Genomic DNA, 115,343 nt, shown 5'->3' on the forward strand with positions numbered 1-115,343 from the left:
GGCAGCGCCAGCGTCGGCTCCAAATACCAGGGGCAACGCGGCCCGACCCCATCGCGGTCATATCAGAACTTTCTTCAATCCGAAGCGGGCGCGTAACCTCGAAGCTCCAGGGTCAGGCACCGCCCACCAGCTAATCCGTTTGGCTGTAACAGCGCCGCTAGCTGCGGCGATGAACTCTACGGTTGAGCGGCTCTATCCAGGTGGAGCGCAGTAACGGGTCGGGGAGATCCAGCAAATAACCTTGGAGGGGTAGTGGACATCGCACTCGGTGTGTCCATGACACCGACGACGGTGCGCATGGTGCTGGTCGAAGGCGAGAAAGCAGACGGCGTGACCGTCGATCACGATGCCTTCGACATCCAGACCGGCGACGGCGCAGCAACCGCGGCCGATCAGGTGGTCGCGGCGATTCTCGGTACCCGGGAAAGCGCGGCCGAAGGCGGACACCGTCTGGTGTCGACTGGCGTCACCTGGACCGATTATGCGGCGGCGGCCGGACTGCGCGATGCCCTCGCGGCCCGCAAGATCGACGACGTCGCCCTGGTGTCCGAACTGCATGCCGCCGGTTCGCTGGCGCAAGCCGTCGGCCAGACCGTCGGCTACGACCGCACCGCCTTGATGTTCCTGGAGCGCGACACCGCGACCGTCTCGGTGGTGGACACCGCGACCGGCGACATCGTCAAGGTGCAGACCGAGCACCTGCACTCTCAGGACGCGGTCGCCGAACTGCAGCGGATGATCGCCGGCCTGGAGGCCATCGCCGAACCGCCGCAGGGTGTCTTCGTGCTCGGCTCCGGCGTCGACGTCGCGGCGGTCAAATCACAGCTAGCGCTGGGCACAGTGCTGCCGGTGCACGCTCCCGACGAAGCCGAACTCGCGCTGGCCCGCGGCGCCGCACTGGCGTCCGCGACGGCACCGCGTTATGACGCGTCCACCGTCGGCCTGGCCTACGCTCAGGACCCCGACGGCACGACAGCAGGCAAGGTCTATCCGGCCGCCGGTGTGTACCCCGCAGCCGCGAGCACCGAAATGTCCGAAGCGGGGACCCAGATGGCCGCCGCCGGCTACATGGCGCCGCTCGGCTACAGCGAAGTGCTCGACGAGATGGAGGGCGACCTCGGCTACGACTCGGTGCCGTACGAATCGGTTCCTGAGGAGCTCGACTTCGCTCCCGACGACTCCGGCCGCAAGCCGTTCCTGCTGGTCGGTAGCGCGCTGACGTCGATCTTCGTTGTCGGTGTGGTGGCGTTGGTGATCTCGCTGGCAGTCAGCATCCGACCGACCGTCGATCAGCGGCCCAGCCCGGCCGAGAGCGTGATCGTGCCCAGCAGTCAGCCGGCCGGACCCGCCGTCGAGCAGGCCGCGCCGCCGGCCCCGCCATCAGCTCCCTCGGTGCCCGACACCATCCAGGAGCCGATCCCGGTGGTGCAGCAGGCCCCCCGGACCGTCTTCGTGACCCCGGCCCCGCAAGCCCCGGCACCGGCCCCAGCACCAGCTGCCCCGCCGCCTGCTCCCGAGGCTCCCGCCCCGGTTCCGGAGGCGCCGGCTCCCGCGCCGGCTCCGATCGCCCCGGTGATCCCGGCTCCGATCCTGCCGCCGCCGATCATCGTGTTGCCGCAACCACTGCTGCCGCCGTTCCTGCGGCCGCCGCGGCAGCGGGACTACCCGTCGTACCCCTCGTCGCCGAACTACCCGTCGTACCCGTCGTCGCCGCAGACGCCGACCTACCCGTCGTCGCCTCCCGCGCAGCAGCCGCCTTCGCAGCAGCCGCAGGCACCGGTCACGGAAGCGCCGAGTGATCCCCCTCCCGCTGCTGGTGGCTCAGGCGGGTATGGCGCGGGCGGCTATGGTGGCGGCTCGGGCTCGGGTGGTTACGGTGGCGGCTCGGGTTCGGGTTCCGACGGTGGTTCCCGGTCGGGTGATTCCGGTGGCTCGCGCAGCGGTCGGGGATCGCAGAACCCGTTGTGGCCCTGGCCCAGTTTCGGCCACTGATTCGCGAGTTCACCCGGCGTTAGCTTCGCGCTCAGTGTCGCGATGCGGTCCCATCATCGGGGCTGCGTACAGAGGCAGTATGCGTTGCACTGTCTTCGGCACCGGGTATCTGGGCGCGACTCACGCCGCCGGAATGGCCGAGCTCGGTCACGAGGTCGTCGGGATCGACATCGACCCCGGCAAGATCGCGAAACTGTCCGCCGGGGACATCCCGTTCTATGAGCCTGGACTGGCAAAGATGTTGCAGGACAACCTCTCTGCCGGTCGCCTGCAGTTCACCACCGATTACGACGTGGCAGCCGATTTCGCCGACGTGCACTTCCTCGGCGTCGGAACTCCGCAGAAGAAGGGCGAGTACGGCGCCGATCTGCGCCACGTCAACGCCGTCATCGACGAACTGGTGCCGCGGCTGACCCGGCCGTCGGTAATCGTCGGAAAGTCAACGGTTCCAGTCGGGACGGCGGCTGCGCTGAGCCGGCGCGCCAAGGCGCTGGCGTCCGATGGCGTTGACGTCGAAGTCGCCTGGAATCCCGAGTTCCTGCGCGAGGGTTTCGGGGTGCAGGACACCCTGCACCCCGATCGCATCGTCGTTGGCGTACAACCCGATTCGCAACGCGCCGAGGCAGTGTTGCGGGAGATGTACGCATCCCTGCTCGCCGAAGGTGTGCCGTTCCTGCTGACCGACCTGCAGACCGCTGAGCTGGTCAAGGTCTCCGCCAATGCTTTTCTGGCCACCAAGATCTCGTTCATCAACGCGATCTCCGAGGTGTGTGAGGCGGCCGGCGCCGACGTTCGCGTCCTGGCCGACGCACTGGGTCACGACCCGCGGATCGGACGGCGATTCCTCAACGCGGGACTGGGTTTTGGCGGGGGCTGCCTGCCCAAGGACATCCGTGCCTTCATGGCACGTGCCGGCGAGCTCGGCGCCAACCACGCGTTGACCTTCCTGCGTGAGGTGGACAGCATCAACATGCGCAGGCGCACCCGCATGGTCGAGCTGGCCACCACCGCATGCGGAGGATCGCTGCTGGGCGCCAACGTTGCCGTGCTCGGAGCCGCGTTCAAGCCCGAATCCGACGATGTCCGGGATTCGCCGGCGCTCAACGTCGCCGGCTTGCTGCAACTCAACGGCGCCACCGTGAACGTGTACGACCCGAAGGCGATGGAGAACTCCCAGCGCCTCTTTCCGACGCTGAACTATTCGACCTCCGCCCTGGAGGCCTGCGACCGCGCCGACGCTGTCCTGCTGCTCACCGAATGGCAGGAGTTCGTGGACATCGATCCCGACGAGCTGGCCCAGACAGTGCGGGCCAGAGTTGTTGTCGACGGCCGCAATTGCCTGGACACGGCCCGGTGGGCCACCGCGGGATGGAAGGTTTACGCCTTGGGCCGCCCGGTGTTGACGTAGGTTTCCTTCGTGGAGTTCACAACAGCCCTGATTGCCGAAAACGCCGCGCTCGCGGACCTTCTCCGTGACGCCGACCTCTCGACTCCGGTGCCGACCTGCCCGGAGTGGACGCTCGAGCAGTTGATGCGCCACGTCGGGCGCGGCGACCGCTGGTGCGCCCATATCGTGGCTGAGCAGTCGATGGAGTTCATCGATCCGCGCACGGTCGACGGTGGCAAGCCCCCGGCCAGCCGCGACAACGAGATCGCCTGGCTGCAGGCGGGTCCGCAGCAACTCATCGACGCCGTTGCCGCCACCGGCGCCGACACCCCGGTGTGGACATTCCTGGGCCCGCGTCCCGCCGCCTGGTGGATCCGGCGGCGCTTGCACGAGGCCGTTGTCCATCGCGCCGACGCCGCCATCGCGTTGGGCGTCGAGTTCGAGGTCGAGCCCGCCGTGGCGGCGGACGCGATCAGCGAATGGCTGGAGAGGTGCGAGGAGCGTGCGAACGCGGAGGGTCCCGCCGGCGGCGACCGGCCGGTGGCCGACGAACACTCGTTGCATCTGCACGCGACCGACCCCGGCCTCGGGGAAGCCGGAGAGTGGACCATCCTCGGGCGTCCCGACGGCATCGGGCTCGACCACGAACACGGCAAGGCCACGGTGGCGCTGCGCGGCCCGGCACGCGACCTGCTGCTGGCCGTCGTGCGCCGGCGCAGCGCCGCCGAGCAAGGCCTGGAGGTCTTCGGTGACGCGGGTGTCTGGGACACCTGGCTGGCACGCACGCCTTTCTAGACCGGTAGTTTTAGCCGAATGAGCACTTCAGAGATCGCCACCGTGCTGGCCTGGCACGACGCGTTGAGCACCTCGGACCTGGACACGCTGATCTCGCTGTCCAGCGAGGACATCGAGATCGGTGACGCCGACGGCGCCGCGCAGGGCCATGCCGCCCTGAGGGACTGGGCGCAGCGCGTGGCGGCGAGCATCGAGGTGGGCCAGATCTACTACCGCGACGGCGTCGTCGTCGTGCAAGAGCGGTTGACCTCCAACACCGACCCGTCCGACGTCCGCACCACGGCCGCGGCGTTCCGGGTGGTGCACGACCATGTCACCTCGGTGTTCCGCCACGACGACCTGGCAGCGGCCCTGGCGGCCACCGACATGTCCGACGAAGACCTGCAGGTCTGACCGACTTGCGCGGGATCATCCTGGCCGGTGGGTCGGGGACGCGGTTGTATCCGATCACCCAAGGTGTGAGTAAGCAGCTGCTGCCCGTCTACGACAAGCCGATGATCTACTACCCGCTGTCCACTCTGTTGATGGCGGGCATCCGCGACATCCTGGTGATCACCACCGGCCACGACGCCCCGGCGTTCCACCGCCTGCTCGGCGACGGCTCCCAACTCGGTGTCACCATCAGCTACGCCGTGCAGGACCGGCCCGACGGGCTCGCCCAGGCGTTCCTGATCGGCGCCGAGCACATCGGCACCGGAACCGTCGCACTTGTGCTGGGCGACAACATCTTCTACGGCCCTGGCGTCGGCACCAGCCTCAACCGCTTCCGCGATCTGCAGGGGGCGGCGATCTTCGCCTATCGGGTGGCCGACCCGACCGCGTACGGCGTCGTCGAATTCGCCCCCGACGGCACCGCGCTGTCCCTGGAGGAGAAGCCCTCCACACCGAAGTCGAGCTACGCCGTGCCAGGGCTGTACTTCTACGACAACGACGTCATCGAGATCGCGCGCGGGCTTCGGCCGTCGCCGCGCGGCGAGCTGGAGATCACCGAGGTCAACCAGACGTACCTGGACCAGGGCCGGTTGACCGTCGAGGTACTACCCCGCGGTAGCGCATGGCTGGACACCGGAACCTTCGATTCACTTTTGGACGCAAGCGATTTCGTGCGCACCATCGAATACCGCCAAGGGCTCAAGGTGTCCTGCCCCGAGGAGGTGGCCTGGCGGATGGGTTTCATCGACGACGAGCAGCTGGCCAAACGCGCGGCGGCGCTGGTCAAGTCAGGCTATGGCGGTTATTTGATGAAACTGCTGGACCAGGGGTAGCCAACACCGCGGCGATGGCAGTCGTCAGCGGCACCGACAACGCCAGCGCGATGCCGCCGACCGCTGAGCGCGCGATCTCGATCGCCACACTCTCGCTGGTCAGCACATCCGACAGCGAGCGGTTGGCCACACTGAACAACAGCAGCAGCGGCAGTGAGCTGCCGGCGTAGGCCAGCACCAAGGTGTACACCGTGCTGGCGATGTGGTCGCTGCCGATCCGCATGGCGCTCACGAAGATCTGCTTGCGGGAACCGTGGCCCGAGTGTGCGAGCTCGAACACCGCCGACGCCTGGGTGATCGTCACGTCGTTGAGCACACCCAGGGAGCCGATGATGAACCCGGCCAGCAGCAAGCCCTGAATGGACACGTGCCCCATGTAGGCGGCGACTTCGTTGTTCTGTTCCTCCGAGAGCCCGGTCAGGTGCGCGAGTTCGATTGCCGTCCAAGACAAGCCGCCGGCCAACAGCATCGCGGTCAACGTGCCGAGCAGGGCGGCACTGGTACGCAAGCTGATGCCGTGCGCCAAGTAGATGACGGCGTAGAGGATCGCTGCTGAGGCCACCAGAGCCAGCGGCACCGCGGGGGCGCCGTCCCTCAAGGCCGGAAGCAGGAACACCACCAGAACCACGAAGGCCACGACGATCCCGACCAGGGCGCGCAGCCCCCGCCATCGGGCGACCGCCACGATCACGATTGCGAACACCGCCGCGATGGCGATCAGCGGCCAGGTGCGCTCGTAGTCGTAGAACGCGTAGCTGGTCGCCCCCTGTTGGTCGACCTGCCGGAAGATCCGAATCGGATCGCCTGCCAACAGGTTTGGCTGACCCGGGCCGGGCGAGAACTCCAACATCGTCGACGCACCCCGGTTGGGTCCGCTGTCGATCGTCACCACGGTCTGCACACAGGTGCCGCTGCCCGCGACGCCCGGTGCCGGGGCTGCGGTGAGCACCTGGCCCGCCGACGGGCTGCCGCAGGCGGCCAGGCTGCTGGACGTCACGTGACCACCCTCGGTGGTGACCGCACCACCCGCGCTGTTCTGGAACGGCAGCGGGATGTCGGCCTTCGACCCGCTCGGCCACAGCAGCGCCGCGCCGATCACCACCGCGAGACCGATCACGGCCAGGAGAACCACGACGATGCGGGCCGCCAGAGGGCTCAGCGGCGCCGGGCCGGTGTGCGAATGCGAATGCGCCACCCGGACAGGGTAGAGGCGTTCGACTGTGTGGTTACTGCCGGTAGCTCGCCAGAAAGTTGCCGAGCCGTTCGATGGCGCTGCTGAGGTCGCGTGCCCACGGCAGGGTCACGATTCGCAGATGATCGGGTGCCGGCCAGTTGAAACCGGTGCCCTGAGTGACCAGGATCTTCTCCTGCAGAAGAAGATCCAGCACGAGCTGCTCGTCGTCGTGGATGTCGTGGACCTCGGGGTCCAGCCGCGGGAACGCATAGAGTGCGCCGGTCGGCTTGACGCACGACACCCCGGGGATCTCGTTGAGCTTGTTCCAGGCGACATCGCGCTGCTCGAGCAGGCGTCCACCCGGCAGGACCAGGTCGTCGATGCTTTGGTGACCGCCCAGTGCGACCTGAATGGCATGCTGCGCAGGAACATTCGGGCACAGGCGCATGTTGGCCAGCAGGCTGATGCCCTCGATGAAGCTGCTGGCGTGCTCCTTGGGGCCGGTGATGACCAGCCAGCCCGACCGGTAGCCGGCCACCCGGTAGGCCTTGGACAACCCGTTGAAGGTCAGCGTCAGCAGATCGGGCGCCAGCGTGGCCAGGCTGATGTGCTTGGCCTCGTCGTACAGGATCTTGTCGTAGATCTCGTCGGCGAGCAGCAGCAGTTGATGCTTGCGCGCCAATTCGACCATCTGCTCGAGGACTTCGCGGCTGTATACCGCGCCGGTGGGATTGTTCGGGTTGATCACGACGAGCGCCTTGGTGCGATCGGTGATCTTGGACTCCAGGTCGGCGACGTCGGGCATCCAGCCGTTGGTCTCGTCGCACAGATAGTGCACGGGGGTTCCGCCGGCCAGTGCGGTCGACGCCGTCCACAGCGGGTAGTCGGGCGCGGGAATGAGCACCTGGTCGCCGTTGTCGAGGAGCGCCTGCAGCGTCATCGTGATGAGCTCGGAAACGCCGTTGCCGAGGTAGACGTCGTCGATGTCGAAGCGGGGGAAGCCGTCGACGAGTTCGTAGCGGGTGAACACGGCGCGGCGCGCGCTGGGAATGCCTTTGGAGTCGGAGTAGCCCTGGGCGTCGGGCAAAGCGGCGATCATGTCGCGCATGATCACGTCGGGGGCCTCGAAGCCGAACGGCGCGGGGTTGCCGATATTGAGCTTGAGGATCCGATGACCCTCGTTCTCCAGGCGGTTGGCGTGCTCGTGGATCGGTCCGCGGATCTCGTAGAGAACGTCCTGCAGCTTGGTGGACTGCGTGAACGTACGTTGCCGGGGGTGCTGGCTGGTGCCGTGCCACGGTAACTGGTGCGTACTCACCGGTTAAGTGTCCCATTGGTATGCAACTTGGTTTCCGCCGTGCCGATTTGTGCCTTTGCTGTGACGTGAGAAGTCACGGTTCGAATTCAATTGTGGGACGCCTCGGACACAACTGTGATTTCGCTGAACAGCAGCGGTGATTGCCGGGTGAATCGGCTGTTAACTTGGGGCTTCACTACTGACGGCACAAAGGGATGAACGTGAAGATCGCACGCACTTTGACGACCGCTGCTGCTGCGGCGGCGGTTACCGCGCTGGGATTTGCTGTCTCCGCGTCTGCCGATCCGGCACTGATAAACGGAACGTACGCCGTCCGCGGCGGGGACGACGGCGCTATGGTGACGGCCTCGTCGAGTTGTCCTGCAGCCGTCAACGGCTGTACCGCCAACCTCAGGAGCACCCTGGGCTGGACCAGCGTCGCGACCTTCACGGATGGCCGGTGGAACTTCACGGTGACCAAGCCCAACGGAGTGGTATGCGACGACGGCAGCTATGCGGCCGTCCGCATCGCCTACTCGGTCGATGCCGCGACGATGACCGGCACGGTGACCGCCGACTCCAACGGTGACTGCCCGGGCGGGCAGATCACCCAGGCACCCTTCCAGCTGATCAAGGTCGGCTGAGCCTCGCGTGAGTGACTAGCGCTTGCCCGGTGGCCGGGCGCCCCTGGCAATGCCGAGGCCCTTCACCGGAGGCTGCTCCGCCTTCGGGGCTTCGTCTTTCGGCTCCTCGGCCTTCGGTTCAGTCGCTGCGGCCGGCTCAGGTGCCTCGGCAGGAGCAGCAGCCGGTGCCGCGGCCGCAGGTGTGGTGGGCGCCGACTTCTTGGCGCCGGGTCGCTTGGCGCCCGCGGCGATGCCGAGGCCTTTGACCGGAGGCTCGGCCTTGGCCGGCGCCTCAGCCGCGGGGGCTTCCGCAGGTGCCTCGGCAGCCGGCGTAGGTGCCGCGGCCGCAGGTGCAGCAGGCGCCGACTTCTTGGCGCCGGGTCGCTTGGCGCCGGAAGCGATGCCGAGCCCCCTGACCGGAGCTTCGGCCGCAGGCGCTTCCGCCGGTGCCTCAGCGGCGGAAGCGGCAGTCGACGCCTCGGCGGCCGGCGCTGCAGCCTTCTTGGCGCCCGGTCGCTTTGCCCCGCCTGCGATGCCGAGTCCCTTGACGGGCTGAGCGGCTGGAGCTTCGGCAGCGGGCGCTTCAGCGGCAGGAGCTGCGGCGGCGGCCTTCTTGGCGCCGGGGCGCTTGGCGCCGCCAGCGATGCCCAGCCCCGTGACCGGCGCGGCTTCCTTGGCCGGTGCCGACGGCGCGGCCGCGGCAGGCTCGGCCGCCTCGGGCTTCGGCGCGGGAGGTGCCTCCGCTGGTGCCGAAGCGGCGGCAGCCTCGGCCTCTCGTGCGGCCGTGCCCTTCTCCGGCAGCGTGACACTGCTCAGATCCAGCGAGCCAAGCAGCAGCTGTGCGACGTCGAGCACCTCGACCTCGTCGGCCTTCTCACGGTCACCGACACCGTCGGTGATCATGACGCGGCAGAACGGGCAGCCGGTGGCGATCTTGGCCGGATCCAACGTCAGCGCCTCGTCGACGCGCTCGTGGTTCACGCGCTTACCGATGTGCTCTTCCATCCACATCCGCGCGCCACCGGCACCGCAGCACAGGCCGCGATCGGCGTGCCGTGGCATTTCCTTCAGCGTCACGCCCGAGGCATCGATCAGCTCACGCGGTGCGTCGTAGACCTTGTTGTGCCGGCCCAGGTAGCAGGGATCGTGATAGGTGACGTTGGCCCCTCCATCCACGGCCTTGACCGGAACCAGCTTCTTGTCGCGTACCAGGCGGTTGAGCAGCTGGGTGTGGTGGACCACGGTGTAGTTGCCGCCGACCTGTGGGTATTCGCGACCCAGGGTGTTGAAGCAGTGCGGGCACGTCACGACGATCTTGCGGTCGACCCGCTCGACGCCCTCGAACAGGTCGTTCAGCGTCTCGACGTTCTGCGAGGCCAGCTGCTGGAACAGGAACTCGTTGCCGGAGCGGCGAGCCGAGTCACCGTTGCAGGTCTCGCCGTCGCCGAGAACCAGGAACTTCACGCCGGCCGCGGCCAGCAGTTCGGCCACGGCCTTCGTGGTCTTCTTGGCGCGATCCTCGTAGGCACCGGCGCAACCAACCCAGAACAGGTACTCGAAGCCCGCGAACGACTCGACGTCCTTGCCGTAGACGGGGATGTCGAACTCGACCTCGTCGATCCAGGTGAGGCGCTCCTTGGCGTTCTGACCCCACGGATTGCCCTTGGCTTCAAGGTTCTTGTAGAGCACGCCGAGTTCGCCGGGGAACTCCGACTCCATCATCACCTGGTACCGGCGCATGTCGACGATGTGGTCGATGTGCTCGATGTCCACCGGGCACTGCTCGACGCACGCACCGCAGGTGGTGCACGACCACAGCACGTCGGGATCGATCACGCCGAGCTGTTCGGCGGTACCCACCAGCGGGCGGGTCGCCTGCGCCGGGCCGGAGCCCAGCACCCGCTCGAAGCCTGACTCCGGAACATGGTCGTGCGCGTCGTGCTTGGTCTCGACGAAACCGCCCTCGGCGGAGGCGAACTGTTCGGCCTCGTTCTCACCACTGGGGATCGGCTTCCCGCCGATGATGTACGGCGCCTTCGCGAACAGATGATCGCGCAGGTTCATGATCACGAGCTTGGGCGACAACGGCTTTCCGGTGTTCCATGCCGGGCACTGCGACTGGCAGCGACCACACTCGGTGCACGTGGTGAGGTCGAGGTAGCCCTTCCAGGTGAAGTCCTCGATCTTGCCGCGACCGAGCACCGCATCCTCGGCGGGATCCTCGAAGTTGATCGGTTCGCCCTTGTACTCCACGGGCAGCAGCGGGCCCAGGCCGTTCGGCAGCCGCTTGAAGGTGACGTTGATCGGGGCCAGGCCGATGTGCAGGTGCTTGGAGTGCAGCACTATCAGCAGGAAGGCCAGCATGACGCCGATGTGGCCCATCAGCGCGATGGTTTCGATCCACACGTTGGCGGTGTGTCCCAGCGGAGCCAGTGCTGCGGCCATACCGTGCGAGAAGAAGGCACCCCAGCCGTAGGGGAACGCCTCACCGAGGGCGTTGACCGAAGCGCCGCGGAAGAACGCGTAGGTCAGGATGACCAGGAAGATCATCAGCAGGATCAGCCAGGCGCCGCCGGTGTGCGAGCCGTAGAACCGGGAATCGCGACCGTACTCCTTGGGCTCGGAACGCAACCGGATGATCGAGAAGACGATGATGCCGAGAAGCACCGCGACAGCGAAGAAGTCCTGCAGGAAGCCCAGCGCATTCCACCTGCCGACCAACGGGATGTGGAATTCGGGGTTGAAGAGGACGCCGTAGGCCTCGAGGTACACCGTCGCGAGGATGAAGAAGCCCCACATGGTGAAGAAGTGGGCGATACCGGGGATGGACCACTTCAGCAGCTTCTTCTGGCCGAAGACTTCGGTGAACTGCGCTTTGATGCGGTCCGGGATGTTGTCCTTGCGGCCGCTCTCGTCGCTGATCGGTTGACCGGACCGGATCAGGTGGGTGAGGAACAATACGCGCCGTGCGGCAAACACCAACACGATGGCGGTGGCCAGCAGGCCGATGATCAGTCGACCCCAGTCGAGAGCGGTCACGGACAGCCTCCCTGTCGTAAGTTACCCAATAGTAACTTAAGTTAAGTTACCGACCGGTAACTTAACTTCAATCCAGCTCATAGTTGCATCTCGGCATTTGGCGCCGCTACAAAGGCTGTCCTAACTAGTCCCGCGCGGGGCTGTGGTCTCAGCTCTGCGGCGACAGGATCGCGCGAAGCATCGACAGCATTTCCGAGCGGGACTCCGCGCCGAGACGACGCCGGATCCTGGCGACGTGGTGCTCGACGGTCTTCGCGGAGATGAAGAGCTGCGCACCGATATCGCGGTAGGGCATGCCCAGCAACAGCAGTTCGGCTACCTCGCGCTCGCGATCCGACAGCGGGGAGGACGCCTGTCGTGCACCCGCGGCCGCGGGCCCCGACGCCTCGGACACCAGCGGCTGCTGGCCGTCCTCGCCCCCGCTGTCGCCGGCTGACAGCTTCAGGTCACGGGCGACCTGCAGCATGAGTCCCGACACCTTGGGGTCGGAGGTCTGCAGCGCTGCCTGACCGGCGAGCCGGGTGGCATCAGCAGTCAGGCCGAACTGGGCCAGTCCGCGCGCGGCGGCGCCGACCTCGTCGCCGTCGATCTGTCCGGCAAGCACACGCAACCAGGTCCGGCCGGCGACGGCCAGCGCCTTGGCGAACGGGCTGTGCGCCGCCGAGGCGGTCAGCGCCTGCCCATGCGGGGCCACCGCGGCCGGGTCACTGGCCAGGATCCCGGCGTGCACGCCGGACCAGCGCAGCGGCACCGACCAGGTGGGCGGGTTGCCCAGCGACTCCAGCAGCCCGAACGCCAGGTCGAGAGCGGGCGCCAGCCGGTCCTGCTGGCCGAGTCGTGCCGACGCCACCCACAGCTCACCCAGCGGCAGCAACGAGAACAGGTCGACCGAATACTCGACCAACACTTCCATCGCGGCGTACCAGTGCTTTTGCAGGGCGCCGGCATCGCCACCGCGGCGGGCGAGCGCAGTGCGCAGTGCCGCGGTCCACAACGCATCCCGACGATGCGTTCCGTCGAGTCCGGCGATGTCGGCGGCAGCCGCCGTGAATTGACCGTCCTGCATCTTGGTCCAGGCGAGCAGGAGGCGGTGCCGATGGCCGTACAGCGGTTCGTCGACGTCCCGATCGGCGCGCACCGCGCGGGCGATCACACTGCGCGCGCGGACGGGGTCACCGCCGTGCAGCGCGGCCAGCGTGACCAGAGCCGCCGGGCTGTCCGGCAGGACCTGGGCCGCCGAATACTCCGCGGCCATCGCCGCGCCGAGTTTGGTTGCCGCGGTCGAATAGGGGCCCTGCAACGTCGCCAGCAGTCCCTCGGCCAGGGTGCGCGCTGCGCGGGAGGCCGCGGTCGGGGGGCCCGCGCTGGGCACGGCCAGCGCACGTTCGGCGCCGGCGGCATCGCCCGTCCCGGTGAGAACGATCGTCGCTGCCGCGCTGACCGATGTGTCCGGGTAGGGGCCGAGCCAGCTGAAGAGTTCGGACGCCTGTGCCGAGTTGCCGTTGAGCATCGCGACACTGGCGGCCACCCGGACCGCCGCTGCTCGCTCAGCAGGATCTTCCGACGCCAAAAGGCTGTCCGCTTCACTTGCGGCTGCCGAGGATTCGCCGGCCAGAGCCAGCGCATCGGCCAGCTGAGCCCGCAGTTCGACCGCGCCGGCGTCGACTGCGGCGCGCAGCAGGGCCGGGTCGGCCCGTCCTGCGCCGGCCTGGCGACGCAGGACCTCGGCCAGCTGCTCGTCACGCACACCGTGTTCGGCCAACCGCAGCGCCAAGTCCGGCGACAGGGTGGACATCGCGATCTGCGAGCGCAGCAGCGCGGTCTCGACGTCGTGGTGGCGCGCGTTACCGAGAATCTGCGCGACGGCCCGGTGCACCGCGCGCAGGAAGTGCGGACTGTGCGCGGGTTCGATCAGTCCTGTGGCGCGGGCCCGATCGATCAGCAGCCTGGCCTCATCGGGCGGAACCTGAAGTGTCGCCGCCAGATCAGCGGCACCGAGATCGCGGCTGAGCGAGGCGATCAGCAATGCGTCGAGGTCGGGTTCGTTGAGCCGGCGCAGCCGATCGTTGAGCGCGAAGAGCGCAGCTTGTCCGATCGACGCTGCCGAGTACGGGCGAGTGGAGGCCAGCGCGGCGTCGACCAGGAACGGGATGCCAGCCGTCGCGACGACAATGCTGATCACCAACTCGGTGCGCGGCGGATGGCCGGACGGGTCGGTCATCCGCCGGGATATCTCGGCAGATGTCATCGGGCCCAGGGTAATTCGAGGCCGCTCACGTTCGATCGCCGTCATCAGCGCCTGCAGGTCCTCGTCGTGGTCGCGCGGCTGCGCCGCTACCACGACTGTCGACGACGGATCGGTGGCAACCTCGGCGAGCCGCTGCAACTCGACCGCGGGCAGCAGGTGTGCGTCGTCGACCACCACGGCGGCATCGGCAGGGTCGCCGTCCGCCGGTGCACGGGTCACGACCGCGGAACCTGCACCGCGCAGAGCGTCGCGAACCGCGCCGAGCAGCGTGCTCTTGCCTGTGCCGACCCCTCCGGTCACCAGCATCTTGACCGGCTCCGACCCCAGGACGCTGAACGCCTCGTGGGCGGTCGGCGAAAGGCCGTGCGCTGGAATCGAATCGGGCACCGGCGTTAGGCCCCCGGCGGCGACGTCACACCAGTGATGATGTCGCGGGTGGTCGGCGGTGCGACGGTTGTGGTGATGGGCTTGACGGTGGTGGTCGGCGGCGGCTGCGTCGTCGTCGGCGGTTGGGTCGTGGTGGTCGTCGGCGGTTGGGTCGTGGTGGTCGGCGGCTGGGTGGTGGTGGTCGTGGTGGTCGGCGGCGTGGTGGTGGTCGTCGTTGTCGTGGTGGTGGTTGTCGTTGTCGTTGTGGTGGTCGACGGTGTGGTGGTCGTGGTGGGCGGGGTCGTCGTGGTCGTCTGGATGACCGTGGTGGTCGCCGGGATCGTCGACTCGGTGGGCTGCCCGTCGTTGCCGGTGATCGTAACCGTCTGTGGCGGAACGACACTCGTGACCGGTGCCGCTGTGGGATCGCCGGGCTTGGTGACTCGGGTGGTCGTGGTCGTCGGTGTGCTGTCGGCACTCGTGAGGGTGATCGCCAGTCCGCCGACCGCCACCGCCGCGAGCGCCGCGGCGATACCGAACAGCAGCGGAGGGCGCCGGTACCACGGCACCGGCGCGGCGACCAGTTCGGTTTCCTCGTCCGGCGGCTCGAACTCGACCATCGGGCGCATCCCGGTGGCCTGCGCCTGCTGGGCGTAGTCGAAGGTGTAATCCTCACCGGAATACGGCACCGGCTCCGCTCCGGGCGCATCGTCCTGCGACCAGGCCAGCGCGCGGAACGTCGCCGACGGCGAGCCGTCGGTGGCCGATTCGGTCGCGGCCGATCCCGCAGTCCCGGCCGCCCACGCCGCCGGAGCCAGTCCGGTCGGTGCATCGGCCGCGGCCACCGCCATCCCCGTCGGCGCATCCGGTGCGCCGCCGCGCGCGGCGAGCACGGCCGATCCGATGGCCGCGTTGAGACCCGGCAACGGTGTGGTGATCACCGGAACACGCAGCTCTTCGGAAAGCCGTTGCGTGAGAAGCGGTATCGCGGCACCGCCGCCGACAGTGGCGACCGCGGCCAGGTTGGCGGCAGGGATCCTGTTGCGCTCCAGCACATCTCCGAGGGCATCCAGAAAACCGGCGAGCGGCTCGGCGATCAACGCCTCCAATTCCGGTCGGGTGACCCGGATATCGGAGCGGAAGCCGGGCAGTTCGGCAGGTACCACCGTCGCGGTCTCCGAGGACAGCCGCTCCTTGGCCTGGCGACACTCGTCACGCAGCCGGGTCAGCGCACCGACCGCGTTGGTGCTGGCCGGGTCGATGTTGGCTTGATCGCGGATGCCGCCGAGCACCTGCGTCAGCAGCGCCTGGTCGAGATGGTCACCGGAGAGGTCGGTGAAGCGCACCGTCTCGCCGATCGGCGCCAGATTCGCGCCGGCGTCGGCGAGCGTGATGTTGGCACCGCTGCCGCCGAAGTCGCACAGTGCCACCACCCCTTGCGACGGCAGACCCGGATCAGCCTGCAAGGCCGCCAGCGCGGCCGTCGCGTCGGAAATCAATGTCGGTGGAATACCGTTGGGGGACAGGGCGGGTCGGGTGCGCAGCGCGCCACGCAGGGCGCCGACGGCGCCGGCACCCCAGTACGCGGGGACCGCGACGACCACAGTGGAGGCCGGTGTGCCGTCGTCGGCGGCGCGGGCCATCGCCTCGAGCGCGTCGGCAATCAAGTCCTCGCCGCGATGCGGCGAACCATCGGCGGCCACCAACGGCACCGGATCGCCCGCCCGCTCGACGAAGCCGCGGAACACCTGGCCGGCCTCGGTGAGATTCGGGCTAGTCAGCTCCGGGTTCTGGGAGGGAACGCCGACTTCGGGAGGCCGGTTGTCCCACAACGTCAACACCGACCGGCGGGTCATCGGCCGGCGGCCCGGACGTGCCGCCGCCAGGTTGGTCGCTCCGATCGACAACCCCAGCGAGTCGCTCAATTCGCACATCCCTCCGTTGCCTGGTCGGCAGCCGTCATCACCATATCCCCTAATGTCTTCCGAACCCCTAAGGCTGCACCCCCTAATGGTGCCGCGGTTCGAGTGGCTTCGACACCGATCACGGCACGCGTGTCCGCCGATAACATTCTTGGCAGCAGCTGGGATTCCACTGTGACTATCGGTGGTAGGAGAGAAGGCGTTTCCATGGCAAATTCGTTGCTCGACTTCGTGATGTCGCTCGTGCGAGATCCCGACGCCGCCGCACGCTACGCCGCGGACCCGGGCGGCGCCATCGCCGACGCCCACCTGACCGATGTGACCAGCGCCGACGTCAACCACCTGATTCCGATGGTCGCCGACTCGCTGTCGGGCCCGCTCTCGGGAGCCGGGTTCGGCCCCGCGGCCGGCGCGGGCGACGGCAATGTGTGGGCGAGCGGAGCGGCGACGGCGGCATTCGACGCCTTCGATCACCTGCCCGCGGCCACCACCGCACCCGACGTCCACTCGGTGATCACCGATGTCGCCCAGCACGCGGATCAGGCTCCGGCGTTGATCACCGATCTCGGCGCCGACCCCGGTGCGCTGAACCTGCCGGACACCGCATCGCAGCTCAGTCATACCGTGCTCGACCACGGCGTCACCCCCGACGCGGGCCAGGACTGGGCGGATCCGTCCGCGTGGGATCACGGCCACGTCGACGACAACCATGGCGCCAGCCTTGCGGCGCCGGAAGACCACGCCGGCTTCGAGTTGTTCTGATCCGCCGGCAAATCCCCACGTCCCAGTGACGTGGGGATTTTCTGTTTCCAGAGCTCTCCCTAGGGACCCCCTAATCCCCTACATAACTACCCCTGGCGGGCCCTAGTGGGGGCTTGGCGAAGACGGGTTTCGACCCCGTTTTCGCTCGACCGTGGCGTCCATAACGTGGTCTCCAGATCGCCGGAGTCACCGGCGAACACACCGAAAGGTCCGACCATGCTCTCTCTCCTCGACTGGATCCTCGGCCTGTTCCGCAACGAGGACGCCGCACGTGCGTTCGTCGCCGCGCCGGAGCAGACCATGCGCGACGCCGGGTTCGCCGGTGTGTCCGCCGCGCAGGTTTCGACGCTGGCCGCCACCGCGGTTCCCGGCCTGGTGCTCGGCGACGGCGACCCGGTCGCCGGCCTGCAGCGCGCGGTATCAGACCAGTACGGCTTCGCGCCCGCCTACCAGCCGGTCTACGCGCCGTCACCGACCTTCGCGCCGCAGACCGACCTGGCCAGCCACAACGACACCTCGCTGCTGAGCCCGGACCAGAACGCCGGCGGCAACGCCCAGCAGGGTGGCTTCAACCTCGGCTTCGGCGACATCACCTTCGGCAACAAGACCACGAACACCGCCACCAATGGCGGGGTAGTGGTCGACGGCCACAACAAGGGCGACATCGTCAGCGGAGACGGCGCGGTCCTGGGCAACGGCAACGACGTGAACAACGGGCAGGTGGTCGCCGGAACCGGCTCGAACGTCGCGATCGGCCACAGCAACATCCACGATGACGGCACCACCGCCACCGGCGGAAGCACCGTGATCAAGGACAACAGCGGCACGGTCCTGCACGACGTCGACGCCGGCGGTGGCAACGGCGGCGGAGCGTCGGCCGGCGGCAGCCTGATCGGCCTCGGCGGCGGGCACGCCTCCGGTGGCAACGCAGGCGGCGGCGGGATCACGATCGTCGACAACCACCCGTCGACCAACAGTGGCAATACGGCCGGCTCGCCGGTCAACACCGCGACCCACACCGCCACCACGGTGACCGACCACTCCGACAACTCGGTGCACCAGACGTACGACAGCTCGACACACGACTCGTCGAGCCACTCGCTGTTCGATGCGGGTCACGACACCACGCTGGTGAACAGTGGGCTCGACAACAGCCACGACATGGCGTTGGCGTCTGGCAACCACCTGCTGGGTTTGTAGAGCAATCCGGCGACGGCGGGGACCTTCAGCAAGTCTGGAGGTTCCCGCCGCTTGCCTGCGCATACGGTGGACCACAGGGAGGACACGTGACGCAACCACAGCAAGACCCGCGCCGGGTGAAGGTGATCGTCGAGCTGATCGATCACACCAGCGCGATCGCCGAACTCAATGACCGCGGCGATCTGGTTGCCCGGCTGGCGGTCGCCAAGGAGCGCATCACCGACCCGCAGATCCGGGTGGTCATCGCGGGTCAGCTCAAGCAGGGCAAGAGCCAGCTGCTGAACTCGCTGCTCAACATGCCGGTGGCCCGGGTCGGCGACGACGAGACCACCGCGCTGGTCACCGTGATCAGCTACGCCGAGCAGCCGTCGGCCCGGTTGATCGTCTCGGTCGGCGAGGGTATGCCACCGCAGAGCATCGACATCCCGATCGACGACATCCGCCACGACCTGCGCCGCGCCCCGCAGGCGCAGGGCCGGGAGGTGTTGCGGGTCGAGGTCGGCGCACCAAGCCCTCTCCTGCAGGGCGGTCTGGCGTTCATCGACACCCCCGGTGTCGGCGGCCACGGCCAGCCGCACCTGTCGTCCACTCTGGGGCTGCTCCCGGATGCGGACGCGATGCTGATGATCAGCGACACCAGCCAGGAATTCACCGAACCCGAGATGCGGTTCATCCGCCAAGCCCATGAGATCTGCCCGGTCGGCGCTGTCATCGCCACCAAGACCGACCTCTACCCGTACTGGCGCGAGATCGTCGCCGCCAATACCGCGCATCTGCAGCGCGCGGGACTGCAGTTGCCGCTGATCCCGGCGTCCTCACTGCTGCGCAGCCACGCCATCCAGCTCAACGACAAGGAACTCAACGACGAATCGAACTTCCCGGCGATCGTCTCATGGCTATCGGAAAAGGTGCTGTCCCGGGAGAGCGACGCGGTGCGTGACCACGTGGTCGGCGAAATTCGCTCGGCAGCAGAACATCTCAACCTTTCGGTGAACTCCGAGCTGTCGGCGCTCAGTGACCCGGACCAGGCGCGCCGGCTCACCGAGGACCTCGAGCGCCGGAAGCAGGAAGCGCAGGACGCCCTGCAGCAGACCGCATTGTGGCAGCAGGTCCTCAACGACGGCATCGCCGACCTGACAGCCGACGTCGAGCACGATCTGCGCGCCCGGTTCCGGGCCATCACCCAGCACATCGAGAGTGTCATCGACGAGGGCGACCCCACCCAGCACTGGGCGGAAATCGGTGCGGAGGTGGAGGATTCGGTTGCCAACGCCGTCGGTGACAACTTCGTGTGGGCCTATCAGCGTGCCGAGGCGCTGGCCGCCGACGTCGCGCGGACGTTCGTCGAGGCCGGACTGGACGCCATCAAGATGCCGGAGGTGAGTGCTGCCGAGATGAATGCCGGTGTCGGTCGGCTCAAATCGCTGGCCCGCCTCGAGTCGAAGCCGATCGGTAAGGGCCACAAGGTGATCACCAGTATGCGTGGCTCCTACGGCGGTGTGCTGATGTTCGGCATGATCACCTCGGTGGCCGGTCTGGGCATGTTCAACCCGCTGTCGTTGGGTGCGGGTCTGCTGCTCGGCCGCAAGGCCTACAAGGAGGACATGGAGAACCGCATGATGCGGGTCCGCAACGAGGCCAAGACCAATCTGCGCCGCTTCGTCGACGACGTGCTGTTCGTGGTGTCCAAGGAGTCCCGCGACCGGCTCAAGAACGTCCAGCGCCAGTTGCGCGACCACTACCGCGACATCGCCAACCAGACCACCCGCTCGCTCAACGAGTCGTTGCAGTCCACCATCGCCGCCGCGCGGATGGAGGAGACCGAGCGCAACAACCGCATCCGCGAGCTCGAACGCCAGGCGAATATTCTCGGCCAGGTGATCGACAATGCCGAAAAGCTATTTCCCGCAGTGCTTTCTACGGCGACGACGACCGAGTCTCGTTGAGCCGCGGCCCGGATCTGGTGCCCGGCGGGTGGGTGACGCGGGTGGGGAAGGCGCCCGGGAACGTCGGGGCCACCCGCTCCGACGGCGGAACCTCCGAGGTCGGCGCGCTCGACGTCGGCGACGACGTACCGCTGGTGGTGCTCTCACCCGGTAACCCGATATCGGTCGTCGACAGCTGAACGTTGGGATAGGACGTACTCGTCGAGCCCGCGGTGGTCTTCGCGATGTGTGGCGCGTCGGGGATGTACGTGCCGGGCGGAAGAACGGTCTCGGTGCCTGTGGTGCTCCACTTGCTCGACATCGTCACCACCGCATAGACCAGGATCGCGACCACCACGAGCCCGAGCAGCCCGGCGGCCGACGTAGCAGCCGGCGAGCGGTACCACGGCGCCTTGTGCTGGGGCATGGCGGCTGATCCTAGCCGTGATAAGAGCGGACCGCCGGACCGTAGACTCGTCGTTCGATGAGCACCAGCGATCAGGTTCGCGCCATCCTGGGCGGCACCCGTCGTGCCTACCAGGGTGAACCGGCATACCGCGAGCGGCCCGACGTCTTCAACGAACTGGACCGCATCGCCGGGCGGCTCAACCAGCCGATCCGCATCGCGCTGGCAGGCACGCTCAAAGCCGGCAAGTCGACTCTGGTCAACGCGCTGGTGGGGGAGAACATCGCGCCCACCGATGCGACCGAGGCCACCCGCATCGTCACATGGTTTCGGCACGGCCCGATCCCGAAGGTCACCGCCAACCACGTCGGCGGACGGCGCTCCAATGTGCCGATCGCCCGCGATGGCGGGCTGACCTTCGACTTCGGCCGCCTGGATGCCAACGACATCGTCGATCTCGACGTCGAGTGGCCGGCCGCCGAACTGATCGACGCGACGATCATCGACACGCCAGGCACATCATCGCTGTCGCGCGATGTCTCCGAACGCACGCTGCGGCTATTGGTGCCCGAGGACGGTGTACCGCGAGTCGACGCAGTGGTGTTCCTGCTGCGCACGCTGAACGCCGCGGACATCGCTCTGCTCAAGCAGATCGGGGAGCTGGTCGGCGGATCCTCGGGTGCACTCGGGGTGATCGGGGTGGCCTCCCGGGCCGACGAGATCGGCGCAGGCCGCCTCGACGCGATGATGTCGGCCAAGGATGTCGCGCAGCGATTCACCGGTGAACTGGACCGGACCGGCATCTGTCAGGCGGTCGTTCCGGTCTCGGGACTGCTGGCGCTGACCGCCCGGACCCTGCGGCAGAGCGAGTTCGCCGCACTGGAGAAGCTCGCGGCGGTCGATGCCAACGAGCTCAACAAGGCGATGCTCTCCGTGGACCGCTTCGTTCGCGAGGACAGTGCCCTGCCGGTGGACGCTCAGACCCGTGCCCAGCTTCTGGACCGGTTCGGCATGTTCGGCCTGCGGATCTCGATCGCGGTGTTGCGGGCAGGCGTGGCAACGGATTCCGTCACCCTGGCCGACGAGCTACTCGAACGCAGCGGCCTGGTAGCGCTGCGCGACGTGATCGATCAACAGTTCGCGCAGCGCTCCGAACTACTCAAGGCGCACACCGCCCTGGTCTCGTTGCGCCGCTTCGTCGAGATACACCCGATCACCGCGACGCCGTACATCATCGCCGACATCGACCCGCTGCTGGCCGACACCCACGCCTTCGAAGAACTCCGGCTGCTCAGCCAACTACGTTCTCGGCCAACGACTTTGACCGAAGACGAGATGGCCTCCCTGCGTCGGGTGATCGGTGGCTCCGGTACCGACGCGGCAAGCCGGCTGGGATTGACCGCCGAAACGCCCGGCGACGGGCCGCGCGCCGCCTTCGCGGCGGCACAGCGCTGGCGTCGCCGCGCCGACCATCCGCTGAACGATCCATTCACCACCAGGGCCTGTCGCGCCGCGGTGCGCAGCGCCGAGGCGCTGGTCGCGATGTACGCCGCAGGCGGTTAGCCGCCGCCCGGCCGCGGGAAGCCCGGGATCGTCGGCAGCAGCCGCTGCGTCGTGGTCACCGTTTCGGTCACCGTGCTCACCGAGGTCGACACCGACGTGCTCGTGCTGGTGCTGGTGCTCGTACTGGTGCTGGTCGACGGCGGTTCGGTGGTCGTCGTGGTGGTCGGCGTGTCCGTCGTCGTCGCGGGGGCCTGCGTGGCGGTCGGGGATTCGGTCACCGTCTGGGTGAAGCCCGGCTCCGGAGCGACGGACGCCGATGTGGCTGCCGTGGTCGAGGTGGTCGGCGACGTCGTGGTCGTGGTCGCCGGGCTGGATCCGTCGCTACCGGTGAACTTGACGATCGCATAGACCAGCAGAGCCAGGATGGCCGCGGTCAGCACGCCGAGGCCGACGAGCGCCGCGGGCTTGCGGTACCAGGGGGTCGGCTCGGGCGGGGGTGGGGAGGCGCCGTAACCGGTCGGCGCTCCGTAACCAGATTGCTGGTAGTCGCTGTATGCCTCGCCGCCGGTACCGCCGTAGTTTGCGTACTGCGTCGGGTCACTGTCGGAGTAGTTGTTCGGGTCGTCGGGGGATCCGTCGCGCGCCACGGGTTCAGATTCTAACCGTCAGCCGCCGCCCGGTTGATTGGGGAAGGCCGGTCGGTGGGTGGGACGGACGCTGATCTGCGGCGGCCTGGTCTGCGGGGTGGTCACGTTGGGGCGGCCGCTGTCGTTCTGCTGTGGGTATCGCGGATACCAGGTGCCCTGAGGTGGCGCCGGTGGCGGGCTCTCCGGTGGTGGTGGCGGCGGTGGTGGTGGGGGCGGCTCGGACGGCTCTGAACTGGTCAGCCCCGTGGTGGTCGGCGAGCTGGTGGTGGTCGACGTCGTGGTCGTGGACTTCCCGGAGTCATCGGAGTCCAGCGCCACCAGGAGGACCGCGGCGACCAGGATCGCGACCCCTGCCACACCGATCGCGGTGAGGGCGAGCGTCGCCTGCCTCTTGCGGTACCACGGCCGTTCCGGGAACCAGAACGCCTCGGGAGCGAACGGGTCGAAGCCGTCGTCGGCGGTGAGCACCGGCAGCGCGGGATCAGTCGGCGGGTCGATGTCGTCATCCGCGGGTGTGTCGGCGACCGCTGCCGACCCCGGGTAGGGCTGCTCGGGGTAGGGCCCGAACGGGTCACCGATTGGGACGGGCGATGCCTCGTCGACATCCCCAGCGGGGTCGTGCTTCGCCACGGCTACTGATGCTAAACGGCCCGCCAGGGCCGATGCAGCGTTCGGCAATCAGGCGAGTTGCCGGACCACCTCGGTGGCGAAGAGTTCGACGTGGTCGATATCGGACATATCCAGCAGTTGGAGGTACACCCGCTGCACTCCCGCATCAATGAACGCCCCCAACCGGTCGACGATTTCGGTGGGCGTACCGACCAGCGGCGTGTTGGTTCGCAGTTCGTCGACTTCCCGGGAAATCGCCTGCGCCCGCCGGCTGATCTCGGCGTCGTCGCGACCGGCGCACACCACGAACGCCGCGGAATACACGATGTCCTCGGGTGCGCGACCGGCGTCGCTCAGCGCGGCGCGCACTCGGGCGTACTGGGGTTCAACGAAGTCCAGGGCGGGGAACGCGAGGTTGTACTCGGCGCCGTAGCGGGCGACCAGGGCCGGCGTCCGTTTGGGACCGTTGCCGCCGATGATGATCGGCGGATGGGGATCTTGTACGGGCTTGGGCAGCGCGGGCGAGTCTTTGACGGTGTAGTGGGTGCCGTCGTAGTCGAAGGTCTGGCCCGCCGGCGTGGTCCACAGGCCAGTGATGATGTCGAGTTGTTCGCCCAACCGCTCGAACCGTTCACCCAGCGGTGGGAACGGGATCGCGTAAGCGAGATGCTCGGCGTCGAACCAGCCTGCGCCGATACCGAGATCGACCCTGCCTGAGCTCATAGCGTCGACCTGAGCCACCGAGATGGCCAGCGGCCCCGGATGGCGGAAGGTGGCGGAGGTGACCAGCGTGCCGAGCCTGATGGTGCTGGTCTCCCGGGCAATGCCGGCCAGCGTCACCCAGGAGTCGGTGGGTCCGGGCAGGCCGTCGCCGCTCATCGCCAGGTAGTGGTCGGAGCGGAAAAAGGCTGAGTAGCCCAGAGATTCGGCGGCCTGGGCCACCGCAAGCTGATCGGTGTAGGTGGCACCTTGCTGGGGTTCGACGAAGACGCGGAAGTCCATATCGCCCAGCTTAGAAAACTTGAGCCCCCTGTGTGCCGACGACCATTCCGTGCCCCGTGCCGTCGTTGGTGAAGCGGGTCCCGTCGCTGCGGGCGTCGATGGTCCAGCCGACCGCGTGATAGGTCGCGTAGTCGAGCGTCGTGGTGGGGATATCTCCGAGGTTGCCGAGGATCCAGCGCAAGTTTCCCCCGGCGGTCACTTCGACACCGTTGGCGGGGGTGCCGTTGATGGTGGGTGCGTTCGTGAAATTCGATTCGCAGCCGACCGACTCTGAGTTGAGCTGGCAGCGGGTCTGACCGGACTTGGTTTCGATGTAGACGTAGCCGGTGTCGCTGGGCGGCAGGGTCTGGCCGCCCGGATTGGGCACCGACGGCGACGGGGTCGGCGACGGCGTCGTCGTCGGCAGCGGTGTGGACACGGTCGGCCTGCTGGTGGGGAAACTCGGCTCCCCGCCCGGTCCGCAGCCCGGGCATCGGGCCGCGCCGTCGGTGGTGGAGCTACACCCGGCAGCAGCACCGGCAGCCATCAGCCACACCACCGCCGCACCGGCCTTCATGCCGTTGGATATCCGCACGTCGAACTCCTGCCGTCGGATGTCAGGGTACGCATGCAGTGACGTAAGTGACTCCAGTGACTCGCGGGGCTGAGTCCGATGACCCTGGCGATCTCGGAACCCGTGACCTGTGATCGGGCTAGATTCGATGCAGCGATGAAAGGGTGCGTCCATGACCGACACCGGCGGCCTGTTGTTCAACCCGAACACGTACGACCCGCAACAGTTCGATCCCGAGACGCGACGTCAGCTCACAGCGTTGATCGGGTGGTTCGAGGAGCGCGGCAAGGCGCGCCTGCTCCAGGACGACCACGACGCGGTATGGGTGTCGGACTTCCTGGACTTCGTCGGGCAGGAGCGGATCTTCGCGACGTTCCTGACCCCGTCGGAATTCGGACTCGGGGATGACAACAAGCGTTGGGATACCTTCCGCAATGCCGCGCTCAGCGAGATCCTCGGTTTTTACGGCCTGGCGTACTGGTACGCCGAGCAGGTCACCATCCTCGGATTGGGCCCAATCTGGCAGAGCGACAACATCAAAGCGAAGGAACGGGCCGCTGCGCAGCTCGACGCCGGCGGGGTGATGGCGTTCGCGTTGTCCGAACGCGAGCACGGCGCCGACATCTACGACACCGACATGATCCTCACGCCGGCCGACGACGACGGCCTGGCCTTCCGTGCGAGCGGCGAGAAGTATTACATCGGCAACGGCAACGTGGCCGGGATGGTATCGGTGTTCTCTCGCCGGGCGGACGTGGAAGGTCCGGACGGCTACGTGTGGTTCGTCGCGGACAGCGCGCACCCGGCCTACGAGCTGATCGGCAACGTCGTGCGCGGGCAGATGTACGTCAGCACCTTCGCGCTGCACGACTACCCGGTGCGGGAGGAAGACATCCTGTGCGTTGGGCCCGAAGCGTTTTCGGTGGCGCTCAACACCGTCAACGTCGGAAAGTTCAATCTGTGCACCGCGTCGATCGGAATGTGTGAGCACGCGTTCTACGAAGCGATCACCCACGCCAACAACCGGATTCTGTATGGCAACCCGGTGACCGACTTCCCGCACGTGCAGGCCGGGCTGGTCGAGGCATATGCCCGGCTGGCCGCGATGAAACTGTTCAGCGACCGCGCAATCGACTACTTCCGCAGTGCCAGTCTCGAGGACCGTCGCTACCTGCTGTTCAACCCGGCGACAAAGGCGAAGGTGACCTCCGAGGGCGAGAAGGTGGTGGTCCAGCTGTGGGACATCATGGCCGCCAAGGGTTTCGAGCGTGACACCTACTTCACCCAGGTGACTCGCCTCATCGGTGCGCTCCCGCGACTGGAGGGCACTGTGCACGTCAACGTCGCCCAGATCCTCAAGTTCATGCCCAACTATCTGCTCAACCCGGCGGACTATCCCGAGATCGGCACCCGCGACGATCCGGCCGACGACACCTTCTTCTGGGCGCAGGGTCCGGCGCGCGGCGCCTCCAAGGTGCAGTTCGCCGACTGGGTGCCGGTGTTCGAAAGCGCCTCCGCGATACCGAACGTCGCCCGCTTCCTCGAGCAGGCGCGGGCGCTGCAGCAGCTGCTGCTCACCGCAGCCCCCAGCGCCGAGCAACAGAAGGACCTCGACTTCATGCTCGTCATCGGTCACCTGTTCACCCTGGTGGTGTACGGGCAGCTGATCCTGGAGCAGGCACGGTTGCGCGCAATCGATCCGGATTTGGTGGACCAGATCTTCGACGTGCAGGTGCGGGACTTCTCGGCCTACGCGGTTGCGCTGCACGGTAAAGCGAATTCTACTCCGGCGCAACAGGAATGGGCGCTGCGTGCGGTGCGCAAACCCGTCACCGACACCGATCGCTTCGACCGGGTATGGAGACAGGTCAAAGCGTACGACGGCGCTTATGCGATGCGGCCATAGCGATCTGGACGCCCTTACGAGAAGCTCGTGAACCGTTTGAATTTTCGCAGGTACGCCGCCAGTCGTCGTGCCGGAACCGGGCCCGGCCAGTCGTCGGACCGGAAATAGGCGTCGGATCCGCCGTCGACGAAAAGAACGCTGCCGCAGAGGAAATCCGCGGAATCTGACAGCATGAACACCACCCAGTCGGCCAGGTGCCCGGCATCGCCGAAACCACCGATCGGTACCGGGAACGAATGGATGGCCTTGGCCTCGGCCGGGGTGGACAGCTGCTTCTCCAGCAGCGGTGTCAGGATGGCTCCGGGAGCGAGGGCATTGAGCCGGATTCCGGCGCCGGCCCAGTCGCGCGTCACCGCGTGACGGCGAACCCAGCGGCTCACCGCCACTTTCGAGGCGCCGTAGGCCATCGACGACGCGGCGCGGCCGAAGATGCGTAGTGCGCGAGCGGCCTTGTCGACGTCACCCGCCAGCAGGGCGCGGATCGCACGGCCGGGGATTGCCGGCATGGTGGTGGTCGAATTGCTGGAGAATGCCACGACTTTGGCGCGTTCACCGGCGGCCAGTGCCGGCCGCCACGCCTGCAGGAGTTCCACGACGCCGAAGTAGTTGACCTCGAGGATGCGGCGCGGCTGGTCCCGGCCGGGGGTCGGTCCGACCCCGGCCGCCAGCACCGCACCATCCAGGCGTCCACCGCACGCGCTGAGTACGGCGTTGGCGGCCGCGCGGCGACCGGCCGGAGTGGACAGATCGGCCACCACCTCGGCGGGCTGGACGTCCACCCCGATCACGGTGTGCCCATTGGCCCGCAGCCGCTCGGCGACCGCCCGACCCATGCCCGAGGCAGAGCCGGTGACGACATAGGTACCCATCCGAGTGAGTATGGCCTAGCTGTACTCGGCTTAGACATTGGTGACGGATCGCTATTGCTGTAGGGAGGACCTCCGGGCTTAGTGGAGATGTCTGACGTCTTCACCAGTCCACGGAGGTCCTCGTGTCCCACGCTAATGCCCGTTTGACCGTTCATGGTCGTCTGCTGCTCGTTGAGCGGATCGTTAAGGGACACCGACCGGTGTCTCATGTCGCTGCCGAATTAGGAGTGTCGCGCCAGTGCGCTCACCGATGGGTGCGCCGGTTTCGCGATGAAGGCGTTGCCGGGTTGTCGGATCGCTCCTCACGACCACACCGCTGCCCGCGCCGCACATCAGCTGTCATTGAAGATGCGGTCCTCGAACTGCGCCGCGCCAGTAGGCGGGGCCAGGACTGGATCGGCGCCGAACTCGGTCTGCCGGCCCGCACGATCTCGGCGATCTTGCGCCGCCACCAGCTGCCGTATCTGAGGGACTGCGACCCGCTGACCGGTGACGTGATCCGGTCATCGAAAGCGACCGCGGTCCGCTACGAACGGGCACGCCCCGGAGAACTAATTCATATGGATGTCAAGAAGATTGGCCGCATCCCTGACGGAGGCGGATGGAAGGCTCACGGCCGAGCCAAGAGCAGATCTGCTGCACAGAGGAACGCGCGCATCGGGTTCGACTACGTGCACTCCGTCGTTGACGACCATTCGCGGCTGGCCTACTCAGAGATCCTGCCCGATGAAAAGGGAGCGACGTGCGGTGAGTTTTTAGCCAGGGCCGCCGAGTACTTCCGCGCCCACGGCATCCCGACCATCGAGAGACTCATCACCGACAACCACTGGAGTTATCGACGCTCCGCCGATGTCGCGGCTGTCATCGCAGGCCTGGGCGCCAAGCACGTCTTCATCAAGCCGCATTGCCCCTGGCAGAACGGGAAAGTGGAGCGCTACAACCGCACCCTGCAGACCGAGTGGGCCTACCAGCAGATATTCACCACCAACGACGCTCGCAGCGCTGCCCTTGCACCCTGGCTCGAGGACTACAACAATCGACGACGCCACTCAGCCCTCGGAGGCCAACCCCCGATCAGCAGACTGACGCCAACGTCCTAGCCGAGTACACCTAGCGGCCCCGCGTGGTCAGGCTACCAACACCGACGGCTCGCTCTGTGTCGCGATCGTCGGCGGATCCTGAGGATGGCCCTTCGCGAAGATGTCCGGCCAGCCGTTGCGCGCGATCGCATCTCTGTGCCTCTGCTGGAGGACGGTGTTGGTGACGTCGAGGATCGAGTACGCCAGGTTCATCTGGGCGGGATCGAAGCCGGCGCCGTTGGCGATCACCCATGGCGAGATTCTCATCGGTGCGATGGATGGCAACCGCGCATGGCGTTTCCGCGACGCCGTTACGATCTGTCCGGTGGACGTCGACGTCATGACCACTGCGCTGCCGCTGGGACAAATCGGCAGCCTCGCCCAACGCACCCAGGCCGCCGGTTTCTCCGGCATGCTCTTCACCGAGACCGGCCGGACCCCGTACCTCAACGCCGCGGTGGCGTCGCAAGCTGCGCCGGGACTCCAGCTCTCGACCGGTGTCGCGGTCGCGTTTCCGCGCAGCCCGTTCATCACGGCAGCGACCGCGTGGGAACTGCAGGAAGGCAGCGGCGGACGCTTCCGGCTGGGCCTGGGCACCCAGGTGCGCACCCACGTCGTGCGGCGGTACGGCACAGAGTTCGAACGTCCCGGCCCGCGACTGCGCGACTATGTGCTGGCCGTCAAGGCCTGCTTCGCCGCCTTCCGCACCGGCACCCTCGACCACCACGGCGAGTTCTACAACCTGGACTTCATCACCGCGCAGTGGAGTGCCGGACCCATCGACGAACCCGACCCGAAGGTCGACATCGCGGCGGTGAACCCCTGGATGCTTCGGATGGCCGGCGAGGTGGCCGACGGTGTGCACGTCCACCCGATCGGGGAGCCTGGCTACATCGCTCGCCATGTGGTGCCCAAAGTCGCTGAGGGAGCGGCGAAATCGGGGCGCTCGCCGTCCGACATCGCGCTGATCGTGCCCGTGATGACCATCGTCGGCGACACCGACGAGGAACGCGCGGCCGAGCGTGAGCGGGTGCGTTTCTCCATGAGCTTCTACGGCAGCACCCCCAACTATGCGTTCATCTGGGATGAGGCCGGCTTCGACGGCACCACCGCCCGCATCCGCGAGAAGCAGAAGGCCGGTGACATCAACGGGATGGCGGCGCAGATCACCGACGACCACATCGCCACGTTCGCCACCGAGTCGAGCTGGGACGGGCTGGCCGATGCGCTGGCCGAGCGATACGGCGACACCGCGACCCGCATCGTGCTCTACAACGCGCTGGGCGACGACGAGCGCTTCGAGCGCTACGGCGAGGTGGCGCGACAACTCTCGCACAGCACCGCGCGCCCAGGCCCTCCGGCGGGGTAACCTGCCGCCATGCCAGCGCGGATGAGCCCGTGAGCACACACATCGCCGTGATCGCGACGCTCGCGGTCGCGTTGCTGTTCAGTCCCGAGACGTTGGTCCTCGGACTGGTGGTTGCCAGCGACAAGGTGGTGCCACGGCAGGCCACCCTCGCATTCTCCGCAGGCGCGATCTCCGGCATCGCGTTCTCCACCGGCATCGGGGTGGGCATCGCCGCCCTGACGGGCGCCCCGAACACGTCGGCCGCCGACCATGCTTCGTGGCCCGGCTTCATCGTTCGGATCCTGATCGCGGCCGCACTGATGGCGATCGGTATCCGCCGGGCGGTCGGCGCAGTACGGCACAAACCGATCACCGACGTGTCCAAGCCGCAGCGCCGGCCCGGCAGATTGCGCACCCGGCTCACCGAACGCTTTCCCGGACTGAATCCGAAGGCTGATCTGCCCGCCCGCCAACGCATCACGCGTGCGGCGATGGCCGGCTTCGCGGTCTGTGGCTTGCACCCCAAGGTGTTCCCGATCGCGATCGCCGCCGGACATCAGATCCTGGAGATCGGCCACCGGCCGGAACGCGCGCTCGGTGCCGTTGTCTTCGCGGTGATCGCACTCATCCCCGCACTGGCGCCGACCGTCGTCGAGCTGGTACGGCCGGGGGCTGCCGACCGGATCAAGGAAGGCTACGAACAGATCATGAAAGTGCACGGCCGCTGGATCGTCGCTGTGCTGCTGCTCGCCGCGGCCGCATTCGTCGGCTACAACGCATTCGATCACCTGCCGAAGCACTGACGGCGTGAATCCCGTTACACCGGAGGCCAACCCGGTCCGCTTGGGCGGCCTGCTCAGCGGTGTCCTGCTGACGCAGGTTGCCAACAGTGCGGTCCATCTGGCGCAGCCACTGCTGGTTGCGGATCTGTCCGGGTCGTTGGGCACCGCGGCCTTCTTCTCCGCGTTCGGTACCGCTCTGCATATGGTGGGCACCTACCTCGGAGGTTGGCCGACCGAGCGGTTCGGCGCCCGCCGCGTGCTGGCTGTGTCGACGTTGCTGCGCGGCGTCGTGCTGGCCGGTGTCCCGGCGGCGATGGCCCTCGGTCTGTTGAGCCTGACGTGGGCCCTCGTCTGCTACAGCGCGGAGGCGCTGATTCGCGGATACGTCGACACGTCGGTGCACACAATCCCGCTCGAGCTCGCCGGGCACCAGCCTCGGCTCCTGGACAAGATCAACTCCCGCTACGAACTGGCCTTCGAACTGGGGGCCGTCGTCGGCCCGCTCATGCTCGGCGGCCTGATGGTCTGGTCGGCACAAATCGTGTCGCACATCGTGATTCCGGTCGGTTTCGCGCTGTCGGCGGCGTGCTACGTGTTGATCCCCGAACGTCCGGCCATCCCGATCGAGGACCGCAACCACACGCACGGTGGAGCATGGGCAGGCGTGCGGTACATCCTCAAACACAGGTCTCTCCTGATGGTGGTCGTCGGGCTGATGTTGTTCCACCTCTACGAGTTGCGCAAAGACCTCAGCGCCTTCTTCGCCAAAGGACTGTTGCACCATCCCGAGATGGTGGGGCATATCGGATCGGCGTTCGCGCTCGGCGGTGTTGCCGGCGCGCTGCTGTATACCGTGACGCAGCGCCGCGGCTCCGGAATCGGATGGGTGTTCGCCGGCGTGGTAGGAACGGTGCTGCTCGCCGTGGGCTGGGTTCCGGTGAACCTGTGGGTCATGGTCGTGGCTGTGTTTCTGTTCGGGGTGGCCAACGTCTGCGCTCGACTGGTGCTGACCCGGTGGCGCCAGGAGCTGACCCCGCTGGAGCATGCGGGCGGTGTCACTGCCGCAACGGAATTCGGCCGAACGGCAGCCTCGGTCGGAGTGGACAGTCTGGTCGGTGGGGCGTTCAGCTCGGGCGGGAGCGCCTACGGCTCATTCGGCATCGTGGGCGGCGTGCTCGCGATGTTCGCCGTCGCGCAGGTCGCCGTGGCCCGGTACTTCGTCCGGCGCGGAAACCCGGCCCTCTAGGCCGCGTTGACCGTGATGGTCGACGGGTCGACGGTCGGCAGCGACAGCTCCAGGTTCGACACGGTGACCGAGCCCAGCGCCCCGACCGCACGGTAGGACGCCGACGACCCGAACACCTGCAGAGTGACCTTCTGGCCGGGTTTGAGTGTCTGGGCCACCATCTCGAGGTCGACGCTGGCGATGCGCTCGGTTCCGTCCAGAGTCACCGAGATCGGGGTCACCTGATTGCCCAGCACCTGACCGGTCGAGTTGTCGACGAGCTGGGCGTAGAGGTGATCTCCGCTGCCGGCGCCCGAGTAGGTGAAGCTCAAGTGCGGTGCGCCGACGACGTAGGTGGTCGTGGCGACGGCCGGCGTCGTGTAGTTCAGCGCGTCGATGGCCGGTGACGATCCGATCGGCACCACTCCGAACAATCCACCGGCTCCCAGGAAGGGCACCAGCGGCAGGGTCCGGGTCTTGGTGCTGGACACCAACACCGGGTCGCTCGGTGCCAGATCGTAGGAGGCCGACGAAAGGTGTTGGCCCCGTTGGTCAACCCACTCGAACTGCGGACCGGTCTGCACCGACGCGTCTTGCTTGACGTAGTGATCGAGCCACTCGAGGGTGCGCTGTTGGACCAGCACGCCGCCGGTGTTGAACAGGTCGTTGGTGCACAGGCCGTGGCCGCCGCAGAACCAGATCACCTTGGTGTCGACGTTGTTGCCGATCAGCGCGAGGGCGTTGGCGTTGGCCTCCTGCAAGGTGAACAGGGTGTCCACGGTGCCTTGGATCAACAGGGTGGGGGCGGTGATCTGGTTGAGCAGATCTGTCGGGAGGCCGGGGCCGCGTTGCGCCAGCAGCGCCACATCTGCCGGTGTCAAATGTCCGGTCAGGTCGCCGTAGATGGTGGCGGGCAGGATCGCCGGATTCGTGCGGGCCAGCGTGAGGACCAGCACGGCCGACAGCAGTGTTCCCCAGCCGCTCTTGAACGACTGAGCCTTGTAGAGCGAGCTGGTCAGGCTGTTCCACGCGATGGTCGGCACAATCGCGTCGACCCGGTGATCGGTTGCCGCCGTGACCAATTGGATGCCGCCGCCGTACGACGCACCGACCATACCCATCCGGGGATCGAGGTCGGACGGTTGGCCGTCGAGCTTGACCTCCGGTTGGGTGGCGACCCAGCTGATGATCGCCGACACATCGCGGGCCTCGTAGTCAGGCGAGTCGATCTGCAGTTGGCCGCCCGAACTGTATTCACCGCGTGGGTCCCACGTCACGACGTTGTAGCCGGCCTTGCGCAGGGCGAGGATGCTCGGCATGCCAAGGGCATTGGTGAGAACGCCGTCGACGACGCTGCCGTCGATGCTCGTCTGGCCGGGCATGCCCAGCCCGGGACCGTAGAAGATCGTCGGAGCCTGGGTGCCTTCCTGCAGCCCGGACGCCGGCATGAAGTGGACGTAGATCTGGGTGCCGTCGAACGAGACCACCTTGACGTCGCGGGGTTGTGCGGCGTTGGGTGATGCTCCCGGTTGCACCGGATAACCGAACAGTGGATGCAGCACGTCGCCGAAGACCGGGATCTGGTGGATGAACGCCACGATCGGGGTGAACACGACCGGACCCAGGACCGGAATGTGTTGCAGGAACGCCAACGGCGCGATCTGCGGAATAGCCACCACTTCGGTGGGGATGGCGGGCACGTCCGCGGCGGGCACCGTGGTTGTCGCCGCGGCTACGGTGCTTTGTGGCTGTGCGGTGGCCTGCACTTCGCGCCGGGATGCGGCGGCCAGCGCCAGCGTCACCGGGGAGTCGACCGGTGCCGTCGGATCGTCGGTCACGGTGCGCGTGGCGGTGCCGGTGGCAGTCGCGGTCGCGGTCGCCCGCGGCGTGATCACCGACCGAACGGTCGCCAGCGAGGTGGTCTTGGTTGCGGTCGTGCCGGAATCGGCCCGGACGGTCCTCGCGCTCTTCGCCAACCCGCTGTGCTGCGCCGAGGACCGCGGCCCTGATGTGCTGGCCGACGACGAATCCGAGGAGCCGGCCGGCGCGGCGGCGGCCTGTCCGGCTCCGGCGGCGATCGCCACCCCGATCCCCAGCGCTACCGCAAGCCCACCGATACGACCGACAAACGCCCCTGCACCCATTCGTCTATAAGTAGCGTGGCGTGCCGGGTGTGTCTGGCGCTTCGCTCAACCTGCGGCAAGTCTGACGACGTCGTCAAAAGTGTTGGCCACGAAATCGAGATCGACGCTGGCGCGCGAAAGTGCGGGAGGCAGCCACGCTGGCGTCGATCTCGGCGACTAGCGCGCCTCCTGGGAACAAATCCGGAACCCCTGCCGTTGACCCGTTCGACAACTTGAGTGAAACCGACTCAACTCTGGCTTGACAGCCGCCCGGCAAGAGGGGCAGTCTTGAGCCTGGTTCGCTCAGACCCAAAGACGTAACTATCAGGAGGATTCAACATGGCTCGTGCGGTCGGCATCGACCTCGGGACCACCAACTCCGTCGTGGCGGTACTGGAGGGTGGCGACCCGGTCGTCGTCGCCAACTCCGAAGGGTCCCGTACCACGCCATCGGTGGTGGCTTTTGCACGTAACGGCGAAGTGCTGGTCGGCCAGCCCGCCAAGAACCAGGCAGTGACCAACGTGGACCGGACCATCCGTTCGGTGAAGCGGCACATGGGCACCGACTGGTCCGTCGAGATCGACGGTAAGGACTACACGGCGCAGGAGATCAGCGCCCGCGTGCTGATGAAGCTCAAGCGGGACGCCGAAAGCTACCTCGGTGAGGACATCACCGACGCGGTCATCACTGTGCCCGCCTACTTCAATGACGCCCAGCGTCAGGCCACCAAGGAAGCCGGCCAGATCGCCGGCCTCAACGTGCTGCGCATCGTCAACGAACCGACTGCTGCAGCGCTGGCCTACGGCCTGGACAAGGGCAGCAAGGAACAGACCATCCTGGTCTTCGACCTCGGCGGTGGCACGTTCGACGTCTCGCTGCTGGAGATCGGCGACGGTGTCGTCGAGGTCCGCGCGACCTCCGGTGACAACCACCTCGGTGGCGACGACTGGGACGACCGGATTGTCGACTGGCTGGTCGACAAGTTCAAGGGCACCAGCGGCATCGACCTGACCAAGGACAAGATGGCCATGCAGCGGCTTCGCGAAGCCGCCGAGAAGGCCAAGATCGAGCTGAGCTCCAGTGGCAGCACCTCGATCAACCTGCCGTACATCACCGTCGACGCCGACAAGAACCCGCTGTTCCTCGACGAGCAGCTGACCCGTTCGGAGTTCCAGAAGATCACCCAAGATCTGCTGGACCGCACCCGCCAGCCGTTCCAGCAGGTCATCAAGGACGCCGGCATCTCGGTGTCCGACATCGACCACGTGGTGCTGGTCGGTGGTTCCACCCGCATGCCCGCGGTGACCGACCTGGTCAAGGAACTGACCGGTGGACGGGAGCCCAACAAGGGCGTCAACCCCGACGAAGTTGTGGCCGTTGGTGCCGCGCTGCAGGCCGGTGTCCTCAAGGGTGAGGTGAAAGACGTTCTGCTGCTTGACGTCACACCGCTGAGTCTCGGTATCGAGACCAAGGGCGGCGTGATGACCAAGCTGATCGAGCGCAACACCACGATCCCGACCAAGCGGTCGGAGACCTTCACCACGGCCGACGACAATCAGCCGTCGGTGCAGATCCAGGTCTATCAGGGTGAGCGCGAGATCGCGGCGCACAACAAGCTGCTCGGGTCGTTCGAGCTGACCGGCCTCCCGCCGGCTCCGCGCGGTGTGCCCCAGGTCGAGGTGACCTTCGACATCGATGCCAACGGCATCGTGCACGTCACCGCCAAGGACAAGGGGACCGGCAAGGAGAACACGATCAAGATCCAGGAAGGCTCCGGCCTGTCCAAGGAGGAGATCGACCGGATGATCAAGGACGCCGAGTCGCACGCTGAGGAAGACCGCAAGCGCCGCGAAGAGGCCGACGTCCGCAACCAAGCCGAGTCGCTGGTCTACCAGACGGAGAAGTTCGTCACTGAACAGCGCGAAACCGATGGTGGCTCAAAGGTCCCCGAGGACACGCTGACCAAGGTCGACACCGCGATCGCCGAGGCGAAGACGGCGCTGGCCGGCAGCGACATCGGCGCGATCAAGTCCGCCATGGAGAAGCTGGGCCAGGAAAGCCAGGCTCTGGGCCAGGCCATCTACGAGGCCACTCAGGCTGACCAGAGCGCCGACTCGTCGGGCGGCTCGTCCGCTGACGATGTCGTGGACGCCGAGGTCGTGGATGACGATGATCAGGAGCGCAAGTGAGCGAAGGTCGAGAGGAAGAACCGGTAACTGTCACCGACAAGCGCCGAATCGACCCCCAGACCGGAGAAGTTCGCGAGGCCTCCGGCCCGGCCCCCAGCGGGCCGGCGCCGGGGGACTTCGCGGGCGAAACGCCGGAGGAGTCGGACAAAGCCGCTGAACTGCTCGGTGACCTGCAGCGAGTGCAGGCCGATTTCGCCAATTACCGCAAGCGCGCGCTGCGCGATCAGCAGGTGGCCGGCGAGCGCGCCAAGGCCGCCGTGGTGAGCCAGTTGCTGCCCATCCTCGATGACCTGGACCGGGCACGCAGCCATGGCGACCTCGAGACAAGTCCGCTGAAGTCGGTCGCCGACAAGCTCACGTCAGCGCTGGCCGGACTGGGGCTGACAGCCTTCGGCGCCGAGGGCGACGAGTTCGATCCGTCGTTGCACGAAGCCGTGCAGCACGAGGGCGAAGGCTCCAAGCCGGTTCTGGGCAACGTGATGCGGCAGGGCTACCGGCTCGGCGATCAGGTGCTCCGGCACGCGCTCGTCGGGGTCGTGGACACCGTCGACGACGGATCAGCGGCACCTCAGAAGGCCGACACGCCCGTCAACGGCGACCAGAGCGGCGCGCAGAACGCAGAATCGAATTAACAACATGACCAACGGTGAGAGGAGGTGACGCGGCATGGTCCAACGCGAATGGGTTGAGAAGGATTTCTACAAGGTGCTCGGCGTCTCCTCTGACGCCAGCGAGGACGAAATCAAGCGGGTGGCCCGCAAGCTGCTCGCTGAGAATCACCCCGACCGCAACCCGGACAACAAGGCGGCCGACGAGCGCTACAAAGAGGTTGGCGAGGCCAGGGACGTCCTGACCGATCCGGCCAAGCGCAAGGAGTACGACGAGACCCGGCGGATGTTCGCCGGCGGCGGGTTCCGCCGCGGTAACGGCGGCGGCGGTGGGTTCGGCGGCTTCAGTGGCTACGGTGCCGACGGCGGCGAGTTCAATTTGAACGACCTGTTCGACACGGCCAGCCAGACCGGCGGCACGAACATCGGCGACTTGTTCGGTGGCCTGTTCGGGCGCGGCGCAGCGCCGCGCCCGAGCCGGCCGCGGCGGGGCAAGGACCTCGAGACCGAGACCGATCTCGATTTCCTGGAGGCGACCAAGGGCGTCGCCATGCCGTTGCGGCTGACCAGTCCGGCGCCATGCACGAATTGCCATGGCAGCGGCGCGCGTCCGGGCACCAGCCCGAAGGTGTGTCCGTCGTGCAACGGCTCCGGGGTGATCAACCGCAACCAGGGCGCGTTCGGGTTCTCCGAGCCGTGCACCGATTGCCGGGGGAGCGGCTCGATCATCGAGCATCCCTGCGACGAGTGCCACGGCACCGGAGTCACCACCCGTACCCGCACCATCAACGTCCGGATCCCACCGGGCGTCGAGGACGGTCAGCGTATTCGGCTGGCCGGTCAGGGTGAGGCCGGGTTGCGCGGTGCCCCGTCGGGCGATCTGTATGTCACCGTGCATGTTCGGCCGGACAAGGTGTTCGGCCGTGACGGCGATGACCTAACCGTTGCGGTCCCGGTGAGCTTCACCGAACTGGCCTTGGGGACAACACTTTCCGTGCCCACCCTGGAGGGCAAGGTCGGGGTACGAGTGCCGAAGGGCACCGCCGATGGCCGGATCCTGCGGGTGCGTGGGCGTGGAGTGCCCAAACGCGACGGTGGTCACGGCGACCTGTTGGTCACCGTGAAGGTTGCGGTGCCACCGAATCTCGAGGGCGAGGCGCTCGAGGCGCTCGAGGCCTACGCGGCCGCCGAGCGGTCCAGCGGATTCGACCCCCGGGCGGGATGGGCGGGTAACCGCTGATGGCCACGTCGGATGAGGCCCGGACGTTTCTGATCTCGGTGGCCGCCGAGCTGGCCGGTATGCATGCGCAGACGTTGCGCACCTACGACCGGCTCGGTCTGGTCAGCCCCCGGCGCAGTTCCGGTGGCGGAAGGCGGTATTCGGAGCGCGACGTCGAGCTGCTGCGCGAGGTGCAGCGGCTGTCACAGGACGAAGGTGTGAACCTCGCTGGGATCAAGCGGATCATCGAGTTGACCAATCAGGTCGAGGCTCTGCAGTCCCGCGTCGAGGAGATGATGGACGAGCTGGAGTCGTTGCGCGCCAACCAGCGTCGTGATCTGGCGGTAGTACCGAAGAGCACCGCGCTGGTGGTCTGGAAGCCGCGCCGCTAGTACGCTCGGCGAAGTCAGCGCAACCGGATCGTGAAAACCGAAACCGCCGGCCGCCCGGGCGTCGCGGTGTCATAGCCGCCCGTGCCGAGCGCATTGGTGGGCGCGGCCATCGGCTCAAGTCCCACGACGTCGTCGTTGCCCGGCGCGAAGATCTGCGCGGCCGGGAATCCCTGGGTGAACAGCACTTCGATGCGGCGGTCACCGCCGGCGAGTGCGAACACCCCACCTGCCGGTACCCCGTCGAACCCGTCGTCGAATGTCTTGTCGCCCAGCTTCTCCGAGTAGGCGGGCCAGTCCACTCGTTCGCCGGTCGGGAGACCGCGGTTGTCCACGAGGAGATGCTCGAGCGGCGGCGTCTCCAACGTCCACTCTGATCGGGGAACCCCGGGAACGGTCAGGTAGGGGTGGAAGCCGTAACACAGCGGCACGGCCGCCGACGTGGTGGCTGTGACGGTGGTTTGCACCGTCAGCGCTCGGTCGGCCAACGTGATGTCGAGGGTGACCACATGCGGGAACGGGAAGCTGGCCAGCAGGGCCGGCCGGCTTCCGTAGTCCAGATCGGCGATCAGCCGGTTCTTGGACTGCTCGGTGACCTGCCACCCTGGATATGCCGCGAGCACGCCATGGATCGGCAGGCCATTCGGGTCGGTGCGCACACCGCCGACCCCGGGGGTCAACGTCACTGCGCCGCCGTCGAGCCCATAGCCGTTGGCGCTCAACCGATTAGCCCACGGATACAGGATCGGGATGCCGAGCGTCTTCCCGTCGCTCAGATAGGCCTGCAGGCCGCGGCGCTGACCTAGAAATTCCACGCCATCGTCGGACAGCGACGTGCAGATCATGCCCGCCGACGGGACATACGTCGCCGTCAGTGGTGAGGACGGATCACGCAGAACGACGGACGGCAGCTCGGCCACCGTCGAAGTCTAGCGGTGTGCGCCGATGTAGCTGGTCAAGTCGTCGATCGTGCGCAGTGAGGCGTACTCCGACTCCGGGATGTCGACCTCGAAGCGCTTGTGCAACCGAACCAGGAAGTTCAGCCAGTCCATCGAATCCAGGTCGACCTGGTCACGCAGGAGCTCGGCGTCGGACAGGTCGCCCTCGTCGATCTCCGGCGCGATGGCCAGCAGTTCCTGCACAACCTGGTCGCGGATCTCGGTATCGCTCACGTCGAGCACCTCCTACAGCTCCTGGGGCTGCTGCAGCAACCGGTTGATCTCGGCAAGGAACAACGCGCCGCGATGACCGTCGCTGGCGCGATGGTCGGCGGCCAGGCTGGCATGCACCGTTGTCGCAACCCGGATTCCGCCGTCGACCACGACCACGCGCTGCGCGGGCCTGCCGAACCCGACCAGCGCCACCTGCGGCGGGTAGATCACACCGAAGACGGAGTCGACGCCCTTGTCGCCCAGGTTTGTGACGGTGATGGTCGGATCGGACATCTCCGAACTACGCAGCGAGCCGGCCCGAGCGCGGGCCACCAGATCCGTCAGGTCGCTCATCAGCTCGTCGAGCTTCTTCTCGTTGACGTCGTGGATCGCCGGCGCCACCAGCCCGCCGCCACGCAGCGAAATCGCCACGCCCACATGCACACCCGCCGCCGGCTGGTAGCCATCGTCATGCCAGAAGCCGTTGAACTCGGTAAACCGCTGCGCGGCCAGCGCCACCGCCTTGAGCTGCAACACCGCAGGCAACAGCCGCTCGGTGATCGGCCGGTTCACATTCTGCTCGGTCAGCCAGCCCAGTGCGGTATCAAGGATTACCTCGTCGGCCAGGTAGTAGTGCGGGATCTCCCGCTTCGAGCGGCCCATCGCCGCGGCGATCGACGCGCGCATGGCGGCGCCGCGCTGCTTGGCCTTCTCCGCCGCCGACTTCGGTTCGGAACTCGCGACGGGGGCGGCCGGCTTGGGCTCGGCGTGATGCTGTGCGGCAGCGGCATGCTCGACATCGATGAGCGTGATCGCCCCCTGCGGGCCGGTTCCGGTCACAGCGCCCAGGTCGACGCCCAGTGACGCCGCCGTACGCCGTGCGACCGGGGACACCCACAGTCGGTGGCCGACGGGCGCGGCCAGGGTCGGTCGCTGTGCAACCGGGGTCTCGGGGTGGGGCGCCGCAACCGGTGCCGCGGCCGGTGCCGCCATGTGCGGTCGCGGCGTCTCACCTGATTCGGCCAGGGTGGCCAGCGGTGTGCCCACGGCCACGGTCTGCCCGACGGGGACAAGCAACTCGGCCACAACACCCTCATGCCAGCATTCGATTTCCACTGCGGCTTTGGTGGTTTCGACGACCGCGACGATCTGCCCGCGGGTGATCGCGTCCCCGGGCTTGACCAGCCACTCGTCGAGGGTGCCCTCGTCCATGTCCGCTCCGAGGGCGGGCATCGTGAACTCGATCATCCGCCGGTACCTGTCCCGAACAGCCCCCGCACCGCAGCCACGATCTTCTCCGGCTGCGGCAATGCCGCCTCTTCGAGATGCTTGGCGTAGGGGATTGGCACCTCGACGCTGCACACCCGGGCGATCGGCGCATCCAGGTCATAGAACGCCCCCTCGACGATCCGCGCGCTGATCTCCCCGGCCAGACTGCCGGTGCGCCACGCCTCGTCGATCACCACCGCGCGATGCGTCTTGCGCACCGACTCCAGGATGGTGTCGTCATCAAGGGGGCGCAGCACGCGCAGATCGATCACCTCGCAGTCGATCCCGGCCAGAGCCAGTTGGTCGGCAGCATCGAGCGCCTTGGGCACGCAGCCGCCGTAAGCGATCAGCGTGACGTCAGTTCCGGTGCGGCGAACTGCGGCCCGGTTGATGTCGGTCGGCACCAGGGCGTCGATGTCGACGGCAGTGTTGTAGAGCTGCACATGCTCGAACACGATCACCGGGTCGGGATCGTCCAATGCGGTGAGCAGCATGCCGTACGCGTCGGCCACCGTCGCAGGGGCCACCACCGTGATCCCCGGGATGTGGGCGTACCAACCCTCCAGGCTGTGCGAGTGCTGGGCGGCGAGCTGCCGGCCGGCGCCGGTCGCCATCCGGACGACCAGCGGGACCGAGAACTGCCCACCGGACATGTGTCGAAGTGCCGCAGCGGTATTCACAATCTGGTCGAGCGCCAGCAGGCTGAAGTTCACGGTCATCACTTCGACGATCGGACGCAGACCGTTCATCGCTGCTCCGATGCCGATGCCGACGAATCCCAGCTCGGACAGCGGGGTGTCACGGATCCGCTCGGGGCCGAACTCCTCGAGAAGTCCCTTCGACGCCGCGTAGGTACCGCCGTAGCGCCCGACGTCCTCGCCCAGTAGAACCACCCGGGGGTCGTTGCGCATCGCCTCGCGAATCGCGTCGTGGACGGCGTTGCGGTAGGTGGTCTTCACGACAGTGCCTCCGCGGGTGTCATCAGATCCCGGGTGAGATCGTCGACGCTCTCCAGCGTTCCGGCCTCGGCGTAGGCCACCGCGTCGTCGACCTCGGTGGCGGCGCGCTGTTCCATGGCCGCGACGTCACCGGCGGTCAAAGCGCCTTCAGCCAGGCACTTTTCGGTGAACAGCCGGATCGGATCGCGTTCACGCCAGTGCTCCACTTCGGTCTTCTCCCGGTACAACTCGGGGTCGAACATCGAATGCGGGCGGAACCGGTAGGTGCGGAATTCGAGGAAGAACGGGCCGCCCTCGGTGCGGATGTGCTCGACGGCGGCAACGGTCGCGGCATGGCAGGCCAGCACGTCCATGCCGTCCGCCGATGCGGTGGGCACCCGGTAGGCCGCGGCGTTGGCGGTGACGTCGGTCTGGGAGAGCTCGCGGTCGATGGCGGTGCCCATGGCGTAGCGATTGTTCTCGCAGAGGTAGAGCACCGGTAACTGCCACAGCTCGGCCATGTTCAGCGATTCGTGGAAGGCGCCTTCGGCGATGGCGCCCTCGCCGAAATAGCATGCGGTGACGCGATTCTGCTTGAGTTGCGCGTCAGCGAAGGCGAGGCCGGTGGCCAGCGGCAGGCCGCCCGCCACGATGGCGTTGCCGCCGTAGAACCGGCGCGAGGCGTCGAACAGGTGCATCGACCCACCGCGCCCGCGCGAGCAGCCCTCCTGCTTGCCGAACATCTCGGCCATGATCGAGGTGAGCGGGATCCCGCGGAGCAAGGCGTGGGCATGGTCCCGGTAGGTGGCGACCACGGCATCGTCGGGTCCCAGTGCGCGCAGTGAGCCCGCGGCCACCGCTTCTTCGCCCACGTAGAGGTGTAGGAAGCCGCGAATCTTTGCCGCACTGTACATCTCGGCACATTTCTCTTCCATGCGCCGTACCCGGATCATGTCCGAGAGCAGCCCTCGCGCCAAGTCCTGATCGGTCATGCGGTCACCTCGCTGCCGTGTCGGACGGCGGCGGTCTCCACCGTCGAGGTGTCCCCCTCGGGCAGTCCCAGCTCGCGTGCTTTGAGCAGCCGGCGCATGATTTTGCCGGAGCGGGTGTGGGGCAACGCATCCACGAAGTCGATCTCCTTGGGTGCCACCGCGGCCCCCAACCTCTTTCGCGCATGGCCCATCAGGTCGCGACGCAACTCGTCGCTCTCGGAATATCCCGTCTTGAGCGTGACGAACGCCTTGACCAGTTCGCCGTAGGTGGGGTCGGGCTTGCCGATCACCGCGGCCTCGGCGACCGCGGGATGATCGGTCAGCACGTTCTCGACCTCGAAGGGTCCGATCAGATGCCCCGACGATTTGATGACGTCGTCGGCCCGTCCGACGAACCAGAGATATCCGTCGGCGTCCCGCTTGACCAGATCGCCCGACAGGTACAGGTCGCCGGCAAAACTGTTGCGGTAGCGCTCGTCTTGGTTCAGGTATGCGCGGAACATCGACGGCCAGCCGACGCGCAACGCCAACTCGCCCTCGACGTCCGGCTCGTCGATGACGGTGACCGCGCCGGAATCGTCGCGGTGCACCACGCAGGCGTCGACCCCGGGCAGTGCGCGGCCCATCGAGCCGGGCTTGATGTCGAACGCCGGGGTGTTGGCCACCATGATGCCGCCGGTCTCGGTCTGCCACCAGTTGTCGTGAATCGGCAAGCCCAGCACCCGTTTGCCCCACCACACCGCTTCGGCGTTGAGCGGCTCACCCACACTGGCGATGAACCTCAGGTGCGGAAAGTGATACTGCGCAGGCAGTTCCGGGCCGGCCTTGATGAGCATCCGGATCGCGGTCGGGGCGGTGTACCACACCGTCACCTGCTCGTCCTGCAGGATGCGATACCACCGTTGTGCATCGAACTCGGCCTCGTCGATGATCGAGGTGACGCCGTGCAGCAGCGGGGCGATGATCCCGTATGAGGTGCCGGTCACCCAGCCGGGATCGGCTGTGCACCAATAGATGTCGCCCGCGTGAAGATCGAGGGCGTAGCGGCCGGTGATGTAGTGCATGGCGACCGCGCCGTGGACGTGCTGGGCGCCCTTGGGTGTGCCGGTGGTGCCGCTGGTGAAGTGCAGCAGCGACGGATCGTCGGCGGTGGTGTGTTCGATGGGTGCGTTGTCGCCTGCGGCGTCCATCAGCCGATGGAAGTTCTCGGTGCCCTCGATGTCGTCACCGACCACCAGTACATGTTTGACCGACGTCAGCTCCCCACGGATCTTGGCGATCTTGCGCTTGTAGATCGCCGCCGTGGTCACCAGCACATCGGCTGATCCGATGTTGACGCGGGTGGCGATCGGTTCGGGGCCGAACGCGGAGAACAGCGGTGAGACCACACTGCCGTTGCGCAGCGCACCGAGCATGGTGGTGTAGAGCTCGGGGACGCGGCCCATGATGACGAAGACGCGGTCACCCTTGCCGATTCCCAAGCCGCGCAGGACGTTGGTGAACCGACGCGACAACCGGCCCAGCTCGGCGTAACTGATGTCGTGGGTGGTCAGGCCGGGGGAGTCGGGGGTGTCGGCGATGAACCGCAACGCGGTCCGGTCGGCATCCGGGCCTTCGGCGTGTCGGTCGACAGCGGCGTAGGCGATATTGCAGCCGCCCTGACCCATCCCGGCGCACAGGTCGGGCACATCCGACCATCGGAACGAGGCGCGGGTCTGTGCGTAGTCGACGAGGTTGGGGGTGACCTTGAGGTCGCCGTCGCCTTTGTGGATGACGTCCATGGTGTCCCCTCACACGTGCGGCGGGGCCAAGACGCCCTTGCGGCGGGCCTGCCCCAGGTTGGCCATCACCCTGTCGCGCAACGTCGCGTAGGCGGCACCGCTGTTGAGGATGTCGTGGCGGTCCTGATGGCGGAGGTAGGCGTCGAGCCGCCGTTCCAGCGACCAGTCCCAGTAGATGCGTCCGGTGTATGGCGAGCAGAGGAATTCCCAAGCAACGGCGTCGAGTTCAGTCTCGTCGGCCAAACCAGAAGTCATCTCCACCCCTCACTTACCACCCCCACAAACGATGGTGGTCGAGGCTGATGCGAGCTGGAAGGGACGAAAGTCCCCGAACTCGGGGCTAACGGGCTGCGACCGGCTGGGTCAGTGCAGCGGGTCGTGCTGGATGCGCTCCGGCGGTGCGCCCTTGGCGAGCAGAGCGTCGCGGGTGGCGCGCACCATCGCGGGACCTCCGCAGATCAGGATCTGCCGATCGCCCCAGCCGCCGTACTTGGTCACCACTTCGGGAAGTCGCCCGTTCTGGCGCACATGCAGGCCGCGGGGTGGCTGGACATCGGGATAGTCGGCCGCCCACGGCGGATCGCTGGAGTACTCCGATACCGGCGATACCGACAGCCACGGGTTGGAGCCGGCGATCTCCCACAAGGTCCGCAGGTCGTAGAGCTCGCACGGATAGCGGGCGCCGAAGAACAGATGCACCCGCGGGTTCTCGCCGTATCGGCACAGATCCATGATCAGCGCCCGCAGCGGCGCCAGGCCGGTGCTGCCTGCCACCATCAGGACGTCGCCGCCGTCGCGGTCCACCTCCAGTGCGCCGTGCGGGCTGGACAGCCGCCAGCGATCGCCAGGCCGGGTCTCGGCCACGATCGAATTGCTGACCATGCCGCCGAGCACCGAGCGCACGTGGAACTCGATGAACCCGTCCGGGTCCGGTGGCATGGCGGGTGACAGGAACCGCCAGCGGCGCGGGCACTGGGGAACGTGGACGTTGACGTACTGCCCCGGGTGGTAGGGCATCGGCCGGTCCAAGTGCAGGCGGACGACCGCGAGGTCGCGTGATACCCGGTGGTGTTCGAGGACGGTGCCGTCCCACCACGCGGGCCCATTCTCGGCGTCGGCCGCGCCGCCCATGATTCCGGTGATCAGGTTGACGGCCTGGATTGCGGCGTCGTCGACGGCTGGGGTCCAGCGATCACTGAAGTGGCTGCGCATCTCGGAGTACCACGCCTGCCGCATACTATCGTAATGTCGTTGTGTGACACCGTATTTGCGGTGATCACGGCCGAGCTGGGCGAGGAAGGCCACCGGGGCCTGGGCGCGCTGGGCGACGAATTCGCCGAACACCCAGTGCATCGCCTGACCGAACGCCGCCCGCTGCGACGCCAGCTCCGGGGGGAACAGGTCCCGCACTTCAGAGTCCAGTGCGAACCAGCGGGTGTAGAACCGGTTCAGCAGCTGCTGGGATGCCGACTGGGGAGCCGCGGCGTCTTCGAACGCAGCCTGCAGCACCGCGAGCGCATCACGATCCTCCAGACCCACGGCCGCGAGTGTAGGCCCGCGGGCTACAGGCCGTGAACGCCCTTGTACAACACCATGGCACCGATGACGACCAGTATCACGGCGACCAGCGTCGCGTGCTGGGCCTCCATCCAGTTCTTGAGCTTGGTCAGCGGCTGGTCCAGCCGCTCACCGGCGACCAGATAGGCCAGCACCGGCAACGCCACCGAGGACGCCGCGACAGCGGTGAACACGGCGTCGGCCGTCCACGCCCCAGTGGTCCCCAGCCCCGCCGAGCCGATCGCCAAACCCGCTGCGGCACACATGAACAGGACCTTCGGGTTGACCACCACCAGCACCACCGCGGTCACGAAGGCGCGGGGTGGACCGATGCTGGTCATCGACGTCAGCCATTTGGGGGTGTGCTCCGTGCGCTTGCGAGTGAACCATCGGTAGAGCCCGAACCCGACGAGCGCCACCCCGATCACGATGCGGACGTAGGGCGCCCACGTCGGCTGCTTGTTGAGTCCGCCCAGAGCGTTGGACACCAGTACGAACGCCGCGGTCAGGCCGCCGATGCCGAGCACCCAGCCCAGCAGGAACGCCATGCTGGTCGGCCGGGGCGAGGGTGTGTGCAGCATGAGGATGCCCGGGATGATCGTCAGCGGGGACAGTGTGATGACGAGCGCCAGGGGGATTAGTTCGGTCAGCTCCGAACCGAGGCCGGTCGTCACAGATGCCTCCTGGGGCGTAGACGGGCAACGCTCGGTCACGGCTGACCGTACTATCTCTGCCCGTGGGCATGGATGCCGACGAAGAAAAGGGTGATGGCGGCCACGACGGCCAGCAGAACACCCTGGTCTACGTCTCCGGGGTGGCAGCGTTGGTGCTGCTCGCGATCCTGGTGTACGCGGTACTGGACACTTCGGACAGCTCGCAGCGGCGCGACGGGCCGGTGACCTACGCGCCGGCGATCAGCACCACCACGTCCTCGAGCAAGACGACGTCTTCCACCTCGCGCACCACTTCGACGCGGATCTCCACCACCGATCTCAACCCGGGGTCGGCGCCGTCGACCTCGACGTCGCCGTCAGACACCTCGGGCGAAGTGGTCATCCCGTCGGAGACCGAGTACACCACTCCCACGACGACGGTCACGTTGACCAACCCGTACGCCACGACCTCGGTCCCGAACGCCGGGCGGACCTAGCCCATGAGCACGGCGACCGTCGTCACGATCTTCCACCCCGCGAACGACCCCGCCGACTTCATCGAGTGGGCCGACACGATGCGCACCACCGCATCGGAGTCGACTGATTTCCGGGTCTCCGTGCTGGCTGATCCGCATCTGGACTGGGGACTCGCCGTCACCTTTGCCAACGCGCGGGCGCTGCACCATTGGTTAGACAGCTCGGCCCGCCAACGGTCGCTCAACGACGGCAGGCGGTGCGGAATTCTTCGTGCCACCGCAGACATCGTGATCGTCGAGGACAGCGGAGTGCCGTCCGGCGTCGGCTTCTTTCGGCACATGGTGGCGGCGGACCGCGCCGCCGACTTCGTAGCGGCCGAGGCTCAGCTGGCGGAGGTGAGCGCTCGGTTCAGCGGGTTCGAAGGATGTTGCACCTTCGCCCCGGACACCGGCGGCGATTCGTTCGCGGTGCTGCGGTTCCGTACCGAACACCAACTCGTGACGTGGCTGGAGTCTCCGGAACGCCGCGCCGCGCTGGGGCCGCTGCGGTTGAGCCTGACCCGAGAATTCTCCATGGTGTCCTCGATCACGACCTTCGGCAGCACCGTGCGGACCGAAAACGGCCACACCGCGGTCACTCCGAGATGGAAGACCGCGATGCTGATCCTGCTGGTGCTCTACCCGACGGTGATGCTGCTGTCGCGGTTCATGGGCCCGGTCCTCGACGGCGCCGGCGCCCCGCCGTGGTTGGCGATGTGGCTCAGTCAGGTGGTCAGCGTGGCTGTCCTGCAGTGGGCGCTGATGCCGTGGGTCGGGCGGTGGTTCCGGCGTTGGCTCGATCCGATCGACGGGGCGGGGGTCCGCATCAGCGTGCTCGGCGCGAGCGTGATCCTGGTCGGTTATCTGGTGACGCTGGGTGTGTTCGCGGTCGTGCGGTGGCTGCAGTACTGGGACTTCGCGCGAGGCTAGGTTCTCTTGAGCGTCCAGGCCGGAACCCAGTGCGTCACTGCCTTGCGTTTGGGCCCGTAGGAGATGTCGTAGGTGACCAGGCCCCACCAATCGCCCTGCTCGCACAATCCCCAGCAGGACAGCGTGCCATTGACGACCTTGTGCATCTGCAATCCATGCGGGTGGTAGCGGCCGGTACGGTGCGGTTCGCGGGGAAAGAGTGCGGTCAGATCGACGAGCACCGGTTCGGGCGGGGACACCGGCCGGAAGGGCGGCCGCAGCGGCTGACCGTTGTAACCAATCGATGTCAGCTCACCCACCAATCGATCATATGTTCGATCAGGGTCGCGAAAACAGATGCCGGAAGGCCCTATCGAAAATTGGGCGCAATCTTTTAAACTTGAGCGGAACAGACTCAACATTGACGGCGTTGTAGAGCTCGACAAGTTTTTCTAGACGAAACGGAGGTGTCGTGGATTCTTTCAACCCGACAACCAAGACTCAGGCGGCGCTGACCGCCGCGTTGCAGGCTGCCTCGGCCGCCGGCAACCCGGAGATCAGGCCGGCCCATCTGCTGTTGGCGCTGCTCACGCAGACCGATGGCATCGCTTCGCCGTTGCTCGAGGCTGTCGGTGTCGATCCAGCCACCATCCGCGCCGAAGCACAGCGACTCGTCGACCGGCTGCCATCAAGCAGCGGTGCGACCTCGCAACCTCAGCTCTCGCGTGAGTCACTTGCGGCGATCACCACCGCCCAGCAACTCGCAACAGAGATGGACGACGAATACGTCTCGACCGAGCACCTGATGGTCGGGCTCGCCACCGGCGACTCCGATACAGCCAAGCTGCTCACCGGTCACGGTGCCTCCCCCGAGGCGCTGCGCGATGCGTTCGTGAAGGTTCGCGGCAGCGCCCGTGTGACCAGCGCGGACCCCGAGGCGAGCTATCAGGCGCTGGAGAAGTACTCGACCGATCTGACTGCACGCGCCCGGGAAGGCAAGCTCGACCCGGTCATCGGCCGGGACACCGAGATTCGCCGCGTCATCCAGGTGCTGAGCCGGCGCACCAAGAACAATCCTGTGCTGATCGGTGAGCCGGGCGTCGGTAAGACCGCGATCGTCGAGGGCCTGGCCCAGCGAGTCGTGGCCGGCGACGTGCCGGAGAGCCTGCGCGACAAGACCGTTATCTCGCTGGACCTGGGATCGATGGTGGCCGGCGCCAAGTACCGCGGTGAATTCGAGGAGCGGCTCAAGGCGGTGCTCGACGACATCAAGAACTCGGCCGGGCAGATCATCACGTTCATCGACGAGCTGCACACCATCGTCGGTGCCGGTGCGACCGGAGAAGGCGCGATGGACGCCGGCAACATGATCAAGCCGATGCTGGCCCGTGGCGAGCTGCGGTTGGTCGGTGCGACGACCCTCGACGAGTACCGCAAGTACATCGAGAAGGACGCCGCCCTGGAACGCCGCTTCCAGCAGGTGCTGGTCGGCGAACCGTCGGTCGACGACACCGTCGGCATCCTGCGCGGGCTCAAGGACCGCTACGAGGTTCACCACGGCGTGCGTATCACCGACTCGGCGCTGGTGGCTGCGGCCACGCTGTCCGACCGCTACATCACGTCACGGTTCCTGCCCGACAAAGCCATCGACCTGGTCGATGAGGCCGCGTCACGGTTGCGCATGGAGATCGACTCGCGACCCGTCGAGATCGACGAGGTCGAGCGGATTGTCCGCCGCCTCGAGATCGAGGAGATGGCCCTGGCGAAGGAGTCTGACGATGCGTCCAAAGAACGGTTGGACAAGCTGCGCGCCGAATTGGCCGACAAGAAGGAGCAATTGGCCGAGCTGACCACGCGGTGGCAGAACGAGAAGAACGCGATCGACATCGTGCGCGACTTCACCGAGCAGCTCGACAAGCTGCGCGGTGAGGCCGACCGGGCCGAGCGTGACGGCGATCTGGCCAAGGCTGCCGAGCTCCGGTACGGCCGCATCCCCGAGATCGAGAAGAAGCTCGACGCGGCGTTGCCGGTGGCCGAAGCACGCGAGAACGTGATGCTCAAGGAGGAGGTCGGACCCGACGACATCGCCGACGTCGTGTCGGCGTGGACCGGTATCCCGGCAGGCCGGATGCTCGAGGGCGAGACCGCCAAACTGCTGCGGATGGAGTCCGAGCTGGGCAAGCGTGTCGTCGGACAGGTCAAGGCCGTGCAGGCCGTCTCGGATGCGGTGCGCCGCACCAGGGCCGGAGTGGCCGACCCGAACCGCCCGACAGGCTCGTTCATGTTCCTCGGGCCGACCGGTGTCGGTAAGACCGAACTCGCAAAAGCGTTGGCGGAGTTCCTCTTCGACGATGAGCGGGCCATGATCCGCATCGACATGAGCGAGTACGGCGAGAAGCACTCCGTCGCGCGACTCGTCGGTGCGCCTCCCGGGTACATCGGCTACGACCAGGGCGGTCAGTTGACCGAAGCGGTGCGGAGGCGGCCGTACTCGGTGGTGCTGTTCGACGAGGTCGAGAAGGCGCATCCGGATGTGTTCGACGTCCTGCTCGCCGTGCTCGACGAGGGCCGGCTGACCGATGGTCAGGGCCGCACGGTCGACTTCCGCAACACCATCCTGGTGTTGACCAGCAACCTCGGCGCCGGCGGCACCGAGGAGCAGGTGATGGCGGCGGTGCGCTCGGCCTTTAAGCCCGAGTTCATCAATCGACTCGACGACGTCATCGTCTTCGACGCACTGCAGCCCGACGAGTTGGTGTCGATCGTCGACATCCAGTTGGCTCAGCTGCAGAAGAGGTTGGCGCAGCGGCGTCTCACCCTCGAGGTGTCGTTGCCCGCCAAGCAGTGGCTTGCCGAGCGCGGATTCGACCCGCTCTACGGTGCCCGGCCGCTGCGCCGGCTGATCCAGCAGGCGATCGGTGACCAGCTCGCCAAGCTGCTGCTGGCCGGTGAGGTGCATGACGGCGATGTCGTGCCGGTAAACGTCAGCCCGGATGGCGAATCGCTGATCCTCGGCTGAGAGTGACGTGACGGGCCCCCGCACTTCGGTGCGGGGGCCCGCCCGCCTCTGCTATTGATTTGATGGTGCCGACCACTGATCCCGTCATCACGGCGGTTTCCGGGCAGCCGAATCTGCTGCTCGGCGCCTACGACCTGGCGACGCTGGGATATCGCGCCGACGAGTTCTTCGTCTCGGGTACGGCGGCCTCCTACGCGCCGCCGGATTCAGCGGACTACGTCACGCGCGTCGTGGTGCTGCGACCGGTCGACGACGCCGCCTGGAACGGGACCGCCATCGTCGAATGGCTCAACGTCAGCGGCGGAATCGATGCTCCCGCCGTCTGGTTCATGGCGCACCGGGAGATCGCCCGCAGCGGCTACGCCTACGTCGTGGTCTCCGCGCAACGGGTCGGGATCGAAGGCGGCCTCAGCCTGGTGGGCGATGCGTCTCTGAAAACACTGGATCCGCAACGCTATTCAGACCTCAGTCATCCTGGTGATGCGTATGCCTACGACATCTTCACCCAGGTCGGCCGGGCCGTGCGTGCCGGCAGGGTCGACGGCCTGGCCCCGGCCGTCGTGCTCGCGGCCGGAGAATCGCAGTCGGCCACCTTCCTGACCACCTACGTCAACGAGGTCGATCCGGCCGCGGCGGTGTTCGACGGCTTCCTGATCCACTCCCGGTTCGGCTCGGCGGCACCGCTGGACGGCACTTCGCTGCTCGACGAAGCCGGGTCGTTCCACTCCGTAGCGGTGCCGTTCCGCGCGGACCTGCGTGTGCCCGTGCTGGCCGTGATCACCGAGACCGATCTGCTCGACGCCCGGCTGCTGGGCTACCGGCACGCCCGCGTACCGGACGCCGAGCACCTTCGGGTCTGGGAGATCCCCGGCTCGGCGCACGCCGACAACTACACGATCCGGGTCGGCTTCATCGACAACGGCGCCGTCCCGCTCGAGCAGCTCGTGGTGGCGTACGCGCCCACCAACGAGCTGATGGGCCAACAGCTGCCGCACTTCATCAACTTCGCCCCGCAACACCACTACGTGCTGCAGGCCGCGGTCGCGCAATTGCACGACTGGGTGCGCACGGGAAGGCCGGCGCCGAGCGCGCCCCGGATCGACCTGACCGACACTGACCCCGCTGAAATCGTCCTCGATGCGCACGGTGTGGCCACCGGCGGCGTGCGAACGCCCTGGGTCGACGTCCCCACGGCTCGGACATCGGGGGCCGGCTCCGACGACAACGTGCTGCTCGCAATCTTCGGCTCGGGAGAGCCGTTCGACGCCGCGACGCTGGCCGAGTTGTATCCGGGCGGCGGCGCCGATTACCTGGAGCGGTTCACCGCCGCGCTGGACGCCGCCATCGCGGCCGGAGTCCTGCTGGCGGCCGACCGCGCGGAAATCCTGGAACTCGCCGAGGCGACCGGGCCGTAATAGGTCTGTGACCTGCTGGAGTTCTCGCTTCCGGGCAGTGAGCAGATACGCTAGGCCTAATGGTTCCGTTCTGGTTCACGCTGTCCGCGCTCTGCTTCGTGGGTGCGGCGGTGCTGTTGTACGTCGACATCGGTCGTCGACGTGGTTTGGGCCGCCGCCGTAAGTCCTGGGCGCGGTCGCACGGGTTCGACTTCGAACCCGAGTCCGCCGAGATCATCGACCGCTGGAAGCGCGGGGTGATGTCCACCGTCGGCGATGTCACCGCCCGCAACGTGGTGCTCGGGCAGATCCGCGGTGAAGCGGTGTACATCTTCGACCTCGAAGACGTCGCCACGGTGATCGCGCTGCACCGCAAGGTCGGCACCAACGTAGTGATGGATCTGCGCCTCAAGGGCATCGCCGAGCCGCGGGAGAGCGACGTCTGGCTGCTGGGCGCCATCGGCCCGCGGATGGTCTATTCGACCAACCTGGACGCCGCCCGCCGGGCGTGCGACCGTCGCATGGTGACGTTCGCCCACACCGCGCCGGACTGCGCCGAGATCATGTGGAACGAGCAGAACTGGACGCTGGTCTCCATGCCGATCTCGTCCACCCGGGCCCAGTGGGATGAAGGGCTGCGCACCGTGCGGCAGTTCAACGACCTGCTGCGGGTGCTGCCCCCGACCGTGCAGCCGGCGCTGACCCAGTCAGCCGGGCGGCGCAACGCCTCCCCAGGCCGCCCGCTGGCCCCCGCAGGCCGCCGGGAACTGCCGCCGGGACATGTCGATGCGCCGCCGCCGCTGCGTCCGCAGCAGCCGCGCAGTGTCGGCCAGACTGGCACTCAGGCTCCCAACTACCAGCGCTGACCCGGTAGGGTCGCCGCGTGCCCCGTCCTGTCGCCCTGATCACCGGCCCCACCGCGGGCCTCGGTGCGGGCTACGCCCGCCGCTACGCGCGGGACGGCTACAACCTCGTCCTGGTTGCCCGCTCCGTGGATCGACTCGAGGACCTCGCCGCCGAGCTGAGGGCCGCCCACGGTGTCGACGTCGAGGTGCTGCCCGCCGATCTCACTGAGGGCCCTGACCGCGCGCGAGTCGCCGACCGGCTGGCCGCCGGGGTGCAGGTGCTGGTGAACAACGCCGGGTTCGGCACGTCCGGTGAGTTCTGGACCGCCGACCCCGCCCAGCTGCAGGCCCAGCTCGACGTCAACGTCACTGCCGTCATGCACTTCACCCGCGCGGCCCTGCCGTCGATGATCGAGGCAGGCTCGGGCACCGTGATCAACATCGCCAGTGTGGCCGGGCTGCTGTCAGGTCGTGGATCGACCTATTCGGCGTCGAAGGCCTGGGTGGTGTCGTTCACCGAAGGGCTGGCAAACGGTATCGCCGGCACCGGCGTCAGCATTCACGCCGTCTGCCCGGGATTCGTGCACACCGAATTCCATGAGCGGGCGGGCATCGACATGAAGTCGATCCCGAACATCTTGTGGCTCAATGTCGATGACGTTGTCGCCGTAAGCCTGGCCGATGTGGCCAAGGGCAAGGTCATCAGCATTCCCGGTCTGCAGTACAAAGTACTGACCTCGGTGGGCCGACTCGTCCCGCGTGGGCTGGTCCGCGCGGTCAACAACACGATGGGAAGAGGCCGTGGGCGCACCTGAACTCAACGCCACCGAACGCGCCGAACTCGCCGAGCTGGTCCGCCAGCTGTCTGTGGTGTTCGGCAGGGTGACCCTGTCGTCGGGCAAGGAGGCCGACTACTACGTCGACTTGCGCCGCGCCACGTTGCACCATCGGGCCGCTCCGCTGATCGGTCGGCTGATGCGCGAACTGACTGCGGACTGGGACTACGCCGCCGTCGGCGGGCTGACCATGGGTGCTGACCCGGTGGCCAGCGCGGTCATGCACGCGCCGGGCCGCCCCATCGACGCCTTCGTGGTGCGCAAAGCAGTGAAAAGCCATGGGATGCAACGTCTGATCGAAGGCGCTGAAGTATCCGGCAAGCGGGTCCTGGTGGTCGAGGACACCAGCACCACTGGTGGCTCCGCGCTGACGGCCGTGCAGAGTGTGCGCGAGGCGGGTGGGACCGTCGTGGGGGTTGCGACGGTGGTGGACCGGGCAACCGGGGCGGCCGAGGCGATCGAGGCCGAAGGGGTGCCCTACCGGAGCCTGCTGGGTCTGGCCGACCTGGGCCTGCCGACCACCTGATACCTCCGGTGAAAAACGACGAGGAGCTCATCGAGGCTTCGGAATGGCCGTGGGACGACGTCGTCGACGTGATCTGCGCCGGCGCTGGGCCCGGCGCGCTCGCCCACGCGATCTGCTGCGCCGACCATGATTTGGACGTGGAAATCGCTGACGCGGAGATCTCTTGGCAGACAATGGATTCCGATATCGCGGCATACTTGGAATCGATGACCGAAGATCTCGGGCTGGAAGGTACGCCGGTCCGGGATCTGGAGCTCACGGCCGTTCGGGCCCAGCCGGTGCCGGTCAAGGCTGATCGGCGCGCCACGATCGAACCATTCTTCGGCTCCCGGTTGCGCGATTGGTCGGTGCGCTGCATCGCCTCGCCGTTCGGCGTGATCTACAGCCAGGTTCCCGACATCATGACGCCGATGCGCTCCGAATCCGAGACCGTCCGGGTCGCGGTGTTGGGCGATCAGCGGTCCGACGCGGACCGTCCCGGCTTGGCGTTGGCCCAGTGGCTGCGTCAGCAGGCCGACGCACGAGACATTTACGGTGCGCGCGGTACGGTGTTGCAGCGGTTGATCTTCGAGCACGGGCGCATAGCCGGCGCGGAATTGGCAACGCCGGAACGGACGCGACTGGTGCGTGCTACCGAAGGCGTGGCGCTGTCGATCGGACCGTTGCCCGCCGAGGCTGACTGGCCTGTCCAAACCGGGTTACCCGGCGGTGCGCAGGTCGCGCTGGTGAGTCGAACAGCCAGTAGATTCGGCCGCGTGGAACTGCTGTACAGCCTCTGAATCAGTTCCGGCTGGGCACGGAAAAGTCTACCGGGATAACTCGTTTGGCGAACAGCTCGGCCATGGCATCGCTGGGGATGGGCCGTGACAGCAGGAATCCCTGAGCGCGGTGGCAGCCGTGCTGGAGGAGGGTCATCGCCGCGGTCGGCGACTCCACACCCTCGGCGACCAGTTCGAGATTGAATGCCTCGGCCAGAGCGATGATCGCCCGGACGATCGCCAGATCTTCCGGGTTGGTGCCCAGATCGAGGACGAAGCCCTTGTCGATCTTGAGGGTGTCCACTGGAAGCGATTTCAGATGGGTGAGCACGCTGTAGCCGGTGCCGAAGTCGTCGATGGCGATGCGCACACCGACATCTTTGAGCCCGGCCAGTGTGATGCGGGTGGTCTCGATGTCCTGCACCACAACACTTTCGGTGATCTCCAGGCACACCGATTTGCCGTCGAGGCCGAACTCGGCGATCGTGTCGGCGACCGATTGGACGAACCCGTCCGCGACCAGCTGCACGGGGGAGACGTTGATCCGGATGACCGCATCCTCGGCGATGCCGCTGGCCTGCCAGCGACTGAACTCCTCGCATGCGGTGCGCATCACCCAGCGGCCCAATTCGCCTGCCAAATTGATGGATTCGGCGACGTGGATGAACGAGTCCGGCAGCAGCAGACCGCGGGTCGGGTGCTGCCAGCGAACCAGCGCCTCGGTTGCCGAGGATCTCCCCGGTGCGCATGTCGACTTCGGGCAGGTAGTGCAGGATCAGCGACCCGGTGTCGATCACGTTCTGTAGGTGCAACTCGATGTCGTTGCGGAACTCACTTCTCAGCGACATCTCGTCGGTGAAGACCGCGATCTTGTTTCCGCCTGCGTTCTTGGCGTTGAGCACTGCCTGGTCGGCGCGGCGCAGCAGGTCCGACGTGGTATCCCGACCAGGAACGCCCAATGCGACACCGGCACTGACGGTGCGGGTGAGCGTCTCACCGCCGATCGTCACCCGGTCGCGCAATGCATCCTGTAGCCGGTGGGCCAAGGCCTCGGCGGCTTCGGCGTCAACCGAACCGGCCGGAACGATCACGAACTCGTCACCACCGAGGCGGGCGATCACGTCGCCGTCGCCGGTCTCCTCGCGCAACCGGTCGGCGAATGCCTGGATGAACCAGTCGCCCGCGTGGTGACCGAGGTAATCGTTGATCGCCTTGAGGCGGTCGAGGTCGAGGAACAACACCGAGACCGGGCCTTCCTGACCGACGCGCAGCCGTTCATCGAGATGGGCGAGCAGTGCGCGGCGGTTGTGCAGTCCGGTCAAGTCATCGTGCTCAGCCAGGTAGCGCAGCTGGTCTTCGGCGACCACCCGCGCCTGCACCTGGGCGAACAAGGAGGCGATCGCCTTGAGTGCGTTCAGCTCCTCAGGCGTCCAGTCCTTAATGCCGAACTTGATGAAACCGATGCATCCGGTTGTGGTGTCGCCGGACAGCAGCGGAACCGATGCCATCGAGGTCAACGCCATGCCCGTGCCCTCCTCAACGAGGCGCTGGTACTCGTCCTCGGGAATCGGATCGGGGCGGAAGAAGACGGGTTCCTTTGCGTGCTCGGCGGCGGCGAAGACTGGGTCCGCGTCAGTGAAGTAGATCAGTTCGAGGGGGTCTGGGTCGCGCTGGTGTGGTGGCCACTCTGCGATCAATCGGGTCGCCCGGATGCTGTGCTCGTTGTAGCGGAGAAAGCACACATCCACGCCGAAGGAAGCCGACAGCTGGCCGAGAACTTGCTGGCTAACACCCGGGGATGTCGCGGCATCGACAGCCATCAACTGCGTCGCGACATGCGTGACGAGATTCTCCAGGCTGTCAGCAGGCCCGGTCTCGGAAGGTGTGGTCATCCTGCCATCTCGTGATTAGTGGAGCTTAGGAGATGGTATCGGTTTGTGGATTTTGTGCTAGCTTCCGCTCCCGGCCAGCAAGCCAAAGCCGCTGAACTCGTCGGAGATGTCGGCCAGCATGCGCATCTCCTTGACGATTTTGGCCAACTGCCCCGGCTCGGCGTGATTGGCGAACGTGCGCCTATCCCACCACATCATCTTCGTGCGGTAGCGATCGCTGGGGTAAGCCGCCGCGGGGATCTTGGAGGCCACTACACCACCGGAGGTGCTCCACCGGTCCAGGACGTGCGCGGCGGCTGTCGCCAGGATGAACTGGGCCCCGAGCAGAGTCATCGTGGGGAAGGCGGTGCGCGCGAACGTCCGGGTGAGCTCACCGCTGCGGGCCGGGTCGTCACTGACCCACGCCGACTTCATCTCGACCACGCCGAAGGGCAGGCGGTCGGTGATCATCTTGCGTACGGCATCCTGGCCCGGCTGACCGTCCCACTCGACGATCGCGTGCGATTCGTCGGCAAGGAGGTACGGCCCCTTGGCCCGCAGGCCGCCGAGCATTCTTCCATTCTCGTCCAGCGCGGTGTAGAACAGCGTCGTGTCGTGGCCATCACGGAACGAGTCGATATCCAGCGCCGCCTCCACGCCGTGTTTTGCATAACTATTCAGCGCTCCCCGAAGGCAGTCCTCCCATAGCCCAGGTTCGCTGTCCGGTTGGGCGAGGACGATGGTGCAGCCGGTATCTTCGTCGCGCCAGCTAATGGTTTCGGGCAGGGTGTAGAGCTTTTCTTCCGGAAAGGCCAGCACGGAGGCGTTCATCATTTCCCATCTTTTGAGGGGCCTGCGGTAGGGGGTTCCGCAGCGGTGACCGAGGTGGAACAAGGGTTATTTATTCGAACTTGCAAATATCAGTATCTCGCCGAAACGTGCCAAGACTCCAGCCGTTAGCCGGAAAAGCGCTGGTTACCGGGGGGTAGCCGACGAAATCCGATGTGCACCCCGGCCGATGCGACGGCTTGCGTGAACACCTGTGCGCACAGAATTCCTGGTCAAGGGCGGCGCGCCTGCCAAGGGAGCTGGAGACCCTAAACTCCATATCGGCGGAGACCGAACCGTTATTACCGGCGCTGTGGCGGGCGCATGGCATGTGCCGAGCGTGATCTAGGGGGCAGAAAGGGCCGTGGGTGACCTGTATCGCACCTCTGTCGGCACCCTGCGGGATCACCGCGCCGTGGCCGAGAATTACCGTCCTCGGCACGGTAATTCCGGCTGCGACAAGGCCCATCTTCCTAACGCCATGCGCAGAACTAGCCAGCAAATCGAGCTATACCCTCGCCAAGGCGAAGATCGGTGAATCGCCGGCACCGGCGGGCCGGAACACCAAAGTTGCTGGATCTCCCCGGGCTCGGTGAATTCCTGCGTGTCGACACGGGCGCTGAGCCCGATGCCAGCGGCCCAGAACCGGGCGTGCGCGTCCTATGGTGCTTGCGTGCTGATCCTGCCGGACGCCCCGCCCGATGCGGTCTGGGTCACCCGTGACTGACCCCGGTCCCACCGAATGGAGCACCGGGGCCCCCGGCGTCGGACCCTGGGCGGGCGGCCTGCCCGACGATCCTCGCTATGACCCAGACTTGTTGCGCCAGGGCGACACTCGCAACGTCGTCGACGCCTACCGCTACTGGACGCGGGAAGCGATCATCGCCGACATCGATCGGCGCAGACACGCGCTGCACATCGCGATCGAGAATTTCGGCAACGACGCCAACATCGGCGCGGTGGTCCGCACCGCCAACGCATTCGCTGTCGACACCGTGCACATCGTCGGCCGCCGGAGGTGGAATCGCCGCGGCGCCATGGTCACCGACCGCTACCAACGGCTGGCCCATCACGAGAACACCGCGGATCTGCTGGCTTTCGCCGCCGGTGCGGGACTGACCGTGGTCGCTGTCGACAACGTCCCGGGCGCGGTGCCGCTGGAAACCACCGTCCTACCCCGGGATTGTGTGTTGGTCTTCGGGCAGGAAGGGCCGGGCATCTCCGAAGCCGCCCAGACAGGGGCGGCGATCACCGTGTCGATCGCACAATTCGGGTCGACACGCAGCGTCAACGCCGCCGTCGCCGCCGGCATCGCCATGCACGCCTGGATCAGGCAATGGGCCGACCTTTCACAGGCCTGGTAGGGCAGGATTGACGGCATGGACCAGCTGTGGGCGAACCGTGCTGCCAGCGCCGAAACAGCCGTCGCGAAGCGGCACCTGCGCCGGCTCTGGGGACTGCCCGGAACACAACTCGGCGTCGTCGCGTGGCCGCCCGCGCGCCGGGACCGGCTGTTCGGGACGTGGCATTACTGGTGGCAGGCGCACCTACTCGACTGCCTTGTCGATGCGCAGTTGCGTGACCCGCAGCCGCACCGGCTCGGCGAGATCAAGCGGCAGATCCGCGGGCACCGGCTGCGCAACAACGGACGCTGGACCAACAGCTATTACGACGACATGGCCTGGCTGGCCTTGGCGCTCGAGCGCGCCGACCGGGTGGCGGGGGTAGGACGGCCGCGTGCACTGAAGAGGTTGTGCGAGCAGTTCATCACGTCCTGGGTGCCTGAAGACGGCGGCGGAATCCCTTGGCGCAAGCAGGATCAGTTCTTCAACGCCCCCGCCAACGGCCCGGCCGGGATCTTCTTGACCCGCTATGAGGATCGGCTGCGCCGGGCCCAGCAGATGGCCGACTGGATCGACGAGACCTTGATCGACCCCGAGACCCACCTGGTCTTCGACGGCATCAAGGCCGGCTCGCTGGTACGCGCCCAGTACACCTACTGCCAGGGCGTGGTGCTGGGATTGGAGGCCGAGCTCGCCGCGCGCACGCACGACCACCGGCACGCGGAGCGGGTGAGGCGACTGGTCGCGGCGATCGGTGAACACATGGCGCCCGACGGAATCCTGAACGGGGCCGGCGGCGGCGACGGTGGTCTATTCGCCGGGATCACCGCCCGCTACCTCGCGCTCACCGCTATGGTCCTGCCGGACGACGCGGCGGCGGACACGCGCGAGAGCGCCCGCGCTCTCGTGCTCGCGTCGGCGGAGGCGGCGTGGGACAACCGCCAAAACCTCGACGGCTTGCCGTTGTTCGGCCCCTCCTGGGGCAGCATCGCCGAGATCCCCACCGCGGGTGGCGGACACGCACAGTTCGTTGAGGGCGCGGTGAACTCGTCGCAGACACCCGAGCGTGACTTGTCGGTGCAGCTGTCGGGTTGGATGTTGATGGAGGCGGCGCATACGGTGACAGCGTGAGAGGTAGCCGGTTGGGTCGCGATCCGACAGCGAAGCGATTTGGCGAGAACGCCGCCGCGGCCCTGCTGTTGACATTCACCCTCGCGGCCATCCTGTGGGCGAATTCTCCCTGGGCACACACCTATTCCGAGTTCTGGGAAACGCACGTCGGCCTCAGCTTCGGAAACCTGCACGGCGAGTTGACGGTCAAGGAGCTCGTCAACGACGCGTTGATGGCGTTCTTCTTTTTCATCGTCGGCCTGGAGGTCAAGGCCCAGTTCACCATCGGCGAACTGACGGAGCGTTCCCGCGCCCTGGTACCCGTGGTCGCCGCGATCGCCGGGCTGACGATGCCCGCGGTGATTTTCCTGCTGTTCAACCCCTCCGGTCAGGACGCCAGCGCGTGGGGTGTGGTCATCTCTACCGACACCGCGTTCCTGGTCGGGGCGCTGGCCATCATCGCGCCCAAATATCCGGCGCGGCTGCGGACGTTCCTGCTGACGTTGGCCGTCGTCGACGACGTGGGCGCACTGGCCGCCATCGCGCTGTTCTATTCCGAACAGATCCGCATCGGCCCGCTGCTGGTCGCGGTGGTGCTCGTCGGTGCGCTGATCGGCGTGCGCTACCTGCCGGCCGCCGTCCGCGGGGCGTCGTATTCGATTCTCGCCGTTGCCCTCTGGCTGGCATTGTTCGCCGGCGGAGTGCACCCGACCCTCGCCGGTGTGCTGGTTGCACTGGTGATCCCGGTGTTCACGCCCGAACGGCAGCGAGTGGAGGCGGCCGTCGACGTGATCCGGGCGTTCCGCCAGTCACCGAACTCGGAGTACGCCCGCGCCGCCACCCGGAGCCTGCGCGACTCGATCTCGATCAACGAGCGGCTGGTGACGGGGTTCGGGCCCTACGTCTCGTTCGGCGTGTTGCCGTTGTTCGCGTTGGCCAACGCAGGCGTGCGGCTGGACGCCGACACCGTGCTGGCGGCAGTCCGCTCACCACTGACCTGGGGTGTGGTGGCCGGCCTGGTGCTGGGCAAGCTGATCGGCATCACGGGCGCGACCTGGATCGTGCAGCGCACCGGGCTGGGCCGGCTGTCCCCGGGCTTGACGCTGCGGCGCGTCGCCGGCGGTGCGGCACTGTCCGGTATCGGCTTCACCATCTCGCTGTTCATCGTCGACCTGGCGATCACCAATCCGCGTTCGGCAGACCTGGCCCGCGTCGGTGTCCTGGCGGCATCGGTGATCGCATTCACTCTGGGGTGGGCGGTCTTTCGGCTCACCGACAAGCTCAGCCCGCCGGTGCCGGTCGGCCACAAGCTGGTCCGCGACATCGACCCGGAACGCGACCACATCCGCGGGCGGGTCGACGCGCCGCTGACCCTGGTGGAATACGGCGATTTCGAGTGCCCATTCTGCAGCCGTGCCACCGGATCGATCGACGAAGTGCGCGAGTACTTCGGCGACCGATTGCGGTACGTGTGGCGGCATCTGCCGCTGGAGCGGGTACATCCGCGCGCCATGGACGCCGCCCGGGCCAGCGAGGCCGCCGCCCTGCAGGGCAAGTTCTTCGACTTGGCGGTACAGATGTTCGAGTTCCAGGACTACCTGGAATGGCAGCACATCTACCGCTACGCCGACCAAGTCGGTTGTGACATCGAACAATTCGATGATGATCTGCATTCATCGCGGGTGCTGCACCGGGTCGACGACGACGCTCAGGACGCCGAGCTGATGGACCTCAACGCGACACCGACGTTCTTCGTTAACGGCGTTCGGCACAAGGGCCCATGGGATGCGGCGAGCCTGATCCGTGCGTTGGAGGCCGGGCCGCCGAACTGAACCCGGATCTGGGTCAGCTGGTCGAGGGAAGCGGGCGTCGCCGGCTGCGGACCGACGCGGGCCCGGCGTGTGCCAGCCGGAGAATCAAGACCAGCGATTCGCCAGTCTGGACGCCGGTCAGCTCGGTGAACCTCGACTTGAGCTCGACCAGTTCAGGGGCGAAAGTCGGTGCCAGCTCGGACAGTTCGTGGTGGTGCACGGCGTGCAGGAAGACCGGTGAGATGGGGTGCACCGCCAGGCCGTATTGCTGGGCGACGATCCACACGGCTTCGGCAGCAGATCCGCCGCGGGCGTAGTCGATGAGCTGATGTCCGTTCGTCGTGATCACGGCTACCGCCGACGTCGCATGCACGCGCTTGGCGACATCCTCGCCGAGGGCCTCCCCGGCGTCCCAATCCGCCAGCAGGCCCATCACGTCGGAGCGCCGCAGGATATCCATCACCGCGAAGTCCCCAGGGGCGAGTTCCAGCCCGCGGACGTCGATTCCACTGTGCGCCGGCTCGTCGCCGGGCCAGCGCATCTCAGAGATCATCTCCCTGTGCAGCCGCGGGGTGAGAAAACGTAGCCGATCGGTCGCCGCCAGAATTGTTGCTGCAGTGTCGATATCGCTGCGCTCGGTAAGCAGGTGCAGCCCGGCACCCTCGCGGGCCGCCCACTGGTTGAGTGCGTCGACGGTTTCCGTGGCCAACGGCTGCGGAGTGCCTTGGCGGCGATTGGTCTCCCGCCGCAGCATCGGCTCGTACAGCGCGGCAAGTTCGGCGTCGCCGCCGGCGCCCAGCCGCAGCGTGGCCTCGAGCAGAGTGGCCCCGTCCGAGGTCCATTCCACCGGGCCGAGAACCCCGGTGTGCGCCGCCGCGATCCGGGCATTGAAGGTCGCCGCGCCGACCGCCACCGCGCTGCCGCGGAACGCGACGTCCATCATCGACTTGTATTGCGGGGCAATCCGTATCCGCACCGAGTCCGCTGCGGCCTCGATCTCCCAGGGCTGGGCATTGCCGCCGGAGGGAGCGCGCACCGCGGCGCGGGCGATCGCGGCCGCCGCCTCACGTGGCTCCTCGACATCGGGCGCCGGCTGGTCGGCGTCCGTGTGCGCCGGGGCGCCCAGTTCCGGTTCGGAGATCTCATCGAGCGCCTGGCCGACGTCGATGCGGACCTGGCCCGATGCCAACGGCTCGCCGAGGCCGATGCGGCGCGCGCCCTCGGCGACGATGGTGGCGCCCAGCGTGACCTCGCCGGCCAGCTGCGGCCAGGTGGACAGCGTGTGGCCCACCTCGACCAAAGACGCGGTCAACCGTCCCGACGACCGGCTGGCGTCCAGGTGACGCAGCATGTACGGGATGCGGTCCTGCTGGGACAACGCGGCCAACTGCGCGGAGTCCACGCCGCCGAGAACGCCGTGCATGACTGCGCGGTGCGGCTCGAGGTCGAACCGCTCGACGTCGATCAGCCCACGATCACTGGTGGCCATCAGCACCGGGAGCCGCCGTTCCCGGGCCGCCTCGCGGATTCGGACCTTCATGTCCAGCGAATCGCATTCCTCGACCACGATGTCGATGTCGTCGAGGAACTCGCCGAGGGAAGCCGCGCGCACGCCCGAGGTCATGACCTCTACCCGCAGGTACGGATCGAGTTCCGCGATCCGCCGCGCCGTGACGATCGCCTTGTTGAGACCGATGTCCAGGATCGTGGCAGGCACCCGGTTCAGGTTCGACAGTTCGAGATGGTCGAAGTCAGCGAGTCGCAGTGTGCCGCAGAGGCCTTCGGCGGCGAGCGTATGAGCGATGACATGGCCGACGCTCAGCCCCGCGATCGCGATCCGCACGGTGCGCAGCCGTCGTTGCTCTGCGGTGGTGATCAGGTTGCGGTTGCGGTCGGTTCGGACGGCCTGAAACCCATTGGGGCCCAGGATGGCAACGACCGTCCGTCGCCACGGATAGTGCGCCCAGCGGGTGGGTTCGTCGAGCAGCTCAGGTCCCGGTGCGGGCTGCAACTTCCGGAGGTCCTCGAGAAGTGCCGCGCGGTGGTCGATGAACTCGATACCGGGGTCCCGCCGAAGCGCATCGAGGCCGGCGTCGCCGTCGCTCAGGATGTGTGCGGAGTAGCCTGCTGTTTCGTCGACGGCCATGTGTCAGCGCTTTCGGACTCGGGCGCGGATCGGTGCGCCGGCGATCATCGTGAAATGCAATGCGAGCGGGAAATCCGGTTCGAGCGAAGTGATTTCGGCTCGGCGGATGATGCTCGCCAAGGCGAGCGTGACTTCCAGCATGGCGAAGTGGTCACCGATACAGGAGCGGGGACCACCCCCAAACGGGATGTACTGCCACCGTTCGAGCTTCTTGGCGGCCTCCGGGCCGAACCGGTCGGGATTGAAGCGCAGCGGTTCATCCCACAGGGCAGGATCGCGCTGGACCGCCATCCTACCCAGCACCACCATGGTGCCGGCCTCCACCCGATAACCGGCGACGTCGAGGTCTCGGCACGCCATCCTGGTGCCGGTCGGTGCGGGCGGGCACAGCCGCAGCGACTCGCGCACCACCTGCGCGGTGTAGCCCAGGTTCGGCAGGTCGTCGGGGTTCAATGGTCGATCGGGCAGGGCCGCCACCTCGGCGACGACGCGGTCCTGGCAGGCCGGATCGTGGCCTAGCGCCCACAATGCATAGGCCAGCGTGGTCGCGGTGGTGTCGTGACCGGCGAACATGAAGATGATGATCTCGTCGCAGATTTCGGAGTCCGACAGCCGCTTTCCGGTCTCGGGATCCTCTGCGGCGATCAGGGCGTGGACCAGCGGCGCCACCCGGTTCGGATCGCGCCGGCACTCGCTGACGATGTCGCCGGCGAGACGATGCAGCTTAGCGCTGGCCTCGCGTGCCCGCCGTCGCGCCGTGGTGGGCAGCCAGCGAGGGGCGCGTACCGGGCGGGTGGCGCGCGAGATCGCGTAGGACAGCGCGACCCGCAGGGGTCCGGCGACGTCGTCCGCGCGTGCCTCGAGGTCCATGCCGAGCACGGACCGGCCGAGCGCACGCAGGGTGAGCGCGCGGGACTCGGCGTCGAGGTCCACCTCGCCGCCGTCCGTCCAGGCATCGCACACCGAGTCGGCGGCTTGCGCCATGTGGCCGCCGAATTCGCGGACCCGCTGCTTGGTGAACACGGGCTGGATGGTGCGCCGGCGAGGCCGCCACGGTTCATACGGGAGGTCGGCGAGGTTGGCGCCGATGATCCGGCGCATCTCGTCGAACACCGGGCTGGTCTTGTCGACCGACCCGTCCTTGATGCTGAGGACGTCGCGCAGCGCGGCCGGCGAGGTGACGAGAACCATCGGCGGCATCAGCCAACGTGGGCCGACGGTGAACCTGGTGACCGGGCCACCGGCGTCGCGCAGTCTCTCGGTGCCCGTGCTGAATTCCTTGACGGCTTTGAGGCGCTGGCGCAACGGCATCGGGTTCACCGGCGCCAGCGGCAACGATTCGAGGCCACCGGTGGATGGGGCCTGAGTCACGTGGTCCTCCACTATTTCACTGAGGAACGAAAGTGTACCGATCGAGTCCGGGTTTAATGATGGGGGCGTAAACGGGCGTGGGAAGAAGGTTTCGTCGATGGGGATTCGACCGCTGTGGCGGATACCGGGCATCGTTGTGCGCGAGCGGCGGCATTCGCCGGGGCGCGAGCGCATTCCCGAACCGATGGTGATGGACGACGCCGAATCCGTCGCCTATTTCCACGCCGGTGGCGGGGCGAACCCGGGAATGCGTGCAGTGTATGACCTGTGTGCCCGGGCGCTGGATGTGATGCTCCCGCCGGGTGGCCGGCTCCTGGATCTCGGCATCGGTTCCGGGCGTGCGCTGAGCGCGGTGCTGCGCCGGCGCCCGGACATCATGGCCGTCGGTGTCGATCTGGCTCCCAACATGCTGGCGACAGCGCGAGATCTGTTCGCAGCCGAGGGGCTCGACCGGCGGGTGGAACTGGTGCAGGCGGATATCACCGCGCTGCCGGATTCGCTTGCTGCCGGGCCGTGGGATGCGGTGTCGTGCATGTGGACTCTGCACCAACTGCCAGACGTTCAGGTGTTGGGCGCCGCCTTGCGGCAGATCGCCGCCGTCCGGTGCGATAGCGGAGCAGCCTTGTGGATCTCCGATTTCGCTCGACTGAAAGACCCGTCGGCGTGCCCGGCCATGCTGCAATGTGTCGATCCGGATTCACCTGCGGGCCTGCGGCAGGATGCGATCGCCAGCGAGGCCGCGGCGTTCACCCGTGAGGAGCTGTCGGCGCAGCTCGCGGCCGCGGGACTCGGAGGCTTGAGTTCAGGCCACGCGACGCCGTTGCCGTACCTGCAGGCCTATTGGGCGTTCGGCGCAAACGGCAAACCTGAGCCCGTTGGTCACCGCTATTCCGCACTCCGCGGCCAAACTCGCCGCGAGGCGGCACTGCTGCGCTGGGGCTTCACCGCGAAGCCGTTCTGAATCGCTGAACTCCGCAGCGGCTGTTAGCTTTCGGCGCAGCGCACGTGGCGTACTAGGGCGCGTTGCCCAGTAACGCCTCGACTTTGACGAGCGAGCTCCGGTCGCCACCCAACACTCGATTTCCCACGTCTGCGATGGCGTGTTCGTGCGCGAGAACATAGTCGAAAAATGCGGCGGGCGGTGCTTCGGTGAACTGCTTCGCCAGAGGTTCAAAGCACCGCATGAATGGTCGCGTGCCCTTGACTAGGGCCAGCATCTGGGTCCAGCGTGGAAGGACCGCAATTGGTGAAGTGGTGTGTAGCAGAAGGCGATCATGCGGCAGCCGGCGACACCATTGCCGAGATTGAGACCGACATGGCGACAGTAGAATATCCAGGCGCAGTTTCCGGGCGCGTGATGTAGCTGCTGAAAAGTGAGCGGACTACCGTAGGTGTGGTGGATGCTTTGGGTTCGATTTCAGTGACAACTGATCCAAACCTAGAATAATTCGCTTCGCATCAGATACGTACCGTGGCCCTCCGTGATGAGGCCATTTTGAAACGTGATCACTTCGTTGACAAGATGCCCCTAATGATTCTTGTAATTAATGACCGTGGTATCGACGCCCTGATAGACAGCCTCAGGCGTGAAGTGCAGGTCTGGAATGACGTTTAGAGCGCTTTGCCAATAGACCCGCAGAGCGTCCTTTCCTCGCACGATACCATTCGTTTCGGGCAGAATTCTTGCTGCCACTGGTGAAGTAAAGTGAATATCAGCGCTGAAGAAAGTCAGGACGGATTCGACATCGTGCCTGTTCCAGGAATTAACCCAGGATTGACCGAAAGCTACTGCGTTCTCGGCGTTCATGCATTCGAAGTCGACACGGAATTTTATCGCGCACCGGATAATTGCGTGCGGTCTGTATTTGGAGACTCACGCCTGCTCAGGTTGGCGAAACTGTCCTTCGCGGAGTGCTTTGGTTACCGAATCGTCCCAGCGTTGTAATTGGGTAGCCGTGAAGAACGGCTCGCCGAGGTGGCGTTCGATATGTGGGCGCAGGACGAACGCACCTACGCGCAAGATCAGCGGATTCAACACTGCCCACAACGGATCAAGGTCGGCCCGTAGCGAGCCCTGTTCACGGAAATGGTCGCGTTGGGCCGTGCTGATAGCAACCAATCCGTCGAACACCACAGAACCGACCTCGCCGCCCTCGCATAACGCGCGCCCAAGATAGCTGATGACCAGAGGGTGATCGGTCGTCAACTGGGTCATCCGCTTGCCCGCCTCTTCCAACGCGTCCGCGGGAGCATTAGGCATACCTGCCGGACCAAGGGCTTCGCTGATTACGTGTAATACGTACTGGTCGACAGTGTTGACCAAGCAGGCCTTGGTCTTGAAATAGTGCTGCACCAACCCGATTGAGACGCTGGCATCATCGGCGACCATCCGCATCGACGTCGCGACGACGCCGTGGCTCGCAAAACTCCTCAACGCCGCGTCCCGAATCCGCTCCTCGTTAGACGGCTCCGGTGCTGGCGGCGGGTTGTGCGGGAATAGCGGTCCGAGCTCCATCGACGATCAGTGTATGCACACCACATGGTGATACAGAACGTCACTTCTGACTATTCGCGAATATTGTTATGCAATACTAACAACTTGTCCGTAGCCGAGTGGGTTCGGTGGCGAGTCGTTCGAGTTGCATGGTGCGCGACCTTGAGGAGATTGAGTCGAGTGAGCGGGCTGCTCCTTGGGGAGTCCAATCATCCATTGGCGGGGGAGGAACTAGCGTGACGGCCGATGGGTGACATGACGATTCCCGCTGCGGGCGGCATTCGCGGTTACCTGGCGGTGCCCGCTGGCGCTGGACCCTGGCCCGGCGTGGTTGTTGTCCATGACGTGCTTGGGATGACGACCGATCTAAAGCGGATCACGGAACGTTTTGCCGCCAGCGGCTACTTGGCGCTGGCCCCTGCTCTCTACGACGGGGACGGACCCAAACTGAGATGCATGATTAGCACGATCCGCGCCCACTTTACGGGGCACGGCGCCGCCTACCGCAACCTTCTGGCCGCGCGCGAACACCTGATTTCCGACAGCCGCTGCACAGGCGAAATCGGCTTGGCGGGCTTCTGCATGGGTGGAGGTTTCTGCTTGCAGTTGGGCCCTAGCGGAATGTTCAGCGCGACTGCGCCCAGCTACCCAAGTTTGCCGAATGACATCGCAAAACTCGGCCAATCATGCCCCGTCGTAGCGAGTTTCGGCTCTAACGATCCCATAGTGGCGCACGGCACCGCGGATAGACTTGAGGGTGCTCTGACGGGCGGAGGGGTACCGCATGACGTTAAGGAGTATTCTGGCGTCGGCCACAGCTTCATGAATGACCATCAGCTGCCTGCTCCGATCCGATTGGTGGCCCGGACTTTCGGAATCGCATACTCCGCGCCGGAAGCCGAAGATGCGTGGCAGCGCATCCTTTCGTTCTTTGCTAAACACCTCACGGCAACCGGAAGAGATCTCGACACCTTGGATCGGATCTGACCTCTAGACCGGAATCGTTGTGCCGGTTTCCTTTTCGGCGAACTGCACCACGCGGGCCGCCGCGTCGTAGTCGCACGCGCCGGGGGAGCGGCCGATCAGCGCAGGCTCGCCGCGCAGTCCCAGCCGGGCGCTCGCTCCGACATAGCTGCCCGGCGGGATCGGCTCGCTGATGCAGTACAGCGTCGGTGCCGCGCCTTGGTCGATGTCGTTGCCGAACCGGTCGGCCACTCCTTTGGCCACCGTGTGCGCCAGCGACATCAACGGTGAATCGGACGTCTGTGTCAGGTTGGAGGCCACCCAGCCCGGATGCACCAGTTGGGTGACGACGCCGGAGTCGGCGGCACGCAGCCGGCGGTCGAGCTCCAGACCCCACAGCATCATGACCAGCTTCGAATGGGTGTAGGCACCCATCGATGTCCACTTGCTGTGGCGCAGGTGCATGTCGTCGAGGCGAAGCGTCGCTTGGCGGTGCCCGTCGGAGGAGACGTTGATGATCTGCGAACGCACCCTGGCGAACAGCAGGTTCGTCAGGGCGAACGGGCCCAGCACGTTGGTGCCCAAGGTGGTCTCGAAGCCGTCGACGGTCTCGTGGCGCTTGTCGGTCAGGGCGCCGGCATTGTTGATGAGGATGTCGACGTCGTCGTCGAGCCGGTCACCGAAGCCTCGAACCGATGCGAGATCGGCCAGGTTCAGCTCGATCACCTCCGTCGACCCGGTGATCTCGGCGGCGCGCTGCTCGCCGAGGGCGGTGTTGCGGACGGCCATGATCACGTGCGCGCCCGCGTGGGCCAGGGCTCGCGTGGTGCCGAGGCCAACGCCGTTGGTCGCGCCTGTCACGATGATTCGCTTACCGGTGAGATTGCCGAGCCGGGCCGGCGACCACTGAGTCACGCGGGCGAGCATAGCGGCAATTCTGGACAAACAAGCCCATCTAAGCAATTGCTCTGCGATCATCGGCTTGACATGAGCGACAGTGCGCAAGCGATCACCAACCTCATCTACGTCTATGCCGAACTGATCGATGCCGGCGACCTCGACGGCGTCGCCGAGCTGTTCGCGCACGGACGTATCTGCGGTGTGGAGAACGGGCCACCAGAGACGGTTTTCGAGGGCCGGGACCGGGTGCGCGGCATGTATGAGATGGCCACCCGGCTCTACGAGGACGGGACGCCGAAGACCAAGCACAACACCAGCAATGTGCAGCTGTACATCGACGACGAGGCCGGCACCGCGCGCAGCAGGTCCTACTACTGCGTCACCCAGGCCACTCCGGAACTGCCATTGCAGGTCATCGTCACCGGGCACTATCACGACACCTTCCACCGGATCGACGGCCAGTGGTGGTTCGACTCGCGCACCATGTTCGTCGACCAGGTCGGCGACGTGAGCCAGCACCTGAAGTTCTGAGCCGATGGCCGGCACCTTTGCGATGGCGGGCGTCCTGGCCGACGCGCAGCGCAAGGAAGGGCGCAGCGAGTGGGGGCCCGGGGACTTCGCCGAACCCCTGGGCGTCCTGCTCGACGACTACCCCGGCGCGGGCCTGAACGCGATCGGTGAGCACATTCTGCGATCCGGCATCGTGCACAGCCTCCGCATGCGGTTGCGCACCCAGGCGTGGATCGAGCGCCATCCTGAGATCCTGGACGAGCAGATCGAGGCGCCCATCGTCGTGGTGGGGATGATGCGCAGCGGCACCACACTGCTGCAGCGTCTGCTCGCCGCCGACACGCGGTTGCACTGTGCCCGGGGCTGGGAGGTGGTCGAAGCCGCGCCGAAGCTTGACCACGATTTCGCCGGCATCGACCCGCGCGTCGCGATCAGTGAAGCGCGGGAGAAGAAGTCCCGCGAGCTGGCGCCCGAACTGTTCGCCATCCATCCGATGTATGCCAGGGAGGCTGAGGAAGAAATCGTCTTCTTGGCCGATGCGTTCCTGTCGCATGTTCCGGAGTCCGGTGCGCACGTGCCCAACTACCGATCTTGGCTCAACACCCAGGATTTCGCGCCTGCCTACCGGTATCTGCACCGGATGTTGCGATTCCTCCAGTGGCAGCAGCGCAGCCGCGGAATCACCGCCGGTCGCTGGGTGCTGAAATCGCCCGCCCATCTGGGGTACCTCGACTCGCTGCGCGACGAATTCCCGGGCGTGCACATCGTCCACATGCATCGCGATCCGCGTACCACCGTCGCCTCCGGCGCCAGTCTCAACGCGACCCTGCACGCCATGCACGCCGACGGCGTCGACCCGCGGCGGGTGGGTGCGCAGTGGCTGGAGCGGATGGGCTGGACCAACGACCGTGCAATGGCCGTGCGGGACAGTTGGTCCGATGAGTCCACGCGGGTCACCGACATCCAGTACGAAGATGCAGTCGCCGACCCGATCGGTCAGGTGCGCAGGGTCTACGACGCCGTCGGGTTGGAGCTGACCGACGCCGCGGCCGCCGCGATGTCCGGCTGGCTGGCCAATCGACCGCGTGAGGTCCCGCGGCCGCCGTACGACCTTGGTGCCTACGGTCTCAGTGGCGGCCAGGTCGATGAACGTTTCTCCCTGTACAACAAACGTTTTCGAAAGGACGACCAATGAGTGCCGACGACCCGGTCGCGACACCGTCGCAGCACGAGCAGGAGCTGGCCGCGCTCGAGCTGACCGAACACCCGACCGTCAAAGAGGCCTACCGGACGGTCGCGGAGAACTGGCTGAGCCGCGCCAAAGCCTCCGATGCAATGCAGGAGCGGTTCGAGGCGGCATTCGCCGAGGTGATGTTCTCGGCGGCGGTGTGGTCGTCCAACCAGGACAAGCTGCGGCCGAAGGTCAGCTGTATCACCCGGCTGGCGCATCCGGTCGGCGATCGGCAGATCCCCGGATCGCGTTGGGGCATCGATAATCCGGACACCGTATACCGGGTCATCCCGATCTCGGGAGATGAGCGCTACGAGATCCGCGGACGGGTCGGTGACCACCGGATGACCGAGAACTACTTCACGCTGTGGGACGCCAACATGGGCACCGTGGCCGTGCTCAACGGCAAGACCATGGACGTCGACAGCGACGGCAGCTACACGATCACCGTGGATTCCGAGCCGGCGAACGGTCGGCGCAACCACGTACAGACCACGTCCGAGGCGCACGAGTTCTACATCCGCGATGTGCTCTTGGACTGGGCCAGTGACGATCCCAACCACATCACCGTCGAACGTCTCGGTGGCGCGCCTGGCACGCCGGCCCGCACCCTCGACGAACAAGCCGAGGCGACCGCGGCGATGATGACGTACTTCGCGAACTTCACCGGCAAGCTCAGCCACGGCATCTACAAGATGCCGGCCAACCATTTCAACCTGGCCTGGTCGGCGGACAAGGTCGGCGCGATGAAGAACCAGGTGTATGTGATGGGCCGGTTCGACCTCGGCCCGGACGAGGCCTTCGTGGTCAACGTCAACGACGGTGGCGCCGAATACTTCACGGTTCCGTTGAGCAACGTCTGGGGCACCACGCTGAACATCGTCGATGCCACCGGCAGCCTGAACAAGGCGCAGTCGGTGCCCGACGCCGACGGCAGCTACACCTACGTGATCTCCCCGGTCGATCCCGGGGTGGCCAACTGGATCGACTCCGATGGCCTGCGGGAAGGTGTTCTCACACTGCGGATGGCTGAGTTCGCCGAGGGCGGTCCGACATCTGATCTCGGCGCAACCGGCCGCGTCGTCCCGCTCGACCGGCTCGACGACGAGGTGCCCGGCCTCGCCCGCGTCACCGCCGAACAGCGGGCCGAACAATTGGCGTCGCGGCGGCGGGCTTATCTGCGCCGGCTTCCCGAAGGCACCCCCAACGAGAGGGCCAACTGATGATGCGCTGGCTGGTCACCGGCTGCTCCACCGGCTTCGGGCGTGAAATCGCCCGTGCTGCACTGGAAGACGGCCACCAGGTATTGGTCACTGCCCGCCGCGCGGACGCCGTCACTGATTTGGTCGACGAGTTTCCGAACCTCGCTGTGGCCGCCGCGCTCAACGTGACCGACCCCGATCAGATCGCGGCGGCTGTACGCGCCGCCGAGGAGGCCTTCGGTGGTGTCGACGTTCTGGTCAACAACGCCGGCCACGGCTACTTGTCGGCGGTCGAAGAAGGCGAAGACGCCGAGGTCCGAAAGTTGTTCGACGTCAACTACTTCGGCTCCGTCGACATGATGAAGGCGGTGCTTCCCGCGATGCGGGCCCGCGGTTCGGGGCACATCGTCAACATCTCCTCGATGACCGGTCTGGTGGCCAACCCGCCCAATGCGTACTACTCGTCCACCAAGTTCGCACTCGAGGCCGTCAGCGAGGCACTGTCCGCCGAGGTGGCGCCCCTGGGCATCAAGGTGACACTGATCGAGCCGGGAGCGTTCCGGACCGACTGGGCATCGCGCTCGATGAAGGAGTCCGGTGCCCCGATCACCGAGTACGCCGACGTGGCCGCCCGCAAGGACCTGATCAAGCAGTTCGCCGACCATCTACCGGGCGACCCGCGCAAGGTCGCCGAAGCCGTTCTGATGGTGACCAAGCTGGACGAGCCGCCGCTGCGGCTGCTGCTGGGCCGAGATGTCCTGAAGGCGATGCGGGACAAGATCGCTGCTCTGTCGGCGTCGATCGATCAGTGGGAAGCGGTCACCAAGGACGTCAACTTTCCCAGTTGACCTTTCGCCCAAACCGACATACCGCGGCCAAACTGGATCGCGACATCTCGTCGATCTGGATGCTCAACTCCACAGGGTGACATGGACTTTCGGCCGAAATCGGGTGACGCCGACTCCGGTGCCGCGGATCATGGCCTGCGTGCAACGCGGGGTGGTGATGAAGTTGAGCAGTTCGGTCACCGCGGGCTGACGCGCCGCCACCGGTAACGTCGACGCGCTCCACTCGCCGGACAGCTGCAGCCCCGATCCCTTGACATGTACCAATCGGCCTGCCGACAGGTCCTTGCCGACGGCGAAGCCGACCGCCAGCGACACCCCGCCCACCCGCTGAACCTCCTCGAGGGCGGCGGCGTCGCTCTGGAATATCCGCTGATTGGCCTCAGGAATCGCCAAAGTGCGCAACACCGAGGCGATTTCACCGTCGACGCCGCCGGCCGATGGCCCCAGCATCCACTGTTGTTCGCGCAGCAGCCCCGCGGTGGGTGCGCCCGAGGCCAGCGGACTACCGGGCGAGGCGACGGTGATGATCTGGTACTTCAGAAACGGCCGCACGGTGAGGGCGGCGCCGGACTCCGCCGGGGCGGGACCGAGCGCGATGTCGACGGCCCTGGACTCGATAAGATCGCGGAAACGGCTCGTCGGGTGGACGCTCAGCTCCACCGACAGGTCGTCGGCCCGCGACGAGAACAGTTCGATGAGCCCCGGCGCCGCATGCTCGGCGAACGCGCTCGATGCCGCGATCCGCAACAGCCGCCGACCGTGCGCGGCTTCGGTCACCTCGATCGCGGTCTGCTGCTGCAGGCCGAGGATCTCGATGGCTCGGCTGGCCAACCGCAAACCGCCCGGAGTGAAGGCCAGCCCGGCGGAGGTCCGGCTGAACAATGGATCGTCGAGTTCCTTGCGCAGCTGTGCGACATGCATCGAGATGCCGGCGTCGGAAACGCCCAACTCTTCGGCGGCTGCACGCACAGATCCCAATCGAACGACGGCCGAGAAGGCCCGAAGTTGCGCCGGTGTCACGAAATCAGCCTACGTTTGGAGTCGTGCAAGACGTTCTCGCGGAGCTGGCGGCGATCTGGCGGACCGGTGCCACCGCCGGCCTGGGCACAGTGGTGCGTACGTTCCGCTCGGCGCCGCGTCAGCCCGGGGCGGCCATGGTGGTGGCGCCGGACGGCTCGGTAAGCGGCTCGGTATCGGGCGGCTGTGTGGAAGGCGCGGTGTACGAGTCGGCCACCGAGGTGGTGGCCACCGGCATGCCGCGCCTGGAGCGCTACGGGGTCAGCGACGACGACGCCTTCGCCGTCGGACTCACCTGCGGTGGCGTCCTGGACATCTTCGTCGAGCCGGTATCGCAGCGCCGCTTCCCGCACCTGGACCAGGTGATCGACGCCATTGCCGAACACCGGCCGGTGGCGATCGCCACGGTCATCACCCATCCCGACCCGGATTGGCTGGGCCGCAGGCTGGTTCTGCAACCGGAGACCGTCGACGGCACGCTCGGGTCCGATCGCGCCGACGCCGCGGTCACCGACGACGCCCGCGGCCTGCTGGCCGCCGGGCGCAGCGACGTCCTCACCTACGGCCCCGACGGACAACGTCGCGGCGAGGGCATGGAGGTGTTCGTCGCAAGCCACGCGCCGCGGCCCCGGATGTTGGTGTTCGGGGCGATCGACTTCGCCGCCGCGGTCGCGCAGCAAGGTTCGTTCCTCGGTTATCGGGTCACGGTGTGCGATGCCCGCGGCGTGTTCGCCACGCCTGCCCGGTTTCCTACCGCCGACGAGGTGGTCGTGGACTGGCCGCACCGCTACCTGGCCGCGCAAGCGGAGGCCGGCGCCCTCGATGCCCGCACCGTGATCTGCGTGCTCACCCACGACGCCAAGTTCGACGTGCCGTTGCTGGAGGTGGCCCTGCGCCTCGACGTCGGTTACATCGGCGCGATGGGATCGCGGCGCACGCACGACGACCGGCTGAGCAGACTGCGAGAGGCGGGGCTGACCGAAGCGGAACTCAGCAAACTCGCCAGCCCGATCGGACTGGACCTCGGCGCTCGCACGCCCGAGGAGACAGCGGTGTCGATCGCCGCGGAGATCATCGCCCGCCGATGGGGTGGCAGGGGACTGCCGCTGTCGGATGTGGGCGGACGGATTCATCACGACGACGACGGTAGCCCGCTGCCCGCTGGGCAGTTAAGTGATCACTTAAGTCGCTATTGACGGACCTGTCTGACCGGCAGACACTGAGGTCCCCTTCGGCGGACGTGAGGTCGGTCACATGCAAGTTCCTGGTCCCTTCGAATACGAACGAGCCACCAGCGTCGACCACGCCGTCGGCCTGCTGGACCGGCTCGGGGACGGCGCGTTCGTCGTCGCCGGCGGGCACAGCCTGCTGCCGATGATGAAGTTGCGCATCGCCAACCCTGAGTACCTGATCGACATCAACGACCTCGCCGGCGAACTCGGCTACGTGACCGTGGAACCCACGCTGGTCCGGCTCGGTGCGATGACGCGGCACCGGGAGGTGCTCGATTCCGCCGCTCTCTTCGAGGTCTGCCCCATCTTCGCCGACGCCGAACGGGTGATCGCCGACCCGGTGGTTCGCAACCGCGGCACGGTCGGGGGATCGCTGTGTCAGGCCGACCCCGCCGAGGACCTGTCGACGGTGTGCGAGATCCTCGACGCGGTGATCGTGGCGCGGGGGCCGGCCGGCCGGCGGGAGATCGGCATCGATGACTTCATCCTCGGACCGTACGAGACCGCGCTGGCGCACAACGAGATCCTGACCGAGGTGCGAGTCCCGGTACGCCACAACACCTCCAGCGCGTACGCCAAGGTGGAGCGCCGCGTCGGGGACTGGGCGGTCGCCGCGGCAGGCGCCGCGGTGACGCTCGACGGGGACCAGATCGTCGCCGGGCGGGTGGGGTTGACCGCGGTCAATGCCGACGCCGACGGGCTGTCCGCGGTCCGCGATGCGTTGGCCGGCGCCCCGGCGACGGAGGAGACGTTCGCCAGGGCAGGCCAACTGGCGGCCGTGGCCTGTGAGCCCGCCACCGACCAGCGTGGCACAGCCGACTACAAACGCCACCTGGCCTCCGAGCTGACCATTCGTACGCTTCGTATCGCAGTCGAGCGTGTCCGCAATGAGCCCGGCTCCCGCGGAAAGGGGAGGACCAACTGATGCACGTCACCATGACCGTCAACGGCGAGCAGGTCAGCGCCGAGATCGAACCCCGGGTGCTGTTGGTGCACTTCCTACGCGATCAGTTGCGGCTCACCGGAACCCATTGGGGTTGTGACACGTCGAACTGCGGCACTTGCGTGGTGGCGGTGGACGGTGAACCGGTCAAGTCGTGCACGATGCTGGCCGCGATGGCCGGTGGTCACGACATCCGCACGGTGGAAGGACTGGCCGACGGCGCCACGCTGGACCCTGTGCAGGAAGGCTTCATGCAGTGCCACGGCCTGCAGTGCGGGTTCTGCACCCCGGGCATGATGATCACCGCGCGGACGCTGCTCGACCGCAACCCCAACCCGACCGAAGACGAGATCCGCGAAGCCATTTCGGGGCAGATCTGCCGGTGTACCGGATACACCACGATCGTCCGGTCCGTCCAATGGGCCGCAGCGCATTCCGGGCAGGAGGTCCAGGCGTGACCACCGTTGAGCGCAGGCCTGAGGACACCGCCGACAACAACCAGAAGCCGTGCGGCTACGGACGGATGCTGCGCAAAGAAGACCCCCGATTCATCCGTGGCCGCGGCAATTACGTCGATGACGTGCAACTGCCCGGAATGCTGCACCTGGCGATCCTGCGGTCGCCCTACGCGCACGCCACGATCAACAGCATCGACACCACCGCCGCTCAGGCCCATCCCAAGGTCAAGGCCGTCGTCACAGGCGCTGATCTCGCCGAGAAGGGGCTGGCGTGGATGCCCACGCTGTCCAACGACGTGCAAGCCGTACTGGCCACCGACAAGGTGCGTTTCCAGGGGCAGGAAGTGGCGTTCGTCGTCGCCGAAGATCGCTACTCTGCGCGAGATGCGTTGGAGCTCATCGACGTCGACTACGGACCCCTTGATCCGGTGATCGATGTGCGCACCGCACTCGACCCATCGGTGCCGGTGATCCGTACGGATCTCGACGGTAAGACCGATAACCACTGCTTCGACTGGGAGACCGGGGACGCCGCTGCCACCGAGGCGGCCTTCGCCAAGGCCGACGTCGTGGTCAAGCAGGAAATCGTCTATCCCAGAGTGCATCCCGCGCCGATGGAGACCTGTGGCGCGGTCGCCGACCTGGACCCGGTGACCGGAAAGCTGACGTTGTGGTCGACCACCCAGGCCCCACACGCGCACCGCACGCTCTATGCCCTGGTCGCGGGCCTGCCCGAGCACAAGATCCGTATCATCGCCCCCGACATCGGTGGCGGCTTCGGCAATAAAGTGCCGATCTACCCCGGATACGTCTGCGCGATCGTGGGTTCGCTGCTTCTGGGCAGGCCGGTCAAATGGATGGAGGACCGCAGCGAGAACCTGACCTCCACCGGATTCGCCCGGGACTACATCATGGTCGGGGAGATCGCGGCCACCAGCGACGGCAAGATCCTGGCGATCCGTTCCTCGGTGCTCGCCGACCACGGTGCGTTCAATGGTGTTGCCGCACCGGTCAAGTACCCCGCAGGCTTCTTCGGGGTGTTCACCGGCAGCTACGACATCGAAGCCGCGTACTGCCACATGACCGCGGTCTACACCAACAAGGCACCCGGCGGCGTGGCCTATGCGTGTTCGTTCCGCATCACCGAGGCCGTGTACTTCGTCGAACGGCTGGTCGACTGCCTGGCATTCGAGCTGAAGATGGACCCGGCGCAGCTGCGACTGGCGAATCTGCTTCGTGCCGAGCAGTTTCCGTACAAGTCGAAGACCGGTTGGTTGTACGACTCGGGTGACTACGAGGCGACCATGCGGCTGGCCATGGACATGATCGGCTATGACCAACTCCGTGCCGAACAGGCCGAGAAGCGGGCCCGCGGCGAACTGATGGGCATCGGTATGTCGTTCTTCACCGAGGCGGTGGGCGCCGGGCCGCGCAAGGACATGGACATCCTCGGCCTGGGCATGGCCGACGGGTGCGAACTGCGCATTCACCCGACCGGTAAAGCGGTGCTGCGACTTTCGGTTCAGACGCAGGGGCAGGGCCACGAGACGACCTTCGCCCAGATCGTCGCCGAGGAACTCGGCATTCCGCCGGACGACATCGAAGTGGTGCACGGCGACACCGATCAGACCCCGTTCGGTCTGGGCACGTACGGCAGCCGGTCCACCCCGGTGTCTGGTGCGGCAGCTGCCTTGGTGGCACGCAAGATTCGCGACAAGGCCAAGATCATCGCCTCCGGCATGCTCGAGGCGTCGGTGGCAGACCTGGAATGGGACAAGGGCTCCTTCCGCATCAAGGGCGACCCGGCGGCGGCGGTGACCATCCAGGACATCGCGATGCGTGCGCACGGCGCGGGCGATCTGCCCGAAGGCCTCGAAGGCGGGCTGGATGCCGAAGTCTGCTACAACCCGGAGAACCTGACCTATCCGTACGGCGCGTACTTCTGCGTCGTCGACGTGGACCCCGGAACCGCTGTGGTGAAGGTTCGCCGATTCCTGGCGGTCGACGACTGCGGTACCCGGATCAATCCGATGATCATCGAAGGTCAGGTGCACGGCGGCATCGTCGACGGAATCGGTATGGCCCTGATGGAGATGATCGCCTTCGACGAGGAAGGCAACTGCCTGGGTGGCTCGCTGATGGACTACCTGATCCCGACCGCGGTCGAAGTGCCGCACCTGGAGACCGGGCACACCGTCACGCCCTCGCCGCATCACCCGATCGGCGCCAAGGGGGTCGGCGAGTCTGCCACCGTCGGTTCGCCGCCGGCAGTCGTCAACGCAGTGGTGGATGCCTTGGCACCCTTCGGTGTTCGCCATGCCGACATGCCCTTGACGCCGTCGCGGGTGTGGGAGGCCATGCAAGGCCGCGCGACCCCACCGATCTAGCCGAGAATGCCGATGACCATCTCCGAGCGAGCCAGACAGCTGCTGTACGCGCGCACGCCCTTCGTGCATGCCACAGTGGTGCGCGCGCAGCCGCCGACGTCGGCCCGCGCCGGCGACGAGGCGATCCTGCTCGCCGACGGCACGATCGAAGGGTTCGTCGGCGGTGAATGCGCGCAGAACTCCGTGCGCAAGGCTGCTCTCGGCGCGCTGCAGGCCGGCGAAAGCGTGCTCCTGCGGGTGTTGCCCGACGGTGACGTCCACTTTCCCGACGCCCCGGGTGCCAGTGTGGTGGTCAACCCGTGCCTGTCCGGCGGAGCGCTGGAAATCTTTCTGACACCGCAGCTTCCGGCACCCATGGTGCACATCTGCGGCGCTGCGCCCATCGCCGAAGATCTGGCTCGGGTGTGCGGTGTGCTCGGCTACCAGGTTCGCCGTGACGATGTGCCGAACTTCGAGGGCGCCACCGCCGTCGTCATCGCGACCCACGGCGGCGCCGAAGCCGAAACCATCCGCGCGGCACTCCGCGCCGGCGTCGGCTACGTCGGCCTGGTGGCCAGCCGCGTCCGGGGGGCGTCGGTGCTGGAATCTCTTGATCTCGACGATGCCGAGCGGGCCCGGGTGCACACACCTGTGGGGTTGCCCATCGGCGCCAAGACCTCCGCCGAGATCGCGGTGTCGATTGCCGCGGAGGTGATCGCCGGTATCCGCCGCGACGGGCTGCCGGTGTCACCGCGGCAGGACCGACCGACCACCGTCGTCGACCCGGTGTGCGGGATGACGGTTGCCGTCCAGCCGGATACACCGCACCTGCAGATCGGGGACCAGGACTACTGGTTCTGCTGCCCACGCTGTCGGAGCAGTTTCGCGGCTGGGCAGGCATGAGGTTCACCGGCACCGACAACGTCGTCCGTCGTTTCGACGAACACGGCTATCTGCTCGACGACGGCACCGCCTCGGCGTTCTACCTCGCCGCTGCACTGAACCGACCGCTGCTCCTCGAGGGCGAGCCCGGAGTCGGAAAAACCACAGCCGCGAAAGCCCTTGCAGCCGTGCTGAATACGTCACTGATTCGATTGCAGTGTTATGAGGGCCTGACGGCGGCCGAGGCGCTCTACGACTGGAACTACCAGCGACAGCTGCTCGCCATCAAACTCGCGGAATCCCGCGGAGCGGCAATCGAAGAATCCGATCTCTACAGCGAGGCCTATCTGGTGGACCGGCCGATCCTGGCCTGCGTCCGCCATCGGGGCCAGGCCCCACCGGTGCTGTTGATCGACGAAATCGACCGTGCTGACGACGAATTCGAGGCCCTGCTGCTGGAATTCCTCGGCGAATCCGCAGTGACGGTCCCCGAACTCGGCACGTTCGTGGCCCAGCAGCCGCCGGTGACGGTGCTCACCTCCAATCGCAGCCGCGATCTGCACGATGCATTGCGTCGGCGTTGCCTGTACCACTGGATCGACTATCCCCAGCCGGCCCGGGCAGCAGCCATCGTGCGCCGAAGCGTCCCCGGCGCGACCGAGCCTCTGATCGAGCACGCCACCCAATTCGTCGGCAGGGCCAGAGAGCTGGATCTGGACAAGCCACCCGGGGTCGCCGAGACCATCGACTGGGTGGCCGCGCTGGTCATCCTGGGGGTCGGCGATCTGGTGGACCCAACCGCCCTGGCAGGCTTGAGCACACTGGCGAAGACCCCCGACGACAGCGCAGCACTGCGCGATGCGTTCAACGAGTACCGCGGCCAGCTGGCCACCGGATGAGGAGAGTCCATGAAGATCGACAACGAGTTCACCGTCAGCGTCCCGATCGCGCAGGCCTGGGAGGTCCTCAGCGACATGGAGCAGGTGGTCCCGTTGATGCCGGGTGCCCAGCTCACCGGGCGTGAGGGCGAGGATTTCCTCGGCAAGGTCAAGGTCAAGGTCGGCCCGGTGACCAGCGAGTTCAGCGGCAAGGCCCATTTCGTCGAGCGCGACGCGGCCCAGCACCGCGCTGTCGTCGACGGCCGCGGTAAAGAAGCCCGCGGCACGGGCAATGCCGCCGCCACCGTCGTCCTGCAGCTGCACGAGTCCGGTGACCACACCCGGGTGACCGTCGAAACCGACCTGAAGATCGTCGGCAAGCTGGCTCAGTTCGGTAGCAGCATGCTCCAGCAGGTATCGGAGAAACTGCTCGGCCAGTTCGTCGACTCGCTGGAGGCCAAGCTGGTCGCCGGTGAAGGCGAGTCGGCCGCGGCGAGCGTCGTGGAAACCCCGGCTACCCCGGGTGCGCAGGCTCTCGGCGCCCCGGCCGCCACCGCGACACCACGGGTCGCCCCTGCTGCCGAACCCGAGCCCATCGACCTGCTCCAGTTGGCCGGCGGCACGTCGGTCACCAAGTACGCGGCGGCCGCTGTCGCTGCTCTGGTGCTGCTGATCCTCGTCGTCGTCCTGCGCCGGCGGCACACCGAGTGACCACCCCCGCGCTGCTGCGCGGAGTCGACCTGGCCGCGTTCGCGGCCGCACTGGTCGCCCGCCTGCGCGCCGGTGGTGTGACGGTCGCGGCCAGCGGCCCCGCCGCCTTCGTCGCCGCCATGCGTGAGCTGGTTCCGACGTCGCGGACCCAGCTCTACTGGGCAGCCCGCCTGACCCTGGTGAACCGCGTCGAAGACCTTCCGCCTTTCGATGCCGTCTTCGAGGCGGTGTTCGCCGACGCCGTCCTGCCCGTCGATCCGGTGAGTCTGCGAGCGCAACGAGGGGCGACCGCCACCCCTGTTCCTGCGGCCGGTCACCGCGACGACACTGGTCCCCACGCCGAGGGATTGCCGTGGGCGACCCGACCGCCGTCGCTACGGGGTGCCGAGCCGGTGGGTGACGCTGCCCCGATTCCCGACGTGTTGCCCAGCCGGATCGTGGCGCGTGCGGAGGAGCCGTTCGAGACGTTCGACGAGGCCGACCTGCGCGCGATCGGGACCTGGTTGGAGCGCGCGCTCACGGCCTGGCCGACGCGGCGAACTCTGCGCACCGAATCGAGTCGGCACGGCAAGCGCATCGATCTTCGCGCCACCATGCGCGCCTGCCGCAGCACCGGGTGGGAGCCCGTGGTGCTGGCCAGGACGCGGCCGCGCCGCAGGCGACGCCGATTGGTGTTGGTCTGCGACGTCAGCCGGTCGATGCAGCCGTATGCGGCGATCTATCTGCATCTGATGCGGGCGGCGGCGTTGCGTCAGGCGGGCTTTCACCCCGAGGTTTTCGCGTTCTCGACGACGCTGACCAGGCTGACTGCGGTCTTGGCCCATCGCGCCCCCGAGGTCGCGCTGGCCAAAGCGAACGCCAAGGTCACCGATCGATACGGGGGCACCCAGCTGGGCCGCTCTATCGCGGACCTGCTGGCGCCACCCCACGGTGCCGCCCTGCGCGGCGCGGTGGTGATGATTGCCTCCGACGGCTGGGGCGCCGATGCGCCCGAGGTCGTCGACCAAGCATTGGCGCGGCTCAAGCGCCGTGCGGCGCAGCTGATCTGGCTCAACCCGCGGGCGGCGGCACCGGGCTTTCAGCCCCTCGCCGGCTCGATGGCCGCCGCGTTGCCGTACTGCGACGTCTTCCTGCCGGCGAACTCACTGGCCGGCATTGAGGAGCTTTTCGCGGCGCTGGCCGCTGTGGAAAATCGGAGCGGGTTTACGGGACGGCTTTGTCCTGCGGTGCGGCGACCATGATCGGGCCGCTCATGGTCCCGTCGACGGCCGACTTGTAGTCGCCCTGGGTGCCATCGGCGTCGATCTTGGCGCCGCCGGCACCGCTGTCGCCGTCCTGCACGGCAAACGTTGTAGTGGGGCTGCCGGCCGACGCGACGCCGATCCCGCCGAAGAGTGCGGCCATGCCGATGCCCGCCGAAGCTAGGAGTCCACTGAAGATGATCTTGACCATTTGCTGTGACCTTTCATGCGATCAGCGCAAACTAACGGGCATTGCTGTGAGAATCGCTGTGCAGAAGCTGGGAGTCCGCTTGGGCGCCAGCCGCGAGCGCCCCCCGAGCTGCGACGAGGGACCTTTGTCAGCAATGCGGAGGACATTGGCTGACCACCACGGCAAATAGGCGCGACGGGCGTGTGCCGGCCCCCGGGCCTGCGCCGCGATCTAGGCTCCGACGCGCCTACGACTCGGCAACCGGGTCGGCCGCTTTGGAGGATCTGCGGCGCTTGTACCACTCCCAGATCATCGGGCTGATCGACGCGACCGCGATGAGGATGAAGATCGGTTCCAGGAGCTTCTGGATGATCGCGAACTGCCCGAGCCCGTAGCCGAGCAGCGTCAGGCCGACGCCCCAGAGCACCGCACCGATGACGTTGTAGAGCGTGAAGACCGTGTACTTCATCTTCGCCGCGCCTGCGGTGATCGGGGCCAGGGTGCGCACGATGGGTACGAAACGAGCGAGCACGATCGCGAACGGCCCGCGCTGCTCGAAGAAGAGATGCGCTTCGTCGAGGTAGCGCTGCTTGAGGATCCGCGCGTTCGGTTTGAACATGGCGGTGCCCAAGAAGCGGCCGACGACGTAGCCTACCTGGCCGCCGAGTACGGCGGCGAGGGGGATGAACAGCAGCAGCTGCCACAGCTGGAAGTCGGCGTTGACGTCGGCGCCCTGTGCGGCGGTCCCGGCGGCGAGCATGCCCGCCACGAACAGCAGGGTGTCGCCGGGCAGCACGGGGAAGAGCACGCCGGACTCGATGAAGACGACGACCAGGATGCCGACCAGAGCCCAGGTGCCGAACTGCTCGATCAGCTTCAGCGGGTCGAGGAAGTCGGGCATGAGCGCCAGGGTGGTGGTGGTCACGAGGCCCAAGGGTACCGGTGACCGCCGAGACGTCACTGTCAGCGACCTGTGCCAGTCGATCGGCTTCTTGTCATACTGACCTCGTCAGCCGGACAGTCGGAAGGAAGTGCCATGCCCATCGCCACGCCCGAGGTCTACGCCGAGATGCTGGGCCGCGCCAAGGAGCACTCGTTCGCGTTCCCGGCAATCAACTGCGTGGGTTCGGAGAGCATCAACGCGGCGATCAAGGGCTTCGCCGACGCCGGCAGTGACGGCATCATCCAATTCTCTACCGGCGGAGCTGAATTCGGGTCCGGGCTCGGTGTCAAGGACATGGTCACCGGCGCGGTGGCCCTCGCTGAGTTCGCCCACGTCGTCGCCGCCAAGTACCCGATCACGGTCGCGTTGCACACCGACCACTGCCCCAAGGACAAGCTCGACGGCCTGGTTCGTCCGCTGCTCGCGATCTCCGCAGAACGCGTCGGCAAGGGGCAGAACCCGTTGTTCCAGTCGCACATGTGGGACGGCTCGGCGGTCCCGATCGACGAGAACCTGTCGATCGCGCAGGAACTGCTCAAGCAGGCCGCCGCCGCCAAGATCATCCTTGAGATCGAGATCGGTGTGGTGGGCGGTGAAGAGGACGGCGTCGAGGCCGAGATCAACGAGAAGCTGTACACCTCGCCGGAGGACTTCGAGAAGACCATCGAGGCGCTCGGCGCCGGTGAACAGGGCAAGTACCTGCTGGCCGCGACATTCGGCAACGTGCACGGCGTCTACAAGCCGGGCAACGTGGTGCTCAAGCCCGAGGTACTGGCCGAGGGCCAGCGGGTGGCCTCGGCCAAGCTCGGTCTGCCCGAGGGGTCCAAGCCGTTCGACTTCGTCTTCCACGGCGGCTCGGGTTCGCTGAAGTCCGATATCGAGGATTCACTGAAGTACGGCGTGGTCAAGATGAACGTCGACACCGACACCCAGTACGCCTTCACCCGCCCGCTGGCCGCGCACATGTTCACCAACTACGACGGGGTGCTCAAGATCGACGGTGAGGTGGGCAATAAAAAGGTCTACGACCCGCGCAGCTACCTCAAGAAGGCCGAGGCTTCGATGGCCGAGCGCGTCGTCGAAGCATGCAACGACCTGCACAGCGCCGGCCGGTCCGTGTCAGCCGGCTAGTAGTGATTTCGGCGCGTTTTCCGTTCGTTCAGCGGCGGTTAGCGCACCGGAATCACTCAGGACGCCTGGCAGATCTTCCACTGGTTGTCGCGGAACTGCAGGTCGAAACTGCGGGTCGATCGCGTCGACGGGTCGAACGCCATGAACGACGTGACGTTGGCCTCGGCGTGGTCGCCGTTGACGACGATCTCGTCGATGCTGGCCACCACCGGGTACTGCCGGGCCGCGGCCACCCGCGCGTGGGTGTCCGACCAGGCTGCGTCGTCGTACTTGACGTAGCTGTCCCTGGTCTGGCCGCAGGTGATACCGCGCAGGGCGGCCAGGTCGCCGTTCTGCACGGCGGTGTCGAAGTTCTGGATGGTCGCGCGGACCATGTTCTCCTGCGACGCCTTTGCCGAGTCGTTGCGGGTGAGCAGGACGGTGACGAGCACCGCGATCGCGGCCAGCGCGGCGATCACCGCGATCACCGCGAGCACGAAAGCCCAGCTGCGCCTGCGGGTCGCCGGCGGGCGCGGCGGGATGGCCTGCGGGCCCGTCCGGGGCGGCCCCGACGCCGGGAAGACTTCGGTCGGCGTGGAGAAGATCTCGGTTTCCGGATCGGGCTCGCGATGGATGATCTGCGTCGACCCCGCATCGAATCCTGGTGCGGTGAAACGACGTTCGGCCGGCGGCTCGGTGGCCCTGAACACCTCGGTGGCCGGGTCGGTCTCCTGAGGAGCCTGCTCGTCGCCGGCGGGCGCGACGGGTCCGGTGACCTCGTCGTGGTCGGGCCCGGATGGGTTCGACATGTGGTGCTGCCGTCCTCCTGAAGTACTGGTGCTTCTGACCCTAACCGTTGGGTCCGGCCATCGGCGGGCGGCGGCACCGGCACAATAGGGCAATGACATCGTTTGGTGACCTTCTGGGCCCCGAGCCCGTGCTGCTGCCTGGGGATATCGAGGCCGAAGCGGAACTGCTGGCCGGGGAGAAGGCGGCCATCGTCGCCGCGGCGCACCCTACCGCGTCGGTGGCGTGGGCGACCCTGGCCGAGGAAGCGCTGGCCGATGACAAGGCGATCACCGCCTACGCCTACGCCAGGACGGGCTACCACCGTGGGCTGGACCAGTTGCGCCGCAACGGCTGGAAGGGTTTCGGTCCCGTCCCGTATCGCCACGAGCCGAACCGCGGCTTCCTGCGCTGTGTCGCGGCGCTGGCCCGGGCCGCCGACGCCATCGGGGAGACCGACGAGTTCGCCCGCTGCCTGGACCTGCTCGACGACTGCGATCCGGCGGCGCGCGTCGAACTCGGTCTGGCCTAACGGTCCTGGGCCAGCGACTGACGCAGTTCGGTGACCTCGTCGGCCAGGAACGGCAGGGGATCGCCGCGCTCGGGCGCTGCAGCACCGGTGCGCACCGCGGTTGCGAGCGCACCAAGCGCCTCGACGTGCTGCTGTGCTGATCGGCCGCCGAACAGCAAGCGGCCGAACTCGACGCCGTCAGCGCGGTGCTCGATGGTCCAGCAGGCCGCGATCGTGCGGTAGGCCAGCTGCTCGGTCGCGGTCACCGCAGGCAACAACTGCTCGGCAGCTTCCCGCTGCCGTACCGACCCCGCCCTCGCGGCCTCGTCGGATTCCATCAGCGCGATCGTGGCGATCTGCAGATCCCGTCGGGCCGCGCGTGCCGCCAGCCCGACGGTGTCACCGGCTGCTACGTAGGGGAGCACTTGCGCGGCCGCGTCCAGGGTGCGCGCTATCGCGTCGGTCAAGCGGGTCGACTCCTGCCAGCGGACAGCCACCAGGTAGACGGCCACCCCGATCGCGCATCCGATCAGCGTGTCGATGCCGCGCGCCAGCAGAAGGTGCGCGACGTCGACCGTATGCGTGCCCGACGAGATGGTCAGCGCCGCAGTGGTGATGAAAACCGTTGCGAGCGCGTAGTTCCGGACCACCAGAACCTCGATGACGAAGTTCAGCAGTGCCAGCAGCAGCACCAGCCACAGGTCGTGCGGGTGTAGCGACAGGATCAACGCGGCCAGCGCGAGGCCCACCCAGGTGCCCAGCAGCCGCTCGCCGCCGCGGCGCAGCGTGCGGCTGCGATCGGTGCCCTGATGCAGCACCAGCACCGCGGCGGCCATCGCCCAGTACGCGTGATCGACGCCGAGGGCCATCGCCGCGGCACCGGACAGCAGGGCGCCGACCGCGACGCGCTGCATGATGTGGCGGACCGGCGACCCCGGGCTGATCGCGCGGCGCAGCACGGTGAGCACGGGCGGACTGCCCAGCGGTATCCGGTCGGCGTCGCGGGTGGCGACGTCCTCTGGCGGCGACTGCAGCGTGCCGAGTCGGCGGGCCAGTGCGGCGGTCTCGGGAGCTGCGGCGGCGCCCTGCGCGGCGGCGGTCACCGCGGTCGTGAACAACACATGCACCGAGTGGTTGGCGGCGCGCAGCCGGTGCAGGACGCTACTCGGGCTGGCTTGCAGCGGTTGGTAATTCACCAGCACGCTCCACGAGCGGTGCAGCGCGGCGGCCGCGCGGTGGCGGGCGGCGCGTTCCCGCGGCGAGTTCGCGGCCTCGATGTAGTCGGCGACGGCCTCGGCGGCGGCCGCGACCGCGGCACGCTCGGGCTTGCGAAAATGGACGAGCGCCCCGGCCATCTGAACCAGCCATGCCACCGCGCCCCCGGCGAGCACCAGCAACCCCAGCGTCCAGGGTGTCAAATGGGCTGCGGAGGCACCGATTCCGGCGGCGCAGGCAACGACGAAGATGTACGCCCCGGGTGGTCCGACGGCCAGTGCGTTGCACAGCCACACCGCGGCGACGGCGACCAGTGACACCATCAGCACCCCGAACCACGGCACCTGGGCCGACCACCCGCCCAGGGCGACGGCCGCTGCCAAAGACATCGCGACAGTCGCAAGCTCGATACCGCGGTTGGCGTAGGGCCGGTCGCCGCCGAATCGGGACGTGAACGCGCCGAGGGTGGCGATCAGTCCGGAGCCCATGACCCCGGCGGCCCATCCTGCGGTGACGGGAATGGCGGTGCTGATCGCCGCGCGCAGGCCGATGGGCCAGCGCGGCGGGGCGTTCAACTAGCTCACCAGTCGGTCTGGCCGGGGCAGTCGTCGGCGCATCCGGGTGGCTCGACCTGCACCGTCGCGTGCTCCAGCCCGCGGGCGGACAGCACCGCCCTGGCGTCGTCGAGCACACGATCGGAATCTCCGGTGCTGGTCAGGTGTGCGGTCACCATGTCCTTGCCCGGCACCAAGGTCCACACGTGCAGATCGTGCACCTCGGTGACGCCGTCGACGGCGGCCAGCGCTGCCCGCAGCTCGTCGACGTCGATGTGGGCGGGCGACGATTCGGACAGGATGCGCAGCGCGGCCCGGGCCAGCCCGATCGCCCTGGGCAGCACCCAGATCGCGACGAACACCGCGACCACCACGTCGGCGTACGGCCAGTGCGTCGTCACGTTCACGATGCCGGCGATGAGCACGCCGACGCTGCCGACGGTGTCGGCCACCACCTCCATGTAGGCGCCCTTGACCGCCAGGCTCTCCTGGGATTGGGAGCGCAGTAGCAGCACGACGGCCAGGTTGGCGACCAGGCCGGCGACGGCCACCACGATCATCGGGACGCCGGGGATCTCGGGTGCGTTGCCCAGCCGGTCGATCGCCTCGTAGAGAATGAACGCCGCGACACCGAGCAGCAGCACGGCGTTGGCGACGGCGGTGAACACCTCGGCCCGGTGCCAGCCGTAGGTGCGGGCCGCCGAAGCCGGTCCGTGGCGGGCCAGCAGCACGGCGGTCAGCCCCATGAACATGGCGACCAGGTCGGTCAGCATGTGTCCGGCGTCGGCCAGCAGCGCGATCGAATTGATCATCAATGCGGTGGTCAGCTCGATGGCGAAGAACACGGTCAGGATGCCCGCGGCGATCAGCATCCGGCTCACCCGCGCGTCACCGCCGTGGCTGTGGTCGTGTCCGGCTCCCATGCCAGAAATATATGCATAGAAGTGCATATGTTGCAAGCGTCGTGATTCCGAGTGGGTCATGTCGCGCAACTGACGCAGCGGGAAATTTCTTGCCAAGTCGCCGCCGAGCGGTCGTTCCCTGGATAAATTGAGGGTGCCAATCCGGGGGATGGACCGAGCCGGGGGGCAACGACGGCGGGGATCGCTGCCCCCCGGCTTGGTGCCTGAGATCAGATCCAGGCAGACCAGAACCGGGTCAGCTGAGACCCGATCGCTGCCAGACCGCCGGGCACTCCGGAGAGGTCGAAGAACCAGAACACCACCGAAAAGAACCATCGGTTCATGGCCGGCGCGAGCAGTAGAACCAGCAGGAACAAGAACCCGAACTGCTTGGCCGGGGCCACCGCGCGTTGCGTTTCAGGGCTCAGATGCGGCTCCAGCGCGCCGTAGCCGTCCAGGCCCGGAATCGGCAGCAGGTTCAGCAGCAAGGCAGTGATCTGCAGGAAGCCCAGGAACGCCACCGCTGACCAGAACACGCCGTGGGCCGGGTCGTAGAACATCCGGGTGGCGACCAGCAGCACGAGCGCCAGCAGCAGATTGGCTGCCGGCCCGGCCAAGCTGACCAGGGTGCGCTGCCGTGGCGTCATGAAGAAGGTGCGGACGTAGACCGCGCCGCCCGGCAGCCCGATGCCGCCGAGCGCGATGAACACCAGCGGAAGAGCCAGCGACAGCAGCGGGCTGGTGTACTTCAGCGGGTTGAGGGTGAGGTAGCCGCGGATCGCGACGTCATGGTCGCCGTAGCGCCAGGCCGTGTACGCGTGGCCGAATTCGTGCAGGCACAGCGACACCACCCAGCCGGCGATGACGAAGATGAACACCCCGACGTAGGCCAGCGGCCGCACGGTTTCGGCGGCCAGCCAGGCCAGCACCCCGCCGGCAACCGTGATCGCGACGATCACCAAGAAGACGGGGCTGGGCCGCACCGACTGGCGCAGCGGTCGAACGCTCACCTCACGAAACTACCGGAGACACGTCGCGACCTGCCCCTCACGAGACCCGCAGCCACCCCGTGGTGTGCCGGTAGAAGGCCGAGCGTTTCACCTCGCGCGGCAGCGGGGAGCCGTCGCGCACCACCCGGGCGCCGGTGGTGCCGAGTTGGACGGCGCGCCCGGTCAGCCAGCGCCGCGGACGCATCCGGCCGGTCAGCGCCGCCGCCCGCAGGCCGGGCATGACGGCCATCGGCTCGACCCGCACCGCGGTCACCTCGCCGTCGAAGAGCACCTGGTCGTCGACGACTGCTTCGCCCCGGATCACCCGGCCCTCGTCGGTCGGCAGCCAGAACGCGGCATCCGCCAACGCTGTCCCGGTCTCATCGCGGATCAGCGGAATGCGTTGTGCCACACCGGTCAACGCGCGCCGGGCGCCGCGCCACCGCGACACTGTGGCGACCTCCACGTCGAGGCGGTCGAGGCGCATCAGCCGGGTCAGCACCGCGGCCAGGTCGGCCGTCGAGCCCACCACGATCACCCGCGAGGCCCCAGCGACGGCGGCGTCGATCGCGGCTGGATCGTCGACGTCACGGCGGTCCAGGGACGCCAGCGCGCGGGGCAGCCGGCGGCCCCCGAAACGCAACACGGTGATCGTGGTGTTGGTCAACGACACTCCTCGTGCTGCGCTCCGATAGGGTAGGTCACCGGCTGCACCACAATAAGCAGGAGAAATACCATGCCGGCAATCGTCCTCATCGGCGCCCAGTGGGGTGACGAGGGCAAAGGAAAAGCCACCGATCTGCTCGGTGGACGCGTGCAGTGGGTGGTGCGCTACCAAGGCGGTAACAACGCCGGCCACACCGTCGTACTGCCGACAGGCGAAAACTTCGCGCTGCACCTCATCCCCTCGGGCATCCTCACCCCCGGCGTCACCAACGTCATCGGCAACGGTGTCGTTGTCGACCCGGGCGTGCTGCTGGGTGAGCTCGCCGGGCTGGAGGATCGCGGCGTCGACACCTCGGGCCTGCTGATCTCGGCGGACGCGCACCTGTTGATGCCGTATCACGTGGCGATCGACAAGGTCACCGAGCGCTACATGGGCAGCAAGAAGATCGGCACCACCGGCCGTGGCATCGGGCCTTGCTACCAGGACAAGATCGCCCGGATGGGCATCCGCGTCGCCGACGTCCTGGACCGCGACCTGCTGGCTGCCAAGATCGAGGCCTCCCTCGAGCTCAAGAACCAGGTGCTGGTCAAGATCTACAACCGCAAGGCGCTCGACGCCGACGAGGTGCTCGAGACGCTGCTCGCCCAGGCCGACGGCTTCAAGCACCGGATCGCCGACACCCGCCTGCAACTCAACACCGCGCTGGAGGCCGGCGAGACGGTGCTCTTGGAGGGATCTCAGGGCACGCTGCTCGACGTCGACCACGGCACCTACCCGTACGTCACGTCGTCGAACCCCACCGCCGGCGGCGCCGCGGTCGGCTCCGGCATCGGCCCCACCCGGATCACCACCGTGCTCGGGATCCTGAAGGCCTACACCACCCGGGTCGGATCGGGGCCGTTCCCCACCGAGCTGTTCGACGAGAACGGCGCGTATCTGTCCAAGACCGGCGGCGAGGTCGGCGTTACCACGGGCCGGGCGCGCCGCTGCGGCTGGTTCGACGCGGTGATCGCCCGCTACGCGACCCGGGTCAACGGCATCACCGACTACTTCCTGACCAAGCTCGACGTGCTGTCCAGCCTGGAGACGGTGCCGATCTGCGTGGGCTACACGGTGGACGGCAAGCGCACGGACGAGATGCCGATGACCCAGAGTGACATCGCCCGCGCCGAACCGGTCTACGAGGAGCTGCCAGGCTGGTGGGAGGACATCTCCGGCGCCCGCGAATTCGACGATCTGCCCGCCAAGGCGCGGGACTACGTTCTGCGGCTGGAAGAGCTTGCCGGGGCTCATGTTTCGTGCATCGGGGTCGGGCCGGGACGGGACCAGACGATCGTGCGCCGCGACGTGCTGGCCCCCCGATGACCGATCGAGACGAATACGAACTCGACCCCGACTACTACAAGCACGGCGGCTTCCCGAAGTTCGAAGTCGCCCGGCCTGGTGAAGGTTTCGGCCGGTTCTTGACCGCGATGCGACGGGCGCAGGACCTGGCGGTCTCGGCCGACCCGGATCCGGACACCTGGAGCGCGGCTGCCGATCTCGCCGATCAACTGGTCGCCCTACTCGGGCCGTTCGAAGCCGCAGAAGGGGTCGGGCCTGCCAACCGGGTGCCGAGCCTTCCGGGTGCGGGCAGCCTGCTGATGCCACCGTATCGGGTCACCCAATTCGATTCCGATGCCGTCGAATTGACGGTTCGGTTCAGCCGGTTTCACGTCGGGGGCAACTACGCCGTGCACGGCGGCGTGCTGCCGTTGACGTTCGACTCGGTGTTCGGGATGGTCATCCACGCCACGGGCCGCCCGATCAGCCGCACCGCGTTCCTGCACGTCGACTACCGCAGTGTCACCCCGATCGACACGGAGCTCACGGTGCGCGGCTGGCTCCGCGAAGCCGAGGGTCGCAAGGCCTTCGTCAACGCCGAGATGAGAGATCCGGATGGCACACTCTGCGCGGAAGCGCACGGATTGATGGTGCGTCTGCTGCCCGGGCAGCCCTGAGGTCTGTCACGATAATCGTGTGGCTGGCTCCAATATTGACATCAAGCGCTCGTCAACCCTGAAAAGCCTGACCACGCCGCGGGCCGCCGCGGCTGCCGGGGTCGCGTTCGCGTTGTTGTTCGGCGCCAACTTGATCCTGATCCGCTCGTCGCTGCCCGAGGGGGCGCAGCCCGGATCGCAGTGGCTGGACGCCGCCGGCGGCAAGATGAAGATCGCGGCGGTTCTGATGCCGTTTGCGGGGATCAGTTTCCTGTGGTTCATCGGCGTGGTGCGCGACGGCCTCGGCAGGCTGGAAGACCGGTTCTTCGCCACGGTATTCCTCGGCAGCGGGCTGCTGTTCCTGGCCATGATGTTCGTGACGAGCGCCATCGGGGCGGGTCTGGCCGCAGGCAACAGCGCGCTGGGCCACGAACTGCTCGGCAACAGCGAGGTGGCGCTGTTCGGGCAGATGGTGGTGCTGACCCTGTCGAAGACCTATGCGCTGCGAATGGCTGCGGTGTTCATGATCTCGCTGGCCACGATCTGGTTGCGCACCCACCTGATGCCGCGCTGGCTGGTGTATGTCAGCTATCTGCTCGCGGTGGCGCTGTTGATCGCCAGTGACGTCAGCATGTGGCTCACGCTGAGCTTCCCGATCTGGGTGCTGGTGGTGAGTGTTCTACTGCTCGCCCGGGCGGGCGTGTTCGAGGATCACCAGGCGACCGGCAGGGACCGCAATCCGTAGATGAAGTGGAACGGCTTGAATTCGATGTCGTCGAACGGCTCGGCGCATGTCAGTGCCGGGAAGCGGCGCAGCAGCGCCGGGAACGCGATGCGCATCTCCATCTGGGCCAGCGGCGCGCCGAGGCAGTGGTGCACCCCGTGACCGAATGCCAAGTGGCTCACGATGTCTCGTCTGATGTCCAGTACGTCGGGATCGTCGACGAAGGCCGCGTCCCGGTTGCCGGACGCCAATGATGCCAGCACCAGGCTGCCGGCCGGGATAGCGACACCGGCGACCTCGGTGTCGGTGGTGGCCAGGCGGGGAATGCTGCTGTGCACGATCGACAGCCAGCGCAGTAGCTCCTCGATGGCGGGGGCGACCGCGTCCGGGTCGTCACGGACCGCCGCGAGCTGATCGGGGTGACGCAACAGCGCCAGGGTGCCCAGTCCCAGCATGTTCGACGTGGTTTCGTGCCCGGCGAGCAGCAGCAGACCGGCGATGCCGACCAGCTCGTTGTCGCTGAGCTCCGTGCCGTGGTCGCGCACCAGCATGCCGAGCATGTCGTTTCCAGGCGTGCGCCGGGCCGCGGCCACCAGCGTGCCCATGTACTCGCGACCTTGGCGCGCCAGCTCCAGGCGTTCAGGGATCGGAAGCGACAAGTCGAGCTGACGGGCGCTGCGCCGCTGGAAATCGTCCCGGTCGCCATAGGGCACGCCGAGCAGCTCGCAGATCACCAGCGACGGGATCGGCAGCGCGAACTCGGACACCAGATCAGCTGGCGCACCGGCAGTCTCGAGCACATCCAGTCGCGATTCGACGATCTCGACGATGCGCGGTTCGAGCGCTTTCATCCTGCGCACGGTGAACTCGCCGGTCAGCATCCGGCGTAGCCGGGTGTGCTGGGGTGGGTCGAGGGCGAGCAGGTTGCCGGCGCGGGCGTTGGCCTGCTCCTCCTCGGGCAGCTGCGGTGCGCCGGGCAGCACGAAGCCCGGTGGCCGTCCGTTGGCGAAGTGCTCGTGATCGGACAGCACTGCCCGGACGTCGCCGTAGCGCGTGATCAGGTATACCTGCATGCCGAACGCGTTGACGGCGGTGACCACTCCGCTGCCGTCACGGATGTCGCGCAGTTCCGGGGCGGGATCGAACCCGTTGCGCCGCATATGCAGTGGTGGCAGTGCGGCCGCAGATGTCATCCCACGACGTTACGCGCGTTCGGCGGGTTCGATCTCTGCGCGGGAGAACGCCGGCCACCAGATCGCCGGGCCGATCAGGGTGAACAGCGCGGGGATCACCACGGTACGAACCGCGAAAGTGTCCAGCAGGATGCCAAGGCCGACGATGATCCCCAGCTGGGTGAGCACGATCAGCGGCAGCACGCCCAGCACGGTGAACACCGCCGCCAGCACGATCCCGGCGCTGGTGATGACCGCGCCCGTCGCCGAGACCGCCCGCACGATCCCACCGCGGGTGCCGTGCTGCGGGGTCTCCTCGCGGGCACGGGTGACCAGGAAGATCGTGTAGTCCACTCCGAGGGCGACCAGGAACAGGAACGCGAAAAGGGGGGTGGTGTTGTCCAGCGCGGGAAAGCCGAGCAGGTGCACGCTGACCCAGCCGCCGAGACCGAGCGCGGCCATGGTGGACAGCACGGTGGCGGCGACCAGGATCAGCGGCGCCAGTGCCGCCCGCAGCAGGATGTACAGCACCGCGAGAACGACGATCAGGATCGCCGGGATCACCACCCACCGGTCGTGGACCGCCGCGTTCTTGGCGTCCAGTGCCTGCGCATCCGATCCACCCACCAGCGCGCCTGGGTCGGCTTGGTGGACTGAATTACGAAGAGCGGCAATGGTATCGAATGACGCGTCGGAGGCGGGCTCGGCCGCGAGCACAACTTGCCATTGACTGAGGCCGCTGGCTGAGCTGCCGGCCGGGTTGACCGAGATGACCCCCGGTGTGCTCCGGATGGCCTGCTCCACCGCGCCACCCGCGTCGCTACGACCGATGACCCGCGTCGGGTCGGTCAAACCGCTGGGGAAGTGCGCCGACAGCGTCCGATATCCGGCCACCGAGTCGGCGCTGACCCGGAACTGGTCGATCTGGTTGAGTCCCACCGGGGTCGCCAGCAAGCCGGTCGCCAGCACGATCAGCACCGCCGTGGAGGCGACGGTGACCCGACCGGCATGGTTGGACACCCAGTCGGCGACCCGATGCCAGGCGCCGGTGGCGGTGACCTGTTCGCCGCCGATGCGAGGGATGAACGGCCAGAACAGCTTCGGGCCGCACAGTGCCAGCAGCGGCGGCAGCATCAGCAGCACGAACACGGCTGCGACCACGAGCCCGGAGGCGGCCTGCACTCCGAGGCTGCGCGTGCTCGGTGACGAGGCGAACAACAGGGTCAGCAGGGCCAGCACCACCGTGGCATTGCTGGCCGCGATCGCGGGCCCGGCGAATCGGACCGCGGTGCGCAACGCCGCCCGATGATCTTCTGTCGAACGCAATTCCTCCCGATAGCGCGAGATCAACAGCAGCGCGTAGTTCGTCCCGGCACCGAACACCAGCACGCTGGTGATGCCCGAGGTCGAGCCGTCGGCGGTCATCCCGGTGCTTTCGGCGATCGCCGAACCCAGCACCGCGGCCACCCGGTCGGCGAACGCGATGACGAGAAGAGGCACCAGCCACAGCACGGGCGATCGGTAGGTGATGATCAGCAGCAGCGCGACCACTGCGCCGGTGACCGCCAGCAGGGTGATGTTCGCGCCGGAGAACGCATTCGCGATGTCGGCGCCGAATGCGGGGCCGCCGGTGACGTTGGTTGTCAGGTCGCCGGGCAGCCCGGACTTGGCCGCCTCTCGCAGCGATTTGACTTCGTCGTTGAGCGCGAAGCCGGACAGCGTGGAGTCAATCGGCACCGGCGCGAGGGCGGCCTTGCCGTCCTCGGATGCGGTGACCGGAATCGGGGGACCGCCCGTGCCGGTTGCGGCGATCATCCGCCCGCGGGCCGCGTCGGCAGCGGCCAGGTCGGCCGTGCTCAGCGCCCCGCCGTCGGTGCGAGTGACGACGAGGATCACCGGCGCCGCCCCACCTCCGGGGAACTCCTTGAGTAAGGCAGCGGCCTTGGCAGATTCCGCGCTGGGAGGAAGTGCGACCGGTGACTGATCGGCCGACGAGCCCTGCCCGATGGCGCCCATCAGTCCGCCGCCGATCACCGCGATGATCAGCGCCAACAGCCAGGAAAGTCGCTTGCTGACAAGCTCGCCGACGCGGTCCCAGGCGGGTCGCCGGCCCTCGAGTCCTCGGTGCATGACCCCAACATAGCTTCATTTTCTTAACATTTCATCTCCTTAACAGATACCCTGGTGACATGGAACCATCCGGTCGGCCCGCCCTGGAGGCCGCCGTGGTCGCCGACGTGCAGGCGCTGTCCGCCGAATCGGATCAGATCGGCCGGGCATTCGCCGGGATCCACCGGTTGTCCGCCAACGATTTCCGCGCACTGGTGCACGTGATGGTCGCCGAGAACGCCGGCACGCCGCTGACTGCGGGGGAGTTGCGCACCCGGATGGGACTCTCGGGTGCGGCGATCACCTACCTGGTCGAGCGGATGATCGAGTCCGGGCACCTGCGGCGCGACTCCGACCCCGCCGACCGGCGCAAGGTGCTGCTGCGCTACGCCGACCACGGCATCGAGGTGGGCCGGGCGTTCTTCACGCCGCTGGCCACCCACACCCACCGCGCCCTGGACGAGATACCCGACTCTGATCTCGAGGCGGCCCACCGGGTGTTCACCGCGGTACTGGCTGCGATGACGGATTTTCGCGCCGATCTGAATTCATAACCGGTCCACGCGGCGGCCGCGTCATTTTTCCCGACTTTGCTGCGAGCCATGGTGAAGTAGGCAAAGCTACTGGCGTCTAACGGGTCTTGGGGAATCGGGTGATTGCGCGTGAAGCGAACCAAACAACTCTGCGTCGGCGTCGCGGCGGCAGGCATCTTCGGTCTGGGCTCGACGGTCGCGACCGCGATCGCCCACGCCGATTCCCCCGATTCCTCCGCCGGCCCGTCGGCCGGTTCGTCGAAGGCAAGCACGCCTAGTGCGGGGCCGAAGGCCCGCAATCGTTCCGCCACGGCGGGCGCGGTGAGTCAACCTGTGAAGTCGTCCGCGGTCCGTAACCCCGCAGCGGGGGTACGCAAGTCGGCAAGCCCAGCGGCAGAGGCTCTTTCGGTGGCCCTGTCCACGCTGGGCATCACGCCGGTGGTCTCCGGGGGCGGCGGGGCGTCGTCGACGGTGTCGCCCGCGGTCGGCCGTAGCCGTCGCGGCCTGGTGATGACGGCTACCGCATCCGCGGCCGCGGCGAGCAACGGCGGATCGGTCAGCACGCCGCCCACCGGTACACCGACACACGTGCTGGTGATCGGGATCGATGGAACGAATCTCAGCGCCATCCTGTCCAACCCCGACAACGTCAACCTGCAGGCCCTGATGACCACCGGCACCACCGCAGCGTCGACGATGGTCGGGCACACCACGATTTCCAACCCGTCGTGGACCAGCATCTTGACCGGCGTGTGGAGTGAGAAGGCGGGCCTGTTCAACAATGTCTTCACGCCCTGGACGTACGACAAGTGGCCGACGGTCTTCAATCAGCTCGAGGCCGCCGACCCCACCATCCAGACCACGGCGATCGCTGACTGGGAGAACATTGCCCAGATCGCCGGGGCCGGTTCGATTCCCGCCGACGTGATCAAGTTCTTCCCTAAGTACAACAACAGCTGGCTGGACACCGACGACCTGGTGGGCCAGGCGTCCGTCGACGCTATCAACGGCACCACCGCGGGCGTTTCGAGCTTCAACTTCACGTACTTCGTCGGAGTCGACAACACCGGGCATGAGTACGACGCCGGGTCGCAGCAGTACAAGGATGCGCTGAAGAACGTCGACGACAACGTCGGCGACATCATGCAAGCGGTCAACGCCTGGAACTCCGCGCACCCTGACGAAAAGTGGACCGTGCTGGTGACCACCGACCACGGCCAGGTGCCGTGGCCGACAATTCGGCTCGGCTCCGACATGCGCGCGCACGGATTCCAAACACCTTGGGAAACAACCACGTTCGTGATCGCAAACGGCACCGGCTTCACCGCGGGGGCGATCAACAACACCTATTCCAACATCGACATCACCCCCACGGTGGACGCGCTGTTCGGGCTGACGCCGCCGTCGTATTCGGCCGGTTCGCCTTTGATGGACCTTGCCAAAAGTGATTACACGCCGCTGGTCCCCGGCTTCGACGGGATCAACCAAGCGCTGACAGATGCGATCGCGATGTACGGCTATCCCGATGTGGCCACCAACATCGCCCTGGACCTGCGGACTGTCGCCGGATTCGTTCCCTATTTCGTGTACTCGCTCTTCAACGGACTCACCGCGGACATGACCGGACCGCTTACGCTGCCGATCCAATTCGTCGGTGCGGTGCTCTACCAGCTGGTCAACATTCCGGCGCAGATCATCGCGCGGTTGACCGGGGTGACCGGCAACCAGATCATCCCGCCCGACCTGTGGCCGTACACGCCGGTGCCCGGTGTTCAGCCGTTGCCGCCGGCGCCACCGACCGCCACCGTGCCGACGCCCGTCGCGATCGCGGTCTGAAACTGTCGTCCCCGCCTGGTTAGGTGGGGGCGTGCTCGACACCGTCGCCGTGGAGAACTACCGGTCGCTGCGCCGGCTGATCCTGCCGCTGCGCGGGCTCAATGTCGTCACCGGTGCGAATGGCGCCGGGAAGTCCAGCCTGTACCGCGCGCTGCGGTTGCTGGCCGACTCCGCACGCAACGGCGCGGTCAGTGCGCTGGCCAGGGAAGGCGGGCTGAGCTCGACGATGTGGGCCGGTCCCGGCAAGACGGGCCCGGTGAGCCTGAAGCTCGGCTTCGCCGGTGAGGACTTCGGTTACGCCGTGGACTTCGGCCTGCCCCAGGAGACCGAAACAGCGTTCAACCTGGACCCCGAGATCAAGTCGGAAGTCGTGTGGGCCGGTGCGACGCTGCGGCCCTCGGCACTGCTGGCGCAGCGGTCGGTGCGCACCGTTCTGCTCCGCGATGGCGACGACACCTGGCACCCCGCGGCCACGCTGCGGCCGTTCGACAGCATGCTCAGTGAAGTCGCCGACCCGCAGGCGGCGCCCGAACTGCTGGCGTTGCGCGAGCGGGTTCGGTCGTGGCGGTTCTACGACCACGTCCGCACCGACACCGACGCGCCTGCCCGCCAGCCGCAGATCGGTACCCGCACAATGGTTTTGAGTCATGACGGGGCAGACCTTGCCGCGGCCTTGCAGACCATCGCCGAGATCGGTGACGCCGGCGCTCTGGGCGAGGCCGTGGACAACGCGTTTCCCGGCAGCAGGGTGCAGATCCGCACCGAAGGCCGATTCGAGGTGACGCTGCGCCAGCCCGGCATGCTGCGTGCCCTCACCGCGGCCGAGCTGTCCGACGGCACGCTGCGCTACCTGCTGTGGGCTGCCGCGCTGCTCACGCCGCGACCGGCCGAGCTGACCGTGCTCAACGAACCGGAGTCCAGCCTGCACCCCGACCTGTTGCCCGCACTGGCCGCGCTCATCGCGCGGTCCTCGGAACGATCGCAGATCGTGGTGGTCACCCACTCCGCCGCGTTGGTCGAGGCACTGCGCAGGCGTCAGCACGACGTGAACGCGATCGAGTTCACCAAACAGGAGGGTCAGACCACGATCGTCGGCCAGGGCCTACTTGACGAGCCGTCCTGGCACTGGCCTGCACGGGGATGAACCCACCTATCCTTGGGCAGCATGCGGGTGATGCTGGTGGGGTCGGGTGAGCTGAGTCGGGAGTTGGTGCTGGCGTTCCAGCGACTCGGAGCCGAGGTGGTCGCCGTCGACCGCTACGCCGACGCACCGGCCCACGACGTCGCCGACGACGCGCTGGTCGTGAAGATCACCGATCCCGACGAGCTGACCGCCGCCATCGCCCGGGTCGAACCGGAGTACGTCGTCGTAGACACCAATGCCGTGGCCATCGACGCGCTGCGCGCGGCCGCCGACAGTGGCGCCACGCAGGTGGTGCCCGGTGTGTACGCCACCCAGCTGAGCCTGGACCGCGAGGGCATGCGCCGGCTGGCCGCCGACGAACTGGGCCTGCCGACCGCTCCGTTCTGGTTCGCCGGGTCGGTCGCGGAGCTGACCGCCGTCGCCGACCATGCCGGCTTCCCGCTGGTGGTCAAGCCCGTGATCGGCGTTCCGGGTCAGGGCCAGTCGGTGCTGCTGCGCCCCGACGACGTCGAGCCCGCGTGGCAGCGGGCCGTCGCGGCCGGTGGCCGGGTGCCGCACAACCGGGTGCTGGCCGAGACCGTCGTCGAGATCGACTACGCCGTCACCCTGCTCACGGTGCGGACCGACGGGCCGGCCGGCCCGGCCCTGCACTTCTGCGAACCGATCGGACATCGCCAGGTCGACGGCGGTGTGCTGGAGTCCTGGCAGCCCCAGCAGATGACGCTGGCTGCGCTCGGGGCGGCGAAGTCGGTGGCCGCACGGATCGTGCGGGCGCTCGGCGGCCGCGGCGTGTTCGGGGTGGAGCTGCTGGTGCGCGGGGACGAAGTGTATTTCTCCGATGTCAGCGTGCGTCCCTACGACAGCGGTCTGGTCACGCTGCGCACCCAGCGGTTGTCGGAGTTCGAGTTGCATGCCCGAGCGGTTCTGGGGCTGCCGGTGGACACCATCATGATCTCGCCGGGCGCCGCCGAGGTCACCTACGGCGGTACCGAGGAGACCGCCGGCCGCACTGACATCAACCCGGCGGTGCTGGCCGAGGCCATGGCCGTCCCGGAGAGCGACGTGCGCCTGCTTGGCCGGCACGAGGGTGCCGCGAGACTGCGGCTGGGAGTCGCCTTGGCCACCGCATCCGATGTCACCGCCGCGCGCGATAGGGTTCGCCAGGTGTCGACCGCCCTGCACCGCGTGTGGCAGCCGTGACCGAACCCGAGGACGACGGCGCCAGCCCGATGCCGATTCTGATCGCGCTGGGTGTCGCGGTGCTGATACTCGCCGCGGTGGGGATCGCCTGGCTGATCGACGACAAGAAGCCGATGAGTGAGGACGTGCTGGTCGGCCGCGCCGCGGTCGGGCAGAACGACGCGCTGCAGCGGGACAACTACCCGGACTTTCGCAAGTACACCTGCGCCGCGCAGCAGGGTGCCGAGGCGGATGTTCTTGGCGTCCAACAGAAGTCGAAGGCCGCACGCGGCGCCCGGTACGTCGACGATGTCACCGACGTGAAGATCGACGGTGACAAGGCCACCGCCACCGTCGTCTACCACTTCGAGAAGGCGGCGGACGCCAAGCTCAAGACCCCGATGACCTTCGTCCGGGAAAATGGGGAGTGGACAGTCTGTTCGCCCGGTCCGGTCTGAGAGCCATCCAGAATCGTGTGGAAGGATCGGACGGGTGAGTTACGCAGGAGATATCACCCCTGAGCAGAGCTGGAAGCTGCTCAGCGAGAACCCCGAGGCGGTGCTGGTGGACTGCCGTACCGACGCCGAATGGCGGTGGGTCGGGGTGCCCGATCTGTCCAGCCTGGGCCGCAACGTGGTCTTCGTGGAATGGAACCGCAGCAACGGTCAGCGCAACGAGGACTTCGTCGCCGAACTGAACGCTGCCGGCGTGACGGCCGGCGAGCGCCCGGTGGTGTTCATCTGTCGCTCCGGGAATCGCTCCATCCCCGCAGCCGAGACAGCGACCGCCGCGGGAATCGCGCCCTCCTACAACATGCTTGACGGGTTCGAGGGCCAGCTGGATGCTGACGGCCACCGCGGCAGCAACGGCTGGCGCGCTCTCGGTCTGCCCTGGAAGCAGTCATGACCGAGTCGACAGATCCGGTGCCGTCGGTCCGGATTCCCGCGCCGCTGCCCGACGGTGTCAGCCAGGCGACCATCGGGGTTCGGGGCGGTCTGCTGCGCTCGGAGTTCGAGGAGACCGCCGAGGGGCTGTACCTCACCTCGGGGTATGTGTACTCCTCAGCCGCCGAAGCCGAGAAGGCGTTCACCGGCGAGATCGATCGCTACGTCTACTCCCGCTACGGCAACCCGACGATCTCGATGTTCGAGGAACGCCTGCGACTTATCGAAGGTGCGCCTGCGGCATTCGCCACCGCATCGGGGATGGCCGCGGTGTTCACCTCGCTGGGCGCGCTGCTTGGTGCCGGCGACCGGTTGGTGGCCGCGCGCAGCCTGTTCGGCTCCTGCTTCGTGGTGTGCAACGAGATCCTGCCGCGCTGGGGTGTGGAAACCGTCTTCGTCGACGGCGACGACCTGTCGCAGTGGGAAGAGGCGCTGTCGGTGCCGACGCAGGCCGTCTTCTTCGAGACCCCGTCCAACCCGATGCAGTCGCTGGTCGACATCGCGGCGGTTTCCGAGATGGCGCACGCTGCCGGGGCAAAGGTTGTGCTGGACAACGTTTTTGCCACCCCGCTGCTGCAGCAGGGCATCCCGCTGGGCGTGGACGTGGTGGTGTATTCGGGCACCAAGCACATCGATGGTCAGGGCCGGGTGCTCGGCGGTGCGATTCTCGGGGACAAGGAGTACATCGACGGTCCGGTGCAGAAACTGATGCGCCACACCGGCCCTGCATTGTCCGCGTTCAACGCCTGGGTGCTGCTGAAGGGCCTGGAGACGTTGGCGGTGCGGGTGGACTACTCGAATCGCTCTGCGCAGCGCGTCGCCGAGTTCCTGGAAGCCCAACCCGGCGTCAACTGGGTGAAATACCCCTTCCTGGAATCACATCCGCAATTCGACCTGGCGAAGCGGCAGATGCGCGGCGGCGGCACGGTGGTGACATTCGAACTGGACGGCGGCAAGGCCCGGGCTTTCGATGTGCTCGACAAGCTTCAGGTCATCGACATCTCGAACAACCTCGGTGACGCCAAGACGCTGATCACTCATCCGGCGACCACCACGCACCGTGCGATGGGGCCGGAGGGCCGTGCCTCGATCGGGCTCGGTGACGGGGTGGTGCGGATCTCGGTCGGGCTGGAAGGCACCGAGGACCTGATCGCCGACCTGGATCGCGCGCTGGGCTAGCGGTGTCGCGCAAATCCGACGCCAAGAAGGCCCGCCGAAAGAAGCGGCAGGCAAGCCGTGACGAGCGCTGGTTGCCCGGCGACGTCAAAGGCGCCCTCGACGACGTAGACGTCGAATTGGCCCAAGCGGTCGAGGCATTCGACGAATGGCTGACGTCGCGCGGCTGGACGTTCGACGCAGAATTCTCCACCGACACTCTGATCAGCTGGTTCTTCGAGCCGTCGGCTGCCGCGGTCGCAGACGAGGGGTACGAGCCGGTCACGCGGATCTGGATCACGGCCTCCGGTGACGAGGACGACTTCCCGGAGGCGGTCAAGGCGGTGCTTGTCGGCACCGGCGAAGACGCGGGCGCGCTCTACACCGTCGAGCCGGAAGTCCTTCTCGCCCAGATCGATCCGATCGAGGCATACCGGCCCGGCGATGCCGTTCCGGTCCTCGACGACACCTAGGACAGCAGCAGCAGCGCGGCGGTGACGAGCATGACCGCGGCGGTGGCGCCATGGATGCCCAGGCTGATGGACTTGGGCCCGCCGCTGCGATGCACGATGACCGCGTCGGCGACGGGAATCACCGTGGCGGCCACCAGCATCCAGCCCAGCAGGTGGGTGGCGCCGGCGACGAGCAGGACGATGACGACGAGCCCCGATGCGATGTCGCGCACGCCCTTGACGCTCAGATAGGCGCCTACGGCCCCTTGATCTGGATCGGCGGGCACGCCGTATCCGGCTGCAGCGACGCGCGGGGCGAGGACGAATCGCGCGCCGATGACGATGATGCCCGCGGCGATGAGACCCGAGAGCGTGTAGCCGATTGTCGTGATCATGATGAAAACCTCTCGGGTATCAGTGAAGTGGATTGAGCAGGATCGTCTGGACATCCACGATCTGGGTGGTGTCGAAACCCGCCATGTCGGCGGCGAATTCCGGACTGGCCATGATGTGGCGGGTGAGTTCGGCCGTGTCGGCGCCGGCCGGGAAGCGGATCAGCGCGACCAGTCGGTGCGTCCCGCCTGACTGCTCCGTCCATACGCCGTCGGTGCTGACCCCGAATGTCGGGAAAGTCTTCAGGTGACGCGTCCAGTGCACGGTCGCATACTGCTGCAGAGCCTCTGCGGATCGCAGGGTGTAGATCCTGAGCTGAAGCATCGTCAGATGGCCAATGCCACGCAGAGCGCAGTCACCGCGAGACCCTGCAGAGCCGCGCGAGCGTTGATGACGCGGTCCCAGTTCGCCTGTAGTACACGACCGTTCGGCAACTGTGTACCGCTGATCGCGGCCGCGGTCAGCTGGCGGTTGATCGGTGCGCTCACCCGGGTGTAGATCGTGAGCCAGGTCAGTAGCAGAAGCACTGCGATGCCCGCTGCACTCGCCTGCGGCCCGTGCCCGCTGAGTGCTGCCAGCACAGCGCATGCCGCGGCGGCGAGAACACCGAGCACGCCGGGCACCGGCATCCGACGGTCGCCGTATTTGTGGGTCAGGCCGGTGACCATGACCAACGCGTCGTCGTCGATGGCCACCAGCGCCGGCCTCAGCACGATCGCGCAGAAGACGTCGGTGCCGTAGACGACCGCGGTACCCAGCACGGCGAGCGCCGCGGCGATTCGGGTGATCACATCCAGATCCATCGGACAGCTCCTGTCGACTTGAAGTGCTAGCAACGCTAACCCCTGGGGGCCAGGTATGCAATAGCAACGCTACTTTTTCTAGCCGTGCTACCGTTCGGTATGGCCATCGATGACCGACGCGAGCGTGAACGAGCAGCCCGGCGTCGGCTGATCGTGACCACTGCGCGCAGCGTCGCCGAGGCCGAGGGCTGGGATGCCGTCACCACGCGCCGGTTGTCGACGGAGATCGAATACAGCCAGCCGGTGTTGTACAAGCACTTCGCCGGGATGGACCAGATCGCCGATGCGGTCGCGGTCGAGGGCTTCGGCGAGCTGGCGCAGGCGATCCGCGCCGGCCACGTCGCCGACGACGATGCCGGCGATTCACTGGCCCGGGTCGCCCGCGCCTATCTCGACTTCGCCCGGGACAACCCAGCGGTCTATGACGCGATGTTCACCCGCGCGACCGGCCTGCGATTCGCAGCGGAGGAGACCCCGCCCGAGCTCGAGGCGGCGTTCGGCGAGGTGCGGCGGGCGGTCGTTGCGGTCGCCGGTGATCGGGACGCGGACACGCTCACCGAAGTGTTCTGGGCCGCGGTGCACGGATTGGTCACGCTCAGCCGCGCCGGACGGCTGCGGTCAGGGTACGACGCAGACCGGGTTCGGCTACTGGTCGACGAGTTCACCGCCGGGTCGAGACACTAGTTCTGCTGCGGGTTCTCCACCACGCCGGTGGCGCTCTGAGCCCGCTTCTCGTAGGCGGCGCGGGCCGTCGTGTCGAAGTCGAGGAACACCCGATCGGTGCCCATCTTCTTGGACAACCAACGCCGGCCGCGCGGCGGCAGGAACATCACGGCGGTGGCCAGGAAGCGCGAGTAGCCCGGAACGGAGATCGACGTTGTCGGATTGTCCAAGGCCTTGACCACGGCCGCAGCGATGTCCTCGGGCTGCACCGGCTTGGTGGCCGCGGTGGTGTGGGTGCCTGAGATCAGTTCGGTATTGGTGAATGTCGGCATGACGCAACTGATCTGAACGCCCTGGGGGGCGTACTCGTCCGCCAGCCCGGTAGAGAGCCCGACCACGGCGAATTTGGTTCCGGCGTAGAGAGCCTGGCCGGGCACGGCGAGCATGCCGGCCATCGAGGCGATGTTGACGATGTGACCGCTGCGGCGCCGGACCATCTCCGGCAGCACCAGACGGCAGCCGGTCAGCACGCCGTAGAAGTTGACCTCGACGGCGGTGCGAACCGCTTGATCGGAGTGGTCGAGGAACGGCCCGACCGGCATGACCCCGGCGTTGTTGATCAGCACGTCGATGTGCCCGCCACCGTCGGCGCGGGCCTTGTCCAGGAACGTCGCGAACGATTCGGGATCACTGACGTCGAGCGGGTAACCCGAGACCGGCCCGAGCTTGCTGAGCTGCGCGACGGCCGACTCCTCGAGCGTCACGTCCCGGTCGCCGATGACCACCCGCGCGCCGCGCTGCAAGAGGGCCCGTGCGGTCGCGAAACCGATGCCTCGGGCGGCGCCGGTGATCGCGATGGTCTTGCCCCGGATGTTGTCCATGAGCCGAAACTTTACAGGTGTCAACTTTTGGGCGAAAGGTTGTCGCGGAATCGACGGTGCATCGACGATGTCGAGTGTGCGGGCAGGCCGAGTTCCCCGCGCCGGGCCGCCCGGATCGCACACTCGACGCGCGCAGAGAATGGTCGGGTGAACCGTTTGCGCTTCGTCCCTGTCGACGAGGACGACGTGCTCGCCGCGCCGCTCCTGGCGGAGCTCGCCGTTGAGTACGCCACCCGCTACGAGGCTCCCGAGGCGGCGGTGGCGCGATGGCTGCGCGACCATCCGGCCGACCAGTTCCACCCGCCGGACGGCGGCATGCTCATCGGGCTGCTCGGCGATCAGCCGGTGACGGGCGGAGCGTTCTGTCGCTTCGACGACGACACTGCCGAACTCAAACGGATCTGGACCGACAGCGGGCATCGGCGGCAAGGCCATGCCGCCGCGCTTCTCACGGCACTGGAGGCCGAGATCACCCGGCGCGGGTATCGCCGCATCTACCTCACCACCGGCAACCGGCAGCCTGAGGCCGAGGCGTTGTACGACAGCGCCGGCTACACCCGCCTCGATCAACCGCTGCCCAGCGACGCCGAGCAGTATCCGATCGCCTTCGTCAAGGTGCTGACGAGCGACCGCTGACCGAATCGCAAGCGGGCGCATGATGATTCGGTGAATCAGACGCGGGTCGCCTGACGCGCCGCGTCGCGAACAGGTCCGATCCACACGTCGCCGTGCCCGGGAATCAGCACGTCGATGTCCAGCAACGCCAGTGCAGACAGACTGCGCACACACCCCGGCTCGTCGTGGTTGAACACCCGGTGCAGCAACTGCGGACCCTTGGTCGGGGACAATGGATGCCCGGTCACCAGAGCGTCGCCACTGACCAGAACGTTGTCGACGACGTAGGAGCAATGTCCGCCGGTGTGGCCGGGCGTCGGAACGGCCAGCGGTCGACCGGGCAGTGTCTCGGCGACGGCAGGCGTGAGCGCATCTGCGGTGGGAATGCCGTCGTGAATCAGCGCGCCCTTGCGCGCGATGTCCAGCGACCACTTCACCCAGCGGGGCTGCCAGGCGTGCAGCACCAGATCGGCCGGCGACGCCTGCTGCAGGTATTCGCGCTTGGCGTGGCCGACCTCGTCGGCGTGGCAGTAGACCGGGGTGCCATGGGTGTTGGCGAACCAGATCGCGGTACCGAGGTGATCGACGTGGGCGTGGGTGAGCAGGATCGCCGTCACGTCCGTCGGGCCGAACCCGAGTTCCCGCAACGACGTCAGGACGTCATCGCGGTTGCCGGGGAATCCGGCATCGATCAACATCACGCCTGCGTCGTCGGTCACGACCGTCCAATTGACCAGCGGCGTCTGCGCCATGTGCACGCGGTCGGTGATAGCGGTCAGGGCCACGGCCATGCCGCGAGTGTAGGCGCGCACCCTCGACTAGGACTCGGCCGCTCGCTGTGCACCGAAGGGGAGTAGAAACGAGAGCGTGGCTGAACTGAAACTGGGATACAAGGCGTCGGCGGAGCAGTTCGCGCCGCGTGAGTTGGTCGAGCTGGCGGTGCTGGCCGAGGCGCACGGGATGGACAGCGCGACGGTCAGCGACCATTTCCAGCCGTGGCGTCACGAGGGTGGGCACGCACCGTTCTCACTGGCATGGATGACGGCGGTGGGTGAGCGCACCACGCGGCTGGTCCTCGGAACGTCGGTGCTGACCCCCACCTTCCGGTACAACCCCGCCGTGATTGCACAGGCGTTCGCCACGATGGGGTGTCTGTACCCGGATCGCATCTTCCTCGGGGTCGGCACCGGTGAGTCGCTCAACGAGATCGCCACTGGCTACGAGGGCGACTGGCCGGAGTTCAAGGAGCGCTACGCCCGGCTGCGCGAGTCGGTGCGGCTGATGCGTGAGCTGTGGCTGGGCGATCGGGTCGATTTCGAGGGCGAGTACTACAAGACCAAGGGCGCCTCGATCTACGACGTGCCTGAAGGTGGCATCCCGATCTACATCGCCGCGGGTGGGCCGCAGGTTGCCAAGTACGCCGGCCGCGCGGGCGACGGGTTCATCTGCACCTCCGGCAAGGGCGAAGAGCTCTACAAGGACAAGCTGATCCCGGCGATGAAAGAGGGTGCCGAGGCGGCGGGCAAGAACCCCGACGACATCGACCGGATGATCGAGATCAAGATCTCCTATGACACCGATCCCGAACTGGCGCTGGAGAATACGCGGTTCTGGGCGCCCCTGTCGCTGACGGCCGAGCAGAAGACCAACATCCACGATCCACTGGAGATGGAGAAGGCGGCCGACGAATTGCCCATCGAGCAGGTCGCCAAGCGGTGGATCGTGGCCTCCGATCCCGACGAAGCTGTCGAGAAGGTCGGCGACTACGTGAAGTACGGTCTCAACCACCTGGTGTTCCACGCCCCGGGTCATGATCAGCGCCGGTTCCTCGACTTGTTCCAGCGGGATCTGGAACCGCGGTTGCGCAAGCTCGGCTAGGAGTTCTTGCCCGCCGCATCCCGATTTTCGAAACCCGCATAACGCAGCCACCGACCGCTCGCGGACATCAGTTCGTCGAACGGTCGGAGCTGCGTGCCCGGGTACTGTTCGGCGAACGTCGTCGACGGCAGTTTTCTCGCCGTGCCTTGAAGCCACCAAATCTGCTTGCTCACATCGGGTTCGGGCGAAATCGGTTGAGGTTCGGATATCGGCGGCGAGAACTTATCCCGCAACGCTTGCTTGATCCGGCCTTTGGTGTCACCGGTCATCCGACGTTTGACGGCGCGCGCGGGTGCGATGTTGAACAGCTTTTGCCGGACCGCGGAGAGTCGGCTCTCCCGGAATGCCGAGTCGGGCAGCATCCGAATCGTCGACGGATCAACGCCGACTTCGTGGGCGATGGCGCGATAGAAATCAGCCCACGTGTGCGTCTCCGCATCGGAGATATTGAAGATACCGGAGCGGGCGTGGGGGGATTTCGCCAGTTGAACCAGATGCTCCATCAGGTTGTCCACATGGATCAGATTGCAGATCCCGCGCCCCTCGTTGAACAAGTACGCAGTGCCCTCGAGCAGTGCCTTGGCCGGATCGACCACCCAACCGGCCCCCGGTCCCCAGACCAGTCCCGGCCGCAGAATCACGACCTTCACGGCGCCTTCCGGCTGGGCGCGCAGCCACGCTTCGGCTGCCCGTTTCCCGTGGGCGTACTCCATCCAGTGCGGGCTGTCGGCCACCGAATCGTCGTTCAGCTCGGGCTCTTCGGCCCTTCCGAACACCTCAGCTGAGCTCATGTGCACGAACAGGGGAACTTCCGCCTCCTGGCATGCGGTGTACATGGCTTGCACATCGCCGAGGATGCGCCGATCGTCGGCCAGGGTCAGATTCACCACCATTCCGCATCCCCGCAGGAGCGGAACCAGAGATGGCGCATCGCCGGCGTCACCGAGTGCCAGCCTCGCGCCGAACCGCGCCAATCGCCCCTGACTGCGCGGCGATCGGACGATCGGAACGATCGGCAGGTCCCCGAGGAGCTCGGCACGTTCGACGAGGCGGGCGCCGACGAAGCTCGCCGCTCCGATGATTGCGATGGGCATGATTGGCGTCGTCACGGACGGCCCGCCTTCCAGTGCTTGGCGCGAGCGGCTGCCTGTTCGTCGGGGGGCAGCCACGAACAATCCAGCGGTTCTGCGTTCTCGTAGGCCTGCTCGATCGCGACTTGCACACTTGCTGCCTGCACACCGGTCACGGGAAACGCTTCCCCGTAGCGAATGCACCGCAGCATGGCGACCAGTTCCGCGTCGAAGCAGGGACGGAGATTGCCGGGCCGGACCCGCTTGCCACCACCTGGGGTGAGGTCCGTGGGCCAGGACGTCGTGCTCGGTATCAGCGACCATCCCTGTGTCGTTTTGCGGCTGTAGGTCCGAAGGTCTCCGGCGTCGAGCTTCACTTCACCCAATGTGCCGCGTATCCACAGTCCATTGTTCAACGGGTACTCCCAGCTGACCTGCATGATGCCGCGTGCTCGCGGAAATGTCAGTTCCAGAAGCGAATTCGTCTCCACACCGTTGTTCAGGCTGTCGTCGAACGAGCGAGTGACCACCGGGTCGCCGAAAATCCAGGCCAACAGGTCCAGCATGTGCACGCCGATATCCAGCAGCGCGCCGCCGCCTGCTCGTTCGCGCCGGAACGCCGCATCGGTAGCCGCCTGCCAGCCGTAGGTATTTCCCTCGCGGTAGGTGAACTCGAGCTCCTCACCGAGCTCGCCGCTCGCGACCAGCCGTGCGACGTCGGCGAAGTTCGAGTAGAACCGCCGCGGGTATGCCACCCCCAGCACCCGGTCGGCCTTCGTTGCCGCGGCGTTCATCCGATCCGCATCGGCCACCGTCGTCGTCATCGGCTTCTCGCACAGGACGTGGCAATCGTGTTCGAATGCCGCACACGCATGCTCGGCATGGAAGCCGGGCGGTGAGGCGATGATGGCGAGGTCGTACGAAGCGTCCCGAAACGCTGCCTCGCAATCCGGGTAGGGCCGCGCCCGCTTGAACTTCGCTGCGATCTGGCGTCCGCGTGATTCGTTGGGGTCAACGACGCCCAGGACCTCGATGGCCTTGGCCTTTTCCAGCCGACGCAGAGGGGGTCGGTAATGCTCCCCGACCACTGCTCCCGCGCCGATCAAGAGGACTCTGATCATCGACAGCCTTTCCCCCGCCAACAGGCCCAATCTCGCGGTCAAGCCTAGTACCTCGGGGACTCGCGTATGGTCAATCCTGCTCTGCGCGCTCTATTGTGGGCGGCGACAACGGCCCCAAGATGAGAGAGGCCAGCGGCTTCGCACGGGCAGGAACTCGCGAGAGCAGTCGATTCGCGAGCTCGGGATCGACCAGCCGCAGCACGCCGAACAAGCGCAAGGCGACCAGGTACGTGATGATCGCCGCAGGTGCGGCGATCACCAATGACCAGGCGCCGCCGATGTTTACGACGATGACATAAGCGACCGCGCCCTGCGCCACCGCGGCGAGCGCTATCGCTCCCAACGCTCGATAAGGCGGATGGAACCCCAATTGGACTGCTGCGCAGACTATTTCGATAGCAATGACCAAAACCATGACAATTCCGCGCGACCAGGCCGCCCCCATCAGCCCGTAGCGGGGTATCAAGACAAAGCCCAACAAGACCACGCCGGCCAGACCAACTGCATTGGATACCAACAGGATTCTGGTCTTCCCCAGGCTCAGGATGAGCTGCAGGGTGGTGCCCCCCAGACTGCTGAATGCCAGGGCGATCAGCAATATCGACGCAACGGGGGCGGCGTCGGCAAAATCGGCGCCGAAAATGAAGGGTATCAAGGCCGGTGCGATCGCCGCGAGACCCAGGCAGAGTGGCAACATCAGCATGGCCATCAGCGCCGTCATCGTCTTGTAGAGGCTCATCATGCGGTCGTGGGCGCCCTGGCCGCTCTGCTCGCTGAAACGTGGCAGGAGGGCCGAGAGTAAGAGCTGCGGCAGCTGTGCCGCGATCTCAGCCACAGTCAGTGCCACCGCGAACAAGCCGACTGCCGCGAGGGTGGCGTAGTGCTCCAGGAAGATGATCTGGGTTCGGCCGAATACGAGATTGCCGATGATGGCGATCGTCCAGCTGACCATCGTGAACCCGACGAGTTCTCGCCGGAGCCCGCGATCGACTCGAGGTTTCTTTCGCAGCTGCGGGAAGACGCGGCTGGCCGGCACGATGGTGCCGGCGATATTGCCTGCCAGAGTGCCGGGAATACCGAATAGCCAGGCGCCCACGACGGTCGTCGTGACGCGTAGCAATGCCGAGAGCGTGGAGACCCGCGCGAGCTTGTCGAAACGCTGTTCGCCCCTCAGATTGAACAGGTACAAGTCGGACATTCGCCAGCAGATGAACCAGGTCAACGCGACGACGATCACGATGATCTGCGCGTGCTCAGAACTCCCTCGGAGCGCGCCTCTGCCGGGACCGTCGAGCCATACGAACAACACCACACCGACCACGAGCGCGACCACCATCGACAGCCGGGTGATCGCCCCGATGAGGCCATCGACCTCATCGTTTCGGTCTGCCGCGCGGAGGTTCGGAATGAATCGCTGCTGCACGACGTCGCTTCCCATGGTGGCGACCGCTATAGCGACCGTGACACACCAGATGACGTACGCGACGACGCCGAGATCGTCGGGCCCCAGCAGCCTCGCCGCGATCGCGCTGCCGACGAAACCGGAAAGCGTGATGGCAGCGCCCGAAAGGGCGCCAAGAAGGGTATTGCGGGCAAAAGTCGGCGCCATCTACCTCATTCCCCTAGTGACACAGGCCGCGTCCGGCGCGATGCACGGCGATCATGTTGCTATCTCCGCGATTTCGCCGATGCCCCCATCGATGACTCCCTCAATTCTGTTGACATCGGAACGAGAGACCCGCCGACTGTGCCCAAGATATCGCGACGGTGCTCGTGGCACCTGGATGATCGCAGATTCGGCGGCGCGCGTTGAGCCCTTCGCGCCCAGATCCCGCGGCTAGACTTCGGAATGGCGAATACACGAAATCTGCCGCCACATGTGGGTTTCGTGAATGTGTATTGAGGGGGGAAATTGGCGGCCGCGACCAAGACGAGTCTGATCGGATCTCCCAACCCTGCGATGCGCGTGATTTTTCCGTGTGCGGGATAGCCGGCATCCGCCGGTTTGACGGACAGCCCGTCGACCGGGAGACGCTGGAGCGCATGGCCGCGACCATTCGTCATCGCGGCCCGGATGCGCTGGGTTTTTGGCTGGACGGCCCCATCGGGTTTGCGCATACCCGGCTTTCCATCATCGACCTGCAAGGCTCCCAACAGCCGATGGTCGACGCCGGCGGGCAGCGGCACCTCGTGTTCAACGGCGAGATTCTGAACTATCACGAGCTGCGCGCCGAGTTGTCCTACCCGTTTCAGACGCACGGCGATACCGAAACGCTGCTTGCTGTCTACGACAAGTACGGGCCAGCGGGAGTGAATCGCCTACGAGGTCAGTTCGCCTATGCGATCTATGACGCCACTACCGGCGACACCCACCTATTCCGGGATCGTCTGGGAGTTCTGCCGCTTTATTACTACGCGGATGACCATCTCTTCGCCTTTGGCTCTGAGATCAAGGCATTGTTGCCGGTCATCAATGGGCCCTCGGTAGACGACGACAGTCTCAACGACTACCTGGCGCATCGGTCAGTACCTGCGCCTCACACACTCGTCAAAGGCGTGCGGAAGCTTCCAGCCGGCCATCACCTCGTGGTCACACGGGACGGCACCACCCGGGTGTCGGCCTATTGGGAGTTGGCCACCCAGGCCTCGGGCCGGAAGGTGACCGCCGAGGAGGCGGTTGATCTCGTCGACCAAGCGCTTCGAACGTCCGTCCGTGACAACCTCGTCGCTGATGTACCGGTGGGCATCTACCTCTCGGGCGGCGTCGACAGCAGCCTGTTGACCGCCATGACCCGCCGCGAGAATCCGGGGCAGTTGCTGCACACGTTCGGAGCGAGTTTCGGCGACGAACGCTATGACGAGACGGTCTGGGC

The 115,343-nt window shown here is 66.9% G+C and carries 108 protein-coding genes and 4 pseudogenes (2 of these 112 running past the window's edge); 63 read left to right on the forward strand and 49 right to left on the reverse strand.

Features of this window, described 5'->3' with window-relative positions:
* The 5 genes from dcd to Y900_RS15060 all read left to right on the forward strand — a co-directional run.
* Positions 1–96: the end of a dCTP deaminase gene (dcd, locus tag Y900_RS15040; RefSeq protein ID WP_036342913.1), read on the forward strand. 486 nt of this gene lie to the left of the window's left edge; the window shows 96 of its 582 coding nt (coding positions 487–582); its start codon lies off the left edge, out of view; it ends in the stop codon at positions 94–96.
* A 156-nt stretch (positions 97–252) separates the two neighbouring features.
* Entirely contained in the window at positions 253–1,992 is a 1,740-nt protein-coding gene (locus Y900_RS15045; protein WP_036342914.1) for a DUF7159 family protein, read from the forward strand.
* Positions 1,993–2,071: 79 nt separating this feature from the next.
* Entirely contained in the window at positions 2,072–3,400 is a 1,329-nt protein-coding gene (locus tag Y900_RS15050) for a UDP-glucose dehydrogenase family protein (RefSeq protein ID WP_036342915.1), read from the forward strand.
* A gap of 9 nt (positions 3,401–3,409) precedes the next feature.
* Entirely contained in the window at positions 3,410–4,174 is a 765-nt protein-coding gene (locus Y900_RS15055) for a maleylpyruvate isomerase family mycothiol-dependent enzyme (RefSeq protein WP_036342916.1), read from the forward strand.
* Positions 4,175–4,192: 18 nt separating this feature from the next.
* Positions 4,193–4,567: a nuclear transport factor 2 family protein gene (locus Y900_RS15060; protein WP_036342917.1), complete on the forward strand. Its 375-nt coding sequence runs from the start codon at positions 4,193–4,195 to the stop codon at positions 4,565–4,567.
* Here Y900_RS15060 and Y900_RS33735 read toward each other — a convergent pair.
* A pseudogene (locus Y900_RS33735) lies at positions 4,486–4,677 on the reverse strand (hypothetical protein); the annotation flags it as partial. The gene Y900_RS15060 and the pseudogene Y900_RS33735 overlap by 82 nt on opposite strands.
* On the opposite strand from Y900_RS33735, the gene rfbA reads away from it, so the two are divergent.
* A complete protein-coding gene (rfbA, locus tag Y900_RS15065; RefSeq protein ID WP_420329822.1) occupies positions 4,585–5,439 on the forward strand; it encodes a glucose-1-phosphate thymidylyltransferase RfbA in 855 nt (284 codons plus the stop codon). The pseudogene Y900_RS33735 and the gene rfbA sit on opposite strands and share 93 nt — an antisense overlap.
* Here rfbA and Y900_RS15070 read toward each other — a convergent pair.
* Together Y900_RS15070 and Y900_RS15075 are read right to left on the reverse strand one after the other, a co-directional pair.
* Entirely contained in the window at positions 5,390–6,634 is a 1,245-nt protein-coding gene (locus Y900_RS15070) for a YibE/F family protein (protein ID WP_036342919.1), read from the reverse strand. The two genes, rfbA and Y900_RS15070, sit on opposite strands and share 50 nt — an antisense overlap.
* A 31-nt stretch (positions 6,635–6,665) precedes the next feature.
* A complete protein-coding gene (locus tag Y900_RS15075) occupies positions 6,666–7,931 on the reverse strand; it encodes a pyridoxal phosphate-dependent aminotransferase (protein WP_036342920.1) in 1,266 nt (421 codons plus the stop codon).
* Between the two features lie 200 nt (positions 7,932–8,131).
* Here Y900_RS15075 and Y900_RS15080 point away from each other — a divergent pair, with 200 nt between their 5' ends.
* Positions 8,132–8,554, forward strand: coding sequence for a hypothetical protein (locus tag Y900_RS15080; RefSeq protein ID WP_237752567.1), 423 nt, complete (start codon positions 8,132–8,134; stop codon positions 8,552–8,554).
* Positions 8,555–8,569: 15 nt separating this feature from the next.
* On the opposite strand, the gene Y900_RS15085 is transcribed toward Y900_RS15080, so the two are convergent.
* The 3 genes from Y900_RS15085 to Y900_RS15095 all read right to left on the reverse strand — a co-directional run bounded on the left by Y900_RS15085 (position 8,570) and on the right by Y900_RS15095 (position 16,111).
* A complete protein-coding gene (locus tag Y900_RS15085) occupies positions 8,570–11,572 on the reverse strand; it encodes a 4Fe-4S dicluster domain-containing protein (RefSeq protein ID WP_036342923.1) in 3,003 nt (1,000 codons plus the stop codon).
* 148 nt (positions 11,573–11,720) lie between these two features.
* Positions 11,721–14,207, reverse strand: a complete 2,487-nt coding sequence (iniR, locus tag Y900_RS15090; RefSeq protein ID WP_036342924.1) for an isoniazid response ATPase/transcriptional regulator IniR — start codon at positions 14,205–14,207, stop codon at positions 11,721–11,723.
* Positions 14,208–14,212: 5 nt separating this feature from the next.
* Positions 14,213–16,111 carry an Hsp70 family protein gene (locus tag Y900_RS15095; RefSeq protein WP_036346839.1) on the reverse strand — a complete coding sequence of 633 codons (1,899 nt, stop codon included), beginning with the start codon at positions 16,109–16,111 and terminating at the stop codon, positions 14,213–14,215.
* A gap of 204 nt (positions 16,112–16,315) precedes the next feature.
* Here Y900_RS15095 and Y900_RS15100 point away from each other — a divergent pair, with 204 nt between their 5' ends.
* From Y900_RS15100 to Y900_RS15110, 3 genes are all read left to right on the forward strand, one after another.
* On the forward strand, positions 16,316–16,870 hold the full coding sequence (locus Y900_RS15100) for an Rv0340 family IniB-related protein (RefSeq protein ID WP_036342925.1): 555 nt from the start codon (positions 16,316–16,318) through the stop codon (positions 16,868–16,870).
* Between the two features lie 216 nt (positions 16,871–17,086).
* The gene (locus Y900_RS15105) at positions 17,087–18,070 is read left to right on the forward strand and encodes an IniB N-terminal domain-containing protein (RefSeq protein WP_036342928.1); all 984 of its coding nucleotides are present in this window, start codon (positions 17,087–17,089) and stop codon (positions 18,068–18,070) included.
* 86 nt (positions 18,071–18,156) lie between these two features.
* The gene (locus Y900_RS15110; RefSeq protein WP_036342929.1) at positions 18,157–20,016 is read left to right on the forward strand and encodes a dynamin family protein; all 1,860 of its coding nucleotides are present in this window, start codon (positions 18,157–18,159) and stop codon (positions 20,014–20,016) included.
* On the opposite strand, the gene Y900_RS15115 is transcribed toward Y900_RS15110, so the two are convergent.
* Complete coding sequence (locus Y900_RS15115; RefSeq protein ID WP_036342930.1) at positions 19,988–20,422, reverse strand: hypothetical protein; 435 nt, start codon at positions 20,420–20,422, stop codon at positions 19,988–19,990. The two genes, Y900_RS15110 and Y900_RS15115, sit on opposite strands and share 29 nt — an antisense overlap.
* Positions 20,423–20,479: 57 nt before the next feature.
* On the opposite strand from Y900_RS15115, the gene Y900_RS15120 reads away from it, so the two are divergent.
* Positions 20,480–21,964, forward strand: a complete 1,485-nt coding sequence (locus Y900_RS15120; protein ID WP_036342932.1) for a dynamin family protein — start codon at positions 20,480–20,482, stop codon at positions 21,962–21,964.
* Here Y900_RS15120 and Y900_RS30935 read toward each other — a convergent pair.
* The 4 genes from Y900_RS30935 to Y900_RS15140 are packed head-to-tail and all read right to left on the reverse strand — an operon-like array spanning position 21,961 to position 24,718.
* Positions 21,961–22,551: a hypothetical protein gene (locus tag Y900_RS30935; RefSeq protein WP_081845112.1), complete on the reverse strand. Its 591-nt coding sequence runs from the start codon at positions 22,549–22,551 to the stop codon at positions 21,961–21,963. The two genes, Y900_RS15120 and Y900_RS30935, sit on opposite strands and share 4 nt — an antisense overlap.
* Before the next feature lie 18 nt (positions 22,552–22,569).
* Positions 22,570–23,181 (reverse strand): hypothetical protein, encoded by a 612-nt coding sequence (locus Y900_RS30290; protein ID WP_051660077.1) that lies wholly within the window; start codon positions 23,179–23,181, stop codon positions 22,570–22,572.
* A gap of 48 nt (positions 23,182–23,229) precedes the next feature.
* A complete protein-coding gene (locus Y900_RS15135) occupies positions 23,230–24,162 on the reverse strand; it encodes an LLM class F420-dependent oxidoreductase (RefSeq protein WP_036342935.1) in 933 nt (310 codons plus the stop codon).
* 10 nt (positions 24,163–24,172) lie between these two features.
* Positions 24,173–24,718, reverse strand: a complete 546-nt coding sequence (locus Y900_RS15140) for a hypothetical protein (RefSeq protein WP_036342937.1) — start codon at positions 24,716–24,718, stop codon at positions 24,173–24,175.
* 169 nt (positions 24,719–24,887) lie between these two features.
* On the opposite strand from Y900_RS15140, the gene Y900_RS15145 reads away from it, so the two are divergent.
* Positions 24,888–26,621 (forward strand): acyl-CoA dehydrogenase family protein, encoded by a 1,734-nt coding sequence (locus Y900_RS15145; protein ID WP_036342939.1) that lies wholly within the window; start codon positions 24,888–24,890, stop codon positions 26,619–26,621.
* A 14-nt stretch (positions 26,622–26,635) separates the two neighbouring features.
* Here Y900_RS15145 and Y900_RS15150 read toward each other — a convergent pair whose 3' ends face one another.
* On the reverse strand, positions 26,636–27,490 hold the full coding sequence (locus tag Y900_RS15150) for an SDR family oxidoreductase (RefSeq protein ID WP_036342941.1): 855 nt from the start codon (positions 27,488–27,490) through the stop codon (positions 26,636–26,638).
* A 122-nt stretch (positions 27,491–27,612) separates the two neighbouring features.
* On the opposite strand from Y900_RS15150, the gene Y900_RS15155 reads away from it, so the two are divergent.
* Positions 27,613–28,590 carry an IS481 family transposase gene (locus tag Y900_RS15155; RefSeq protein ID WP_036338172.1) on the forward strand — a complete coding sequence of 326 codons (978 nt, stop codon included), beginning with the start codon at positions 27,613–27,615 and terminating at the stop codon, positions 28,588–28,590.
* Positions 28,591–28,617: 27 nt separating this feature from the next.
* Here the strand turns inward: Y900_RS15155 and Y900_RS15160 are convergent, their stop codons facing one another.
* A complete protein-coding gene (locus tag Y900_RS15160; protein WP_131536172.1) occupies positions 28,618–28,836 on the reverse strand; it encodes a hypothetical protein in 219 nt (72 codons plus the stop codon).
* 58 nt (positions 28,837–28,894) lie between these two features.
* Between Y900_RS15160 and Y900_RS15165 the strand changes: the two genes are divergently transcribed.
* The 3 genes from Y900_RS15165 to Y900_RS15175 are packed head-to-tail and all read left to right on the forward strand — an operon-like array spanning position 28,895 to position 31,945.
* Entirely contained in the window at positions 28,895–29,938 is a 1,044-nt protein-coding gene (locus tag Y900_RS15165; protein WP_036346843.1) for a TIGR03617 family F420-dependent LLM class oxidoreductase, read from the forward strand.
* Between the two features lie 29 nt (positions 29,939–29,967).
* Positions 29,968–30,720 (forward strand): GAP family protein, encoded by a 753-nt coding sequence (locus tag Y900_RS15170; protein ID WP_036342945.1) that lies wholly within the window; start codon positions 29,968–29,970, stop codon positions 30,718–30,720.
* A 4-nt stretch (positions 30,721–30,724) separates the two neighbouring features.
* Positions 30,725–31,945 carry an MFS transporter gene (locus Y900_RS15175; RefSeq protein ID WP_036342946.1) on the forward strand — a complete coding sequence of 407 codons (1,221 nt, stop codon included), beginning with the start codon at positions 30,725–30,727 and terminating at the stop codon, positions 31,943–31,945.
* On the opposite strand, the gene Y900_RS15180 is transcribed toward Y900_RS15175, so the two are convergent.
* Positions 31,942–34,068, reverse strand: a complete 2,127-nt coding sequence (locus tag Y900_RS15180) for a CocE/NonD family hydrolase (RefSeq protein ID WP_036342948.1) — start codon at positions 34,066–34,068, stop codon at positions 31,942–31,944. The genes Y900_RS15175 and Y900_RS15180 overlap by 4 nt on opposite strands.
* Positions 34,069–34,386: 318 nt before the next feature.
* Here Y900_RS15180 and dnaK point away from each other — a divergent pair, with 318 nt between their 5' ends.
* The 4 genes from dnaK to Y900_RS15200 are packed head-to-tail and all read left to right on the forward strand — an operon-like array spanning position 34,387 to position 38,456.
* Positions 34,387–36,237 (forward strand): molecular chaperone DnaK, encoded by a 1,851-nt coding sequence (dnaK, locus tag Y900_RS15185; RefSeq protein ID WP_036342949.1) that lies wholly within the window; start codon positions 34,387–34,389, stop codon positions 36,235–36,237.
* Entirely contained in the window at positions 36,234–36,869 is a 636-nt protein-coding gene (grpE, locus tag Y900_RS15190) for a nucleotide exchange factor GrpE (RefSeq protein WP_036342951.1), read from the forward strand. Before dnaK ends, grpE begins: the two co-directional genes overlap by 4 nt.
* Before the next feature lie 34 nt (positions 36,870–36,903).
* Positions 36,904–38,085, forward strand: coding sequence for a molecular chaperone DnaJ (dnaJ, locus tag Y900_RS15195; protein WP_036342953.1), 1,182 nt, complete (start codon positions 36,904–36,906; stop codon positions 38,083–38,085).
* On the forward strand, positions 38,085–38,456 hold the full coding sequence (locus tag Y900_RS15200) for a heat shock protein transcriptional repressor HspR (RefSeq protein WP_036342955.1): 372 nt from the start codon (positions 38,085–38,087) through the stop codon (positions 38,454–38,456). Before dnaJ ends, Y900_RS15200 begins: the two co-directional genes overlap by 1 nt.
* 14 nt (positions 38,457–38,470) lie before the next feature.
* Here Y900_RS15200 and Y900_RS15205 read toward each other — a convergent pair whose 3' ends face one another.
* The 9 genes from Y900_RS15205 to Y900_RS15245 form a co-directional block, all read right to left on the reverse strand.
* Positions 38,471–39,373, reverse strand: a complete 903-nt coding sequence (locus tag Y900_RS15205) for an aldose 1-epimerase (protein ID WP_036342956.1) — start codon at positions 39,371–39,373, stop codon at positions 38,471–38,473.
* A 9-nt stretch (positions 39,374–39,382) separates the two neighbouring features.
* Positions 39,383–39,625: an acyl carrier protein gene (locus Y900_RS15210; protein WP_036346845.1), complete on the reverse strand. Its 243-nt coding sequence runs from the start codon at positions 39,623–39,625 to the stop codon at positions 39,383–39,385.
* Positions 39,626–39,637: 12 nt separating this feature from the next.
* The gene (locus tag Y900_RS15215; protein ID WP_036342958.1) at positions 39,638–40,852 is read right to left on the reverse strand and encodes a dihydrolipoamide acetyltransferase family protein; all 1,215 of its coding nucleotides are present in this window, start codon (positions 40,850–40,852) and stop codon (positions 39,638–39,640) included.
* Positions 40,849–41,832 carry an alpha-ketoacid dehydrogenase subunit beta gene (locus tag Y900_RS15220; protein ID WP_036342960.1) on the reverse strand — a complete coding sequence of 328 codons (984 nt, stop codon included), beginning with the start codon at positions 41,830–41,832 and terminating at the stop codon, positions 40,849–40,851. Before Y900_RS15220 ends, Y900_RS15215 begins: the two co-directional genes overlap by 4 nt.
* Entirely contained in the window at positions 41,829–42,803 is a 975-nt protein-coding gene (gene pdhA / locus Y900_RS15225) for a pyruvate dehydrogenase (acetyl-transferring) E1 component subunit alpha (protein WP_036342961.1), read from the reverse strand. The genes Y900_RS15220 and pdhA overlap by 4 nt, the downstream gene beginning before the upstream one ends.
* Positions 42,800–44,584 carry an acetate--CoA ligase gene (gene acsA, locus Y900_RS15230; RefSeq protein WP_036342962.1) on the reverse strand — a complete coding sequence of 595 codons (1,785 nt, stop codon included), beginning with the start codon at positions 44,582–44,584 and terminating at the stop codon, positions 42,800–42,802. Before acsA ends, pdhA begins: the two co-directional genes overlap by 4 nt.
* Positions 44,585–44,593: 9 nt before the next feature.
* Entirely contained in the window at positions 44,594–44,839 is a 246-nt protein-coding gene (locus Y900_RS15235; RefSeq protein ID WP_036346847.1) for a hypothetical protein, read from the reverse strand.
* A 108-nt stretch (positions 44,840–44,947) separates the two neighbouring features.
* Positions 44,948–46,123: an FAD-binding oxidoreductase gene (locus Y900_RS15240; protein ID WP_036342964.1), complete on the reverse strand. Its 1,176-nt coding sequence runs from the start codon at positions 46,121–46,123 to the stop codon at positions 44,948–44,950.
* Positions 46,124–46,146: 23 nt separating this feature from the next.
* The gene (locus Y900_RS15245; RefSeq protein ID WP_036342965.1) at positions 46,147–46,815 is read right to left on the reverse strand and encodes a GAP family protein; all 669 of its coding nucleotides are present in this window, start codon (positions 46,813–46,815) and stop codon (positions 46,147–46,149) included.
* A 62-nt stretch (positions 46,816–46,877) separates the two neighbouring features.
* On the opposite strand from Y900_RS15245, the gene Y900_RS15250 reads away from it, so the two are divergent.
* Together Y900_RS15250 and Y900_RS15255 are read left to right on the forward strand one after the other, a co-directional pair.
* Positions 46,878–47,291, forward strand: coding sequence for a hypothetical protein (locus Y900_RS15250; protein WP_131536174.1), 414 nt, complete (start codon positions 46,878–46,880; stop codon positions 47,289–47,291).
* A gap of 3 nt (positions 47,292–47,294) precedes the next feature.
* A complete protein-coding gene (locus Y900_RS15255; protein ID WP_036342966.1) occupies positions 47,295–48,239 on the forward strand; it encodes a putative antibiotic biosynthesis monooxygenase in 945 nt (314 codons plus the stop codon).
* Here the strand turns inward: Y900_RS15255 and Y900_RS15260 are convergent.
* Entirely contained in the window at positions 48,236–48,538 is a 303-nt protein-coding gene (locus tag Y900_RS15260; protein WP_036342967.1) for a hypothetical protein, read from the reverse strand. The two genes, Y900_RS15255 and Y900_RS15260, sit on opposite strands and share 4 nt — an antisense overlap.
* A 152-nt stretch (positions 48,539–48,690) precedes the next feature.
* Here Y900_RS15260 and clpB point away from each other — a divergent pair, with 152 nt between their 5' ends.
* The 6 genes from clpB to Y900_RS15290 all read left to right on the forward strand — a co-directional run bounded on the left by clpB (position 48,691) and on the right by Y900_RS15290 (position 55,617).
* Positions 48,691–51,237 carry an ATP-dependent chaperone ClpB gene (gene clpB, locus Y900_RS15265; RefSeq protein WP_036342969.1) on the forward strand — a complete coding sequence of 849 codons (2,547 nt, stop codon included), beginning with the start codon at positions 48,691–48,693 and terminating at the stop codon, positions 51,235–51,237.
* A gap of 62 nt (positions 51,238–51,299) precedes the next feature.
* Positions 51,300–52,652: an alpha/beta hydrolase domain-containing protein gene (locus Y900_RS15270; protein ID WP_036342970.1), complete on the forward strand. Its 1,353-nt coding sequence runs from the start codon at positions 51,300–51,302 to the stop codon at positions 52,650–52,652.
* A 59-nt stretch (positions 52,653–52,711) separates the two neighbouring features.
* The gene (gene ttfA / locus Y900_RS15275; protein WP_036342971.1) at positions 52,712–53,497 is read left to right on the forward strand and encodes a trehalose monomycolate transport factor TtfA; all 786 of its coding nucleotides are present in this window, start codon (positions 52,712–52,714) and stop codon (positions 53,495–53,497) included.
* Between the two features lie 17 nt (positions 53,498–53,514).
* Positions 53,515–54,291 carry an SDR family NAD(P)-dependent oxidoreductase gene (locus Y900_RS15280; RefSeq protein ID WP_036342973.1) on the forward strand — a complete coding sequence of 259 codons (777 nt, stop codon included), beginning with the start codon at positions 53,515–53,517 and terminating at the stop codon, positions 54,289–54,291.
* Entirely contained in the window at positions 54,278–54,838 is a 561-nt protein-coding gene (pyrE, locus tag Y900_RS15285) for an orotate phosphoribosyltransferase (RefSeq protein ID WP_051660079.1), read from the forward strand. The genes Y900_RS15280 and pyrE overlap by 14 nt, the downstream gene beginning before the upstream one ends.
* Before the next feature lie 8 nt (positions 54,839–54,846).
* Positions 54,847–55,617: an FAD-dependent oxidoreductase gene (locus tag Y900_RS15290; protein WP_036342974.1), complete on the forward strand. Its 771-nt coding sequence runs from the start codon at positions 54,847–54,849 to the stop codon at positions 55,615–55,617.
* A gap of 1 nt (position 55,618) precedes the next feature.
* Here Y900_RS15290 and Y900_RS15295 read toward each other — a convergent pair.
* Together Y900_RS15295 and Y900_RS15300 are read right to left on the reverse strand one after the other, a co-directional pair.
* Positions 55,619–57,488 (reverse strand): annotated as a pseudogene (locus Y900_RS15295) (putative bifunctional diguanylate cyclase/phosphodiesterase).
* A 57-nt stretch (positions 57,489–57,545) separates the two neighbouring features.
* The gene (locus Y900_RS15300; protein WP_036342976.1) at positions 57,546–58,301 is read right to left on the reverse strand and encodes a hypothetical protein; all 756 of its coding nucleotides are present in this window, start codon (positions 58,299–58,301) and stop codon (positions 57,546–57,548) included.
* Positions 58,302–59,014: 713 nt separating this feature from the next.
* Between Y900_RS15300 and Y900_RS15305 the strand changes: the two genes are divergently transcribed.
* Genes Y900_RS15305 through nhaA form a run of 3 tightly spaced genes read left to right on the forward strand, consistent with a single transcriptional unit; the run spans position 59,015 to position 62,580 of the window.
* Positions 59,015–59,659 carry a TrmH family RNA methyltransferase gene (locus Y900_RS15305; protein WP_036342977.1) on the forward strand — a complete coding sequence of 215 codons (645 nt, stop codon included), beginning with the start codon at positions 59,015–59,017 and terminating at the stop codon, positions 59,657–59,659.
* 15 nt (positions 59,660–59,674) lie between these two features.
* Entirely contained in the window at positions 59,675–60,769 is a 1,095-nt protein-coding gene (locus tag Y900_RS15310; protein WP_036342979.1) for a glycoside hydrolase family 76 protein, read from the forward strand.
* Positions 60,766–62,580: a Na+/H+ antiporter NhaA gene (gene nhaA, locus Y900_RS15315; RefSeq protein WP_036342980.1), complete on the forward strand. Its 1,815-nt coding sequence runs from the start codon at positions 60,766–60,768 to the stop codon at positions 62,578–62,580. Before Y900_RS15310 ends, nhaA begins: the two co-directional genes overlap by 4 nt.
* A 13-nt stretch (positions 62,581–62,593) precedes the next feature.
* Here the strand turns inward: nhaA and Y900_RS15320 are convergent, their stop codons facing one another.
* Entirely contained in the window at positions 62,594–64,705 is a 2,112-nt protein-coding gene (locus Y900_RS15320; protein ID WP_036342981.1) for an Rv1355c family protein, read from the reverse strand.
* A gap of 3 nt (positions 64,706–64,708) precedes the next feature.
* A complete protein-coding gene (locus Y900_RS15325) occupies positions 64,709–66,016 on the reverse strand; it encodes a cytochrome P450 (protein WP_192827584.1) in 1,308 nt (435 codons plus the stop codon).
* 157 nt (positions 66,017–66,173) lie between these two features.
* Between Y900_RS15325 and Y900_RS15330 the strand changes: the two genes are divergently transcribed.
* Together Y900_RS15330 and Y900_RS33740 are read left to right on the forward strand one after the other, a co-directional pair.
* On the forward strand, positions 66,174–67,037 hold the full coding sequence (locus Y900_RS15330; protein WP_237752569.1) for a class I SAM-dependent methyltransferase: 864 nt from the start codon (positions 66,174–66,176) through the stop codon (positions 67,035–67,037).
* A gap of 261 nt (positions 67,038–67,298) precedes the next feature.
* Positions 67,299–67,439, forward strand: a pseudogene (locus Y900_RS33740) (biotin/lipoyl-containing protein); the annotation flags it as partial.
* Between the two features lie 75 nt (positions 67,440–67,514).
* Here Y900_RS33740 and Y900_RS30945 read toward each other — a convergent pair.
* Both Y900_RS30945 and Y900_RS15335 read right to left on the reverse strand, forming a co-directional pair.
* Positions 67,515–67,883: pseudogene (locus Y900_RS30945) on the reverse strand (nuclear transport factor 2 family protein).
* A 66-nt stretch (positions 67,884–67,949) separates the two neighbouring features.
* Positions 67,950–68,591 carry a TetR/AcrR family transcriptional regulator gene (locus tag Y900_RS15335; RefSeq protein ID WP_036342983.1) on the reverse strand — a complete coding sequence of 214 codons (642 nt, stop codon included), beginning with the start codon at positions 68,589–68,591 and terminating at the stop codon, positions 67,950–67,952.
* A gap of 225 nt (positions 68,592–68,816) precedes the next feature.
* On the opposite strand from Y900_RS15335, the gene Y900_RS15340 reads away from it, so the two are divergent.
* Positions 68,817–69,557, forward strand: coding sequence for a dienelactone hydrolase family protein (locus tag Y900_RS15340; protein ID WP_051660080.1), 741 nt, complete (start codon positions 68,817–68,819; stop codon positions 69,555–69,557).
* Positions 69,558–69,560: 3 nt separating this feature from the next.
* Here Y900_RS15340 and Y900_RS15345 read toward each other — a convergent pair whose 3' ends face one another.
* Positions 69,561–70,460 (reverse strand): SDR family NAD(P)-dependent oxidoreductase, encoded by a 900-nt coding sequence (locus tag Y900_RS15345; protein WP_036342985.1) that lies wholly within the window; start codon positions 70,458–70,460, stop codon positions 69,561–69,563.
* A gap of 60 nt (positions 70,461–70,520) precedes the next feature.
* On the opposite strand from Y900_RS15345, the gene Y900_RS15350 reads away from it, so the two are divergent.
* The 4 genes from Y900_RS15350 to Y900_RS15365 are packed head-to-tail and all read left to right on the forward strand — an operon-like array spanning position 70,521 to position 74,224.
* Positions 70,521–70,964 (forward strand): nuclear transport factor 2 family protein, encoded by a 444-nt coding sequence (locus Y900_RS15350; RefSeq protein ID WP_036342986.1) that lies wholly within the window; start codon positions 70,521–70,523, stop codon positions 70,962–70,964.
* Between the two features lie 4 nt (positions 70,965–70,968).
* Complete coding sequence (locus tag Y900_RS15355) at positions 70,969–72,138, forward strand: sulfotransferase family protein (RefSeq protein ID WP_036342988.1); 1,170 nt, start codon at positions 70,969–70,971, stop codon at positions 72,136–72,138.
* Positions 72,135–73,397 carry a hypothetical protein gene (locus Y900_RS15360; protein WP_036342989.1) on the forward strand — a complete coding sequence of 421 codons (1,263 nt, stop codon included), beginning with the start codon at positions 72,135–72,137 and terminating at the stop codon, positions 73,395–73,397. The genes Y900_RS15355 and Y900_RS15360 overlap by 4 nt, the downstream gene beginning before the upstream one ends.
* A complete protein-coding gene (locus Y900_RS15365; RefSeq protein ID WP_036342991.1) occupies positions 73,397–74,224 on the forward strand; it encodes an oxidoreductase in 828 nt (275 codons plus the stop codon). The genes Y900_RS15360 and Y900_RS15365 overlap by 1 nt, the downstream gene beginning before the upstream one ends.
* 63 nt (positions 74,225–74,287) lie before the next feature.
* Here Y900_RS15365 and Y900_RS15370 read toward each other — a convergent pair whose 3' ends face one another.
* Positions 74,288–75,244 carry a LysR family transcriptional regulator gene (locus tag Y900_RS15370; RefSeq protein WP_036342992.1) on the reverse strand — a complete coding sequence of 319 codons (957 nt, stop codon included), beginning with the start codon at positions 75,242–75,244 and terminating at the stop codon, positions 74,288–74,290.
* 23 nt (positions 75,245–75,267) lie between these two features.
* Between Y900_RS15370 and Y900_RS15375 the strand changes: the two genes are divergently transcribed.
* The 8 genes from Y900_RS15375 to Y900_RS15410 are packed head-to-tail and all read left to right on the forward strand — an operon-like array spanning position 75,268 to position 83,952.
* Positions 75,268–76,437 carry an XdhC family protein gene (locus Y900_RS15375; protein ID WP_036342993.1) on the forward strand — a complete coding sequence of 390 codons (1,170 nt, stop codon included), beginning with the start codon at positions 75,268–75,270 and terminating at the stop codon, positions 76,435–76,437.
* A 58-nt stretch (positions 76,438–76,495) separates the two neighbouring features.
* Positions 76,496–77,398, forward strand: coding sequence for an FAD binding domain-containing protein (locus Y900_RS15380; protein ID WP_036342994.1), 903 nt, complete (start codon positions 76,496–76,498; stop codon positions 77,396–77,398).
* Positions 77,398–77,874, forward strand: a complete 477-nt coding sequence (locus Y900_RS15385; RefSeq protein ID WP_036342996.1) for a (2Fe-2S)-binding protein — start codon at positions 77,398–77,400, stop codon at positions 77,872–77,874. The genes Y900_RS15380 and Y900_RS15385 overlap by 1 nt, the downstream gene beginning before the upstream one ends.
* Positions 77,835–80,261: an aerobic carbon-monoxide dehydrogenase large subunit gene (locus tag Y900_RS15390; protein WP_420329767.1), complete on the forward strand. Its 2,427-nt coding sequence runs from the start codon at positions 77,835–77,837 to the stop codon at positions 80,259–80,261. Before Y900_RS15385 ends, Y900_RS15390 begins: the two co-directional genes overlap by 40 nt.
* A gap of 12 nt (positions 80,262–80,273) precedes the next feature.
* Positions 80,274–81,143, forward strand: a complete 870-nt coding sequence (locus Y900_RS15395; protein WP_036342997.1) for an XdhC family protein — start codon at positions 80,274–80,276, stop codon at positions 81,141–81,143.
* Complete coding sequence (locus tag Y900_RS15400; RefSeq protein WP_036342998.1) at positions 81,140–82,021, forward strand: AAA family ATPase; 882 nt, start codon at positions 81,140–81,142, stop codon at positions 82,019–82,021. The genes Y900_RS15395 and Y900_RS15400 overlap by 4 nt, the downstream gene beginning before the upstream one ends.
* Positions 82,022–82,030: 9 nt before the next feature.
* Entirely contained in the window at positions 82,031–82,711 is a 681-nt protein-coding gene (locus Y900_RS15405; protein ID WP_036342999.1) for an SRPBCC family protein, read from the forward strand.
* Positions 82,708–83,952 carry a vWA domain-containing protein gene (locus Y900_RS15410; protein ID WP_051660081.1) on the forward strand — a complete coding sequence of 415 codons (1,245 nt, stop codon included), beginning with the start codon at positions 82,708–82,710 and terminating at the stop codon, positions 83,950–83,952. Before Y900_RS15405 ends, Y900_RS15410 begins: the two co-directional genes overlap by 4 nt.
* Here Y900_RS15410 and Y900_RS15415 read toward each other — a convergent pair.
* The gene (locus Y900_RS15415) at positions 83,915–84,163 is read right to left on the reverse strand and encodes a hypothetical protein (protein ID WP_036343002.1); all 249 of its coding nucleotides are present in this window, start codon (positions 84,161–84,163) and stop codon (positions 83,915–83,917) included. The two genes, Y900_RS15410 and Y900_RS15415, sit on opposite strands and share 38 nt — an antisense overlap.
* A gap of 226 nt (positions 84,164–84,389) precedes the next feature.
* On the reverse strand, positions 84,390–85,043 hold the full coding sequence (locus tag Y900_RS15420; RefSeq protein ID WP_051660400.1) for a VTT domain-containing protein: 654 nt from the start codon (positions 85,041–85,043) through the stop codon (positions 84,390–84,392).
* 135 nt (positions 85,044–85,178) lie between these two features.
* Here Y900_RS15420 and fbaA point away from each other — a divergent pair, with 135 nt between their 5' ends.
* Positions 85,179–86,216: a class II fructose-bisphosphate aldolase gene (gene fbaA / locus Y900_RS15425; protein WP_036343006.1), complete on the forward strand. Its 1,038-nt coding sequence runs from the start codon at positions 85,179–85,181 to the stop codon at positions 86,214–86,216.
* A 56-nt stretch (positions 86,217–86,272) separates the two neighbouring features.
* On the opposite strand, the gene Y900_RS15430 is transcribed toward fbaA, so the two are convergent.
* Entirely contained in the window at positions 86,273–87,004 is a 732-nt protein-coding gene (locus tag Y900_RS15430; RefSeq protein ID WP_036343008.1) for an Rv0361 family membrane protein, read from the reverse strand.
* 92 nt (positions 87,005–87,096) lie between these two features.
* Here Y900_RS15430 and Y900_RS15435 point away from each other — a divergent pair, with 92 nt between their 5' ends.
* Positions 87,097–87,513, forward strand: coding sequence for a DUF3151 domain-containing protein (locus Y900_RS15435; protein WP_036343010.1), 417 nt, complete (start codon positions 87,097–87,099; stop codon positions 87,511–87,513).
* Here Y900_RS15435 and Y900_RS15440 read toward each other — a convergent pair.
* The 4 genes from Y900_RS15440 to Y900_RS15455 form a co-directional block, all read right to left on the reverse strand.
* Positions 87,510–89,282 carry an FUSC family protein gene (locus tag Y900_RS15440; protein WP_051660082.1) on the reverse strand — a complete coding sequence of 591 codons (1,773 nt, stop codon included), beginning with the start codon at positions 89,280–89,282 and terminating at the stop codon, positions 87,510–87,512. The genes Y900_RS15435 and Y900_RS15440 overlap by 4 nt on opposite strands.
* A gap of 5 nt (positions 89,283–89,287) precedes the next feature.
* The gene (locus tag Y900_RS15445) at positions 89,288–90,184 is read right to left on the reverse strand and encodes a cation diffusion facilitator family transporter (RefSeq protein WP_036343012.1); all 897 of its coding nucleotides are present in this window, start codon (positions 90,182–90,184) and stop codon (positions 89,288–89,290) included.
* Between the two features lie 209 nt (positions 90,185–90,393).
* A complete protein-coding gene (locus Y900_RS15450; protein ID WP_036343014.1) occupies positions 90,394–91,173 on the reverse strand; it encodes a site-2 protease family protein in 780 nt (259 codons plus the stop codon).
* Between the two features lie 37 nt (positions 91,174–91,210).
* Positions 91,211–91,819, reverse strand: a complete 609-nt coding sequence (locus Y900_RS15455; RefSeq protein WP_036346871.1) for a hypothetical protein — start codon at positions 91,817–91,819, stop codon at positions 91,211–91,213.
* A 69-nt stretch (positions 91,820–91,888) separates the two neighbouring features.
* Here Y900_RS15455 and Y900_RS15460 point away from each other — a divergent pair, with 69 nt between their 5' ends.
* Genes Y900_RS15460 through Y900_RS15470 form a run of 3 tightly spaced genes read left to right on the forward strand, consistent with a single transcriptional unit; the run spans position 91,889 to position 94,543 of the window.
* A complete protein-coding gene (locus Y900_RS15460) occupies positions 91,889–93,184 on the forward strand; it encodes an adenylosuccinate synthase (protein WP_036343015.1) in 1,296 nt (431 codons plus the stop codon).
* Positions 93,181–93,819: a PaaI family thioesterase gene (locus Y900_RS15465; protein ID WP_036343017.1), complete on the forward strand. Its 639-nt coding sequence runs from the start codon at positions 93,181–93,183 to the stop codon at positions 93,817–93,819. Before Y900_RS15460 ends, Y900_RS15465 begins: the two co-directional genes overlap by 4 nt.
* Before the next feature lie 19 nt (positions 93,820–93,838).
* Positions 93,839–94,543: a hypothetical protein gene (locus Y900_RS15470; protein WP_237752570.1), complete on the forward strand. Its 705-nt coding sequence runs from the start codon at positions 93,839–93,841 to the stop codon at positions 94,541–94,543.
* Here the strand turns inward: Y900_RS15470 and Y900_RS15475 are convergent.
* Complete coding sequence (locus Y900_RS15475; RefSeq protein ID WP_036343019.1) at positions 94,510–95,715, reverse strand: cytochrome P450; 1,206 nt, start codon at positions 95,713–95,715, stop codon at positions 94,510–94,512. The two genes, Y900_RS15470 and Y900_RS15475, sit on opposite strands and share 34 nt — an antisense overlap.
* 9 nt (positions 95,716–95,724) lie before the next feature.
* Positions 95,725–97,824 (reverse strand): MMPL family transporter, encoded by a 2,100-nt coding sequence (locus Y900_RS15480; protein WP_081845115.1) that lies wholly within the window; start codon positions 97,822–97,824, stop codon positions 95,725–95,727.
* Positions 97,825–97,883: 59 nt separating this feature from the next.
* On the opposite strand from Y900_RS15480, the gene Y900_RS15485 reads away from it, so the two are divergent.
* The 8 genes from Y900_RS15485 to Y900_RS15520 all read left to right on the forward strand — a co-directional run bounded on the left by Y900_RS15485 (position 97,884) and on the right by Y900_RS15520 (position 105,067).
* Positions 97,884–98,357, forward strand: coding sequence for a MarR family winged helix-turn-helix transcriptional regulator (locus tag Y900_RS15485; protein WP_036343020.1), 474 nt, complete (start codon positions 97,884–97,886; stop codon positions 98,355–98,357).
* Positions 98,358–98,465: 108 nt separating this feature from the next.
* Positions 98,466–100,172: an alkaline phosphatase family protein gene (locus tag Y900_RS15490; RefSeq protein ID WP_051660083.1), complete on the forward strand. Its 1,707-nt coding sequence runs from the start codon at positions 98,466–98,468 to the stop codon at positions 100,170–100,172.
* 31 nt (positions 100,173–100,203) lie between these two features.
* The gene (locus Y900_RS15495; RefSeq protein WP_036343022.1) at positions 100,204–101,316 is read left to right on the forward strand and encodes an AAA family ATPase; all 1,113 of its coding nucleotides are present in this window, start codon (positions 100,204–100,206) and stop codon (positions 101,314–101,316) included.
* Between the two features lie 21 nt (positions 101,317–101,337).
* Positions 101,338–102,516, forward strand: a complete 1,179-nt coding sequence (purT, locus tag Y900_RS15500) for a formate-dependent phosphoribosylglycinamide formyltransferase (protein WP_036343023.1) — start codon at positions 101,338–101,340, stop codon at positions 102,514–102,516.
* Entirely contained in the window at positions 102,513–102,953 is a 441-nt protein-coding gene (locus Y900_RS15505; RefSeq protein ID WP_109751221.1) for an Rv0361 family membrane protein, read from the forward strand. Before purT ends, Y900_RS15505 begins: the two co-directional genes overlap by 4 nt.
* 34 nt (positions 102,954–102,987) lie before the next feature.
* Positions 102,988–103,401: a rhodanese-like domain-containing protein gene (locus Y900_RS15510; protein ID WP_036343025.1), complete on the forward strand. Its 414-nt coding sequence runs from the start codon at positions 102,988–102,990 to the stop codon at positions 103,399–103,401.
* A complete protein-coding gene (locus Y900_RS15515; protein ID WP_036343030.1) occupies positions 103,398–104,618 on the forward strand; it encodes an O-succinylhomoserine sulfhydrylase in 1,221 nt (406 codons plus the stop codon). The genes Y900_RS15510 and Y900_RS15515 overlap by 4 nt, the downstream gene beginning before the upstream one ends.
* A 2-nt stretch (positions 104,619–104,620) precedes the next feature.
* Positions 104,621–105,067 carry a hypothetical protein gene (locus tag Y900_RS15520; RefSeq protein ID WP_036343032.1) on the forward strand — a complete coding sequence of 149 codons (447 nt, stop codon included), beginning with the start codon at positions 104,621–104,623 and terminating at the stop codon, positions 105,065–105,067.
* Here the strand turns inward: Y900_RS15520 and Y900_RS15525 are convergent.
* The 3 genes from Y900_RS15525 to Y900_RS15535 are packed head-to-tail and all read right to left on the reverse strand — an operon-like array spanning position 105,064 to position 106,242.
* Positions 105,064–105,441 (reverse strand): DUF4267 domain-containing protein, encoded by a 378-nt coding sequence (locus Y900_RS15525; RefSeq protein WP_081845116.1) that lies wholly within the window; start codon positions 105,439–105,441, stop codon positions 105,064–105,066. The two genes, Y900_RS15520 and Y900_RS15525, sit on opposite strands and share 4 nt — an antisense overlap.
* A gap of 19 nt (positions 105,442–105,460) precedes the next feature.
* Positions 105,461–105,763, reverse strand: a complete 303-nt coding sequence (locus Y900_RS15530) for an NIPSNAP family protein (RefSeq protein ID WP_036343034.1) — start codon at positions 105,761–105,763, stop codon at positions 105,461–105,463.
* Between the two features lie 2 nt (positions 105,764–105,765).
* A complete protein-coding gene (locus Y900_RS15535) occupies positions 105,766–106,242 on the reverse strand; it encodes a DUF1772 domain-containing protein (protein WP_036343036.1) in 477 nt (158 codons plus the stop codon).
* A 99-nt stretch (positions 106,243–106,341) separates the two neighbouring features.
* Here Y900_RS15535 and Y900_RS15540 point away from each other — a divergent pair, with 99 nt between their 5' ends.
* Positions 106,342–106,926: a TetR-like C-terminal domain-containing protein gene (locus Y900_RS15540; protein WP_036343038.1), complete on the forward strand. Its 585-nt coding sequence runs from the start codon at positions 106,342–106,344 to the stop codon at positions 106,924–106,926.
* Here the strand turns inward: Y900_RS15540 and Y900_RS15545 are convergent.
* On the reverse strand, positions 106,923–107,786 hold the full coding sequence (locus Y900_RS15545; protein WP_036343039.1) for an SDR family oxidoreductase: 864 nt from the start codon (positions 107,784–107,786) through the stop codon (positions 106,923–106,925). The two genes, Y900_RS15540 and Y900_RS15545, sit on opposite strands and share 4 nt — an antisense overlap.
* Before the next feature lie 147 nt (positions 107,787–107,933).
* Between Y900_RS15545 and Y900_RS15550 the strand changes: the two genes are divergently transcribed.
* On the forward strand, positions 107,934–108,422 hold the full coding sequence (locus Y900_RS15550) for a GNAT family N-acetyltransferase (RefSeq protein WP_036343041.1): 489 nt from the start codon (positions 107,934–107,936) through the stop codon (positions 108,420–108,422).
* A gap of 35 nt (positions 108,423–108,457) precedes the next feature.
* On the opposite strand, the gene Y900_RS15555 is transcribed toward Y900_RS15550, so the two are convergent.
* The gene (locus tag Y900_RS15555) at positions 108,458–109,192 is read right to left on the reverse strand and encodes an MBL fold metallo-hydrolase (RefSeq protein WP_036346883.1); all 735 of its coding nucleotides are present in this window, start codon (positions 109,190–109,192) and stop codon (positions 108,458–108,460) included.
* A gap of 76 nt (positions 109,193–109,268) precedes the next feature.
* On the opposite strand from Y900_RS15555, the gene fgd reads away from it, so the two are divergent.
* A complete protein-coding gene (gene fgd, locus Y900_RS15560) occupies positions 109,269–110,279 on the forward strand; it encodes a glucose-6-phosphate dehydrogenase (coenzyme-F420) (protein ID WP_036343042.1) in 1,011 nt (336 codons plus the stop codon).
* Here fgd and Y900_RS15565 read toward each other — a convergent pair.
* Genes Y900_RS15565 through Y900_RS15575 form a run of 3 tightly spaced genes read right to left on the reverse strand, consistent with a single transcriptional unit; the run spans position 110,276 to position 114,079 of the window.
* Entirely contained in the window at positions 110,276–111,388 is a 1,113-nt protein-coding gene (locus Y900_RS15565) for an NAD-dependent epimerase/dehydratase family protein (protein WP_157838255.1), read from the reverse strand. The two genes, fgd and Y900_RS15565, sit on opposite strands and share 4 nt — an antisense overlap.
* Positions 111,385–112,512 carry a Gfo/Idh/MocA family protein gene (locus Y900_RS15570; RefSeq protein ID WP_081845118.1) on the reverse strand — a complete coding sequence of 376 codons (1,128 nt, stop codon included), beginning with the start codon at positions 112,510–112,512 and terminating at the stop codon, positions 111,385–111,387. The genes Y900_RS15565 and Y900_RS15570 overlap by 4 nt, the downstream gene beginning before the upstream one ends.
* 28 nt (positions 112,513–112,540) lie before the next feature.
* Positions 112,541–114,079 (reverse strand): lipopolysaccharide biosynthesis protein, encoded by a 1,539-nt coding sequence (locus Y900_RS15575; protein WP_036343049.1) that lies wholly within the window; start codon positions 114,077–114,079, stop codon positions 112,541–112,543.
* Between the two features lie 368 nt (positions 114,080–114,447).
* On the opposite strand from Y900_RS15575, the gene asnB reads away from it, so the two are divergent.
* A protein-coding gene (asnB, locus tag Y900_RS15580) for an asparagine synthase (glutamine-hydrolyzing) (RefSeq protein ID WP_036343051.1) crosses the window boundary here: on the forward strand, positions 114,448–115,343 show its 5' portion. Its footprint extends 943 nt past the window's final position; the window shows 896 of its 1,839 coding nt (coding positions 1–896); its start codon is at positions 114,448–114,450; the stop codon falls past the right edge of the window.

Source organism: Mycolicibacterium aromaticivorans JS19b1 = JCM 16368 (assembly GCF_000559085.1).
Taxonomy (GTDB): Bacteria; Actinomycetota; Actinomycetes; order Mycobacteriales; family Mycobacteriaceae; genus Mycobacterium; species Mycobacterium aromaticivorans.

Bases quoted from the DNA above. Each gene is read 5' to 3' on its own strand.
- Y900_RS15050 (WP_036342915.1), top strand. From the start codon at position 2,072: ATGCGTTGCACTGTCTTCGGCACCGGGTATCTGGGCGCGACTCACGCC.
- Y900_RS15060 (WP_036342917.1), top strand. From the start codon at position 4,193: ATGAGCACTTCAGAGATCGCCACCGTGCTGGCCTGGCACGACGCGTTG.
- Y900_RS15100 (WP_036342925.1), top strand. From the start codon at position 16,316: ATGGCAAATTCGTTGCTCGACTTCGTGATGTCGCTCGTGCGAGATCCC.
- Y900_RS15105 (WP_036342928.1), top strand. From the start codon at position 17,087: ATGCTCTCTCTCCTCGACTGGATCCTCGGCCTGTTCCGCAACGAGGAC.
- Y900_RS15115 (WP_036342930.1), bottom strand. From the start codon at position 20,422: ATGCCCCAGCACAAGGCGCCGTGGTACCGCTCGCCGGCTGCTACGTCG.
- Y900_RS15120 (WP_036342932.1), top strand. From the start codon at position 20,480: ATGAGCACCAGCGATCAGGTTCGCGCCATCCTGGGCGGCACCCGTCGT.
- Y900_RS15135 (WP_036342935.1), bottom strand. From the start codon at position 24,162: ATGGACTTCCGCGTCTTCGTCGAACCCCAGCAAGGTGCCACCTACACC.
- Y900_RS15140 (WP_036342937.1), bottom strand. From the start codon at position 24,718: ATGAAGGCCGGTGCGGCGGTGGTGTGGCTGATGGCTGCCGGTGCTGCT.
- Y900_RS15145 (WP_036342939.1), top strand. From the start codon at position 24,888: ATGACCGACACCGGCGGCCTGTTGTTCAACCCGAACACGTACGACCCG.
- Y900_RS15150 (WP_036342941.1), bottom strand. From the start codon at position 27,490: ATGGGTACCTATGTCGTCACCGGCTCTGCCTCGGGCATGGGTCGGGCG.
- Y900_RS15160 (WP_131536172.1), bottom strand. From the start codon at position 28,836: ATGAGAATCTCGCCATGGGTGATCGCCAACGGCGCCGGCTTCGATCCC.
- Y900_RS15180 (WP_036342948.1), bottom strand. From the start codon at position 34,068: ATGGGTGCAGGGGCGTTTGTCGGTCGTATCGGTGGGCTTGCGGTAGCG.
- dnaK (WP_036342949.1), top strand. From the start codon at position 34,387: ATGGCTCGTGCGGTCGGCATCGACCTCGGGACCACCAACTCCGTCGTG.
- dnaJ (WP_036342953.1), top strand. From the start codon at position 36,904: ATGGTCCAACGCGAATGGGTTGAGAAGGATTTCTACAAGGTGCTCGGC.
- Y900_RS15200 (WP_036342955.1), top strand. From the start codon at position 38,085: ATGGCCACGTCGGATGAGGCCCGGACGTTTCTGATCTCGGTGGCCGCC.
- Y900_RS15215 (WP_036342958.1), bottom strand. From the start codon at position 40,852: ATGATCGAGTTCACGATGCCCGCCCTCGGAGCGGACATGGACGAGGGC.
- pdhA (WP_036342961.1), bottom strand. From the start codon at position 42,803: ATGACCGATCAGGACTTGGCGCGAGGGCTGCTCTCGGACATGATCCGG.
- acsA (WP_036342962.1), bottom strand. From the start codon at position 44,584: ATGGACGTCATCCACAAAGGCGACGGCGACCTCAAGGTCACCCCCAAC.
- Y900_RS15235 (WP_036346847.1), bottom strand. From the start codon at position 44,839: ATGACTTCTGGTTTGGCCGACGAGACTGAACTCGACGCCGTTGCTTGG.
- Y900_RS15255 (WP_036342966.1), top strand. From the start codon at position 47,295: ATGAGCACGGCGACCGTCGTCACGATCTTCCACCCCGCGAACGACCCC.
- Y900_RS15270 (WP_036342970.1), top strand. From the start codon at position 51,300: ATGGTGCCGACCACTGATCCCGTCATCACGGCGGTTTCCGGGCAGCCG.
- ttfA (WP_036342971.1), top strand. From the start codon at position 52,712: ATGGTTCCGTTCTGGTTCACGCTGTCCGCGCTCTGCTTCGTGGGTGCG.
- Y900_RS15300 (WP_036342976.1), bottom strand. From the start codon at position 58,301: ATGATGAACGCCTCCGTGCTGGCCTTTCCGGAAGAAAAGCTCTACACC.
- Y900_RS15310 (WP_036342979.1), top strand. From the start codon at position 59,675: ATGGACCAGCTGTGGGCGAACCGTGCTGCCAGCGCCGAAACAGCCGTC.
- Y900_RS15320 (WP_036342981.1), bottom strand. From the start codon at position 64,705: ATGGCCGTCGACGAAACAGCAGGCTACTCCGCACACATCCTGAGCGAC.
- Y900_RS15325 (WP_192827584.1), bottom strand. From the start codon at position 66,016: ATGCCGTTGCGCCAGCGCCTCAAAGCCGTCAAGGAATTCAGCACGGGC.
- Y900_RS15330 (WP_237752569.1), top strand. From the start codon at position 66,174: ATGGGGATTCGACCGCTGTGGCGGATACCGGGCATCGTTGTGCGCGAG.
- Y900_RS15335 (WP_036342983.1), bottom strand. From the start codon at position 68,591: ATGGAGCTCGGACCGCTATTCCCGCACAACCCGCCGCCAGCACCGGAG.
- Y900_RS15340 (WP_051660080.1), top strand. From the start codon at position 68,817: ATGGGTGACATGACGATTCCCGCTGCGGGCGGCATTCGCGGTTACCTG.
- Y900_RS15345 (WP_036342985.1), bottom strand. From the start codon at position 70,460: ATGCTCGCCCGCGTGACTCAGTGGTCGCCGGCCCGGCTCGGCAATCTC.
- Y900_RS15350 (WP_036342986.1), top strand. From the start codon at position 70,521: ATGAGCGACAGTGCGCAAGCGATCACCAACCTCATCTACGTCTATGCC.
- Y900_RS15355 (WP_036342988.1), top strand. From the start codon at position 70,969: ATGGCCGGCACCTTTGCGATGGCGGGCGTCCTGGCCGACGCGCAGCGC.
- Y900_RS15360 (WP_036342989.1), top strand. From the start codon at position 72,135: ATGAGTGCCGACGACCCGGTCGCGACACCGTCGCAGCACGAGCAGGAG.
- Y900_RS15365 (WP_036342991.1), top strand. From the start codon at position 73,397: ATGATGCGCTGGCTGGTCACCGGCTGCTCCACCGGCTTCGGGCGTGAA.
- Y900_RS15380 (WP_036342994.1), top strand. From the start codon at position 76,496: ATGCAAGTTCCTGGTCCCTTCGAATACGAACGAGCCACCAGCGTCGAC.
- Y900_RS15385 (WP_036342996.1), top strand. From the start codon at position 77,398: ATGCACGTCACCATGACCGTCAACGGCGAGCAGGTCAGCGCCGAGATC.
- Y900_RS15390 (WP_420329767.1), top strand. From the start codon at position 77,835: ATGGGCCGCAGCGCATTCCGGGCAGGAGGTCCAGGCGTGACCACCGTT.
- Y900_RS15395 (WP_036342997.1), top strand. From the start codon at position 80,274: ATGACCATCTCCGAGCGAGCCAGACAGCTGCTGTACGCGCGCACGCCC.
- Y900_RS15400 (WP_036342998.1), top strand. From the start codon at position 81,140: ATGAGGTTCACCGGCACCGACAACGTCGTCCGTCGTTTCGACGAACAC.
- Y900_RS15405 (WP_036342999.1), top strand. From the start codon at position 82,031: ATGAAGATCGACAACGAGTTCACCGTCAGCGTCCCGATCGCGCAGGCC.
- Y900_RS15415 (WP_036343002.1), bottom strand. From the start codon at position 84,163: ATGGTCAAGATCATCTTCAGTGGACTCCTAGCTTCGGCGGGCATCGGC.
- Y900_RS15420 (WP_051660400.1), bottom strand. From the start codon at position 85,043: ATGCCCGACTTCCTCGACCCGCTGAAGCTGATCGAGCAGTTCGGCACC.
- fbaA (WP_036343006.1), top strand. From the start codon at position 85,179: ATGCCCATCGCCACGCCCGAGGTCTACGCCGAGATGCTGGGCCGCGCC.
- Y900_RS15430 (WP_036343008.1), bottom strand. From the start codon at position 87,004: ATGTCGAACCCATCCGGGCCCGACCACGACGAGGTCACCGGACCCGTC.
- Y900_RS15435 (WP_036343010.1), top strand. From the start codon at position 87,097: ATGACATCGTTTGGTGACCTTCTGGGCCCCGAGCCCGTGCTGCTGCCT.
- Y900_RS15445 (WP_036343012.1), bottom strand. From the start codon at position 90,184: ATGGGAGCCGGACACGACCACAGCCACGGCGGTGACGCGCGGGTGAGC.
- Y900_RS15460 (WP_036343015.1), top strand. From the start codon at position 91,889: ATGCCGGCAATCGTCCTCATCGGCGCCCAGTGGGGTGACGAGGGCAAA.
- Y900_RS15465 (WP_036343017.1), top strand. From the start codon at position 93,181: ATGACCGATCGAGACGAATACGAACTCGACCCCGACTACTACAAGCAC.
- Y900_RS15475 (WP_036343019.1), bottom strand. From the start codon at position 95,715: ATGACATCTGCGGCCGCACTGCCACCACTGCATATGCGGCGCAACGGG.
- Y900_RS15480 (WP_081845115.1), bottom strand. From the start codon at position 97,824: ATGCACCGAGGACTCGAGGGCCGGCGACCCGCCTGGGACCGCGTCGGC.
- Y900_RS15485 (WP_036343020.1), top strand. From the start codon at position 97,884: ATGGAACCATCCGGTCGGCCCGCCCTGGAGGCCGCCGTGGTCGCCGAC.
- purT (WP_036343023.1), top strand. From the start codon at position 101,338: ATGCGGGTGATGCTGGTGGGGTCGGGTGAGCTGAGTCGGGAGTTGGTG.
- Y900_RS15515 (WP_036343030.1), top strand. From the start codon at position 103,398: ATGACCGAGTCGACAGATCCGGTGCCGTCGGTCCGGATTCCCGCGCCG.
- Y900_RS15525 (WP_081845116.1), bottom strand. From the start codon at position 105,441: ATGATCACGACAATCGGCTACACGCTCTCGGGTCTCATCGCCGCGGGC.
- Y900_RS15530 (WP_036343034.1), bottom strand. From the start codon at position 105,763: ATGCTTCAGCTCAGGATCTACACCCTGCGATCCGCAGAGGCTCTGCAG.
- Y900_RS15535 (WP_036343036.1), bottom strand. From the start codon at position 106,242: ATGGATCTGGATGTGATCACCCGAATCGCCGCGGCGCTCGCCGTGCTG.
- Y900_RS15540 (WP_036343038.1), top strand. From the start codon at position 106,342: ATGGCCATCGATGACCGACGCGAGCGTGAACGAGCAGCCCGGCGTCGG.
- Y900_RS15545 (WP_036343039.1), bottom strand. From the start codon at position 107,786: ATGGACAACATCCGGGGCAAGACCATCGCGATCACCGGCGCCGCCCGA.
- Y900_RS15555 (WP_036346883.1), bottom strand. From the start codon at position 109,192: ATGGCCGTGGCCCTGACCGCTATCACCGACCGCGTGCACATGGCGCAG.
- Y900_RS15575 (WP_036343049.1), bottom strand. From the start codon at position 114,079: ATGGCGCCGACTTTTGCCCGCAATACCCTTCTTGGCGCCCTTTCGGGC.